Here is a 115,343-nt window from a genome sequence, read left to right on the forward strand (position 1 = left end):
CCGCGGCAAGCACCAGCCCCGATGTCGGCACGCCCGTGCCCGCCGTCACCAGCACGCGCTCGGCCCCGGGTATCTGGTTCACGGACGTACCCCGCACCTGCCTGACTCCCTCCGCGATTCCGTTCATCCCGTGCAGATACGCCTCCCCCAGCTGCCCTCCGTGCGTGTTGATCGGCAACCGCGCCTCACGCACGAAGTCGCCGCCCGCCCCCCTTTCGCAGAACCCGAACTCCTCCAACTGCATCAACACGTACGGCGTGAAGTGGTCGTACAGGATCCCCACGTCGATCTCCCCCGGCCCCAGCCCCGCCGTCCGCCACAGCTGCCGTGCCACCACGGCCACCTCCGGCAGGCCGGTGAGCTCGTCCCGGTAGAAACTCGTCATCTGCTCCTGCCCTCGGGCCGCGCCCTGGGCCGCTGCGGCTATGACCGCGGGCCGGTGCGGCAGGTCCCGCGCCCGGTCGACGGATGTGATGACGAGCGCCTGGCCGCCGTCCGTCTCCTGGCAGCAGTCCAGCAGCCGCAGCGGCTCGACGATCCAGCGCGAGGTCGCGTGGTCGTCCAGGGTGATCGGTCTGCCGTGGAAGTACGCGGCCGGGTTGGTCGCCGCGTACGCACGGTCCATCACGGCCACCTGCCCGAAGACCTCCGGCGTCAGCCCGTAGGTATGCAGATAGCGCTGGGCCGCCATCGCCACCCAGGAAGCCGGCGTGAGCAACCCGAACGGCAGTGACCACCCGAGCGCCACGCCCTCCGCCGACGGCTGCCGGTGCTGCACCCCCGAGCCGAACCGCCGCCCCGACCGCTCGTTGAACGCCCGGTAGCAGACCACGACCTCCGCCACCCCCGTCGCCACGGCGAGCGCCGCCTGCTGGACGGTCGCGCAGGCCGCGCCGCCGCCGTAGTGGACGCGGGAGAAGAAGGACAGTTCACCCATGCCGCAGGCCTGGGCCACGGTGATCTCCGGGCTGGTGTCCATCGTGAAGGTCACCAGCCCGTCCACGTCCCCCGGCCTCAGTCCCGCGTCGTCCAAGGCCGCCCGCACCGCCTCCACGGCCAGCCGAAGCTCACTGCGTCCGGAGTCCTTGGAGAACTCGGTGGCCCCGACACCCACGATCGCCGCCTGCCCGGCCAGGGCGTCCCGCCGCCGGGCACTCATGCCGGGCCTGCCGATGGCGCGCTGGGGTCTTCCGGTGGTCCGGTGGTCGCCATGCCCGGCGGCGGGGTCGGCGCCACTGGGGGAGCGGTCACCGCCGAGTCCCCCGGTGGGATCGGCGCAGCCGGTGAGACGGTCACCGGCCTGTCCGCCCGTGCGGTGGACGCCAGTTCCGGTGCCGGTGCCGGTGGCACGGTCACGGTCACGGTGCCGGTCACGTGTCTGCCGATGTCGTTCGCACCGATCACTCTCACCGTCGCCGTGTCACCGTCGATCTTCTCGATCGTCCCCCGCAACACCATCGTGTCTCCCGGGTGGTTGGGCGCCCCGAGCCGTATGGCCACCCTGCGCAGAACGGATGTCGGTCCGAAGTGGTCGGTGACGTAGCGGCCGACCAGGCCGTTGGTCGTCAGGATGTTCATGAAGATGTCCGGGGAGCCCTTCTTCCGGGCCAACTCGGCGTCGTGGTGCACGTCCTGGTAGTCCCGCGAGGCGATGGCCCCGGCGACGATCAGCGTGCGGGTGATCGGGATCTCCAGAGGGGGCAGTTCGTCACCGGCGTTCACGCGACCTCCTCCCGCCCGCGGAAGACCGGGAGCACCAACTCGTCGTCGTACGCCTGAAATTCCAGTCGCACCGGCATGCCGATCCGCACCTTGTCGTACGGGACCCCCACCACGTTGCTGATCATTCGCACGCCCTCGGCCAGCTCGATCAGCGCGACCGCGTAGGGCGGGTCGAACGCCGGGAAGGGCGGATGGTGCATCACGACATACGAGTAGACGGCTCCCTCGCCGCTCGCCTCGACCGTGTCCCAGTCCGGGCTGCCGCAGGCGTTGCACCCTGGCAGCCAGGGGTGGCGCGGGGTGCCGCAGCCGGTGCAGCGCTGGATGAGCAGGGTGTGCCGCCGGACGCCCTCCCAGAAGCCGGCGTTGTCACGGTTGACGACGGGGCGCGGGCGGGACGGTGTCTGGCGCGCGCTCGACCGCCGGGCCTGACGGACGGGTGCGTACTTGAGAATCCGGAAGCGGTGGGTGCCCGCCAGGTCGGGGCCGGCGCGGACGTCCATACGGGTCGTGACGAAGTAGCCGGTGCCGAGCTTCGTCGTCTTCTTCTCCGACACCGACTCGATCACCGAGTCGAAGGTGATCTCGTCCCCCGGCCGTAGGGGCCGTAAGTACTCCTGCTCGCAGTCGGTGGCGACCACCGAGGTGTAGCCCGCCTCGTCGAGCAGATCGAGCAACTCCTCGTACGCGTGCGCCCGATCCGTGTGACCGCGGAGGCCGGCCATGGTCCACGCCTGGAGCATGGTGGGCGGTGCGATGGCGTCCGGACCCTCGTAGGCCGGGTTGGTGTCGCCCATCGCCTCGCACCAGTGCCGGATCATGGGCGCGTTCACCGGGTCCCTGCCCGCGCGGGCCACGGCGGCGGACCGCCCCTCGTAGGCCTTCAGACGCGCACCGAACTCGTCGCGTGCCGCCACCTCGTGGCTCACCACCGGCTCGTCGCTCACCGTCGCCCCCTCGTCCCGTCGGCCTCGTAGTCCACAGCGCATCGCACTGACACTTCTGGTACACCGCGGCCACCGATCCGGTTCCCACGACTTTCCGGGGAGTTCCACGAGGCACGGGCGCAACGCTCGGAATCGGGGCCTGGAGGTTTCTGACTGTCCGTCAGACAATACGCACTGTCAAGCCCGCCGAACCGCTCGCGGGCGCGCCGAAAACGCCTGCGCGGCGGCACCGAAGTACCGCCGCGCAGACGCGCTACACCCCACAACGCACACCCCACACACTTCCGAGGGGGCCGATGCTGAGCACGGGGCACCGACCCCCTCAGCTCACCACCACAGCGGCGTGAAGTTGACCGCCGCGTTGTCGTTGCCCTGGTTGACGGCCGTGAACGCCGAGCCGTTGACCTGTGCGGTGTTGCTCTGGTTCGAGGCGCCGGAGCCGGTCGCCTGCTGCTGGGTGGTGGACGAGGTGCCGTAGTTGTCGCCGCCGACCCCGCTGCCCACGAGGCCCTGGGCGGCATTCGTGACGGCCGCGCTGGATCCGTCGTCCGCGAAGGCGCCGTTGTCCGCCGCCGCGACGCCGGCGAAGAGGGCGGCGGCCAGCGGGAGGGCGGAGACGGCGGCGATGACGCGGGCGGTACGGATGCTTGCCATGTTGTTCCTCCAGAACAGGTGCGCCCAGGCTCCCCGCCGGACGCATAGGTGGTGCATGAAGTACTGCTCGTTCCCAGGCAGTTGGCCGGCCGCCCGGTGTCCTGCACGACGTCGCGAGATCAACGTTGCCCACCGAATCCCTGGCGAACCACCCCGGAAGCCCCCATTCCCCCTGAAGCGTGATGACAAGTCGATAAACCCCTTTCGCCACTTCCTGGGTCCGAGTCAGGGCGGTACGGACAACTCAAACCCAACCCCCACCAGGGATGAAGCGTTCCTGCGCACTTCCGCCCAAGCTCCGCGAACCGGAGAGCCACCCGGCACCACCCGACCGTTCCCCTTTCCTTTTTCGAACGCGTGTACGAAAATAGAGTCATGGCCACCACCGACCGGCAGGCCACGACGCTGGCCCTCGCACATGCCCTGTCAGCCGCCGAACGCGGCCTGGCCGTCATCCCCCTGTCCCGGACGAAGCTCCCGGCCCTGCGCTCCCCCCACCGCGACGACCCCCGTCCCACGCCCTGCCACGGTGAATGCGGCCGCTTCGGGCACGGCGTCTACGACGCCTCCACCGACCCCGTCCGCATTCGCGAGCTGTTCGCCGCCGCCCCGTGGGCGACGGGTTACGGCATCGCCTGCGGCCTGCCCCCGCACCACCTGATCGGCATCGACCTCGACACCAAGTCCGGTACGGACTCCTCGGCCGCCCTGCGCGAACTCGCACTGCGCCACCTGTTCACGATCCCGCCCACCGTCGTCGTCCTGACCCCCAGTGGCGGTCGCCATCTCTGGCTCACCGGCCCACCCGACGTCGTCGTCCCCAACTCGGCGGGCCGCCTCGCGCCCGGCATCGACATCCGGGGCGCCGGCGGCTACCTGGTCGGGCCCGGCTCGCGTACCGACCACGGCGTCTACGGCACCGCTCCCGGCACGTCCCACATCGTGCCCGCGCCCTGCCCTCGCGCCCTCCTGCGCCTTCTGCTCCCCCCGCCCCGCACGCACCACCCCACGCCCCCGTCGGCCGGCGGCCACGGACAGGGACTCGTCCAGTTCGTGCTCGCCGCCCACGAGGGCCAGCGCAACACCCGTCTGTTCTGGGCGGCCTGCCGCGCCTACGAGGACGGCATCGGCCCCGCCCTGGTCGCTCCCCTCGTCGAGGCCGCCCTCAACACCGGCCTGACCGAACGCGAGGCCCGCGCGACGATCGCGTCGGCGGCACGGCTGACAGGGCACCGCCCCTGACGCAGGGACAACGGCACGGCGGGCCATGAAACCGCGAACAGCGGCACAGCAAGCCCAGAAATTCACGGGAGCTCGATGCACCACCGCCCTAGAGTGCCGACCATGTCGCTGACCCGCATCGTCCTCACCTCCGGCCGCTCATTGGACCTGTCCGAGCTGCGGCTCTCCTCGACGTACGGCGGAATGCTGGAGGGCTACCCGTGCAAGCCGGTCAACGACATGACGATCAAGAGCCTCGTCCACGCCGCTGAGCGCGCCCACCCCACCACTCCGGTCCACCTCGTCCCGCCGCCGCGCGAGTATCCCGACCAGTACGCGGGCGCCTTCGGCCCGGTCGAGGTGCTGCCCGCGGTGGCCTGCGTCGGCGCCTTCCGCTCCACGGCCCTCGAACCCGACCACGACCCGGTCCTCTACCGCTCGGCCCTCACGATCATCTGGTTCCAGCCCACCGCGCACGTGCCGTCCGGCTGTGACGCGGAGGAGGCGCTGCGGGAGGTCGCGTGGGAGGAGCTGGCACGGGATTACGAGCTTTAGCCCGCCGAGGCGGCGCACGACGGGGACCCTGCCGGGCACAGAAAACGGCTTGTCGCGGAGGGGATCCCCTGTGCCGTGGTCGGGCCATGAGGCGCTTCCCGACGCGAGCTGACGCGCCGGCGGTTCGACCTGACGTGGCCGTGCCGACCATCGCATGGCTGAGCTGACACATCGGCTGGTGGTGGGGCGCGGCCACGGACCCCCTACGGCGACGTACACCGCAGGGGTCCCTGGCGAAATGAGCGGGACGAGCGAGATGTCCGATAAGACAAATAGCGCCAAAATGGGCACTACCGGCTCTTACTGCTGCCCTGATCGGAGAACGCCATGTCCGACCTCAAGCTCGAACAGAAACGCTCGCTGTCCCGCCAGGAGGCGGCTGACCAGCTTGAGGCCCTGGCGGCCGCGTTGAGGCAGGGCGGGGAGGCGGAACTGAAACTCGATCCCTGGAAGCTGAGCCTGCAGATCCCCGGCGATCTTCACAGCGAGATCGAGGTCGAGGTCGGCGACGGGGAGATCGAGCTGGAGATCGAGTTCAAGTGGCCGACCGGCCCGACCCCCCGGGCAACGCCGTCGGAGGAGGAGGCGCAGGACACCCCGAAGGCCGGAGGCGGGCGCAAGAGCGCCGCCCCCGCTCCCGCGCGAACCCGCTCCGGCACGGGCAGAGCCGGCAAGCGGACCGCCCCGAAGAAGTCCTGAGCCGGGCACGTCCCTTCACATGCGGCATCATCCACGCGCCCGACGGACGAGTCCGCACTGCGCGCCGGAGCGAGCCAGAGGGCGATCCACCCCATCTCCGGACGACAGCCGCGGCCGGACATGCCAACGGCCCCTGCCGATTGACCTGGTCAGGGGCCGTTCGCCTGCGGTGGGTGTGGGATTTGAACCCACGGTGACTTGCGCCACGACGATTTTCAAGATCTTTCGGTGGTCGGGCGGGATCTGCGCTCCCACGCAGGTCAGGCCAGCGAAACCGGGCCGCCCCAGTCGCAGCCGTGCATGTCGTGCCCTGTACGTGCCCCAAGCGCACGATCGTGTCCGCTCAGCCGCCAGTCACGGCGGGAACGATCACTGCGGCGACAGCTGACAGCAGCCCTCCCACGGCGAGAACGCCATTGAACTTCTCTTTGGCCGTTGGAAACACGGAGCGCGTCACGTTCCCAACCTTGCTGCGCAGAACGATCATCTTGAGCTTCTGCCACCTGTGCTGACGTTTCGAACACCCCATCAGCACGCCATAGGCATTGTTGCGGCAGTAGGTCTGCCCGTCTCGGTTAACCGCTCCACACCAGACCGGCACCTGGAAGGCGGCATAAAGCGAGACGCCGAGTGACAGAGCCACGATCACCTGCAAGGCCCATTGCTGGCTCCAGGCAACGACCAAGGCAGCAGCCACCATGTAGCCCCAGTACAGACGCACTACTTTCCCCATGGACACGCAGAGTATCGACGCATATGCACCGCGCATAGACGGGAATTGGACACTGCGGCACAGCGCAACGCCCCTGACCGTGGGTCTGGCCAGGGGCGTCACAAGAGCACGGCGTCACCTCCGAGCCATGCATCGGTTGCTTCCGCCACCTGATCGTCTCGACCGCCGACCGGCCGAGCGTAGTGCCGAGTGGTGACGCTCGCGTTCGAGTGGCCGAGCCGGTGAACGGCTCTCTACCTCATCAAGTGCCCGCGCAAAGCGCGGGCTGGCCCCTTGGGGCCGCAGCGAGCTACGGCGCAGGGCGCGTTTCAGATCAGGAAGCCTGTTGATCGGGCGACCGTGCCCTTTCCGTGCCCGATCGAGCGGGGATCTCCGGGGAACTGCGGGCACTCACGGACAACCCACAGCACGACGGCCCCCGACCGTTTTACCTGGTCAGGGGCCGTTCAGCTGCGCGGTGGGTGTGGGATTTGAACCCACGGTGACTTGCGCCACGACGGTTTTCAAGACCGTTCCCTTAGGCCGCTCGGGCAACCCACCTCGCCCCGGCCCACCAGGGGCGGAGCGGGGTACAGCGTACCGGCCTCCGAGCTTGCGCGGGGTGTGTGGTCCACACGGGGGGCAGCGGCCCCGCGGATTCGAGGGCCGGGTGGCCGGGAGGCGAGGGGGGCGGGCGGGTGCCGTAGGGAGCCGGTGAGGTGCAGGGCACGCGCGCGTGCGGGGTGGTCCTGTCGGTACCCGGCGTACGCGCGCGTGCCGTGGCGTCAGCTGTCGCCCGTGCGGGCGCCCAGGGTGAGTTCGATCGTGCGGGACTTGCCGTCCCGCTCGTAGGTGAGCGTGACCTTGTCGCCGGGCTTGTGGGTCCAGATCTCGCCGATCAGGGTCGGGCCGGAGTCGATCACCCGGTCGTCGAGCTGGGTGATGACGTCGCCGGGCTTGAGACCGGCCTTGTCGGCGGGGCCGCCCGCCTCCACCGCGTCCGATCCACTGGCACCCTGCTCGGTGATCTTGGCGCCGTCGCCGGTGTCCTCCAGGGAGACGGAGGCACCGATCTTCGCGTAGACCGGCTTGCCCGTCTTGATCAGTTCCTGGGCGACGTACTTGGCCTGGTTGATCGGGATGGCGAAGCCGAGGCCGATCGAGCCGGACTGGCTGGTGCCGCCGAGGCCGTTGGCGGCGGACTGGATCGCGGAGTTGATGCCGATCACGTTGCCCTGCGCGTCCAGCAACGGGCCGCCGGAGTTGCCGGGGTTGATCGAGGCGTCCGTCTGCAGGGCGCTCATGTAGGAGGCGTTGCTGCCGGTGCCGTCGCTGGAGGCCACGGGGCGGTTCTTGGCGCTGATGATGCCGGTGGTGACCGTGTCGGAGAGGCCGAAGGGGGCGCCGATCGCGATCGTGGAGTCGCCGACCGCCACCTTGTCGGAGTCGCCCAGGGTGAGCGGCTTGAGGTCGGAGGGGGCGCTCTTGAGCTTGATGACCGCCACGTCGTAGCCCTGCGCGTGACCGACGACCTGGGCGTCGTACTTCTTCCCGCTCGGGAACGTCGCCGTGAGCTTGCCGCCGTCGACCGCGTCGGCCACCACGTGGTTGTTGGTGACGATGTGGCCCTCGGTGTCGAAGACGAAACCGGTGCCGGTGCCACCCTCACCGCTGCTGCTCTCGGCCTGGATCGTGACCGTGCTGGGCAGCGCCTTGGCGGCCACGCCCGCCACGGTGCCCGGGTCGCGCTTGACGGAGCCGCCGCTGTCGGGGGCGGAGACGGTCGTCGAGGAGGTGCTGTCGTCGTTCTTGGCCAGGGTGTAGCCGAGGCCACCGCCCAGCCCGCCCGCGACCAGCGCGGCGATGAGGACCGCGGCGAGCAGACCACCGCGCCCGCGGCCGGACTTCGGCGCCGGCTGCTGGTAGGTGCTGCCCCAGCCCGAGCCGGCGCCCCCGTCCATGCCCGAACCGCCTGCGACGGCACCGTTGTCGGCGTACGTGGGCATGGCGGCGGGCGGCGGGGGCGGCCAGGAGGCGTCGGGGGCCGAGCCCTGGTGGGCGGCCGAGCCCTGGTGGGCGGGCGGCTGAGTTCCGTTCGACGCGGTCGGAGCGGCGTACGGTTGGGCGCCGTGCCCGGCCGGCGGGGCACCTTCGGGACTCGCCGGGGCGCTGTCGGGCACCGGCGGGAGCTGAGCGGTCGGGGCGGCACCGCCCTCGGGGGCCGGGCGCTCCTGGGACGCCGGAGCAGCGGGAGCATCCACCGGCACGGGGGGTGCGGACGGGGCCGGGGGTACCGCGGCGCCCTGGTTCTCGGTGCTCACAGCTTCTCTCCTCGATCCACGGCTGTTGTCTTCGGTCGCACTCGGTCACGCCCGTTCACGCTTGCCAGTTTCTTCTGCGGCGGTCGGCGCGTTTCAGCTGTGCATGCCATTTATGTACGCCGTCAGCTTTTCCCACGGGCCGTCAGAGCACCATAAGCGGTCGCTGTGCGTCCGCGGCCAATCTTTATATCGGTTATCTGCGACTAAACGGGCACAATCCCAGCGCCCTCGCATCTCCTCCGGTCGCACGTCTACCCCTATGCGGTGGCACCATGACGCGGTGACCCAAGCACGGCAGCACCAGATCCGAGTCGTCGCCCACCGCGGAGCCTCCGAAGACGCTCCCGAGCACACCCTGGCCGCGTACAAGAAGGCGATCGAGGACGGCGCGGACGCCCTTGAGTGCGACGTACGCCTCACCGCGGACGGCCACCTCGTGTGCGTCCACGACCGACGCGTCAACCGTACGTCCAACGGGCGCGGCGCGGTCTCCGCCTTGGAACTCGCCGAACTCGCCGCGCTGGACTTCGGCTCCCGCAAGAACCGCGACTCCTGGATCAACCGCACCGAGGAGCCCGACTGGGAGGTCCGGCCGGAGGACCCCGAGGACACCTCCGTCCTGACCCTGGAGCGGCTGCTGGAGCTCGTCGCCGACGCGGGGCGGCGGGTGGAGATGGCCATCGAGACCAAGCACCCGACCCGGTGGGCGGGGCAGGTCGAGGAGCGGCTGCTGGTCCTGCTGAAGCGTTTCGGACTGGACGCTCCCGCCTCGCCCGAGGAGTCGGCGGTGCGCGTGATGAGCTTCTCGGCGCGCTCGCTGCATCGCGTACGCGCGGCCTCGCCGACCCTGCCGACGGTCTACCTGATGCAGTTCGTCTCGCCGAGGCTGCGGGACGGACGACTGCCCGCGGGCGTCCACATCGCGGGCCCCTCGATCCGGATCGTGCGCAACCACCCGACCTACGTGCAGCGCCTGAAGCGCGCGGGTCACCAAGTGCACGTGTGGACCGTGAACGAGCCGCAGGACGTCGACCTCTGCGCCGAGCTGGGCGTCGACGCCATCATCACCAACCGCCCGCGCGCGGTGCTGCGCCGGCTCGGACGCTGACACCCGCCGAAGGGTCTCGCGCGAGCCGCGGGGCGGGCCGTGGCGCGGGAACGGCACACAGGGAAACCCCTAAAACCTCATCAATCCCTGCGCAATCTATTGACCCCGCGGCCCCATCGGCCTCATCCTCCACTCTCGGCCACACCGTCGAGTTCCAGCCATCTCGATTACGGGGAGTGCTCCGGCGCGTTCGGTCCGTATTCGATCGTTGTGAATGCGTCGCCGGACCTTCAATGGCCGGTTTCCGGTACAGGCCAATGGGGCATCCACACCGTGGCGTGGGGCAAAGGAGGTCTCGGGGGTGGCGTTGGTGGTGGCACAGGAGGTGCCCACGTCGTCGAGCATGGCCGTACCCCATGGCCCTGCGGGCGTGGGGGAAGCGAGACACCGTATGCGCAGTCAGTTGCGCAGGGGCGGTGTGGCGGAATCGGTCATCGACGATGCCGTACTGATTCTTTCCGAACTCTTGAGCAACGCTTGCAAACACGGCCGGCCGCTGGGCGACGCGCTCGCCGGGGACGGTGACGTCCGGGCCGCATGGCGCGTGGACGCGAGCGGCAGGCTCACCGTGGAGGTGACGGACGGCGGCGGACCAACCCGCCCTGCTCCGGCCACGCCCTCGGTCACCGCGCACGGCGGCCGTGGGCTGAACATCGTCACCGCCCTCGCCGACGACTGGGGTGTCCGGGACGACGCCCGGGGCGAGGTCACCGTGTGGGTCGTGGTCCACGACGACGTTCATGATCCGGATGCCGGGCACCGCCGCGACGACTTCGCTACGCGCGTCGCGGCACCGGCCGTCGCCGCGATATCCGGCCTCGACTTCGCCGACGCCTTCGACGACCTGGACTGAGTGCACCGGATCCCTCGTCCGCGTTTCCAGTGGCAGACGCCGGTGTGCGGCGACCCGGCGGACTCGCGGCCGGTGTTCCACACCGGTCCGGCTCCGGCACGAGACGCGGGTTGTCCACAGGCTCCCGTCCGTGATGACGCGAACGGCTAGGCTCGCGCCGTACGAGACGAGCCGTAACCGGGAGACACCCACGATGGCCAAGAAGCGACCCCAGACCAAGGCCAAGCGCCCGCAGCTCAGCGATGCAGCCCGCGCGGGTGCCGCTGACGGGAACTTTCCGGTGGTCGGCGCGCGTGAACCCTGCCCCTGCGGCAGCGGCCGCCGCTACAAGGCCTGCCACGGCCGGGCCGCCGCGCAGGCGGTGACCGAGCTGGTGCAGCGCCCGTTCGAGGGGCTGCCCAGCGAGTGCGACTGGGTGGCCCTGCGTGAACTGGTGCCCGCGGCCACCGTCGAACTGGCCCTGAAGGGCGGCCTTCCCGAGGGCGTCCCGTCCGTCACCCTCGCCACCGTCCTGCCGATGGCCTGGCCCGCCCTGCGCCGCGACGACGGCTCGGTCCTGCTCGGCCTGCAGAACGACACGGCGTCCGGCGACATCAGCCGCGACCTCGCCGACACCCTGCAGCAGGCCCTCGCCGCCCAGCCCGGTACGCCGATCCAGGGCCGCCGCGCCCCGGCCGACGGCCCGCGACTGCAGGATCTGCTGGACCCCGAAGGCGCGTTCGAGCCAGTTGTGCACTCGGGCTTCGAGTTCTGGGTCCCGGACGCGGAGAACGCCACCGCGGAGGTCGCCGCCTCACTGGAGCGGGCCAACGCCGCGGCCATCCCGACCGTGAAGCTGACCGGCGTCGACGCCGCCTACTGGTGCGAGACGCCGGAGAAGAACCACCTGCGCTGGGTCATGCCGCACCCCGAGGAGCAGCTTCTGGACGCTCTGGCGCGACTGCACGCGGCGGGCAGGTCCAACCTCGGCGAAGGCACCCGGCTCGTCGGCTCCTTCCGCGCTCACGGCCTCACGGTGCCGGTCTGGGACCTGCCGAGCGGCGTCTCTGCGGAGGACGTGGAGAAGCCCGCGGCCGAGTTCGCCGAGCGCCTCGCCGCGGCATTGGCCACGGACGCTCCGCTGACCACGGACGAGCGGCGCGCGCGTGGCGGCCTGACCAACCGGCAGGTCACGCTCAGCTGAGGAGCGGCACGGAGTGGGGTTCGGCTGACCGACCGTTCAGCCGAACCGGCCGCGCGGGAGAGGTGAGTCCGATCACAACTCCCGTGTGGAGCAAGGGAATCCGTGACTGGAAAGGCGGGATCGAATTTGCGAACCGCCGATCTCTTGTTACCGTTCCATTAGCCCGGTTGCTGGTGCATCCCCCGTCGCCAGCAACCGGGTCTTTCCATGTGTGCGGTTGTTTACGGAACGACGCCGGATGTCAACCGCCCGTGGCGGCCCCGGAATTGTCCGGCTCGGAGTTGCTCGCCGAGCGCAGCAGCAGCGGCCCGGTACCGGCCCGCCTCGCGAACTCGGCGACCGCCGTGTAGGCGTCCGGCTTCCCCCGGGTGCGCTGCCGGGGCGTCTCGCACGTCGCCGGCTCGTCCTCGCCGCTCCCGGCGCACCGCATCTGGACCGTGCGCCCCTCCGGCCCCATGAGGCTCAGTACGGAGTCCAGCGCACCGCCGGTCGCGTTGCGGAAGTAGGTGCGTGCCCAGGTCTCCTTACCCTGGGTGAGGACGCAGGTCTGTGCCTCGATGCCCTCGGGCGAGGTGAGTTCGGGGCCGCAGCGGGCGGCGGTGGCCAGGCCCAGGCCGAGCAGCAGCGGGGAGTCGCCGGGCTCGGCTGAGGGCGCCTTGGCGTCGACGGCGGGGGAGGGACGGGCCGAAGGGCGCTCGGTCTTGCGTGACGTATGGCCCTGGGCGCGCTCCTCCTCGCCCACGGATCCTGCGGACGCCACGGCCAGCGGCAGCGCGACCGCGCACACCACGACCCCGGTGAGGGCAAGCAGACGAACTTTTCCAGAGCCCGGGCGGCGGGTCTCAGCGTGACGCGGCATACAGCGGAAGATAACGACCACGCGTGCGTGCGCCCTTCCGCGCGCGCCGGAGACCCCTACAACTCGGGTGCGCTCACACCCGTACGAGTGAGGGCCTCGACCACCGCGTCCACCACGGCCTCCACATCGGGCACCCAGGGTGAGGCCGAACCGGGCAGCGGGGCGCGCTGCCAGCTGATGGCGCCTTGGCCCGTCTCGGACGGGGGCAGGGCGAGATAGCCGCCCTCACCGTGGAAGCGGAGGGAGCCGGGGACGAAGTCCTTGGCGTACAGGAGTTCGCCGAGTTGCTCCATCGAGTACGGCTTCACCAGGATCGCCCAGCGCGACGGCGAGGCGACGACCGGGCCGAGGCGCATGCCCATCCGGTCGAGCGCGGTGAGCGCGTGCGCGGCCGGCAGGGCGGGGAGGCTGACCGCGCAGGGAGCCGTGCCGCCGGTGGCGAGGATGATCGGCGCCGTGGGGCGGTTGGTCCACCACCAGCGCACCATGCGCTCGTCGGTGGTCGCCGCGAGGAGAGCGGGGTCGAAGGGGTGCGCGCCGGGCACCGTGCACTCCGGGTCGGGACAGCCGCAGCGGGAGTGCCCCTGCGGGTGGGTCGTCACGCCCGGGAGTACGGGCCAGCGCCATTGCGTCGCGTAGGTCAGGGCCGCGCTGATCAACTCAGGCTTGCCGTCGCCACGCAGGAGCCTGCGTCGCCTTCCGAGGATCTCGCGCATGAGCGCTCGTTCCTTTCCGTTGCACCGCTGGCAACACCGTGGTCCACATCACATCATGTGTCGATCACTTCACTGTGCGTACCTGTTGGCGCATCACACCCCTGCCACGAGCAAGGGAAACCCCTATGGGCCGAGCGTCGGCTGCTTCCGCGGCAGCCTCGTCCATACTGCGTCTATCAAAAGCATGGGCGTGGCGTGGGGTGGCGAAGTCTGGCGTTTTGCCGTCCCCCGTATTTCTCGTCGCCTCCGCCGCGGGAGGATGGGGCACGGTCGTCGGTGGCTAAGACGCCCGGGTCCGTCACCAGGTTCCGGGTGGTCGTCAACCACCCCTGGCCTTCACCGAGTACGTACCCATCACGACCGTTGTGACGCTCCGTGGAGCGAAACCAGTCGACCGCAATACCCCGTTCCCTGAGGCAGTTTTAAGCCAACTTTGCCATTACGCAAGAGGTCCGAGACGACTACTCCGGTCTCCCACGGACACCAGGAATCCCAGCAGGACAATGCTGGACATCCCCTCACGAGTGCGTGTACATGTGGAGACACTGCTGGCGGCGCAGAATGACATGGGGGTTTGCGATGCTATTGAGCAATACGCACCGGTCGGAAAGCCGGACGCCATGAACGCCCCTCACCCTTCGAAAGTGGCCGGAATCGATTCGACGGTTCCCTCGCCCGCACACACTGTCGCGCCCGCGCCCGCGACCACCTCGTCGGTCCCCGCGCCGAACGCGCCCGGAGCCCTCCTCCAGGACCGGCTCGCCGGCTGGGTCTCCGATCTCACGACCCTGCACGAACTCACCGAACGCCTGGCCCGCACCGACTCCCTCGCCGATGCCCTGCAGGAACTCCTGCGCGCCGGTTCCGCCCTCGTGGGCGCCCGGCGCGGTCTCGTCGTCCTGGAACCGGCCGACGGACTCGGTCCCGACACGACCATCGGGCTCGGCCTCGCCCGCGCCGACCTCGGGCACATCGAGACCGTCCCGCGCAGCGCGACGTCGTACGGAAGGATCCTGGACGGGCTGCCGGGCGGTGACACCGAGATCGCCCAGCCCGATCTGCTCTCCGAGGACGGCCTCGACCCCCGCCACCGCGAGGTGGCCGCACGCCTCGGCTACGCCGCGAGCTACACCCTCCCCCTGTCCGCCGAGGGCGCCGGCCGCCTCGGCGCCGCCGTCTGGCTGTACGACGAGCCCGCCGAACCGGCGGAACGCCGGCGCCATCTCGTCGGCCTGTACGTCCGCTACGCCACCGAGCACCTGGCGCGGCTCCTCGACGTCGAACGCACGCGCGCGTGCATGAAGACGATGGCCGAGGAACTGCTCCCTTCCCGGCTGCCGCGCATGGCCGGCGTCCAGCTGGCCGCCCGGCACCGCACCGGGCCGCGCGGAGGCGGCGACTGGTACGACGCGCTGCCGCTGCCGGACGCCGCGCTCGGCCTGGCCGTCGGCTCGGTGACCGGCTCCGGCCCCAGCGCGGTGGCCGCGATGGGGCGGCTCAGGGCCAGCCTGCGGGCGTACGCCGTCATGGAGGGCGAGGATCCGGTCGCGGTCCTGTCCGACCTGGAACTGCTGCTCAGACTCACCGAACCCGCCCGCTCCGCCACCGCCCTGTTCGCCTACTGCGAGCCCTCCCTGCGCAAGCTCACGCTCGCCGGGGCCGGACACACCCCACCGCTGCTGATCGGGGAGCGTCGCACCGAGTTCGTGGAGACGTCCGTGTCCGCGCCGCTGGGCATGCTGGCCTGCTGGGAGGCGCCGAGCGTGGAGCTGACGGTGGAGGCCGGAGAGACGGTTCTGCTCTACACCGACGGACTGCTGCACCGTACCGGCGACGCCACGGACCGCGCGTTCGCGCGCCTGCACGCGGCGGCAGCCGGGGTACCGAGGGCGATCCGGCACGACCCCGACGCCGTCGTCGACCACGTCCTGCGGACCGTGCTGCCGAACGGGCTGGACCAGGCGGACAGCGAGGAGGACGTCGTGCTGCTGGCCGCGCGCTTCGAGTAGCGGCCCCTCGGCCACGCACCCATAACAGGCCCGTGACCCGCGCCATAGCAGCGGCGGGCAACCGGTCCTTCGCCCCTGGGCCCTCTCCTGTACGACCGTACGATGGAGACGGTCCAGTGCCGTATCGAGGAGGATGACCGTGGCCGACGAGCTCACCCCGGAGAACCCGGAGACCCCGGACGAGTCCGAGGAGCCGATCAAGCAGCGCAAGAACGGCCTGTACCCGGGCGTGTCCGACGAGCTCGCCGAGAACATGAAGTCCGGCTGGGCCGACACGGAGCTGCACGACCTGCAGCCGATCCCCCAGGCCGCCGAGACCGCCGCGCGGCGTGCCGCGCTGTCGGCACGGTTCCCGGGTGAGCGTCTGGTGATCCCCGCCGGCAACCTGAAGGTCCGCTCGAACGACACCGAGTACCCGTTCCGGGCGTCGGTCGAGTACGCGTACCTCACCGGCAACCAGACCGAGGACGGCGTCCTCGTCCTGGAACCCAGGGGCACGGGCCACGAGGCCACGATCTACCTGCTGCCCCGCTCCGACCGCGAGAACGGCGAGTTCTGGCTCTCCGGCCAGGGCGAGCTGTGGGTCGGCCGCCGGCACTCGCTCACCGAGGCGGAGAAGCTGTACGGCATCCCCGCGTCCGACGTGCGCGAGCTGGCGGACAAGCTCCGTGAGGCGACGGGCCCGGTCCGCGTCGTGCGGGGCTACGACGCCGGCATCGAGGCCGCGCTGACCGACAAGGTCACCGCCGAGCGGGACGAGGAGCTGCGGGTCTTCCTCTCCGAGGCACGGCTGGTCAAGGACGAGTTCGAGATCGGTGAGCTGCAGAAGGCCGTCGACTCGACCGTGCGGGGCTTCGAGGACGTGGTGAAGGTCCTCGACAAGGCCGAGGCGACCTCCGAGCGCTACATCGAGGGCACGTTCTTCCTCCGCGCGCGCGTGGAGGGCAACGACGTCGGTTACGGCTCCATCTGCGCCGCCGGTCCGCACGCCTGCACGCTGCACTGGGTGCGCAACGACGGGCCCGTGCGCTCGGGCGACCTGCTGCTGCTCGACGCGGGCGTCGAGACGCACACGTACTACACCGCCGACGTCACGCGCACGCTGCCGATCAACGGCCGCTACAGCGAGATCCAGAAGAAGATCTACGACGCCGTGTACGACGCCCAGGAGGCCGGTATCGCGGCCGTGAAGCCGGGTGCGAAGTACCGGGACTTCCATGACGCGGCGCAGCGGGTGCTCGCCGAGCGGCTCGTCGAGTGGGGGCTCGTCGAGGGGCCGGTGGAGCGGGTGCTGGAGCTCGGCCTGCAGCGCCGCTGGACGCTGCACGGCACGGGGCACATGCTCGGCATGGACGTGCACGACTGTGCGGCCGCGCGCGTGGAGTCGTACGTCGACGGCACGCTGGAGGCGGGCATGGTGCTGACCGTGGAGCCGGGTCTGTACTTCCAGGCCGATGACCTGACGGTGCCGGAGGAGTACCGGGGGATCGGCGTGCGGATCGAGGACGACATCCTGGTGACGGACGAGGGCAACCGGAACCTGAGCGCCGGGCTGCCTCGGCGGTCGGACGAGGTCGAGAGCTGGATGGCTTCCCTCAAGGGCTGATGCTGGATCGACGGCCGGGTACCCGCAGGGGTGCCCGGCCGTCGTCGTGGTCCGAGGGTGGTGGGGGCGGTCGAGCGTTCCCGCGCCGCAGAGGGGGGTTGTGTGGACCTGCACCTGGAGACCGACGCCGTCGAAGGGCGTCGGGCGGGGCTTGAGAGGGCCCTGCGGGATGCCGTGCGGGGCGGGCGGCTCGCGCCCGGGGAGCGGCTGCCCGCCACCCGGCAGCTCGCCGCCGAACTCGGCGTCTCGCGGAACACCGTCAAGGCCGCCTACGACCAGCTCGTCGCCGAGGGGTATCTGACCGCTCGCCAGGGGTCGGGGACCCGGGTCGCCGCGCTGCCCCCCGCCGACGACTCCGGGCCGCCCGAGGCCGCCGCACGCGCGCGTGCGCCACGCTTCGATCTGCGCCCCGGGAGTCCGGACGTGGGGGCGTTTCCGGCGGCCGCCTGGTTGCGGGCGCTGCGGCGGGCGATCGCGACGGCGCCGTCACTGGCGTACGACTACGGCGATCCGCGGGGGCGGATCGAACTGCGGACCGCGCTGTCGGGGTACCTGGGGCGGGCGCGTGGGGTGATCGCGCCACCGGAGCGGATCGTGATCACCTCCGGTTACGTACAGGGGCTGGCCCTGCTCACGCGGGTGCTGGACGGCGGCGTCGTCGCCATGGAGGACCCCGGGCTGCCGTTCCATCGGGACGTGGTGCGCCGGAACGGGGGCGTGGTGGTGCCCGTGCGGGTCGACGCGAAGGGTGCCCGGGCGCAGGAGTGGCGTGACTGCGCGGCGGTCGTCGTCACGCCCGCGCACCAGTACCCGACCGGCGTGACGCTCCACCCCGAGCGGCGCCGGGCGCTCACCGACTGGGCACGCGCGCGTGGCGGGCTGCTCGTCGAGGACGACTACGACGGGGAGTTCCGGTACGACCGCCAACCCGTGGGCGCGCTGCAGGGCATGGCGCCGGGGCAGGTCGTGTACATGGGGACGGCCTCGAAGACGCTCGGGCCCGCGCTGCGGCTCGGGTGGATGGTGCTGCCGCCGCAGCTGCTCGACGCGGTGGCCGACGCCAAGCTGCACAGCGACCATCACACCGAGTCCATCGGCCAGTTGGCGCTGGCGGAGCTGATCGACAGCCATGCCTACGACCGTCATGTGCGGGCCTGCCGGCTGCGCTACCGGCGGCGCCGGGATCAGCTTCTGCACCGGCTGGGGGCGCGTCGGCGTGTGAGGGGGATCGCGGCCGGGCTGCACGCGCTGGTGGAGGTCGACGACGAGGCGCGGGTGCTGGCGCGGGCGGAGGCGGAAGGGCTCGCCGTGGGGCATCTGGGCGAGCACTGGCATGCGCCGGGCGGCGAGGGGCGCCCGCAGGGGCTCGTCGTGGGGTACGGGACGCCTCGGCAGCGGGTGTACCCGGAGGCGTTGGAGGTGCTGGGGAAGGTGTTGGACGGAACCTGAACCGGGCCACTGAAACGCATGGCGATTGGGCCTGCCGAAGGGCCCACCGGGTCCCTAGCGTCGGTGGCATGACATCCCGCGCCCTGCCACCCGCCGGTCCGCAACGCGTCCTCGCCCTGGCCCAGTTGAGCAATTCGGTCGGAGACGGCGCCTTCTACACCACGTCGGCCCTGTACTTCACCCAGGTCGTCGGTCTCGCTCCCGCGCGTGTGGGTCTCGGGCTCACGGTCGGCTGGGCGGTCGGCTCCCTGGTCGGGGTTCCGCTGGGGCGGCTCGCCGACCGGCGCGGGCCGCGTGGTACGGCGGTGCTGCTGGCCCTGGCGACGGGGCTCGCGGTGGCGTCCTTCACGGTCGTACGGGGGTTCGTGCCGTTCGTGCCGGCCGTGTGCGCGTACGCCGCCGCGCAGTCCGGGCTCGCGGCGGCCCGGCAGGCGCTGCTGGCGGGGCTGGTGCCCGCCGGGGAGCGGACGGGGTTGCTGGCGCATCTTCAGTCGACGCTCAACGCCGGCCTGGCGGTGGGCGCGGGGCTGGGCGGGCTCGCCTTGCACGCCGGGACACGGACGGCGTACCTGGCGGTGTTCACGCTGGACGCGCTGAGCTTTCTCGTGTGCGCGGGGCTGCTGCTCCGGCTGCCCGCCGTGACGCCGGTGCCGAGCCGGCGGCAGGCGGGGCTCGGTGCGCTGCGAGACCGGCCGTACGCGCTGGTCGCGCTGCTCAACACCGTGTTGCTGCTGCGGCTTCCGCTGCTCAGCCTCGTCCTGCCGCTGTGGATCACCCGGCGGACGGACGCCCCGGCCTGGCTGGTCTCCGCGCTGTTCGTCCTCAACACCGGTGCGGTGGTGCTCTTCCAGGTCAGGGCCGCGCGCGGGGTCACGGGCCTGGCGACCGCCACGCGCGCGGTGCGCCGTGCGGGCTGGGTGATGCTGGCCGCGTGCGTGGTGTTCGCGTGGTCCGCGGGGGCCTCCCTGTGGGTGGCCGTCGGGGTGTTGCTGCTGGGGTCGGTGCTTCAAGTGGTCGCCGAGATGGGGCAGTCGGCGGGTTCCTGGCAGCTGTCGTTCGATCTGGCTCCGGAAGGGCGCGTCGGCGAGTACCAGGGCCTGTTCGGGACCGGCGTCACGGTCGCCCGCACCCTCGGCCCGCTCCTGCTGACGACACTGCTGGTGGAGTGGGGGACGCCGGGCTGGCTGCTGCTGGGCGGGGTGATGCTGGCGGCGTCGTACGCGATGGGACCGGCGGCGCGCCGGGCCGCCGGTCGCCGGTCGGCGGAGCGGGTCGGGCAGCCGGAGCTCGTGCAGTGACGGACGGCGAGCCGGGGGACATCGCCCGTGCGAGCAGCCCCCCCCCGTGGGACTCCACGCGCGCGTGCGGATCGGCGTCGACAGCGGCCGACGACTGTGCGCCCGCCGCGTCCGGATGCGCCCGCTCCTCCCTGGCGCCACGCGCGTGCCGTGGCGAGCGCGTCCGACGTCCGCCCGAGGCACGCAGAATCGCCCGAGGCACGCGCATCCGTTCCGTGCCTCGCCCCCGCGCCCCGGCGGGCCCGTCCTTCGCGGCTACCGAGGACCCGGGGAGCGCCTGCGTCCGTCGGGGGGGGGCTCACCCGTAGGGATCAGCGAGTTACCCCGAATGCGTATCTTCCGGTGGCTTTCCGACTCTCCCGGGCAAAGAGAACTGGTCACTTTCCCGCCCCGCCCAGGAGTGCGAAGACGATGACCCGTTCGCCTGTCCGCCCGCGCCCGACCCGGATCGCGCATCGGGTACTGCCCGCGGTGACCACCGTCCTGGCGCTGGTGGGCGCGCTCCTCCTGGGCGGGGCGACCCCCGCGGCGGCACTGACCAAGCCGGTCGTCAACGGGCCCGTGTTCAACGACCCGCTGGGCACCGCGGCCCAGCGCAAGGCGATCTTCACCCAGCTCGTCCGGCTGATCGACGCCACACCGGCAGGGGCGCGGATCCGTGGCGCCATGCACGAGTTCGCCGACCAGGAGGTCGCCACCGCGTTGATCGCCGCTCACGGGCGTGGCGTCGACGTCCGGCTCGTCCTGGACGACTCGACCTATGTGGGGCCCGACGGCACGGAGTTCGGCAACGTCCCCTACCGGACCCTCAGGGCCGCGCTCGGCACCGACACCGCCGCACGCTCCTGGGTGGTCGTCTGCGACGACCGGTTCGAGGACGCCGACGGGGTGGACGACGTGCAGCGCGGCTGCCTGGCCGTGGCCCCGCCCCGGCCCGCCTACAACCACAACAAGTTCTTCGTCTTCTCCCGGATCGGGCCCTTCGACGACGGCACCAGCTACTCCAGGGTCGTCTTCCAGACGTCCTCGAACCTCTCCGACTGGTACAAGGTCGAGTCCTTCAACGACGCCGTCACCTTCACCGACCGCAGGGTGTACGACGCCTACGTCTCGTACCACGACCGGCTCCGCCGGGGACGCACCCTCGCGGGCGGCGACAACGACGCGTACTTCTCCACCCCGACCGGCTCGACCTACCGCGGCTTCTTCTTCCCGCGCGGCGACACGTCGTACAACAATCCCGCCACCGACACCGTCGTCAACATCCTCGACGAGGTCGGCTGCACCTACACCGGCGCGGACGGACTGAGCCGCCGGACCGGCATCCGCATCCTGACGCACAGCTTCTTCGGCTCCCGCCGCCAGGTCGCGGACAAACTGGCGCAGCTGCGCGGCCGGGGCTGCTGGATCGACGTCGTCTACGCCGACAGCGACTCCGCGATCACCAGCCGGCTGGACGCCGCCGGGATCCGGCACCGCCGATGCCGCATCCCCAACGGGCCGGGGATCGACGTCCGCCCGCACAACAAGCAGATCCTGCTCAACGGCGACTACAACGGCAGCACCACCTGGCGGGTCTACACGGGCAGCGCCAACCTGACCGGGTCGTCGTTGCGCTCGGCGGACGAGGCGATCGTGCGGATCACCAGCGCGTCGTACCACGCGAGGTATCTGAGCGCCTTCCAACGGATCCGCTCCGCCTGCGGCGGCTGACGCCCGCGAGCACTACACCGCCATCAGCGGTGCGCCCTCTCTCCACTTGAGGATCTTGTCGAAGCTCACCACCGCCCCGCCCAGCCCCGGCTTGTTGCCGATCTGGACGTGGTCGGCGAGCTCCTCGATGAGGCAGAGCCCTCGGCCGTGCTCGGCCTCGGCGGGCACCGGGTGGGGCGTCAGGGGCGGGGCGGTGAAGCCGGGGCCCGAGTCGGCGACCTCGATGTGGCACTTCTCGCCGTCCAGATAAGCCGTGACGCGGTAGGCCTGGGGGGAGCCGTCGGGTGCCGTGTCACCGCCGTGCTCGACGGCGTTCGCGCAGGCCTCGCTGAGGGCCACGGAGAGGTCGTACGACACATCGGGGTCGACCCCCGCGGTCTCCATCGTGCCGATCAGCAAGCGCCGGGCGAGCGGCACGCTCGCGGCTTCCCGCCGCAGATGGAGTGACCACCAGATGCTCATGCTCCAGCCTCCTGGCCGCGGCTCGACATACCGATACGTATTGCCGCGAGTGCCCGGCCGTAAGCACATCATTGACGTGATGCCGCCCATATGGTCGATGCGCCCACGCATGAATCGGTGTATGTGGGGGCGGCCCACACCACAGGGTGACCTTCCGGTCGTATGGACCTCTATCCCCTCTCTTACCCCTGAACAGCTCGTACGTCGTCTTGCGGACCTGCCGTACGGCCGTCATGGGGCCAGTGCGATGATGAGCCCGCCATGACTGCCCCCCACCCGAACACGGTGCGCTCCGGAAGCGATCTCCGGATACTGCGGGCCGCGGTGTTCGCCGCGGTCTGCGTCGTGCTGGCCGCGGTGGGTCATGTGCTGGGCTCCTGCGCCACGATCCCGCTGTGGACACTGGGCGCGGGGTTCCTGGGGGTCCTCCTGGTCACCGTGCCGTTCGCGGGGCGTGAGCGCTCGCTGGCGGGGATCGGGGGGCTGCTCGCGGTCGGTCAGACGGTCCTGCACACACTCTTCGGGCTCGGGCAGCACGGGCCGGGTGCCGCAGCCTCGTCCGCGCCGGCCTCCGCCCTCCTGTCCGACGCGGCGCTCGTGGAGCAGGCCGCGCGACTCGTCTGCGGGACCACCGCGGCGGCGATCAGCCCCGCCCAGGCCCAGCAGATCCTCACCGAGGCGCGGCTCCAGCCGGTCACGGGGACGCACGCCTCGCACCGGGCGGCGGACACCCTGTCCACCGTCCCGGACTCCTACACCTCGCTCCTGCCGTCCCTGCCCATGGTGCTCGCGCACCTGCTCGCGGCGGTCGTCGCGGGGTGGCTGCTGCGCCGCGGGGACCTGGCCCTGCTGCGGATCGCCGAGATGCCGGCGCTGTCGGCGCACACGGTCGCCGAGGGGGCGTTCGTACGATCCCTGCGCGGGGCGCTCGCGCTGGTGCGCGCCCTGCGCGCCGGACTGCCGAGCGCACCCGAGGTGGGCCCGCGCGCCCCGCGCAGCGAGTGGTTCGGCCCGCCCGAACCCCCCACCCTCACCCTGCAGCACACGGTGATCAGGCGCGGCCCGCCGGCCGGCGCCGCACTCGTCCTCGCCGCCTGACGCGACGCGACCAGCACTCCACTTCGTGGGGTCGAGGGGCCGCCGTCGCGCGGCACGCGCGTGTACCCGTGTCTCGATCGGGAACGGCCCTTTCCCGCCTTTCCCGCATGATCGGGCACGTCTGCGCCCGCGTACTCCTCTTCACCACCGGAATCCAGATCTCACTCACAGTGGAGTGCTCAGCATGAAGGCCTCTCGTCTCGCCGCCGCAGGCACCCTCGCCGGCTCGGCCGTTCTCGCCTTGTCCGTCCCCGCTTTCGCCCACGTCAGCGTGCAGCCCGAGGGCACGGCCGCCAAGGGCGGTTACGCGGTCGTCGACTTCAAGGTGCCCAACGAGCGGGACAACGCCTCGACCACCAAGCTCGAGGTGACCTTCCCGACGGATCACCCGTTGGCCTCCGTGATGCCGCAGCCGGTCCCCGGCTGGAAGGCCGAAGTCACCAAGGACACCTTGGACAAGCCGCTGGAGATGCACGGCAAGAAGATCACCGAGGCCGTCACCAAGGTCACCTGGACCGCCGACGGCAAGGGCATCGAGCCCGGCTTCTTCCAGAAGTTCCCCGTCTCCGTCGGCACCCTGCCCGAGGACACCGACCAGCTCGTCTTCAAGGCGATCCAGACGTACTCCAACAAGGAGGTCGTGCGCTGGATCGAGGTGCCGCAGGAGGGCCAGGAGGAGCCCGACAACCCGGCGCCGGTCCTCGAACTGTCCGCCGCCGAGGAGGGCCACCACGGCTCGTCCTCCTCCGACAAGGCCGCCGACTCGAAGGACGCCGAGGCCGCCTCCGCCAAGACCGACGCCGCCGAGCCCGCCGACACCAGCGACACCACCGCCCGCGTCCTGGGCGTGGTCGGCATCGTCGTGGGCGCGCTGGGCGTGGCGTACGGCGTGCTCGCCGGCCGTCGGCGCACCGACGCCTGACCCTTACGGTTCACGGCGCGCGCCGGGGCACACCCCCGGCGCGTGCCGGAGCTCTCACCACTGGGACATCTCTCTATGCGCACGAAGACCCTCGCCGCGGCCGCCCTGCTCGCCGCCGTCACCCTCACCCTGTCCGCCTGCGGCAACGGCGACGACGGCAAGCAGCCCGTCACCGTTGTCTCCGAGGAGCCGAACTCCGACAAGGCCGCCATCGTCCTCGACAAGCCGTTCGAGAAGCCGGACCTCGTCCTCACCGACACCCACGGCAAGAAGTACGACCTCCGCAAGGAGACCGAGGGCAAGCCGACGCTGATCTACTTCGGCTACACCAACTGCCCCGACGTCTGCCCGCTGACGATGAACAACATCGCCGTCGCCAAGAAGCAGCTGCCCAAGGCCGAACAGGACGAGCTGCGCGTCGTGTTCGTCACCACCGACCCGGAACGCGACACCCCCTCCGCGCTCGGCAAGTGGCTCAAGGGCATCGACCCGCAGGTCGTCGGCCTGACCGGATCCTTCGACACCATCCAGGCCGGCGCCCGCACCCTGGGCATCTCCATCGACCCGCCGCACAAGGACAAGAGCGGCAAGACGGTCTCCACCCACGGCACCCAGGTCGTCGCCTTCTCACCGAAGACCGACGCCGGATACGTGCTCTACACCGAGGCCGCCGAGGTCGGCGACTACACCAAGGACCTCCCCAAGCTGATCAAGGGGGAGAAGCCGTGAGGCGTCTCGCTCCCGTGACCCTGGTGACGGCCGCGGCCCTGGTCCTGGCGGGATGCGGCTCCGGTGACTCGGGCGCCGAGCTGTCCGTCGGCGACGCCTACATGCCGCAGCCGGTCTCCGACTCCATGGCGGCCGGCTTCCTGACGATCACCAACGACGGCGACGCGAAGGACGAACTGACCTCCGTCACCAGCGACGTCGGCGACGTGACCACCCACGAGACCGTCGACTCCTCGATGCGGGAGGTCAAGGACATCGAGGTCCCCGCACACGGACAGCTCGTGTTCACCAGCGGCGGCAGCCACCTGATGTTCGAGAAGCTGAAGCGGAAGCCGAAGCAGGGCGAGAAGGTGACGGTGAAGCTCCACTTCGCCGAGTCCGGCACGGTCACCGTCGAGATGCCGGTGAAGTCCGCGACGTACACCCCGAAGACCGGGCACTGAGGGAGAGATCGCCTTGACCCAGACCATCGTCCCCCGCGTCCGGACCCTGGTGCTGCTGCTCCTGGCCGCCGCCGGACTGCTGCTCGCCGGTGCCGCACCGGTCTCCGCGCACGCCGCGCTGACCGGCAGCGACCCACGCCAGGGGGCGGTGGTGGACAAGGCGCCGGAACAGGTCTCGCTGACCTTCTCCGAGAAGGTGGCCCTCTCCGACGACTCCCTGCGCGTCCTCGATCCCAAGGGCAAGCGCATCGACCGCGGCGACCCGGCCAACCTCAGCGGCACCACCTACGCCGTGAAGCTGCACAGCGGCCTGCCCGACGGCACGTACACCGTCACCTACCAGGTGGTGTCCGAGGACAGCCATCCCGTCGCCGGCGCCTACACCTTCTCCATCGGCGCCCCCTCCCAGACCACCGTCTCCGTCTCCGACCAGGAGGCGGGCGGCGGACTCGTCGGCCGGATCTACGGCTTCGGGCGGTACGTGTCCTACGCCGGTTTCATCGTCCTCGTCGGCGGCGCCGCCTTCGTGCTGGCCTGCTGGCAGCGCGGATCGGGCGTGCGGGCGCTGCAGCGGCTCGTCGTCTCCGGATGGCTGGCCCTGACCGCCGCCACGCTCGGCCTGCTGCTCCTGCGCGGCTCGTACACCACCACCTCCAAAGTCGGCGACGTCTTCGACCTGGAGCTGCTCGGGCAGGTCCTGCAGACCAAGACGGGCGCGGCGCTGGTGTCCCGGCTGCTGCTGCTCGCCGCGGCGGCCCTGTTCATCGCCGTGCTGTTCGGGGCCTACGACAAGCGTGAGGAAGAGGAGAAGCGGGACCTCACCTTCGGGCTCGCGATCGGCGGGACCGTCGTGGCGGCGGGGCTCGCGGCGAGCTGGGCGATGTCCGAGCATGCCTCGACCGGGCTGCAGGCCGGCATCGCGATGCCGGTCGACATCGTCCACCTGCTGGCGGTCGCCGCCTGGCTCGGCGGGCTCAGCGCCCTGCTCGTCGCCCTCTACCGGGCGCCCGTCGACACGCCCGTCGAGGCGTCCGCCGTACGCCGGTTCTCCTACGTCGCGTTCGGCAGCGTGCTGACGCTGGTCGCGACCGGCGTCTACCAGTCCTGGCGGCAGCTCGGGTCCTGGTCGGCGTTCACCGGCACGCGTTACGGGCAGCTGCTGCTGCTCAAGATCGGGCTCGTGGCTCTGCTCGTCGGGATCGCGTGGATCTCGCGGCGGTGGACGGCACGGCTGGCGGAGACGGTGGTGCCGGGGCCACGGGAGGTTGCGGGCGCCGACGGGGACGCGGTCGGGGCCGGAGTCGGGGACGGGGACGGGCAGGAGACCCGCGGGCCGGAGACCCGCGAGCGGGAGAAGGCGGTCGGCGACGGAGGGGAGAAGGTGGGTGCGGGCGAGAAGGAGCACGCCGCCGCCCGGTCCAACTCCACGGCCGCCGCCTCCGCCTCCGCCCGGAAAACCGCCTCGGCCTCAGCCGAGAAACCCGCCGCGTCCGCCTCCGCCGAGCAAACCGCGTCCACCACCGGCGCGAACGACGAGGACTCCGAGCGTGCCGCCCAGCTCGCCCGGCAGCGGGACGCCATCGACGCGGCACGGCTGAAGCGGCAGCGGGACGCCGACCCCAACCGCTTCGGACTGCGCCGCTCCGTGCTCGCCGAGGCGGGTGTCGCCGTCGTCCTGCTCGCCGTCACCACCATGCTGACGTCCACCGAGCCGGGGCGTACGGAGGAGGAGGCCAAGGCGGCCGCCTCGTCCGCTGCCGCCGACGCCTCGTCGTCGGGGGCGCTGACGCTGGACATGTCCTTCGACACCGGCGGGGAGGACGGCAAGGGCGTCGTACGGATCGACCTCGATCCCGCGCGCGTGGGCGGCAACGAGATGCATGTCTACGTCCAGCGACCCAACGGCCGCGCCTTCGACATCCCCGAGGTGAAGATCGCCTTCACCCTGGAGGCCCAGGACATCGGGCCACTGCCCGTGGTCCCGGACCACATCGCCACCGGACACTGGTCGGCGAGCGGAGTGCAGATCCCCATGGCGGGCGAGTGGAAGATCGCCGTGACCGTGCGCACCTCCGACATCGACCAGACCACCGTCTCCAAGAACGCGCAGATCGGCTGAACCTCACCATGGCTGACCAGTCCATTCCGAAGGCCCGCGCCTCGCGGACCGCCGGAACCACGGAAACCCCCGAGGCGGCACTCGACGGCGGCGTCCGCGAAGGCGCCTCCGCCGACACGGGCACCGCCGGAACGGAGGGCATTTCGCGGCGGCTGCTGCTCGGAACCGCCGGTGCCACCGGGCTGGTGCTCGGCGCGGCCGGTGGGGCGGTGGGGTACGCGGCACGGCCGGCCGAGGCGACACCGCTCGCCTCGGTGGGCGCCGGTCAGGTGATGTTTCACGGGAAACATCAGCCCGGCATCCTCCAGGGCCTCCAGGCGCGCGGCCACCTCGTCGCCTTCGACCTGGCGGCGGGCGCCGGCCGCAAGGAGGCGGCCGCGCTGCTGCGCCGCTGGTCGGAGACGGCCCGGCGGCTGATGGCGGGCGAGGCGGCCAAGCAGGACGACACGGATGTCGCCCGGGACGCGGGCCCGTCGTCGCTGACGATCACCTTCGGATTCGGGCACAGCTTCTTCGGGCGGACCGGCCTGGACGAGCAGCGCCCGGTCTCCCTGGACCCGCTGCCCGACTTCTCCTCCGACCAGCTCGACAGGAAGCGCAGCAACGGCGATCTGTGGGTGCAGATCGGCGCGAACGACGCCCTGGTGGCCTTCCACGCCCTGCGCGCCATCCAGAAGGACGCGGGCGGAGCCGCCAAGGTGCGGTGGCAGATGAACGGCTTCAACAGGTCGCCGGGCGCCACCGCGCACCCCATGACGGCCCGCAACCTCATGGGCCAGATGGACGGCACCCGCAATCCCAAGCCGACGGACACCGACTTCGACGAGCGCATCTTCGTGCCGGAGTCCGGTTCGAACGACCCGGCCTGGATGGCGAACGGCTCCTACGCCGTCGTACGCCGCATCCGCATGCTCCTCGACGACTGGGAACAGCTCTCCGTCAAGGAGCAGGAGGACGTCATCGGGCGCCGCAAGTCCGACGGGGCGCCACTGTCCGGGGGCACCGAGACGACCGAGATGGACCTGGAGAAGACCGACAAGGCCGGGAATCTCGTCGTCCCGATCAACGCGCACGCCCGTATCACCCGGCCCGACCAGAACGGCGGCGCGGCGATGCTGCGACGCCCGTTCTCGTACCACGACGGCATCAGCTCGGACGGCGTGCCCGACGCCGGGCTGCTGTTCATCTGCTGGCAGGCCGACCCGCTGCGCGGCTTCGTCACCGTCCAGCGCAAGCTCGACCGCGGCGACGCCCTGTCGAAGTTCATCCGGCACGAGGCGAGCGGCCTGTTCGCGGTGCCGGGAGGCGCGGCGGAGGGCGAGTACGTGGGACAGCGGCTGCTGGAGGGGTGACATCGGCGCAGGGTTCACCCCTTGCGGCGGCCGGGTGGGATCGGTACGCCGTGTGACGCAAGGCCCATTAGGGTGAGGTCATGCCAGCGAGCTACGCCTATCTGGGCCCCGAGGGCACCTTCACCGAAGTCGCCCTGCGCACGCTTCCCGAGGCCGCCACCCGGGAGCTGATCCCCTACGTGTCCGTGCAGTCCGCGCTCGACGCGGTGCGCGTCGGCGAGGCCGAGGCCGCGTTCGTGCCGATCGAGAACTCCGTCGAGGGCGGTATCACCACCACGCTCGACGAGCTGGTCGCGGGTGCCCCGCTGATGATCTACCGCGAGGTGCTGCTCTCGATCACCTTCGCGCTGCTGGTCAGGCCCGGCACGAAGCTGTCGGACATCAAGACCGTCTCCGCGCACCCGGCCGCCCAGCCGCAGGTGCGCAACTGGCTGAAGAAGAACCTCCCGGACGCCCACTGGGAGTCGGCCGCCTCGAACGCGGACGCCGCGCGCCTGGTCCAGGAGGGCCAGTACGACGCCGCTTTCGCCGGAGAGTTCGCCGCCGCCCGGTACGGCCTTGAGGCCCTGGAGACCGGCATCCACGATGCCGAGAACGCCCAGACGCGGTTCGTGCTGGTGGGCCGGCCCGCCCGGCCCGCGGCACCGACCGGCGCGGACAAGACCTCCGTCGTGCTCTGGCAGCGCGACGACCACCCCGGCGGCCTGCGCGACCTGCTCGGCGAGTTCGCCACACGCGGCATAAACCTGATGCTGCTGCAGTCCCGGCCGACCGGTGCGGGCATCGGCAACTACTGCTTCTGCATCGACGCCGAGGGGCACATCTCCGACCGGAGGGTGGCCGAGGCGTTGACGGGGCTGAAGCGGATCTGTCTGGAGGTGCGGTTCCTGGGTTCGTATCCGCGCGCCGACATGAAGCCGGGGGATGTCCAGCCGCCGCGTCCCGGGACGTCGGACGGGGAGTTCGTGTCGGCGGCGGACTGGGTGGCGCGGTGCCAGGACGGACGGTTCTGAGGGGCGTCGGGCGCTGCTCCGGGCACTGGATTTCCGCCAGTGCTACCAGCTGGTTGTCGTTATCCACAGGAGTTATCCACAGGTCCTCTTCTCGACCTGGGGACAAGTCGACAAGCGAGCGCGAGGCTGTCGACAAATCCCCCTCTACGCCCCTTCGGCGTCCACCATCAGGCAAGTCACCCTTCGTCCACTCTTTTCCTTTGCGCAATCCTTTGGAGCGACCGCTTTCCACTCGAACGTGGCCGCGGGGAGGGTTTGTCCTGGGAATCCTCGACTTGCCGGACCCGTTGCGGAGTGATCGATTCCGGCATCCACAGTCCATCCACACAGCCTGTGGATAACTTCTCGGGGGCTGGGGATTCCTGAGGACAACGCAGGCCCAAGTTCCGTTCTCCACAAGGGAATCCGGTCAACCGGACGCCTCGCGCCTGCCCCGTTCCAGGGAGTGGGACGCCTGATATTGACACGAGGTGCAATTCCTCCATAACGGTACGTAAGGCGCTCTTCGAAATAGCGAGTCGTGGGCTGACACCCCTCCCCGGTAGCCTTGAGCGCGTGATTGACCTTCGCCTGCTCCGTGAGGACCCCGACCGAGTGCGCGCCTCGCAGCGCGCCCGTGGAGAGGACGTCGCGCTCGTCGACGCCCTCCTGTCTGCCGACGAACGGCGCAGGTCTTCCGGCGTCCGCTTCGACGAGCTGCGCGCCGAGCAGAAGCAGCTCGGCAAGCTCATCCCCAAGGCCGCCGGAGACGAGAAGGCCGAGCTGCTGAAGAAGGCGAGCCAGCTCGCCGCCGACGTCAAGGCGGCCGACGCCGAGCGCGACGCGGCCGACGCCGAGACCCAGGAGCTGCTGCTCCAGCTCGGCAACCTCGTGCACCCCGACGTCCCGGTCGGCGGCGAGGAGGACTTCGTCACGCTGGAGACGCACGGCGAGATCCGCGATTTCACCGCCGAGGGCTTCGAGCCGAAGGACCACCTGGAACTCGGCACGCTCCTCGGCGCGATCGACGTCGAGCGCGGCGCGAAGGTCTCCGGCTCCCGCTTCTACTTCCTCACCGGCGTCGGCGCCCTGCTGGAGCTGGCCCTGGTGAACGCCGCGATGGCCCAGGCGACGGCGGCCGGCTTCACGCCGATGCTGACCCCGGCGCTGGTCCGCCCCCAGTCGATGGCGGGCACCGGCTTCCTCGGTCAGGCCTCGCAGGACGTCTACCACCTCGACAAGGACGACCTCTACCTGGTCGGCACGTCCGAGGTCGCGCTGGCGGCGTACCACATGGACGAGATCCTCGACGCCGAGAAGCTGCCGCTGCGATACGCGGGCTTCTCGCCCTGCTTCCGCCGCGAGGCCGGCTCGCACGGCAAGGACACGCGGGGCATCTTCCGCGTGCACCAGTTCGACAAGGTCGAGATGTTCTCCTACGTCGCTCCCGAGGACTCGCAGGCCGAGCACCAGCGCCTGCTGGAGTGGGAGAAGCAGTGGCTGACCTCGCTGGAGCTGCCGTTCCGGGTCATCGACGTCGCCTCGGCCGACCTCGGCTCCTCGGCGGCCCGCAAGTTCGACTGCGAGGCGTGGATCCCGACGCAGGGCAAGTACCGCGAGCTCACCTCGACCTCGGACTGCACCGAGTTCCAGTCCCGCCGACTGTCGATCCGCTTCCGTGACGGCAAGCAGGTCAAGCCGCTGGCCACGCTCAACGGCACGCTGTGCGCCGTCCCGCGCACGATCGTGGCGATCCTGGAGAACCACCAGCAGGCCGACGGCTCCGTCCGGGTCCCCGAGGTGCTGCGCCCGTACCTGGGCGGCCGGGAGGTCCTGGAGCCGGTCGCCAGGTGAGCGCCGGTTTCCCGTACGGGCTGATCGCGACCGACCTCGACGGGACGCTCCTGCGTTCCGACGGGTCGGTCTCGCCGCGCACGCGTGACGCCCTCGCCGCGGTCACCGCGGCGGGCGCCGCGCACATCGTCGTCACGGGCCGGGCGGCCCCCTGGACCCGGCCCATCCTCGACGACCTCGGCTACCAGGGTCTCGCCGTCTGCGGGCAGGGCGCACAGGTGTACGACGCCGGGGCGCACCGTCTGCTGACCTCGGTGACCCTGGACCGCCAGCTGGCGGGAGTGGCGTTGGCCAAGATCGAGGCGGAGGTCGGACCGCTGTTCCTGGCGGCGAGCCGCGACGGCCTGGAGGGCGACGTCCTGGTGGGCCCCGGTTACACGGTCACGGGTGCCCTGCCGTCGACTCCGTTCACGGACGCGTCGGACCTGTGGACGGCCCCGCTGAACAAGATCTACATCCAGCATCCGAAGCTGTCGGACGACGAGTTGGCGCGGGCCGCACGCCAGGCGGCGGGTGGCTTCGTGACGGTGGCGATGGCCGGTGCGGGCATCGTCGAGCTGCTCCCCCTGGGTCTGTCGAAGGCGACGGGACTGTCCCTGGCGGCCCGCCGCCTGGGCATGAAGGCAGCCGACACCATCGCCTTCGGCGACATGCCCAACGACATCCCGATGTTCGCCTGGGCGTCCCACGGGGTGGCCATGGCCAACGCCCATGAGGAACTCAGGGCGGTGGCGGACGAGGTGACGGCGTCCAACGAGGAGGACGGCATCGCGGTCGTCCTGGAGCGGTTGCTCGGCTGACGTTGCCCTGGAGCGGTTGCTCGGCTGAGGTCGTCCTGGAGCGGTTGCTCGGCTGACGTCGGCGGGCAGGCGGGGTCGTCCGTGACGGGCGGTCGGCGCACCGGACTGTGGTGAGGTGGCGTCGCGCCGCAGGTGTCAGCGCGGCGTCCGCTGCGTCCTCTCGGGATGCCGGGCCTCGCACGGCGGGCGCCCCGTCGGCAACGGACTGCGCAGCCCGCGCGCGACTGCCTGCGTCAGCCACACGGCTCGCGGCTCCTCTCGGAACGGAGTCTCGGAATGCCACGACCGGGCGGCCGACCTCGGCGGCAGCGCCGGGCGCCACGCACGGCACCCCGGCCCCGCACTCGGGCCGGTCCTTGTGGCAACGTCTTGCGGAGGATGCACGAATCGAACGTGCGCGGGCTTTTCAGACCCGACCACGGTTTAGCAAACCGGTGCCTTACCACTCGGCCAATCCTCCGGGTGGGCGGCCCACGCGAGAGCGACATCGCGTGCTCGAAGCGGCCGCCCCGGGCAGCTCCCCGGGCGATGCGAACTCGACGGAGGGGTAGCGATTACTCCGGAGCCCGCCGCCGGCTGCCCTGTCGGGAGCTCGGCGTACTGCCGTGCATGGACATCGCCGCGCTCCTCTCCCAGATCGTGGCGCCGAACTCTCCGTCCGGCGGGGTGGACACAACCACTGTGCCTGTCCGCCGAGTTGGACGCCACCCAATAAAAGGGACGACCGGCGCTTCGCGGGACGCGCGCGTACCGCCGGCGCAGCCCGAGCGCCCACTCCGGTACGGCCTTACCGGCGGCGCCACTTGCGTCGGCGCCCCCTGCTGAAGAACCACCCCGCCGGCGGTTCGTCGGAGCGCCACGGCTGCGGCTCGGGGGCCTCACGGCGCCAGCGGGCGGCCAGCATGCGAGCGCGGGCGGACGGCTCCGTGGTGTCGGCCGCGCGTATGAAGTCGTCGTCCAGGACCAGGTCGTCCCAGGTCTCGTCCCCGGGCTGCTCGCGATCCTCGTGCTGTGACGTCCCGCCTGCCATGGCGCCCTCCCGTCGTGCGGTGCGTCTCTTCGCCCAGTGTGCTCGGGCCGAGGTGAAGCCCCAGTCAAGAGCGGGCCCGGTGAAGGGCCCGCCGCTTCTCACCGCCTGCGGTTCACTCCTCTCCGGCGAGCGTCAGCGACCGCAGCTTCTGCCCGGCGTACCAGGTGGCGAGCACGGTGACCACCGCCAGCAACACCGTCGCCGTGGGCAGCGCGACGTCCGAGGTCACCATGTTCCCGCCGGCGACCTTCTGTGCCACCGCCAGCGCCCACTGCTGGACGCTGAGCGTGCGCGCACCCGACACCAGGGAGCCGAACAGGGCCTCCCAGACGAGCGCGTAGACGAGTCCGAAGACCACCGCGTGCCGGGACACGGTGCCGAGCAGCAGGAAGATCGCGGCGTAGGCGATGGACGCGACCAGTGCCGCGATCGTGTAGGCGACGGCGATCTGCTGGCCGTTGCCGTTGAGGATGAAGCCGGCGATGAAGGTGGGCAGTGCCGAGAACACCATCGTCACGGCGATCGCCACGATCAGCTTGGTGAAGATGATCGTCGGCCGCTTCACCGGCTTGGACAGCAGGTACACCACCGAGCCGTCGTCGATCTCCGGCCCGATCGCGCCGGTACCGGCGATGACGCCGATGATCGGCACCATGGTGGCCAGGGCGAGGCCGCCCAGCAGGTCGGACGCCGTCTGGTCGTCCGCCCCGGCGAGGCCGCGTACGGCCACGGCGATCACGATCAGCAGCAGGGGCAGGGCACCGAGGATGAGGGCCCGGCGCCGGCCGAGCAGAGCCCGGTAGGTGAGGCGGGCGACTGTGGGGTCGTACATCTTCGGCCTCCTACGCCGCGACCAGATACGAGAAGACGGACTCCAGGGACTCGTCCGAGGGGGAGACCGTGAGCAGGCGGATGCCGTGGTCGCGCGCCACCTTGGGAAGCAGGGTGGTGAAGCGGCCGAAGTCGATCGCCTGGATGTGCAGCACGCCCTCGACGAGGTCGACCTCGATACCGGACGTCGACGGATCCGCGATCAGCGCGGCCGCGAGCGTGCGGTCGTCGCTGGAACGCACCAGGTAGCGGTGCGGGCGGTCGGTCATCAGGCGGCGGATCTTGCGGAAGTCACCGCTGGCCGCATGCCGTCCGGCGACCACGACCTCGATGTGCCAGGCGAGTTGCTCGACCTCTTCGAGGATGTGCGACGAGAACAGCACCGTGCGGCCCTCGTCGCCCATGCGTCGCAGCAGGTCCATGAGCTGCATGCGCTGGCGTGGGTCCATGCCGTTGAAGGGCTCGTCGAGCAGGAGCAGCGAGGGGTCGTGGACGAGGGCGCTGGCCATCTTCACACGCTGGCGCATGCCCTTGGAGTACGTGGAGATCTTGCGGTCCTGCGCGTACTCCATCTCGACCGTGGCCAGCGCCTTCTGCGCCGCCTTGGCGTTCAGGCCGTGCAACTCGGCGTTGGCGACGACGAATTCGCGGCCGGTGAGGAAGTCGTACATCGCCTCGCGCTCGGGGACGACGCCGATGTGCTTGTAGATGGTCTCGTTGCGCCAGACCGGCTGTCCGTCGAGGGTGACGGTTCCGGTGGAGGGGGCGAGGAAGCCGCCCATCATGTTGATGAGGGTGGACTTTCCGGCGCCGTTGGGGCCGAGGAGGCCGGTGACGCCGGGGCCGATCGTCATGGTGATGTCGTTGACGGCGACCACGTTGCCGAACCAGCGGGAGACGTGGTCGATGGAGAGCGTGGTCACAGTCCGGCCTTTCGGTAGCGGCGCATCAGCAGGCCGTAGGAGGCGGCGATGAGGCCCAGGGTCACGAGGACGTAGACCGCGCCTTCGCCGTTGCTCGGGCCCACTCCGCCCGGGAAGGCGGACGTGGCGCCCAGGAAGGCGGACTGCACGCCGTCGATGAGCGTGACCGGCGAGAAGAGCCCGATCCAGGGGATGGCGTCCGAGCTGTTCTGCACCTCGGCGATGGCCTGAAGAGTGGTGACGGATCCGTAGGAGATGGTCAGGACGGCGATCACGGCCGCGATGCCGAACCCGCGGCGCGGGGTGACCGACGCGATGACCAGGCCGATGCCCGCGAAGAGCAGCGAGAGCAGTGCCACGGAGACGAGTCCCTGTGCGAATCCCTTGGTCTGGTCGGCGAAGTCCAGCTTGGCCAGCAGTGCGCCCACGTAGAGGACCAGCAGCGGGGCCCCGGTCAGGAGGAACAGGGCGGAGGCCAGTGCCGCGAACTTGGCGCGTACGTAGTCGGCGGTCTCGATGGGCCGTGAGAAGTACAGCGGTACGGTCTTGAAGCGCAGGTCCCGGGAGACCGACTGGGGTGCCTGCGAGGCGACGTAGAGGCTGATGACGGCCTGCATGACGATCGCGTAGCGCGTGTAGTCGACGGGCAGGTCGTTGGCCTTGGTGGCGACCGCGACGGCGACCATGATGGCCGCGGGTACGCACATCACCACGAACAGCAGCATCGGCAGCACCTTGGACTTGACCGAGCGGCCGAGGCCGTAGGCACCGCGCAGGGACTGCGAGTAGAGGGAGCGGGTGGCGTAGGAGCGGCCGAGGCGGGGGCCGTCGTAGGTGCGGTAGCCGATGTTGTGGATGCGGGTCTGGTCACCCGGGGTCGTGGTCACGGGGTGCTCAACTGCCATGGCCGACCGCCTCCTTCCGCTGTGCGTCGGTGCTCTGCTCGCTGTCCTTGAAGACCTCCGCGATGTGGTGCCTGCGCTGCTCCATGCGCACCAGGCCGAGGCCGAGGTCGGCGACCACGTCCCGCACCAGGTCGTAGGTCTCGTCGCCCTGCGCGGTGAGCAGCAGGATGTGCCCGGCGCCCGGGAGGCCGCCGCTGCCGTCGAGGACCTCCACCCCGCGCGCGTGGAGCGCGTCGCGCACCGCTCGGGTGCCGTCCGGGTGGTCGTCGGTGTCGGTGACCTCGATGGCGAGGGTCGTGGTGGTCTGGGTGAAGTCGGTGGTGGAGCTGGAGCGCAGGAGCTTGCCGCCGTCGACGACGACGACGTGGTCGCAGGTGCGTTCCAGCTCGCCCAGCAGGTGCGAGGTGACCAGGACCGAGATGCCGAAGTCGGTGTGGATGCGGCGGATCAGGCCGAGCATCTCGTCGCGGCCGACCGGGTCGAGACCGTTGGTCGGCTCGTCGAGGAAGACCAGCTGGGGGTCGTGGACCAGGGCCTGCGCCAGTTTCACGCGCTGCTTCATGCCGGTCGAGTAGCCGCCGATGGGGCGGTAGCGCTCTTCGTACAGGCCGACGTGGCGCAGTGTGTCCGCGGTGCGCTCGCGCGCGGCGGTGGGCGGCAGGCCCGACATGCGAGCCATGTGCACGACGAACTCGGTGGCCGAGACGTCCGGCGGCAGGCAGTCGTGCTCCGGCATGTACCCGACCCGCTCGCGGATGGCGGCGCCCTTGGTGGCGACGTCGAGTCCGAGCACTTCGGCTCGGCCCTCGGTGGCGGGAGACAGACCCAGAAGGATCTTGATCAGTGTGGACTTGCCGGCTCCATTGGCTCCGACGAGTCCGGTCACACCGGGCCCGACGTCCACGGAGAGCCGGTCAAGCGCGGTCACCCTGGGGAACCGCTTGCTCAGGCTTTCGGTCGCGATCACAGTCACGCTTCGAAGGTAGTGACGCCTGCCACGCCGGTCGTCACCCCGCAGAGCTGTCTTGGGATCAGACTCCAGACGTACGGAGCCCTAGGGGTCACCCTGAGGTCTCACAAGACCGGCCCCGGCGCCCGGCCCGTGTCCCGCCCGTGCCTCGCCTCCCGGTTCTTTTCCACATCACGGTGGTTTTCCACAGCCCGGGGCATCGCTATTGACGCAGCCTCTAACAACTGTCACATTCGCCAGTGTCAAGTTACGGACACGTACCGCAGTCGATGGGGACAGGTGGGCGGTGGCATGACTGGCGGTGGCATGACTACGGCGGTGGCACGAAAGCGGTCGGTGGACTCCGCGGAACTGCAAGGGTTCAGACGGGTCCAGCGCCTGGCGTACGAGTGCGCCGAGGCCGTCGCGGCGCGGCTGGAGCCGGGCATCACCGAGCGCGAGGCGGCGCGGATGCAGCGCGCGTGGCTACGTGAGCGCGGCGTACGGGACTGGTTCCATCTGCCCTTCGCCTGGTTCGGCGACCGGACGGCGTTCGTGAACTTCCGGATCCCGCTGCAGTTCTTCCCCACCGACCGCCGGCTGGAGCCCGGGATGCCGTTCATCCTGGACATGGCCCCCGTGTACGACGGTCACACGGCCGACATCGGCTACTCCGGCTCGCTCGGCATCAATCCCGTGCAGGACAAGCTGATGGCCGACCTGGAGGCACACCGGGAACTGATCCTGCGCGAGGTGCGCGAGCGGCGCCCGCTGCGGGAGATCTACGAAGACGTGGACCGCCTCATGGTCCGCCAGGGCTATGCCAACCGGCACCGGGCCTATCCCTTCGGTGTGATCGCGCACAAGGTCGACCGGGTCCGGCAACGCCGCTGGTCACCGCATCTGTTCGGGTTCGGCACGCAGTCCCTGAAGGGTCTGGCGGCCGACGCGCTGCACGGCCACCGCGAGGGCTGGTCGCCGCTGTGGTCGCCGTACCGCTTCTCCGACCACCCGCCGCAGCCCGGCCTGTGGGCGGTCGAACCGCACCTCGGCTTCCGGGGGACGGGTGCGAAGTTCGAGGAGATCCTGGTGGTCACCGACTCCGCGGACCCCGAGGAGAGCGCCTTCTGGCTGGACGACGATCTGCCGCATGTGCGGCGCTGGGCGGAGGAGAAGTGACGGTTCCGGTGACTGTTCAGGGCGCGCGCGAGCGCTGGGTGCGGACCGGCGGGGTGGAGCTGTGCGTCGCCGAGCTGGGCGAGGTCGGGCAGCCGACGGTGATCCTGGTGCACGGCTATCCGGACAGCAAGGAGGTGTGGTCCGAGGTCGCAGTGCGGTTGGCGGATCGCTTCCATGTCGTGCTGTACGACGTCCGGGGCCACGGCCGGTCGACGGCACCGAAGCCGTTGCGCGGCGGGTTCACGCTGGAGAAGCTGACGGACGACTTCCTGGCGGTCGCGGACGCGGTCAGCCCTGACCGGCCCGTGCATCTGGTGGGACACGACTGGGGCTCGGTGCAGGGCTGGGAGTTCACGACGCTCAAGCGCACCGAGGGCCGGATCGCGTCCTTCACGTCGATGTCCGGGCCCTCTCTGGACCACTTCGGCCATTGGATCAGCCGACGTCTGAAGCACCCCACCCCGCGCCGGGTCGGCCAACTCCTCGGCCAGGGCGCCAAGTCGTGGTACGTGTACCTGCTGCACACGCCCGTCCTGCCCGAGCTGGCCTGGCGGGGCCCTCTCGGCAAGCGCTGGCCGCGCATCCTGGAGCGGGTGGAGAAGGTCCCCGGCGGTGACTACCCGACCTCGTCGCTGCCGACGGACGCGGCCCACGGGGCCTGGCTCTACCGGGACAACGTCCGGGCCAGGCTGCGCCGTCCACGCACGGACGCGTACGCGCACGCGCCCGTGCAGCTCATCACGCCCGTCGGGGACGCGTTCCTGTCCGAGCGGCTCTACGACGATTTGGAGTACTGGGTCCCGCAGCTGACCCGGCGCACGCTCCCTGCGAAGCACTGGATCCCGCGCTCCCGCCCCGACCGACTGGCCTCCTGGATCACCGAGTTCGTGACGTCCGTGGAAGGCGGCCGGCCGGAGGGGGTGACGGCGACCGGGAAGTACGCCGACCGCTTCGGCGGGCAACTCGTCCTGGTCACCGGTGCCGGCAGCGGCATCGGACGGGCGACCGCGTACGCGTTCGCGGAGGCCGGCGCGCGAGTGGTGGCCGTGGACCGGGACGCGGAGAGCGCGGCCCGCACCGCCGAGATGTCCCGTCTGATCGGTGCCCCCGATGCGTGGGCGGAGACCGTCGACGTCTCCGACGAACAGGCCATGGAGAAGCTCGCCGCGAAGGTCGCCACCGATTACGGCGTCGTCGACGTCCTGGTGAACAACGCCGGGATCGGCCTGGGAGGCTCCTTCTTCGACACCACGACACAGGACTGGAAGAAGGTCCTCGACGTCAACCTGTGGGGCGTCATCCACGGCTGTCGACTGTTCGGGAAGCAGATGGCCGAGCGGGGACAGGGCGGCCACATCGTCAACACCGCGTCCGCCGCGGCGTTCCAGCCCTCTCGCGCGCTGCCCGCCTACAGCACCTCCAAGGCTGCGGTGCTGATGCTGAGCGAATGCCTGCGCGCGGAGTTGGCCGGGCAGGGCATCGGGGTCACCGCGATATGCCCGGGCTTCGTCAACACCAACATCACCTCGACCGCGCGTTTCGCCGGTGTGGACGCGGAGGAGGAGAAGCGGCGGCAGAAGAAGTCCGCGCGGCTGTACGGGCTGCGGAACTATCCGCCCGAGAAGGTGGCCGACGCGATCCTGCGGGCGGTGGTGCGGGGTGAGGCCGTCGTTCCGGTGACGCCGGAGGCGCGCGGGGCGTATCTCCTGTCGAGGTTCGCCCCCAAGGCGCTGCGGGCGCTCGCACGACTGGAACCACCTCTGTGAACGCCGTCGCGCCACGCCCTGGGGCCGCCGACCCGTGCCATCCGGACCTGACCGGTGAACACCCGTCGGGGGGTGGGCCGGCGCCCGGGTCCCGCAGGACGTCAGCGGTACCGAGGGCGGCGACGTGAAGGGGGAGCGGGCCGGGCGCGGCGACCACCCGACCGGCTGGACCGGCAAGGCCGGTGGCGCCGGCCGTGAGGTCGTGGAACACGCGACCGGCGCGGTGAGCGAGGGGGATGGCGCCCGCCGCCGGGCCGTCGGACCGGCGGTGGGCGAGGGGGATGGCGCCCGCCGCCGGGCCGTCGAACCCGCCGCCGACATGGCCGACAAAGCCGGTGACGGCCGACGCCGGGCCGGGGAGTCGGCCTCGCCCACCTACCGGATCGAGAACCTCGCGCACCTCAGTGGGGCCACCGTCCGCACCATCCGCGCCTACCAGGACCGCGGCCTGCTCCCCCGCCCCGAGCGCCGGGGCCGTGCCAACCTCTACTCGGACATCCACCTGGCCCGACTGCGCCAGATCGCCGACCTCCTCGACCGCGGTTACACCCTGGCTTCCATCAAGGAGCTTCTGGAGGCCTGGGATGCCGGCCGGGGTCTCGGCGGAGTGCTCGGACTCGTCGCCGAGGTCGACGGACCGTGGACCGACGAGGAGGCGGTACGCATGTCACGCGCCGAGCTGGACGAGCGCTTCGGCGGTACCCCGGACGAGGCCGCGGTGGCCGACGCCGTGGAGCTCGGTGTCCTGGAACCGGTCCCCGGTGACGACGACGTCTACCTCGTCCCGAGCCCTCAAGAGCTCGCGGTCGCCGTGGAGTTGCACGCTGCCGGCGTGCCGCTGTCCGCAATCGCCGGACATCTCAGGGAGTTGAGGGGACAGATGGAGCACATCGCCTCCCGTTTCCTGGAGTTCACCACCGAACACGTCTTCGCCCGCTACCTCGACGGGCCACACCGCCCGACGGACGCCGACGCGGCCGAAGCAGCCTCCCTCGTGCGTCGGCTGCGGCCGCTCGCACAGCAGACGGTGGACGCGGAACTCGCCCGCGCGATGCGACGGTTGGCGGTACACCATCTGCGGCGACGGCTGAGCGCGGACGGCAAGCCGGACACTGCGACAGCGATCAGAAACGTATTCATCCCGGAATACACAATGCAGGCCGTGGAACGCCTGGTTGGCTCCGCCAGTGCCCACGAGTTCATCGCGCTGGCCACTGAACGCGAGGTTCGCGCACGCGGCTTGGACCGTCTCGCCGCAAGTCACCGATCATCAGCTGATCTTGACGAAACCCCTTGAGGAGACCGCTCGTTGTCCACAGAATCGCCAATTCCCCTGTGGATAACCACACTTGGTTGTGGATCAAACATCAGGGAGTGAAATCGTTCGCGTGATTCCCGCCGCTCCCGGCAGGCTGGTGGCATGGATGAAAGACGCACCGTGAAGGTGTCGAAGTACCTCGCGAAACACCTGCGGCACCAGCCCGAGCGCATCGGGCTGACACTGGACGACGCCGGCTGGGTGGAGATCGACACCCTGATCGCCGCCGCGGCCGCGCACGGCTTCCGGTTCACCCGGGAAGAGCTGGACCACGTGGTGGCGGCCAATGACAAGCAGCGCTTCGCCGTCGAGGGGACGCGGATCCGCGCCAGCCAGGGCCACAGCGTCGAGGTCGACCTGGGACTGCCCCCGGCGACCCCGCCGCCCTACCTGTACCACGGCACCGTGGCCCGCAATCTGGACGCGATTCGCAGCGCGGGCCTCAGGCCCATGAACAGGCACGACGTACATCTGTCCGCGGACCGCGAGACCGCGACGCGGGTCGGCGCGCGGCGCGGGCGCCCGGTGGTGCTCTCCGTGGACTCCGGCGCCATGCACCGCGACGGCCATGTCTTCCATGTCAGCGCGAACGGGGTGTGGCTGACGAGGGCCGTCCCGCCGGAGTACCTGCGCTTTCCTGCCACGCACTGACGTTCCTTCCGGCATGATCAGTGGTATGGACCAATTGCCGAGCACTGAGGCCGCCGTCAACGCCCTGCTCGTCCTCGCCGCCGAGTACGCACGAGAGATCGAGGTGAGCCATGACATCGGCGCCGACCAGACCTCCCGCCGCACGGCGGCAGGCGTCGGGGTCACCACGGACCCGGACGGCTCCCTGCCCCATGAGGCTTACGTCGAGCTGGGCGGCTCACCCCGGGTGAGCGTGCGGCTCTACCCGGACGACGACGCGCTCATCACCGTCGAAGGTGTCGAGTGCCCCGACATCCGGCGCGACGACGTGCCCGCCTTCCTCCGCTCGCTCTACGACGGCCTGGCCCACGTCAAGGCCCGCCGCTTCCCACCGGGCTACTTCCTGATCGTGCCGCTGCCCGGCGACCGCACACATCGAGAGTTCATGCCGATGCCCCACCTCAGCCCGTGGCTGAGCAGCCGCGTGCGGTGACCGTTTCACGTGAAACCCGTTCGGCCGCTTAGGCTCGACATATGAGTCTGCGCCTGAGCACCGTGATCCTCCCGTACCGCCGCTGGTCAGAGGGGGGTCGCGAGGCATGGCAGCGCGCGGAGCAGCTCGGGTTCCACGCCGCGTACACCTACGACCACCTGTCCTGGCGCACGTTCCGGGACGGCCCGTGGTTCGGCGCCGTACCGACGTTGACCGCCGCCGCTGCCGTCACCGAACGGCTGCGCCTGGGCACCCTGGTGACCTCTCCGAACTTCCGGCACCCGGTGCCCTACGCCAAGGAACTCATCTCCCTCGACGACATCTCCGGCGGGCGCCTCACGCTCGGCGTCGGTGCGGGCGGCTCCGGGTTCGACGCGACCGTCCTCGGCCAGGACCCCTGGACGCCGCGCGAGCGGGCCGACCGGTTCGCCGAGTTCGTCCAGCTTCTGGACCGGCTGCTGACGGAGGACTCGGTGTCGTACGAGGGCGACTTCTACTCGGCGCACGAGGCGCGCAACATCCCTGGCTGTGTGCAGCGTCCCCGGCTCCCCTTCGCGATCGCCGCGACCGGCCCACGCGGGCTCAGGCTCGCGGCACGCTACGGCCAGGCGTGGGTGACCACGGGCGACCCCAAGCTGTTCGAGAACGGCACTCCGGAGCAGTCGGTTCAGGCCATTCGCGGACAGGCCGAGAAGCTGGCCGACGCCTGTGCCGAGATCGGCCGGAAGGCAGACCGGCTCGACAAGATCCTGCTCACCGGGTTCACCCCCGATCGCGGCCGTCCGCTGGAGTCGCTGGACGCGTTCGTCGACTTCGCGGGGCGCCACCAGGAGCTGGGATTCACCGAGATCGTGGTGCACTGGCCGATCCCCGACTCGGACTTCGCGGCCGACGAGAAGGTCTTCGAGCAGATCGCGATGGAGGCGCCGACGCAGCTGCGTTGAGCGCGGGCAGCACGGCGCCGGTGAGGACCGTGTCGGATGGTGTCAGTGATGTTCCCAGAGGCGGTATCTCCTCACGTCCCGCCTCAGATGTGCGGAGTCCTGCACGGCCGTGCAGGCATATGCGGGAGAATGACCCGGTGACCTCAGCGACTCGACAGCCTCAGACCCCGGCCGCCGCTGTCCGCCCGCGGCTTATCGCCACCGACCTGGACGGCACCCTGCTGCGGGACGACAAGTCGGTCTCCCCGCGCACCGTCGCCGCACTGGCCGCCGCCGAGGAGGCGGGCATCGAGGTCTTCTTCGTCACCGGCCGCCCGGCGCGGTGGATGGACGTCGTCAGCGACCACGTCCACGGTCACGGCCTGGCGATCTGCGGCAACGGCGCCGCGGTGGTCGACCTGCACGGGGGCCCCGGCGCCCACCGCTTCGTGAAGGTGCGGGAACTGGCACGGCCGAACGCGCTGGACGCCGTGGGGCTGCTGCGGGACGCGGCACCGGGCACGATGTACGCGGTGGAGCAGACGTACGGCTTCTACCAGGAGCCGGACTATCCCAAGCTGCACATGGAGATACCGGATCAGCTGGCGCCCGCCGAGGACCTCCTGGGGCCGGACGCCCCAGGTGCCGACGAGCCGGTCCTCAAGATCCTCGCGTTCCACCCCACCCTCGACCCCGACGCCTTCCTCACCCTCGCCCGCCTCGCCATCGGTGACCGCGCCAATGTGACCCGCTCCAGCCCGAGCGCCCTGCTGGAGATCAGCGGCCCCGGCGTCTCCAAGGCCAGCACGCTCGCCCTGTGCTGCGCCGAGCGCGGTATCTCGCACGAGGAAGTCGTGGCTTTCGGGGACATGCCGAACGACGTGGAGATGCTGACGTGGGCGGGCCAGTCCTACGCGATGGGCAACGCGCACCCGGATGTCATCACCGCCGCCTCGGGCCGGACGGTCGCCAACAACGAGGACGGTGTGGCGGTCGTCATCGAACGGCTGCTGGCCCAGCAGCCGTAGCAGGGCCCGAGGGCGGCCGGGCTATCCGAGCTGCACTCCCCGATCCATCATCCACGGCACCGGATCAACCGCCGAGCCCATCTCGGGGGTGACCCGCGCCTCGAAGTGCAGGTGCGGTCCGGTGGAGTTGCCGGTCGTACCCGACTGGCCGATCCACTGACCGGTGTCGACCCTCTCGTCCTGGTCGACGGCGACCGCGGCCAGGTGGGCGTACTGCGTGTAGTAGCCGTCGGCGTGCCGGACGACGATCTCCATGCCGAAAGCGCCGCCGCACGCCACCTTGACCACGCGTCCGTCCCCGACCGCCCGCACCGGCGTACCGATGGGGACCGCGAAATCCTGCCCGGTGTGCCGGTTGGCCCACCGCTGTCCCCCGCTGCCGAACGCAGCGGACAGCGCGTACGACTCCACCGGGGCCACCCATGCGGTCGTGAAGTCCGTCTTCGGCTGGTCGAGCCTGATGGCACCCCGGCAGGAACCGGCGGCCACGGAGGCGTCGGCCCGCCCCTGCAACTGCCGGCGTGCCGCTTCGAGTTTCTGCTCGATGCCGTCCTTCAGCACGGCGAGTTCGGCGTTGCGCTTGTCCAGACTCCGCCAGGCCGCCGCGGCCTTGGCCTCGTCCGCGGCGAGCCGTGCCTCGGCACGGCGGCTCTTGTCGATGGCGTTGTTGACGACCAGGCTCGTCAGCGAGAAGACACGCTGACCGCGCATCATCTCGTCGGGGCTCTTCGCGAGGATGATCTGCGCGGTGAGCGGCATCCCGCCGCCGCTGCGGTACTGGGCGCGGGCGATCCGGCCCAGGTCCTCGCGCAGCACACCGATCGCCCGCCGCTCCCGCTGGAGCAACGCCTCGGCCAGCTGGGCCTTGGCCCGCTGCGCCTCGGCTTCCTGCCGCGCCGTCTCATACCGCCGGGTTGCCAGGGCGGCATCCTCGTACAGTCGCACCACCTGCGTGCTGAGGGCGGAGTCGTCGCCCATCCCTTGATGTCCGGGCGAGCCCTCGCCGTCACCGACAGCGGCGGCCGGCCGCACCAGGGACGCCACGAGCGCGCACAGCAGTGCCGGAACGAGCAGGCCGCGGCGGCGTTGTGAACACATGTCAGCGATCGTGACCCGTGAGAGCGGCCACGGCCCTGTTCGAGTCGTACGCCTGGGGGAAGGGTTGCTGCGGACGGGTCAGTACGCGTGTTGACGCCCGCTACGAGGCGGCCACCAGCAGATCCGCCGCCTCCTCCCGCCGGACCATCGCCCGCAGCGGCCCGTCCGCGGCGACCAGCTCCGTGAACGGCCCCCGCTGCACCACACGTCCCTCGTCCAGGACGACCACCTCGTCCACGGCCTCCAGCCCGGCCAGTCGGTGGGTGATGAGCAGCGTCGTGCGGCCCTCGGTCGCGGCCAGCAGGTCGGCGGTGAGGGCGTCCGCGGTGGGCAGGTCGAGATGCTCGGCGGGCTCGTCGAGGACCAGGACGGGGAAGTCGGCCAGCAAGGCACGGGCCAGGGCGAGCCGCTGCCGCTGCCCGCCGGACAGCCGGGCCCCGTGCTCACCCACCAGCGTGTCCAGTCCGTCGGGCAGGCCGTCGGCCCAGTCGAGGAGGCGGGCGCGCCTCAGGGCGTCGCGCAGTTCCTTCTCGGTGGCGTCCTTCCTGGCGAGCAGCAGGTTCTCGCGCACCGAGCTGTCGAAGAGGTGCGCGTCCTGGGCGCACAGGCCGACGATCCGCCGTACGGCGTCGCCGTCCAGCGTGTACGCGTCCACGCCGCCCAGCGTGTACGAGCCCCCGCCCGCATCCAGGAAGCGGAGCAGCACCTGTGCCAGCGTGGTCTTGCCGGACCCGGACGGTCCGACCACCGCGATCCGGCGGCCCTCCTCCAGGGTGAGGTCGAGGCCGGCAAGCGCGTCCCGGTCCTGCCCGGCGTGCCGGGCGGCCAGGTCCCGGACAGCCATCGGGAAGGGGGTGGCGGGCGCCTGCCGGGGCCGCCGCGGTTCCCGTACGGGCTCGGGGGCGTCCAGCACCTCGTACACGCGCTCGGCGCTCCTGCGCACCCGCTGCCGGTACTGCACGGCGAGCGGCAGGCCGAGGACGGCCTCGAAGGCGGCCAACGGCGTGAGAACGACGACGGCCATCGTCACGCCGCCGAGCCGCCCGTCGGCAACCGCCTGGGCGCCGACGAGGGCGGTGAGCGCGACCGTGATCCCGGAGATCAACGCGGTGAGTCCGTCGCCGAGCGCGGTGGCGGTGGCGGCCCGCGCGGCGATCCGGGTGAGCGCCTTGTCGGCCCTTTGCGCCTCGGCCGTGCGGCCGGGCAGGGCGCCGGCGACAGTCAGCTCGGCGGTACCGGTGAGCAGATCCGTCACGCGGGTCGCCAGTACGCCGCGGGCGGGCGCAAGCCTGCGCTCGGCGCGTCGGGCGACGGCGCCCGTGACGAGCGGGACACCGATCCCGGCCGCCAGCAGTCCCACGGCGAGCACGGCACCGGCCTCCGGCAGCAGCCAGGCGGTGAAACCGACGGCCCCGGCGGACACGAGGGCCGCGGACGCGGCGGGCAACAGCCACCGCAGCCAGTAGTCCTGCAGCGCGTCCACATCGCTGACCAGGCGCGAGAGCAGATCACCGCGGCGGGCGCGGTGCAGCCCCGCGGGTGCCAGCCTCTCCAGCCGCTGGTAGACGGCGACACGCGTGTCGGCCAGCATCCGCAGCACCGCGTCATGCGACACCAGCCGCTCGGCGTACCGGAACACGGCCCGCCCGATACCGAAGGCGCGCGTCGCGGTGACGGCCACCATCAGATACAGCACGGGCGGCTGCTGCGAAGCCCGTGAGATGAGCCAGCCCGAGGTGGCCATGAGCCCGACGGCACTGCCGAGCGCGAGGCTCCCGAGGAGCAGCGCCAGGGCCAGACGGCCACGCCGGGGACCGGACATGGCGCGGACCCTGGCGAGGACGCCGCGTGGGTCCTTCGCGAGCGCCACGGCATCGGCGTCGGCGTCGGCGTCGGCCACAGCAGCGTCGGTTTCGGTCGGCGCTCCGGCGCCGTGCGCTTCACGCCCACCGTCCGGACGGGCAACGGCTCCCCCGGGCGAACCCTCGGGCGGACCCTCCCCATGAGCGGGCTCTGCGGGCTCCGCGAGCCGCACCACTCGGTCCGCCACCCCCAGCAGCGCGGGCCGATGCACGACCAGCAGCACGGTCCTCCCGACCGCCAGCCTGCCCACGGCCTCCACGACCTCGCCCTCGGTGGCGCCGTCGAGCGCGGCCGTCGGCTCGTCGAGCAGCAGGAGGGGACGGTCGGCAAGGAAAGCCCGGGCCAACGCGAGCCGCTGGCGCTGCCCCGCGGACAGCCCCGCCCCGTCCTCACCCAGCACCGTCTCGATGCCTTGGGGCAGCGCGTCCACGAACTCCAGGGCCCCGGCGTCCTCCAGCGCACGGCGTACGGCGGCCTCATCCGCGTCGGAACGTGCCAGCCGTACGTTCTCGGCGATCGTCCCGGCGTACAGGTGCGGTCGCTGAGGCACCCAGGCGATCCGCGAGCGCCACTCCTTAAGGTCGAGGTCGGTGAGATCGACTCCCCCGACCAGGACGCTCCCTTCGGTAGGCGGTACGAACCCCAGCAGCACGTTCAGCAGTGTCGACTTGCCCGCGCCGCTCGGCCCGACGAGCGCGACCGTCTCCCCGGGCTGGACGGCGAACGACACGTCCGAAACGGCGTCGGCGGCTCGGCCCGGGTATCGGACCGAGACTCCCTCGAAGGACACGGCCCCCATCGGCACCGCGACGCCACCGGACTTCGGTGCCGGAGTCTCCAGCACCTCGAAGATCTCCTCGGCCGCAGAGAGTCCCTCGGCCGCCGCGTGGTACTGCGCACCCACCTGCCGCAGCGGCAGATACGCCTCCGGCGCCAGGACGAGGACGACCAAGCCGTCGTAGAGATGCATCTCGCCGTGGACGAGCCGCATGCCGATCGTCACGGCGACCAGGGCCACCGAGAGCGTGGAGAGCAGTTCCAGGGCGAAGGAGGAGATGAAGGCGATCCGCAGGGTCCGCATGGTCGCCCTGCGGTACTCGCCGGTGATACGCCGGATCGACTCGGCCTGGGCTTTGGCCCGCCCGAACACCTTCAGGGTCGGCAGCCCGGCCACGACGTCCAGGAAGTGCCCGGACAGCCGCGACAGCAGCCGCCACTGGCGGTCCATCCGGGACTGCGTGGCCCAACCGATCAGCATCATGAAGACCGGGATGAGCGGCAGGGTGCCGACGATGATGGCCGCCGACACCCAGTCCTCGGTCACGATCCGTGCCAGCACCGCCACCGGCACGACCACCGCGAGGCCCAGTTGGGGCAGATAGCGCGAGAAGTAGTCGTCGAGGGCGTCGACGCCCCTCGTGGCAAGGGCGACCAGCGAACCGGTCCGCTGTCCGCTCAGCCAACCTGGCCCCAGCTCGGCCGCCCGCTCCAGCAGCCGCCCTCGTAGCTCCGACTTCACGGCCGCGCTCGCCCGATGGGCGGCCAGCTCGGTGAGCCAGGCGACCAGAGCGCGCCCGGCCGCGACAGCCCCCAGCAACAGCAGGGGAGTGCGCAGTTCAGCGGCGGAGAACCCCTGCTGGAAGGCACCGACCACCACCTCGGCGATGAGCATCGCCTGGGCGATGACCAGCCCCGCCCCGAGAGCACCCAGGCCGACGACCGCCAGCAGGAAGAGGCGGGTGGCACGGGCGTATCGGAGGAGACGAGGATCGATCGGTTTCACGTGAAACATGCCCTTCGGTCCAGGGCAGGGTGTTTCACGTGAAACAGCGTGAAACACCCCACGGCGACGAACTCAGTGCTTGGCCCCCGCAGCGGCATCCACAGCGATGTGCTGTGTGCCGATCCGCTTGCGGAACACCCAGTACGTCCAGCCCTGGTAGAGCATCACGATCGGCGTGGCGATCGCCGCGCACCAGGTCATGATCTTCAGGGTGTACGGGCTCGACGAGGCGTTGGTGACCGTGAGGCTCCACTCGTCATGGAGCGAGGACGGCATGACGTTCGGGAAGAGCGTCAGGAAGAGCATCGCCACGGCGGCCACGATGGTGACCCCGGAGAAGGCGAACGACCAGCCCTCGCGCCCTGCCTGGTTGGCCACCAGGGCCGCCACCAGGCCGGCCACGGCCACGACGAGCGCGACCAGGCTCTTGCCGTCGCCGCTCTCGATCTGCGTCCACACCAGGAAGATCAGCGCCAGCACCGCGGTGAGGACACCGACGCGCGTCGCCAGCACCCGTGCCCGCTCCCGGATCTCCCCTACGGTCTTGAGCGCGGTGAACACCGCCCCGTGGAAGGTGAACAGCGTCAGCGTCACCAGGCCGCCGATGAGCGCGTAGGGGTTGAGCAGGTCCAGGACGCTGCCCACGTACTCGTGGTCCTGATCAAGCTTCACACCGCGCGCGATGTTGGCGAAGGCCACGCCCCACAGAAACGCCGGGATCAGCGAGCACCAGAAGATCGCGTGCTCCCAGTTGCGCTGCCAGTTCTCCTCGGGCCGCTTCACCCGGTACTCGAAGGCAACGCCCCGGACGATCAGGCAGACCAGGATGAGCAGCAGGGGCAGATAGAAGCCGGAGAAGAGCGTGGCGTACCACTCGGGGAAGGCGGCGAAGGTGGCGCCGCCCGCGGTGAGCAGCCACACCTCATTGCCGTCCCAGACGGGCCCGATGGTGTTGATCAGCACCCGCCGCTCGGGCCGGTTGCGGGCCAGCACCTTGGTGAGGACACCGACCCCGAAGTCGAAGCCCTCCAGGAAGAAGTAGCCGATCCACAGGACGGCGATCAGGACGAACCAGACGTCGTGAAGTTCCATGACTGTGCAGCTCCCTCGGCCTAGTACGAGAAGGCCATCGGCTTGTCGGCGTCACGGGAGTCGCCGCCGATCTTCGTGGGCGGGTTCAGGTCGGCCTCGGTCAGCTCGGGCGGTCCGGCCTTGACGTACTTGGCGAGGAGCTTGACCTCGACAACGGCCAGGACGGCGTAGAGCGTGGTGAAGACGATCATCGAGGTGAGGACCTCACCCTGGGAGACACCAGGGGAGACCGCGTCACGGGTGCGCAGCACGCCGTAGACGACCCATGGCTGGCGGCCCATTTCGGTGAAGATCCAGCCCCACGAGTTGGCGATCAGCGGGAACGCCATGGTCCAGATCGCGATGCGCCAGTACCACTTCGTCAGCTTCGGGCCGAGCGCCTTCCTCGGGAGCAGGACCAGATGGGGCACCTCGTCGTCACCGACCCTCAGGTGCTGCGGCAGCATGAACTTCTTCCGCGTCAGCCAGAGTCCGATCAGGCCGATGGTGAACGACGCCATACCGAAGCCGATCATCCAGCGGAAACCCCAGTAGGCGACGGGGATGTTGGGCCGGTAGTCGCCCGGGCCGTACTTCTCCTGCTCGGCCTTGTTGACGTCGTTGATGCCGGGGAGGTACGAGGAGAAGTCGTCCTTGGCCAGGAAGGACAGCAGACCCGGGATCTCGATCGCGACCTTGTTGTGGCCCTCGTCGACGTCACCGACGGCGAAGACCGAGAAGGGTGCCGGCTTCTCTCCGTCCCACAGCGCCTCGGCCGCGGCCATCTTCATCGGCTGCTGCTCGTACATGATCTTGCCGAGGACGTCCCCGCTGATCGCGGTGAGCATGCCGCCGATGACGACGGTGACCAGGCCAAGCCGCAGCGAGGTCTTCATGTCGCGGATGTGCTTCTTGCGGAGCAGGTGGTAGGCGGAGATGCCGACCATGAACGCGCCGCCGGTGAGGAAGGCCGCCGAGAGGGTGTGGAAGGCCTGGGCGAGCGCGGTGTTCTGCGTCAGCACGAGCCAGAAGTCGGTCAGCTCGGCCCGCCCCTTCGCCTCGTTGATCCGGTAGCCGACGGGGTGCTGCATCCACGAGTTGGCCGCGAGGATGAAGTACGCCGACAGGATCGTGCCGATGGAGACCATCCACATGCAGGCCAGGTGGATCTTCTTCGGCAGTTTGTCCCAGCCGAAGATCCACAGACCGATGAAGGTGGACTCGAAGAAGAAGGCGATCAGGGCCTCGAAGGCGAGCGGAGCGCCGAAGACGTCGCCGACGAAGCGGGAGTAGTCGGACCAGTTCATGCCGAACTGGAACTCCTGCACGATGCCGGTGACCACACCCATCGCGATGTTGATCAGGAAGAGCTTGCCCCAGAACTTCGTCGCTCTGAGGTACTTCTCTTTCTCCGTTCGCACCCAGGCGGTCTGCAGGCCGGCCGTGAGGGCGGCCAGGGAGATCGTCAGGGGGACGAACAGAAAGTGATAGACGGTGGTGATGCCGAACTGCCAGCGCGCCAGCGTCTCCGGCGCCAGAGCCAGGTCCACGTCGCCGCTCCTTACCTACGCTTGTGAAAGCGTTCACATTCACAAGCAATTATGCAGCACAGCTGTTCGCGCTTTGAAGGGGGGTCCCCTCATTCACCCCGACCCCTTGGCGAGCACTTCAACATATTGTTGAATCTGCGGCATGCAGACACAGAAGCCCCTACAGATACGGATCTCCTGGCCCGCGGGGCACGTCACCGCGGCCCTCGACGACACCCCGACCTCTCAGGCCCTCACCAAGGCGCTGCCCCTCGTCTCCACCGCCCGCACCTGGGGCGAGGAGGTCTACTTCGACACAGGCGTCGCTGTTCCACGTGAAACCGACGCCCGGCAGGTCGTCGAACCCGGCACGGTCGCCTTCTGGACGGACGGCGACGCACTCGCCCTCCCCTACGGGCCGACGCCGATCTCGCGAGGCGCCGAGTGCCGCCTCGCGAGTCCGTGCAACGTCCTGGGCCACCTCGACGGCGACCCCCGTCTGCTGGCCACGGTGCGCGACGGTGACCCCGTGCGCGTGGAGCTCATGGACAGCTGAGGTCCCTCACGCAGCCGGCCCCGGGCACCCCGACATGGGGAACCCAGAGGCCCTGGCGGCGCCTCACAGCTCCTTGCGGAACCCTTCCGCCACCTTCAGGAAGATGTCGTTCGCCTCGGCTTCGCCGATCGTCACCCGCACACCCTCGCCCGGGAACGGTCGGATCACCACGCCCGCCTGCTCACAGGCTTGCGCGAAGGGGACCGTGCGCTCCCCCAGGCGCAGCCACACGAAGTTGGCCTGGGTCTCGGGCACCGTCCAGCCCTGAGCACGCAGCCCGTCGACCACGCGGTTGCGTTCGCACACCAACGAACCGACCCGTCCGAGCAGTTCGTCCTCGGCACGCAGCGAGGCGATGGCCGCGTCCTGCGCGAGCTGGCTCACACCGAACGGCACGGCCGTCTTGCGCAGCGCCGCCGCGACCGGCTCCTGGGCGATCGCGAATCCGACACGGAGGCCCGCGAGCCCGTACGCCTTGGAGAACGTCCGCAGGACACAGACGTTCGGCCGCTCACGGTAGATCTCCACACCGTCCGGCACCTCGGGGTCGCGGATGAACTCGCGGTACGCCTCGTCGAGGACCACCAGCACATCGCCGGGCACCCGGTCGAGGAACCGCTCCAGTTCGGCCCGCTTCACGACCGTGCCGGTGGGGTTGTTGGGGTTGCAGACGAAAATGAGCCTGGTCCGCTCGGTGATGGCGGCGGCCATCGCGTCGAGGTCGTGCACATCACCCGGTGTCAGGGGCACCTGCACGGACGCGGCGCCACTGATCTGCGTGATGATCGGGTACGCCTCGAAGGACCGCCAGGCGTAGATGACCTCGTCCCCGGGCCCGGCGGTGGACTGGATCAGCTGCTGGGCGACCCCGACGGAACCGGTGCCGGTGGCCACGTGGGAGGCCGGCACCCCGAAGCGCTCGGACAGCTCGTTCATCAGCCCGGTGCACATCATGTCCGGGTAGCGGTTGAACGAGGAGGCGGCCGCGGTCACGGACTCCAGCACGCCCGGGAGCGGCGGATAGGGGTTCTCGTTGGAGGACAGCTTGTAGGCCACCGGGCCACCGGCCGCGGCAGGCTTGCCCGGCTTGTAGGTGGGGATACCCTCCAGCTCGGCGCGCAGCCTGGGGCTCGTCTCGCTCACCGCAGTCCTCCTCGTGACCACTGGCGGCCCATCATCACCGCCGGCTCCAATGCTCCTTACCTTATGAGGATTCGCCGCCGATGCGTACAGGTGCGCCATCTCATCTGCGGACCTCTTTTGTCACACCAGCATCAAGGGCATCACCGTACGAAGTTGTACGAATTAGGGGGCGCGTCACACATATATCTATGCGCCGGTGGCTCGCGCCGTGGCGCGCATCCCCCGTGCAGGTGAGTTGAGACCTCTTCGAGACATCGCGCACTTGGCAGGCTCATGCGCGCCGACAAGTCACGTCTTACCCTTGGATCGTTCAACTCCCTTGCAATCCATAGACTTTGTGGCTTGATGACCTTGCAGAAACGTGCCTGTCAACGCGTGAATATGCGTCCGCACTACCCCACCGCATGAGCCCTACTATCGGCTCGCCATGACAGCAGCAGGGAAGCACCAGGTGAGCCGCGCGGAAACCTCACGTCGAGGCAACCGGCCCGGGCGGGCGGGGATCAGAGACGTGGCCGCCGCCGCCGGGGTCTCCATCACAACCGTCTCCGACGCCCTCAACGGCAAGGGCAGACTCCCGGACGCCACCCGACGCCATGTCCGCGAGGTCGCCGACCGACTGGGCTACCGGCCGTCGGCCGCCGCCCGCACCCTCCGTACCGGCAAGTCGGGCCTGATCGGCCTGACCGTGACGACCTACGGGGATGAACCTTTCACCTTCACCGAGTTCGCGTACTTCGCAGAGATGGCCAGAGCGGCCACCTCTGCCGCGCTCGCCCGCGGCTACGCCCTGGTGATCCTCCCCGCGACCTCACGCCATGACGTCTGGTCGAACGTCGCCCTCGACGGCACGGTCGTCATCGACCCGTCCGACCAGGATCCGGTCGTCAGCGAGCTGGTCCGGCAGGGCCTGCCGGTGGTCTCCGACGGCCGCCCGGCCGGGTCGCTGCCGGTCACCGCCTGGGTCGACAACGACCACGAGGCCGCCGTCCTCGGCATCCTCGACCACCTGGCCGACGCGGGCGCCCGCCGGATCGGCCTGCTGACGGGCACGACGACGGACACGTACACACACCTGTCCACCACCGCCTACCTGCGCTGGTGCGAGCGGGTCGGCCAGGACCCGGTGTACGAGGCCTACCCGGCGCACGATCCGTGCGCGGGCGCCGTCGCCGCCGACCGGCTGCTCGCCCGCCCCGACCGCCCCGACGCCGTCTACGGCCTGTTCGACCCGAACGGCACCGATCTGCTCGCCGCCGCCCGCCGCTACGGCCTGCGCGTCCCGGACGATCTGCTGCTGGTGTGCTGCAGCGAGTCGACCGTGTACGCCAACACCGAGCCCCCCATCACCACGCTCTCCCTGAAGCCGCGCCGTATCGGCACGGCCGTGGTCCAGCTCCTCATCGACGCCATCGAGGGGGTGGAGGCGGACCAGCCGGTCGAACAGGTGATACCGACCGAGATGATCGTGCGTACCTCGTCCCAGCGACGCCCCCCGCGTACGACGGTCAGCCCGCCCCGGTCGCCCGAGGAGCGGTAGGAGCGGGGCGCGAAAGCCGGCGCAAGCGGATGGCGGAAGCGACGGACGCAGGGGCGGGGAAACGGCAGAAGCAGGTCGCGGGGGGTCGCACAGCAGGTCCGGGGACGGCGGGAACAGGTCGGGAAGCGACACGGAACACCGTCGCCGGACAGCCAAAGACCTGCCCAATCGGGGCGAAAGCCGCGACGAACAGCAGTCCCGCTCCGATTCACTACCCCTGGGTCATCACATGGCGCGATCGGCATTCCTATGATGGGCCCACGACACCGCGGGCCGCTGCGACCAGGCAGTCCGATGCGGTGCAGCTGCGGCGCGATGGTGGAGGGGTCTGATGACTCAGGGGGCCGGTCAGGGACCCGAGGTGGAGCGGACGGCGACGTTGCGCGACTTCCGGGTGCCCGCTTACGTCCACGAGACCGGTCCGTACGCCCACAGCACACACCCCGGCGACGTCGCCCCGCACCTCGACGAGACCTACCCGGAGGGCTACACGCCCACCCAGCGCGACCTGCCCGTCATCAACCGGGGTGACACCCTTCAGGTCCAGGTCGACCCCGCCGCCGCGCCGGCCCCGCGGTCGGTCGGCGGTCCCGGCCCGCTGTTCGTCGTCGGTGATGTGCACGGCTATCTCGACGAGCTGATGGCCGCCCTCCAGGAGAAGGGCCTCGTCGACTCCGCGGGCAACTGGTGCGCCGGCACCGCCAGGCTGTGGTTCCTCGGCGACTTCACCGACCGCGGACCCGACGGCATCGGCGTCATCGACCTCGTGATGCGGCTGTCCGCGGAGGCCGCCGCGGCCGGCGGTTACTGCAAGGCGCTGATGGGCAACCACGAGCTGCTGCTGATCGGCGCCAAGCGGTTCGGCGACACCCCCGTCAACTCCGGCGCGGGCACCGCCACCTTCCAGGCGGCCTGGCTGCTCAACGGCGGCCAGAAGACCGACATGGACCGCCTCCAGGACCACCACCTGCAGTGGATGTCCCGCCTGGACGCCATGGAGCAGGTCGACGGCCATCTGCTCGTCCACTCGGACACCACCGCCTATCTCGACTACGGCGACTCGATCGAGGCGGTCAACGACACCGTCCGCGAGACGCTCACCCGCAACGACGCCGACGAGGTCTGGGACCTCTTCCGCAAGTTCACCAAGCGCTTCTCCTTCCGCGACGAGGGCGGCGCCGACCATGTGCGTTCCCTGCTCGATACGTACGGCGGCACCCGGATCGTTCACGGTCACAGCCCCATTCCGTACCTGTTGGGCGAGGTGGGTTCCGAGGAGGGCGAGGACAGCGGCGGGCCCTCGGTCGCGGGTCCGCACGTCTACGCCGACGGCCTCGCCATCGCCATGGACGGCGGCGTGACCATGGCCGGAAAGCTGCTGGTCCAGCAACTTCCCCTGGACATCTGAGGGTTCGCGGGCAGGCATCGCCCCCTGGACGTCGTCACGGGGGACGGTGCAGGCCGGGGCCCAATTTTGGCAACCCCCTGTCACCGTGTGCCGTGACCGCTCTACCATCGGCTTATCCGTAGCAGGCTCCCCTCCGTTTCTGCCCGACGGCTCGTTGGCATGCGAGCCCCAAGCCCTACGGAGCATCGGGGGATGCACATGAACAGCGTTCCGCAGCACCTGCACAGCGAGGACCGCCAGGAATACGAGCGGATCCTCGATGAGGCGCTGCGCTCCGCACCACACCGCCCGGAACTGACCGCTGTCGGACAGCGGCTCAACCCCGAACAGCTGCGCACCATGGCGCTCAACGCCACCGCACTCATCACGGCGGCTGCGGCGACCGAGTACCAGCACTACGTGAAGGTCCGCGAGGAACTGCGTCAACCGGCGCCGTCCACCCCGTCGTCCACCCGTGAGTCCGGCTCCACCGAGTCGGGCGGCGGCGCGATGGGGCTCGCCACCACCATGGGAGAGGTCGCCGAGACCGCGGGGCCCGGCGTCGTCGCCGTCCTCGCCGTCCTGGCGCCCGTCCTCGCCGGCACCGCCGCGGCGATCTTCCTGCTCGTCGGCTACATCCTGAAGATGCTCAGCCCCGAGCCGGCGTTCGCCCAGACGATGCTCACCACCGGATGGGTCTTCGGTGCCCTGGCCGCGGCCGCCATCCTGGTCGCCGCCGTCGGACTCCTGCTCACCGCCCTGCGCAACCGTCCCGCGTTCGACGGCGGGCCGTACGGCGAACTGAGCGAGGAGGTGGCCCGGGCCAAGGAAGCCTGGCGGGAAGCCCTGCTGGAGCGCGGCATCGTGCCGTTCCTTCGGGAGGCCCTCACCGATCCCGGCACGGCGTCGGCGCTGCACCACACGCCGCCGCCGTCGACACCGGCCGGCCGCATGCCGAACCTCGGCTACGGCCGCCCCGGCTTCAGCAGCCCGGGTGACGGATCCACTTCAGGTCCGCGCCCGAGCTTCACCAGCCCGGACTACACGAGCCCGGACTTCGGGGGGCCGGAACACCAGCCGGAGTGACGTCGACCGCGGTGACACCACCGAGCGACGCCGGCCGGATTGCCCCTCGGCTTGCGCCCCCGACCAGGGAGCGCAAGCCGAAGACCCGGTGGTACGGCCCTCGGCCGGCACTACAGACGGCGGAGGCACTGCGCTTCCACCCGTTCGACCAGGGTCCGGCTGAAGGCGTGCACGAGGGACAGATGGAACAGAGCCGGTGCCAGGGGCGCCCATCGATGCACGCGGTCAGCCCGCAACAGATACTTGACCACGGCGGCCGGCCGGAAGGGCACGTACTCGATGGTCTCGTGCTCCCACCGGTCCGCGACGCCCCGGCTCATCCGCGTCTGGAGATCGGTGCTCTTCAGTTCCTTGAGCCGGGCGTAGAAGTGCCCGCTCCAGTGACGTTTGTCGATGTCCAGGACGAACGCCAGCAGTTCGAGCGTGTACTCGTGGGGCTCCACGGCCAGTTCCTCGCGCATGCCCCGGCGGGCCACCGCGTGCAGATCCGGTGCGCTTCTGCCTGAGGAGTCGATGTGGCGTGACAGGCCCTCGTTGACGGAGGAGTTCCACACGCCCGGTGCCATGCGCACCCGGTCACTGCGCCGGCTGACCACCAGCATGTCGTCGGCGGTGACCACGGCGATGTTGACGGCGAAGCTGCACTGGAGGAAGTCCGGTGCCCGCAGCGGCTTCTCCGGGTCCAGATACCGGGAGCGGGGCGTCGTGCCGTCGGGCAGCCGGCGGTCGAGCTGCTGGGCGGCCAGGAACGTGTAGTAGTCCGTGGGCCGAAGCCGCAGATGGACTTCGGGCGTCTCGTCGAGAGGGGTACGGGAGATGTCGACCGACTCGACCGCGTACCGCGGCCCGTTCCACAACGGGGTGCGGCCCTCGGCCCGCAGTCGCTCGCTCTCCTCGGCCACCTCCGCACGCCAGTCGGCCATGTCGGGCGGCAACTCCACCTCGCCGTCGAGCACATGGACGTACACCGCCTCCGGGGGTATCGGCTTGTCACCGTCCCCTTCGACGATCAGCGCGGACGTCTGCAGCGGCCCCAGCGAGAAGGTGCTCCAGGCGGGCCCGGACTCCTCCTTGCGCCCCAGACTGCGCAGCGCACTGGCCGACCGTCTGCGCAGCCGGTACCAGAGGTTTTGCAGGGGCTGTTGGAACAGCACCGCGAACAGCATGCCGATGAAGGCGCCGACCACTCCGTTGGTGACATCGATCCCACTCACACGGAAGACCCTAGGGATCTTGGTCGCATCGAGCGGCGTAGTGCCCGTTCCGTTACGGGGACGGGTGGGCGGGCGATCCTCGCGTGCGGCGGGCAGGGGCGCCGCTGGTGCGGGTTCCCCTGCCCGGCCGGCATTCACTCAGTCCGCGATCGGCAAGTACACCCGGTTGCCCGCCGCCGCGAACTCCTCCGACTTCCGCGCCATGCCGTCCTCGATCTCCTGCCGGGAACCGCCGTGTTCGCGGCGGATGTCCTGGGAGATCTTCATCGAGCAGAACTTCGGCCCGCACATGGAGCAGAAGTGAGCCGTCTTGGCGGGCTCGGCCGGCAGTGTCTCGTCGTGGAACTCGCGGGCGGTGTCCGGGTCGAGGGCCAGGTTGAACTGGTCCTCCCACCGGAACTCGAAGCGGGCGTCGGACAGCGCGTCGTCCCACTCCTGGGCGCCCGGGTGCCCCTTGGCGAGGTCGGCCGCGTGGGCGGCGATCTTGTAGGTGATGACGCCGGTCTTGACGTCGTCACGGTTGGGCAGGCCCAGGTGCTCCTTGGGCGTGACGTAGCAGAGCATGGCCGTGCCCCACCAGGCGATCATCGCGGCACCGATGCCGGAGGTGATGTGGTCGTACGCCGGCGCGACGTCCGTGGTCAGCGGGCCGAGCGTATAGAACGGAGCTTCATCGCAGATCTCCTGCTGAAGGTCGATGTTCTCCTTGATCTTGTGCATCGGGACATGTCCCGGGCCCTCGATCATGGTCTGTACGTTGAAACGCTTGGCGATCGTGTTGAGTTCCCCGAGCGTCTTCAACTCCGCGAACTGCGCCTCGTCGTTGGCGTCCGCGATCGAGCCCGGCCGCAGGCCGTCGCCGAGCGAGTACGTGACGTCGTACGCCGCGAGGATCTCGCACAGCTCCTCGAAGTTCTCGTACAGGAAGCTCTCCTTGTGGTGCGCGAGGCACCACGCGGCCATGATCGAGCCGCCACGGGAGACGATGCCGGTCTTGCGGTTGGCGGTGAGCGGTACGTACGGCAGGCGCACGCCCGCGTGGACCGTCATGTAGTCCACGCCCTGCTCGGCCTGCTCGATGACCGTGTCCTTGTAGATCTCCCAGGTCAGTTCCTCGGCGCGGCCGTCCACCTTCTCCAGCGCCTGGTAGAGCGGCACCGTGCCGATCGGGACGGGGGAGTTGCGCAGCACCCATTCGCGCGTGGTGTGGATGTTGCGGCCGGTGGACAGGTCCATGACCGTGTCGGCACCCCAGCGGGTCGCCCAGGTCATCTTCTCGACCTCCTCCTCGATGGAGGAGGTGACCGCGGAGTTGCCGATGTTGGCGTTGACCTTCACCAGGAACCGCTTGCCGATGATCATCGGCTCGATCTCCGGGTGGTTGACGTTGGCCGGCAGCACCGCCCGGCCCGCCGCGATCTCGTCGCGCACCACCTCGGGAGAAACGTTCTCCCTGATGGCTACGAACTCCATCTCGGGAGTGATCTCGCCACGGCGCGCGTAGGCGAGCTGCGTCACCGCCTTGCCGTCCCGGCTACGACGCGGCTGACGCGGCCTGCCGGGGAAGACGGCGTCGAGGTTGCGCAGGCCACCACGCGGCGAGGTGTGCTTGATCCCGTCGTCCTCGGGACGGACGGGACGGCCCGCGTACTCCTCTGTGTCGCCGCGGGCGATGATCCAGTTCTCCCGCAACGGAGGCAGCCCCCTGCGGACATCCGTCTCGGCGAGTGGATCGGTGTACGGGCCCGACGTGTCGTACAGCGTGACCGACTGCCCGTTGGTGAGGTGCACCTGGCGGACCGGCACCCGCAGATCGGGGCGTGAGCCCTCGACGTACGCCTTGTGCCAGCCGATGGACTTCCCGGCCTCCTGGGACTTCTCGTCCTGAACGGAGGCAGGCGTGCGCGCGTCCTTGATGGTCATGAGACCTACTCCCTACGCCGGCATTACCCGGTAACAGGTTCGGCGGTCGACGCAGCGGTATCCGTCTGCCGATGTTTCGTGTGCAACATCACTCGCGATGGGTGATGTTTCATGTGAAACATCGCTGGGACGGAGGTCAGCGCCCTCTCAGCCCGGTGCTCCGAGCTCCCGCGTGTACAAAGGTGGCTCCACGCTAGCGTCAATTCGGGCGCGGTGAACAGAGGGCCCCCCTCGTTCTTGCGATGATCGGTCGGTGACCACGACGCATGAACCTCCGTACCCACCGCCCGAGCCGCACCGCGGCTCGGGCTCCGGAAACGGCCCCGCACGAGGCAACGGCCTTACGGACGGCCGGGGTTCGGCGATGCCCCGAGGCAGATACGACGGTGAGTTCGGCCGTGGTTCCGGCGATGGGTCCGGCGATGGGTCCGGCGACCACGCGGCTGGATCCGACGGCTGGCACGAGCACGGCCGGGGTTCCGGTGGGGTGCAGGAGCATGGCAGCGGAGGCGGGACCGGCGCCGGCGGCGGGCACGAGCGGGGGCCCCGGGCGGGTGGCGTACGGGGTTACGGTCCCGCCTATCGCGGCGCGCCGGGGCGAGGGCCCGGGGACGTGGAAGGGCCCGGTCGCGGACCTGGTGGGGGGAGCGGGGACGGCTTCGGGGGCGGTCACGGGGACGACTTCGGCGGGGGACACGGTCATGGGCCGGGTTCCGGGGGCGGTCACGGGGATGGCTTCGGGGGCGGCCACGGGGACGACTTCGGGGGTGGGGGGCACGGGCATGGGCCCGGTTCCGGTGGCTCGCACGGTGACGGTGGCGGGGGCCAGGGTGGAGGCGGGGGCGGCGGCCATGGGCACTCGCACAGTCACGCCCACGGCCCCGCGGCGCCCGTCTCCCAGCATCTGCGCAAGGTCATCGCGGCGGTCCTGATCCCGTTCGCCGCGGCAGTGATGGTGGGGCTCGTCGTGCTGTGGCCGGGCGGCGCCCCGCCGCACGAGCGCACAGGCGTCGGCTTCGACCGGCAGACGCAGCAAGCCACGGTCACCCAGGTGGTCGAGGTGAGCTGCAAGGAAGCAGGCGCCTCGGGGGTGCCCCCGACCGGTGACACCTCCACGGCCGAGGGCTCCTCCGCCGTGCAGCAGGAGAACGGCACCTGCAAGAAGGCGACGATCCGCGTCGACACCGGCAAGGACAAGGGCCGGACGTTCACGGAGATCGTGCAGCCCGACCAGTCACGGCAGTTGAGCGAGGGCCAGGAGGTCGTGGTCGCCTACGAACCCTCGGCGCCCAAGGACCTGCAGTACTCGGTCACCGACGTGAACCGTCGAGTGCCGTTGTCCGTGCTCGCCGGCATCTTCGCGGTCGCCGTCGTGATCGTCGGGCGGATGCGTGGTGTCATGGCGCTGATCTCGCTGGCCATCAGCTTCATGGTGCTGAACTTCTTCATCCTGCCGGCGATCCTTCAGGGCTCCAACCCGCTGGTCGTGGCGGTGGTCGGGTCGAGCGCCATCATGCTCATCGCCCTGTACCTGTGCCACGGCTTGTCGGCCCGGACGTCCGTCGCGGTGCTCGGCACGCTCATCTCGCTGTTGCTGATCGGCTTCCTCGGCTCGGTGTTCATCGACTGGGCGGCGCTCACTGGCAACACCGACGACAACACCGGACTGATCCACGGCCTGTACCCGTCGATCGACATGAGTGGTCTGCTGCTCGCCGGAATCATCATCGGCTCGCTCGGTGTCCTCGACGACGTGACGGTCACCCAGACGTCCGCCGTCTGGGAGCTCCACGAGGCCAACCCCACGATGGGCTGGCGCGGGCTGTACCAAGCGGGTATCCGGATCGGCCGCGACCACATCGCGTCCGTGGTCAACACACTCGTCCTCGCCTACGCGGGCGCCGCGCTGCCGCTGCTGCTGCTCTTCTCGATCGCGCAGAGCGGCGTCGGCACGGTCGCCAACAGCGAGCTGGTGGCGGAGGAGATCGTGCGGACGCTGGTGGGCTCGATCGGGCTGGTCGCGTCGGTGCCCGTCACCACGGCTCTCGCGGCGCTGGTGGTTTCCGCCGACCGGCCGGAGAAGGGGGCGGTGCCCGCGGGTGCCCGTCCCGCTCCGGCGGGTACGCCCGCGGCTGCTGAACGGCCGGCTGCGGGCCCGCCTGCCGCACGCGGCGGACGGGGTCGTCGGCGCAAGCGGTGAGGGGGGCGGACGCCGGTCTCGTGCGACCGCCCGTACGGGGGCGTGCGGAGTGCACCCCGCGGGAGGAAGGCGTCCCGCCCCGCCCGTGGAGCTGGTGAGCGCCGGCCGCGCCCGCGGCCTCCGCCGAACCCGAGCACCTGCGGCACAGGCGCCCGTCGGCAGTGCCCCTGGCACCCGGCGAAGCGTTACGTCACGCACGCCCACGACCCTGAAGCCTCAGCCCGCGCTCTGCTCCTCCGCCAGGATGCGGTCCAGAGCCTCGTCGAGGTGGGCGTCGAAGTCGGCCAGCGCACCCTCCTGCCCGAGTGGCACCAGTTTGTCCGTGCGGTCGAGGAAAGCCACGAGCGGCGCCACGGAGGAGCGGAACAACGCTTGGTCGGCGCCCACCTGAAGCCTGATCAGCACGTCACCCAAGGTCTCGGCACCGGCCGGTGAAACCCGTACGTCACCCTCCCCGCAAGGCCGGCCGACCCCGTCGACCAGCAGCTCACGGCCGAACGCCCATGTCACCGGGGCGTCTCCGGGCAGGTGGAAGGTCAGCCGTACGGCATAGGGATCACAGGTCTCGTAGCGCAGCTCCACCGGGATGCGGAAAGAGAGCTCCTCGGAGACGAGGAAGCTCATCATGACCTCTGCCTGTACGGACTCTCGCATCGCCTACCCCGTCGTTTGCCGTCGACTGGCCGGGAACGGACCCCGACACTGGTGGAATCTTGCTGAACGTACACGAGAGATCACAAGGAGTGAGTTTTCAGATACTGATAGAGATCGCGAGTGACCCCAGCAGCCGCCCGATTTCGTCCTGCAGTTGCCGCGCCGCCGACAGCAGCCGGTCGGCCTGGTGAACGGGCAGCGAAATGGCCATCGTGGCGGCCGTGGTGCCCACGGTGATCGGGATCGCCGCGCACACCGTGCCCAGCGCGTACTCCTGACGTTCGGTCACCGGTTGGGCGCTTCGGGCCTGGTCGAGCCGTCGGAGCAGGGTGCGGCTGTCGCGCACCGTGTACGGGGTGATGGACTGCACGGGGTGGCGGTCGAGGTGGTCCCGACGGGCGTCCTCGTCCAGCTGGGACAGCAGGCACTGGCCGATGGCGTGCGCGTGGGCGGTCTCACGAAAGTCGGCCCATTCCTCGACGGCGGGGTTGCCCGGAGTGTCGGAGACGCACATGACCTCGATCTCGCCGTCCCGGTACAGGGCGTAGTACACGGGGACGCCGATGGCGTCACGGCAGTGGGCGAGTGCGTCGGCGACCGTGCTGCGACGTTTCTGCTTGGCTGCGCTGCTGCTCAGCCGTACGGCCGCGTCACCGAGGAAGAACAGCCCTTTGTCACGGTGCAGATAGCCCTCGTGCACCAGTGTGCGCAGCAGGTGGTAGGCGGTGGGCAGCGCCAGGCCCGTCTCGCGAGCGAGTTGTTTGGCGGGCGCTCCGTATTCGTGTTCGGCGACGCATTCCAACAGGCGCATCGCCCGCTGGACGGATCCGATGAGCGTCGCCGAGTGGGGCTGCTCGGAGGGGACGGGGGACGCCTGCCGCGGTACCTGGGGCACCGAGGAACACGGCCGTCCGACGGATGCGTGGGGGTCTGAGGGGGCGGTGTCAACCGTGGCCAAGGGTCACTCCCGAAGCGCGAGGGGGGAGCCCGTGCCGGGGGAACACGGGTGGGGGTGCACGCCAGCTCGCGGGGTGCCCCCCGCGTCGATTTCCGGACTCTATTCGCCTGCCACCGCCGACAGACGTGCTGCCCGGGAAACTTCCCTCGCCCGAGGGAACCGGCAATTCCTGTTACCGCTTCCCTCGCCCCACGCCTCTCACCAGTCGCTGCGCGACGAGGAGCTGGAAGTGAACTTCCGTACGACGTAGATGAGTCCCCCGACCAGCGCCACGAAGAGCAGCACCTTGAAGAGCAGTCCGATGACAAATCCGACGACGCTGGCGATCAGCCCGCCGAACACGACCAGAGCGATGACCGGCACCGCGATCCACTTCACCCACCACGGCAGTCCCGCGAAGATCTCACGCATCGCCCTCGTCCTCATCTCTCCGCCCGTCACGGTGCGGGTCCCGGTCCCGGGGAACCTGCTGATTCCCTGCACTCGATGCTAGGGCGGCCAAGTGCCCCGGCGGGGGCCACGCAGCCCTTGTCCTCCCCTGATCGATCCCCTAGGGAACCCTGAGGGCAGAGGTCAGCTCTCGGGCGGAGAGAACACCACGAGCACCCGAAGGTCCTCGCTGATGTGGTGGAACTTGTGGGCGACTCCGGCCGGGACGTACACCACGCTGCCGCGTGCCACCTGGGTGGTCTCCATGCCGACGGTGATCTGGGCGCGGCCGCTCACAACGAAGTAGACCTCGTCCTGGTTGTGCGGCTTCTGTGGATCATGCTCGCCGGCGTTGAGCGCGTACAGACCGACCGACATGTTCCGCTCGCGCAGAAACTGCAGGTAGGCACCCTCATTGGCGGCGCGCTCCGCCTCCAGTTCGTCCAGCCGGAATGCCTTCATCGCCCTCGTCCGCCCTCATCACCAGTGCTCATGGCCGATCTCGTCTGCCACGATCAGACACATGAAGAATTTCGTAGTCAAGACGATCGCCAACGCGGGCGCCCTGGCGGTCGCCGTCTGGCTGCTCGACAAGATCACCCTCACCGGTGACAGCACGGGCAAGAAGGTCGGCACCCTGATACTCGTCGCGCTGATCTTCGGCGTGGTGAACTTCCTGGTCAAGCCCATAGTGAAGCTTTTCAGCCTGCCGCTGCTCATCCTGACGCTCGGCCTGTTCACGCTGGTCGTCAACGCCTTGATGCTGCTGCTGACCTCGTGGCTCGCCGACAAGTTCGACCTGAGCTTCCACGTCGACGGCTTCTGGACGGCGGTACTCGGTGGCCTGATCATCTCGATCGTCTCCTGGGCCCTCCACATGATCCTTCCCGACGGGGACTGAGCATCCAATGACCTACCGCGTCTGCTTCGTCTGCACCGGCAACATCTGCCGCTCGCCGATGGCCGAGTCCGTCTTCCGCGCGCGCGTGGCCGAAGCCGGGCTCGACGGCCTGGTCGAGGTCGACAGCGCCGGCACCGGCGGCTGGCACGAGGGCGACCCGGCCGACCCGCGCACTGTCTCGGTCCTGGAGGAGCACGGTTACGACAGCGGTCACACGGCCCGGCAGTTCCGGCCTTCCTGGTTCGCCCGTCTCGACCTCGTCATCGCGCTCGACTCCGGTCACCTCAGGGCCCTGCGCCGACTCGCGCCCACCCCCGAGGACGCGGCGAAGGTGCGGTTGCTGCGTTCCTACGACCCCGCCGCGGGCGACGACCTGGATGTGCCCGACCCGTACTACGGCGGCCGGGACGGCTTCGAGGAGTGCCTGCAGATGGTGGAGGCCGCAAGCACGGGCCTGCTCACAGCGGTTCACGAGCAGACGGGAGGACGGGCGGCATGAGCGGCACCCGTCCGAAGGGACTCCCCGCCGACGGCGACGGCACGCGCGCGGTGCGGGCCGGGCTGCCCGAGCCGGTCAAGTACGAGCCGACCCTGCCGGGCCCGGTGTTCGCCGCCCACTACCACCTGCCGGGCGAGCCCACGGGGCCGTACACCTACGGCCGCGACGAGAACCCGACCTGGACCCACCTGGAGCACGCCATCGGCGAGCTGGAGGCACCGGGGGAGGACGGCGTCGAGACGCTGGTCTTCGCGTCGGGCATGGCCGCGACCTCATCGGTGCTCTTCTCCCAGCTGCGTGCCGGCGACGCGGTCGTCCTGCCCGGCGACGGCTACCAGGCGCTGCCTCTGGTGCGGGCGCAGCTGGAGTCGTACGGCATCGAGGTGCGCACGGCGCCGACCGGCGGGGACGCCCAGCTCGACGTCCTGGACGGCGCGAAGCTGCTGTGGATCGAGACTCCGTCGAACCCCGGGCTCGACGTGTGCGACGTCCGGCGGCTCGTCGAGGCCGCACACGCGGGTGGCGCCCGCGTCGCCGTGGACAACACGCTCGCCACCCCGCTCGGGCAGCGCCCGCTGGAGCTCGGTGCCGACTTCTCGGTGGCCAGCGGCACCAAGCAGCTGACGGGACACGGCGACGTACTGCTCGGATACGTCACCGGCCGCGACGCCGAGGCCATGGCGGCCGTACGGCGCTGGCGCAAGATCGTCGGGGCGATCCCCGGGCCCATGGAGGCCTGGCTCGCGCACCGTTCGCTCGCCACGCTCCACCTCCGCGCGGAGCGGCAGAACGCCAACGCCCTCGCGGTCGCCGAAGTGCTGCGGGACTGGCCGGAGGAGCTCGGGGTGCGCTATCCGGGACTGCCCGACGATCCGTCGCACGCCGTCGCCTCACGGCAGATGCGGCGATACGGGTGCGTGGTGTCCTTCACGCTGCCCACGCGCGCGCGTGCCGAGCGTTTCCTCGATGCCCTCCGGCTCGTCGACGACGCGACCAGCTTCGGCGGGGTCCGGTCCACGGCGGAACGGCGGGGGCGCTGGGGCGGCGACGCCGTACCGGAGGGGTTCGTTCGGATGTCGATCGGAGCTGAGGATCCCGAGGACCTGGTTGCCGACGTCCGGCGTGCGCTGGGCGAATCGGCGCGGTGACCGGTCGCTCAGCGAGCCCGCGCAGCCCTGCTCACGAGGGGCCGGACGGTCCGAGCCTCCCCCCTCGTGGCTCGGACCGCCCTCGGTTCCGCGCGCGAAGAACCGCGCGAACAAGGCTAGTTGACTGTCTGTCAGTGTCCAATCACAGTAGCGACAGCGACCTATCGACTTATTTATAGTTGGACCCTGCTCTGGGGGTGGAGAGAAGGGCGGGGAAGGGGAGGCTGTCGCATGGATCTGGCCTTGCTGCGCACCTTTGTGACCGTGCACCGGGCCGGTTCCTTCACCCGCGCCGCCGCGTTGCTCGGGCTGTCACAACCGGCCGTCACCTCGCAGATCCGTACTCTGGAGCGGCAGTTGGGCCGCCCCCTGTTCCTGCGGCAGGCCCGCGGAGTGACGCCGACGACCATCGGCGACGAGCTCGCCCACAAGGCAGCGCCCCATCTCGACGCCCTGGTGGAGATCGCCGAGACCGGGCTCGACGACGAGTCGTCCTTACGATCCCTGCACCTCGCCGGCCCTCCCGAGTTCACCGCCGAGCGGGCACTGCCCGCGCTCACCGAGCTGACCAGCGAGGAAGGACCGCAGTTCGCTCTGCGCGCGTCCTTCGGCAACGCCGAGGAGGTCCTCGAAGGGCTGGCCGCCGGACATCACGATCTGGCCATCAGCACGGCCCGTCCTCGCGGTGCTCTTCTCACGGCGACTCCGCTCTGCGACGAAGAGCACGTCCTCGTGGCCGCTCCCCTTTGGGCCGAGCGCATCGGCCCGGGGGCCCCGGGCCGCAACGGGGCGAACGCGCTCAAGGAAGTCCCGGTGGTGGAGGTGCACGAGTCCCTGCCCTTCGTCTCCCGTTACTGGGCTTCGGTCTACGACTCCCGTCCGGCCGCTCCGGGGTCCGTGATCGTCCCCGATCTGCGCGCGGTACTCGCCTGCGCGGCCGCGGGAGCCGGACTGGCGGTACTGCCCCGCTATCTGTGCGTGACCGCCCTGGAACGCGGCGAGGTCGTCGCCCTGCACGATCCGCCGGTGCCCCCGCTGCGGACGTACTTCCTCGTGGTCCGCACCGGCACGCTGGCGATGCCGCACATCACGCGAGCTCATGAATGGCTGTTGCGCTCGGCCTCCACCTGGGTCTGACGGACCTCTCCCCGGCGACGGTGTCGCGATCGCGGACCTCGTCCTGCGGCCCTTTGCGGACGCACCTGATCAGGGCATCCGCACCTATCACGCCCTGATCCCGACCGATGACGTTTCGCGATGTTTCACGTGGAACCAGCCGGGCCACATTTCTCCCATGACCGTCCGACCCGTGGTCAAGCGCACCGCTCGAGCCGTCCTTCTGGACGGCGACGATCTGATCCTGATCAAGCGCACCAAGCCCGGCATGGATCCGTACTGGCTGACTCCCGGTGGCGGGGTCGAGCCGACGGACACCACTGTCGTCGAGGCGCTGCACCGGGAGGTGTACGAGGAGCTCGGCGCCAAGATCGTTGACGTGGTGCCCTGCTTCGTCGACACCGTCGAGCACATAGGCGAGGACGGCGGGGCGACCGGTGTGAAGGTGCAGCATTTCTTCGTCTGCCGCCTGGAATCGATGGACCCGTCCCTGCGGCACGGGCCCGAGGTGGACGAGCCCATCGGCGAGTACGAGATCGTGCGGGTGCCGTTCACCCGGGTCGGGATCGCTTCGGTCCATCTGGTGCCGCTGTCGCTGCGGCACTACCTGGACGGAAACATCGAGGGCGTTCGCGCCATGCACGCCCCCGACCTGGGCTGACAGCCGCCGACAGGGTCAGTCACCGGCGGCGGCCACCAGTTCCTCCAACGAGTCATGGCGTATGCGCTCGAACGGGATACCGATGTCCGTCAGCGCGTCCACACCCCTGCGGATCATGCCGGGCGGACCGGAGACAAACGCGTCGTACTCGGTCCAGGGTCCGTACTCACGCACGGCGTCGGGAAGCTTCAGCAGTCCGTGCCGGTCCACCACCGGGCGGACCTCCAGCCAGGGGTGGGACTGCTGGAGCCTGAGCAAGGTGTCGATGTCGTACAGGTCGTGGTCGCTGCGGGCGCCGTAGAAGACCTCGACCGGGCGCCGTCGACCGTGTTCGGCGATGTCTTCGACCAGGGCCTTGATGGGAGCTATGCCGGTGCCGCCGCCGAGGCAGAGCATTCCGCTGTCTGCGGTGTGGTCCACGGTCATCGAACCGGTCGGCGGGCCGAGGCGGATGATGTCCCCCGGCCGTGCACGGTGCACCAGCGCGTTGGAGACCCACCCCGCGGGCACGGCCTTCACATGGAACGTCAGCAGTCCGTCGGAGCGAGGCGCGGAGGCGAAGGAGTAGTGCCGCCAGATCCGCGGCCACCAGGGTGTCTCCACGCTTGTGTACTGCCCTGCGAGGAAGGGGTAGGGCTGGTCGGGACGGACGGTGACGACCGCTATGTCCGACGTTCTCAGGTCGTGCGACACGACCTCCGCGTACCACCAGGCCGGTGCGCGCAGTTCGTCAGCCGCCGCCGCGTCGATCATGACCTGCGAGATCGTCGTGTACGTCCGGACCCAGGCGGCCTCCGTCTCACCGTCCCAGACGCCGACGGCGTACTTGCTCAGCGCTCCGATGAGGCATTCGCCGACGGCCGGATAGTGCTCGGCCCGAGTGCCGTACTTGCGGTGGCCGCGGCCGAGGTTCTGCAGGTATGCGACGAGGACGGGTTTGTCGTCGATGTGCTCGGCCGCTGTGAGCAGAGCCTTGAGCAGCCGGTCGCGCTGGGTGTCCATCGCGGCCGGGAACAGCGAGCGAAGGTCGGGGTGACGTACGAAGAGCAGCGCGTAGAAGTACGAGGTGACCTTGTCGGCGACCGGGGTGATCTCGGCCATCGTCCGACGGATCAGGATTGCGTCCGGGGACGCGGCTGGGGCCGGGGCGGCGCGTTGGGCCGGAACCCGCGCCTGACGTGAGAGCGGGGAGAGGGAGGTGAGAGCCGACATCGGCTCTCGGGCTGAGGCGGCCTGAGCCTGGGCGGTGGCGGGCGCGGCCTGCCCTGCGGGCGAGAGGGGGGCCGAGGCCGGAACAGGCGGGGTGTGTCCTGCGGGCGAGGTGGCGGCAGGGGCCGCGGAAGAGGCGGCGTGACCTGGGGTCGAGGGCGTGACCGAGGCAGGGGGCGCGTGGCCTGGGGCCGACGCGGGAGGGGACGGCGCTTGGTCGAGGGGCGTGACGGAGGGGGCCGTCGACGGCGTGGGTGACAGGTGGCCCGGTGTGTCGCTCGGGGTGTCCGTGGCCGGTTCGGTGCCGACGTCCGTGTGCTCTCGCTGTACCGGGCTGGACGACGCGGCGGGCTGATCGCCGGCAGGGGCCGCCGGGACGGTGCCGTCGCCCGCCGTCGTCCTGCCGCGCGGGCGCATCGCTGCCAGGCGGCTGCCCTCAGCCGTCTCCTGTTCGCTGCCCTCAATGGTCGCCGGCTGCTTGCGCGGCGTGAACCAGCCACCCCCGCCGTCGGAAGAGCCATTGTCGGCCGACGTGGTGGTCGGAGCGTCCATGGTGTGCCTCGCCTCGAACATCTTTCGGTCGGTCTGCGCACTTCCTCGATGGGAAGGTGCCTGTTCCCCCGCGACGGCTTGCTTTCTCCCCGTTCGTTTTCGCGACCAATACGGCCACATTCAACCCGTATCCACACCCGGAACGGACAAGTAAGGCGAGAGTGTGACATTGGCCGCACTACTCTCACCGCAGCATCCCACCACCCGTGGGCGCCCCGACCGCATACCCGGGAATGCGGGTCTTCGATCTCTCCGTCCCATTAGGCTGCATTGCCTTGCGCTCTCGCGCCCGCGCCGGGGCTGCATCACAGCTCGGACACGAACCGGAGTCGACCCTACCGGCCGCTGCTCCGATCACAAGTCCCCCCTTCCTCTCTCACGAATGGGGCGAGGGAGCGAACGAGCATTTCCTTCAACTACCTTCCGTGGCGCACCAATTCATAGGCTTCCCACAGATCCATCCCCTTGTAGGAGTGGGTCGCGAGTCCGGCAACATGGTTGTCCGCGTTGACCGCGACGGATACCGGCACCGCTCCGAACAGGTCCTTGTCCGACAGCGAATCCCCATAGGCGACGCAGTCGGCACGCGCTACTCCGAACTCCTCACAGAGACGGTCGGCTATGCGGACCTTGGCCGCCGCACTGAGCACGCCGGTCGGGTCGACGGGCTCTGTGAACGGCACGGCTGGAAAGCGGGAGCCATGCGCCGCGTGCGCGCCCCAGCCCGTCAACCGCTCTACGAAGAAGGAGGGGGAGAGCGACACGACGGCGCAGTAGTCGCCCCGTCCCCTGATTTCCGCCCAGACGTCACGGATACGTGCCAGCCAAGGCGCGCCCTCGAATGCGGCTGCCACATGAGCCTCGGTGAGATCCGCCCACAGGGCGTGCACCCGCGTCGCGTACTCAGGAGGCCCGATCAGCCCTGCCGAGATCTCTCGGTCCAACGCGACGGTCTCCGCTTCCAGCCCGAGTTGCCGTGAGATTTCCACGGGGGCGGAGGTCCCGTGCAGAAGAGTGCCATCAAGGTCGAAGAGGTGAAGTCTCGCCATGAGCCATGAGGCTAATGCGAGGTGCCGTCATCGCCGTTCGTCCATGTTTCACGTGAAACACCGCCATCGTTCGGCAGGTTGTGCGGTGGACCACGACATGGCCAAAAGCCCGTACGTCTCTACGGAAACCGCTGGACGGCCAGGGCAGTAGTCAGACAGCCTGACCTGCGTGCCGACTCCTTCCCTTGCCGCTCTGCCGATCCGCCGTCTGACGCCACGCGACCTCACCGCCTGCGCCGACTTGTCCGAGAACCGGGGATGGCCCCGGGAGGAACACAAGTGGCAGTTCCTGCTCACAGCGGGGACGGGCTATGGCATCGACGACCCCGACGGTGGGCTCGTCAGCGCCTGTGTGGTCACGGAGTACGGGCCTCAGGGCCGCCCCCAGCTCGGAGCCATCGGCATGGTCCTGGTCGCCGAGCGGCACTCCCGTCGAGGGATCGGGCGCCGGCTGATGCAGCACGTCATCTCCCACATGGGCCCGACACCCCTGACCCTGCACGCGACGCCCAACGGTCGACCGCTGTACGAGGATCTCGGCTTCAAGGCCATCGGCCGGGCGGAGATGCTGCGTGGGCATTTCACGCCCGGGTCCTGGGGGCCCCAGGTCTCCACGCGTGCGGCCACCGCCGAGGACCTCACCGCGATCCTGCGGCTCGACGAGGAGGTGTTCGGAGTCGATCGCACCCACATCATCACGCGGCTGCCCGCATTCGCCGACCAACTGCGCGTCGCTGAGGAGAACGGCCGGATCATCGGCTACGCCGGCGCCTGGCCCAACATGGACACGCAGGTCGTCGGCCCCTTGATCGCCCGTGACACGGAGACCTCGAAGGCGCTCATCGCCTCCCTCGCCGCCCACACCGACCGTCCTCTGCGTACGGACATCGATGTACGCCACGAGGAACTGCTGGCCTGGGCGAAGCAGCACGGGCTGGCCTCCATTTTCTTCAACGCGGTCATGGCGTACGGCGTCTCGGAACTGCCCGGCGACTGGTCGCGACGGTTCGCTCCGCTGACGGTGGCGGCAGGCTGAGGCACCGGGCCACAGGCTGAGGCGCTCGGTCCGAGGCTGAGGCCCTCGATCTGAGACTGCGATCCGCGTGGCGAACGCCGGTCCCGTCGGGACCGGCGTTTCGTCGTCGCACGGGCCTCGCTCAGGCAAGGGCCTCGATCGCGGCGATCGCGAACTGGTGGTCCTGCTCCGGCGCCCCGCCGCCGACTCCGATCGCCCCGACCAGCCGGCCGTCGCGGTGGATCGGTACACCGCCCGCGATGAACAGCAGCGGCCGATCGAGCGCCGTGGGCAGGGTGTGGAAGAGCCCTCCGGGCTGTACGGCGTCGACGAGATCGGCGGTGGGAGCGGCGAGCTGCAGCGCCGTGTACGCCTTGCGGGTGCTCGTCTCCCCGGAGATGAGCACAGCTCGGTCGTCCCGCCGGAAGGCCAGCAGATGGCCTCCGGCATCCAGGACCGTGACGCTGACCGTCGCCCCCGCGGCCTCGGCGGCCCGGTGGGCGGCCGCGACGAGAGCATCGGCGTCCTGGATGGTCAGGGGTGCTACGGCGGTGACGGTGCTCATGGTCTTTCTCCTTGCGATGGGGTGCTGAGGTGGATCTCATGAAGCCGAAGCGCCGCGGGGGCTGCCCTGACCCCGCGGCCGGGTCGGCTCAGTGGTGTACGGCAGTTCGTTGCTCGGCGGGCTGGGTGCCGGTGACGACGGTGCTCGGGGACGCCCCGCCGCGGCGCTCCAGTGCGGCCGAGAGGAAGGCGAGCAACAGCGCGGCCGCGGCGAGGGCGGCGCCGACCCAGTTCGGGGACGTGTAGCCGTAGCCGGCCGAGATGACGAGGCCGCCGAGCCAGGCCGCGAGGGCGTTGCCGAGGTTGAAGGCGCCGATGTTCACTGCCGAGGCCAACGTCGGGGCGCCATGGGCCTGGTCCAGGACGCGCTTCTGCAGCGGAGGGACGGTGGCGAAGCCCAGGGCGCCGATCAGCGCGATGGTCACGGCTGCGAGGACCTTGCTCTGAGCGGTGAACGTGAAGAGCGCGAGCACGACGGCGAGAGCGCCCAGAGAGACGTAGAGCATGGGCATCAACGCCCGGTCGGCGTACTTGCCGCCGACGAGGTTGCCGCCGACCATGCCGAGGCCGAAGAGGACCAGCAGCCAGGTGACGGAACCGTCGGCGAATCCGGTGACGTGGGTCATCATCGGCGCGATGTAGGTGATGGCCGCGAAAACGCCGCCGAAGCCGAGGACCGTCATCGCCATGGCGAGCAGCACCTGGGCGTTCTTGAAGGCCGCCAGTTCGTGGCGAAGGTGGACGCCTTGCGCCTTGTCCATGTCCGGGACGAGCTTGGCTATGCCGACCAGCCCGACGACGCCGAGGGCGGCAACGATCCCGAAGGTGGCGCGCCAGCCGACGGTCTGCCCGACGAACGTCCCCAGCGGAACACCGACGACATTGGCGAGGGTCAGTCCGGTGAACATCATCGCGATGGCTCCGGCCTTCTTGTCCGGGGCGACCAGGTCGGCCGCGACGACCGAACCGATACCGAAGAAGGCGCCGTGAGCGAGCGAGGCGACGACACGACCGATCAGCATCGCGGCGAAGCCCGGGGCCAGAGCGGACAGCAGGTTGCCGAGGATGAACAGGCCCATCAGGAGCATCAGCATCCGCTTGCGGGAGACCTTGGTGCCGAGCGCGGTCATCAGCGGCGCGCCCAGAACCACGCCGAGGGCGTAGCCGGTCACGAGCAGCCCGGCGGTGGGGATGGAGACCTCGAAGTCGCCCGCCACCTCGGGCAACAGACCCATGATCACGAACTCTGTCGTCCCGATTCCGAAGGCCCCGATCGCGAGGGCCAGAAGCGCGAGAGGCATGAGAGGGAACACCTTCCCAGAAGATTGCAGGAGCGCTTAACGAGTGCTGACAATACTTGCACACGCGGCATAATTACAAGCGCGGGCATTCTGCTCCTGCGTCCACAAGACATCGGCCAGCCCGAGAAGGGCGGACACCATGCCGGCAGGATCGAGGCGCGCATGGTGCGCGCCCTGCAGACCGGGCACGACCTCAGCGCGCGCGAGTACTCCCTGCTCGACGTCCGCGGTCGACAGAAGCGGCGAAGGCGACCACCTGCAGATGCGTCAGAGCGTCACACTTCCGGCGCCGCATAGGGTGCCGGCATGGGAGATCTTGAGATACGAGCCGCCGTAGCCGATGACATCTCTGCGATCGTCGGCATGCTCGCCGACGATCCATTGGGCGCCCAGCGTGAATCACCGGACGACCTGGCCCCGTACATGGCCGCACTGGAGCGCCTCAGTAGCGATCCGAACCAGCACCTGGTCGTCGCCGTACGCGAGAGCCGTGTCGTCGGCACGCTGCAGCTCACCGTCATTCCCGGGCTGTCCCGGCGCGGCTCCACGAGGTCCATCATCGAAGCCGTACGCATCCACGCCGACGAGCGGGGCAGCGGCCTGGGAACGCTGCTCATCGAGTGGGCAATCGAAGAATCCCGACGGCAGGGCTGCCAGTTGGTGCAGCTGACCTCGGACAAGACCCGCACGGACGCCCACCGCTTCTATGAGCGTCTCGGCTTCACGGCCTCACACGTGGGCTTCAAGCTGCAGCTCTGACAGAGAAAAGCGCCTGTTTCACGTGAAACAGGCGCTCACCACATCGTCAGAACGAACCGCTCCCCCGCCAACCGTCGGGATCCACACCACCCGGAACGGCAGCACCCTCGTCATACGGCTGACGCGTGAAGACGAACGACCCGAGGTCCAAGTGGTCCACCGCCCCGTCGGGGCGCCGTACGGCCTTCAGGAGCTCACCGGCGTAGTACCCCTCCAGCCCGGTCCAGGTGCCATCACCGTTGGCACGGAATCGCGACCGGCGGCCCTTGCCGGACAACGGCTCCAGCGAGACGAGCCCGTCAGCGGTCAGCCGCAGGGCGAAGGCATGCGTTCCCCAGTACCACTGACCGGCCAGCTCCAGTTCCCCCGCGTCGACGTCCCGCATCGGCCGCCAAGGCTGAGGCATCCGTGGCTCGGCCTCGGCGACGATCCGGACGAGGTCGGCGGCTACAAGGGACACCAGCGGACCAGAGGTGCAGTTGGCCAGCACCACGGCCGCCACATCGTCCTCCACGCTGATCGTCAGGCTCGCCAGGAACCCCGGCAAGGATCCGCCGTGCCCCACCAGGAGCCGCCCCTCCCGATGCTGGACCTGCATACCGAGGCCGTACGCCGCTCCGTCCACCACATCCGTGGCCTCCGGCGGCGCCGCCGGTGTCCGCATCTCCCGTACGGACGCGGCACTCAACACGCGGTCATCGCCCCTGGCAAGGAAGACAGCGAACCGCGCCAGATCCGCGGCTGTCGACCACAGTTGGCCGGCCGGCTCCATCCGGCCCAGATCCTCGACGGGCTCGGGAAGCATCACATCGGCCCAGGGGTGCACGGCCCAGCCACCCGCATGCGGTGCCTGCGGACGTGTACTCGTACGGTCCAGGCCCAGAGGTTCGAGCACTTCCCGCCGAAGTACGTCCCCCCAGGGAGCGTCCCTCAGCTTCTCCACCAGTGCGCCCAGCAGCGTGTAGCCGGGGTTGGAGTAGTGGAAACGGCGCCCCGACGGATGCAGAAAGGGCTGCTCACCGAGCACGTCGGACAGCTCGGGTCGCAGTGATCCGGGCGTCCTCTCCCACCAGGGCCCGGGTGACTCGGCCGCCAACCCGGCGGTGTGCGCGAGCAGTTCGGCGATGGTCGCCTCCCCCGCTCCCGTGCCCGGAAGATGCTTCTCCAGCGGATCACCGAGGTCGAGCAGACCCTCGTCGCGCAGGCGGAGGACGAGAACAGCGGTGAAGGTCTTGGTGATCGAACCGATGCGGTACTGCACGTGTTCATCCGGCCCATGTCCGTCCACCGAGGTACGCGAACCGTGCCACACGGCCTTCCCACCTCGCACGACCGAGGCGACCAGCGAGGGCGCACGCCCTTCGGCCTGCGCCACGGCGATGCGGTGCAGCAGTGCACGGCGGGTGCCGGGCAGCAACCCTTCCTGAGATGTCGTCATGCCCACAGTCCATCCTGTGGGCAGCCGGGAGTCGAACGCATAACCCCCGAGTGCGGCGGTATCAGGTCTGCGCCATGTCCACGAACCGCGAGTAGTGGCCCTGGAAGGCTACCGTGATGGTCGCGGTCGGACCGTTACGGTGCTTGGCCACGATCAGGTCGGCCTCACCCGCACGGGGCGACTCCTTCTCGTAGGCGTCCTCGCGGTGCAGCAGGATGACCATGTCGGCGTCCTGCTCGATGGAGCCGGACTCACGCAGGTCGGAGACCATGGGCTTCTTGTCCGTACGCTGCTCGGGACCACGGTTCAGCTGGGAGAGGGCGATGACCGGGATCTCCAACTCCTTGGCGAGCAGCTTGAGGTTACGGGACATGTCCGAGACCTCCTGCTGACGGCTTTCGGCGCGCTTGGAGCCGCCGGACTGCATCAGCTGGAGGTAGTCGATGACGACGAGCTTGAGGTCGTTGCGCTGCTTCAGCCGACGGCACTTGGCCCGGATCTCCATCATCGACAGGTTCGGAGAGTCGTCGATGTAGAGCGGGGCGGCCGAGACATCGGGCATCCGGCGGGCCAGCCGCGTCCAGTCCTCGTCGGTCATCGTGCCCGAGCGCATGTGGTGCAGGGCGACCCGCGCCTCTGCGGACAGCAGACGCATCGCGATCTCGTTGCGGCCCATTTCCAGGGAGAAGATGACGCTCGGCAGGTTGTTCTTGATCGACGCGGCCCTGGCGAAGTCCAGCGCGAGCGTCGACTTACCCATGGCCGGACGGGCGGCGATGACGATCATCTGGCCCGGGTGCAGTCCGTTGGTGAGCGAGTCGAAGTCCGTGAACCCCGTGGGGACCCCGGTCATCTCCCCGCTTCGGGAGCCGATCGCCTCGATCTCGTCGAGCGCGCCCTCCATGATGTCGCCGAGCGGCAGATAGTCCTCACTGGTGCGTTGCTCGGTGACCGCGTAGATCTCGGCCTGCGCCCGGTTGACGATCTCGTCGACATCGTCGTCAGCCGCGTATCCCATCTGCGTGATACGGGTGCCCGCCTCGACCAGGCGGCGCAGCACGGCACGCTCATGCACGATCTCCGCGTAGTACTCGGCGTTCGCCGCGGTCGGCACCGTCTGGACGAGGGTGTGGAGATACGCGGCCCCGCCCACCTTGTTGATCTCACCGCGCTTGGTGAGTTCGGCGGCGATGGTGATGGGGTCGGCCGGCTCGCCCTTGGCGTAGACGTCGAGGATCGCCTGGAAGATCGTCTCGTGGGCGGGCTTGTAGAAGTCGTGGCCCTTGAGGACCTCGACGACATCGGCGATGGCGTCCTTGGAGAGGAGCATGCCGCCGAGGACGGACTGCTCAGCGTCGAGATCCTGCGGTGGTACCCGCTCGAAGGCGGAACCGCCGCCGTCCCAGTCCCCGGTGTCCCGGCCGCGATCGTGCTGTTCGTCACGGCCCCGGCCGCTGTCGCCGCGGCGGCGGGAGGCGGGCAGACGATCGCTGGGACCGCTGTCGGCCCACGGATCGTCCAAGGGCTCGGAAATGCTCACCGAGCCACCTCCTCCCGTCCGCAGAGCGGACCTCGCCGTGCCCCTCAGTTCTACGGCACGCCACTGACAAATAAGAGGCCCAACTCCGGTTCTGGCTCGCCGGTTTTGTGCCGGTTTCCCGGCCGACGGACGGAGTGGGCGCCGGACCACGGTAGGCCCGCGGGCACCGTCAGCCAATCTGGTTATCCACAGGCCATGTGGACGACGGCCCCGATGCTGTGGAGAACTCCGCAAAACCTGTGCACGACACGGTGGACAGCCCTGTGAACAAGCTTCGAGTGATTCGCAGACAGCTGGGTTGACCTGCACGTTTACCGTCCACGGGCTGTGCAGAAGAAAAACTTCCCCAGTCGGGGCAAGATCGGCTCGAACAGTGCGCAGAGACACACAGCCCATGACGGCAAGTAAGGGTCAGTACTCCATTGCATCTCTTACCTGTGGACGATTAGATTGATGGCCATGACACAGGCTCCCGTGACGCCCAAGGCCGCACGACGACAACACGACCGCGAGATCGTCGCACTGGCCGTGCCTGCCTTCGGCGCACTGGTCGCCGAGCCCCTTTTCGTCATCGTCGACAGCGCGATTGTCGGCCATCTGGGCACCGCACAGCTCGCCGGCCTGGGGGTCGCCTCGGCTCTTCTCCTCACAGCCGTCAGCATCTTCGTCTTCCTCGCCTACGCCACCACAGCGGCTGTGGCCCGCCGCGTCGGCGCCGGTGATCTCCAAGCCGCCATCCGCCAGGGAATGGACGGCATCTGGCTGGCCCTCCTCCTCGGCGCCGGCGTCATCGCGGTCGTCCTGCCGATGGCACCGTTCCTCGTCGAACTCTTCGGCGCCTCGGACACCGCGGCCCCCTACGCGACCACCTACCTGCGGATCTCTGCACTCGGCATCCCCGCCATGCTCGTCGTACTCGCCGCCACCGGCGTTCTGCGTGGCCTGCAGGACACCAAGACCCCTCTCTACGTCGCGATCGCGGGCTTCATCGCCAACGCCGCCCTCAACGCAGGTCTCGTCTATGGCGCCGACCTCGGCATTGCGGGCTCTGCCTGGGGGACCGTCATCGCCCAGTGGGGCATGGCTGCGGCCTATCTCGTGGTCGTGGTCCGCGGCGCCCGCGAGCACGGTGCCTCCCTGCGCCCCGACGCAGCCGGCATAAGAGCCTCGGCGCAAGCCGGGGTGCCCCTCCTGGTCCGGACCCTCTCCCTGCGGGCGATTCTCCTGATTGCCACAGCTGTCACAGCCCGGCTCGGGGACGCCGACATCGCGGCGCACCAGATCATCCTGTCGTTGTGGAACTTGCTCGCCTTCGCGCTGGACGCCATCGCCATCGCCGGGCAGGCCATCATCGGGAGGTACCTCGGGGCGGGTGACGCCCAGGGCGCCCGAGCCGCCTGTCGACGCATGGTGGAGTGGGGCATCGCCGCCGGCGTTCTGCTCGGCCTGCTCGTGGTGATCGCCCGACCGGTCTTCCTGCCGTTGTTCACCAGCGACACGACCGTCCAGGACACTGCCCTGCCTGCACTACTCGTGGTGGCACTCTCCCAACCGATCTGCGGAGTCGTGTTCGTCTTGGACGGCGTCCTGATGGGAGCGGGCGACGGCCCCTACCTGGCATGGGCCATGGTGCTCACACTCGCGGTATTCACTCCCGTAGCGCTGCTCATCCCAGCGGTGGGCGGCGGCCTCACCGCGGTGTGGGCGGCCATGACCCTGATGATGACGGTGCGCATGCTGACGCTCTGGGTGCGCACCCGTTCAGGCCGTTGGATCGTCACGGGCGCCACGCGTTGACGGTTTCACGTGAAACACGCTGTTTCACGTGAAACGGGGACCGGGTTTCTCCTCGGCCCGGCCAGGTGAGGACGCACAGCAAAGGGGCCGTACCCCAGCGGGTACGGCCCCTTTGCTCAGCTGTTCAGCCGAGCGCGGCCATCAGGCCGCGATGACCTCGATGTTGACCTTGGCGGCAACCTCGGGGTGCAGACGCACGGACGTCTCGTGGGCGCCCAGGGTCTTGATCGGCGCGCCGAGCTCGATGCGGCGCTTGTCGACCTCGGGGCCACCAGCAGCCTTGATCGCGGAAGCGATGTCGGCCGGGGTGACGGAACCGAAGAGACGACCGGCGTCGCCGGAGCGGACGGCCAGACGAACCTTGACCGCCTCGAGCTGGCCCTTGATCTGGTTGGCCTGCTCGATGGTCTGGATCTCGTGAATCTTGCGAGCACGACGGATCTGCTCGACGTCCTTCTCGCCACCCTTGGTCCAACGGATAGCGAACTTCCGCGGGATCAGGTAGTTGCGAGCGTAACCGTCCTTGACGTCGACGACGTCGCCCGCGGCACCGAGGCCGGAGACCTCGTGGGTGAGGATGATCTTCATGTGTCAGTCACCCTTCCCTTAGCGCGCGGTGGAGGTGTAGGGCAGCAGCGCCATCTCACGGCTGTTCTTGACGGCCGTGGCGACGTCACGCTGGTGCTGCGTGCAGTTGCCGGTCACGCGGCGGGCACGGATCTTGCCGCGGTCGGAAATGAACTTCCGCAGCATGTTCGTGTCCTTGTAGTCCACGTACGTGACCTTGTCCTTGCAGAAAGCGCAGACCTTCTTCTTAGGCTTGCGCACAGGCGGCTTCGCCATGGTGTTTCTCCTGTGTGATCAAGAAGTTTGGGTACGACCCGCCCTTGACCCGGACCGGCCTCGAAGGCCGACCCGAAGGCCTAGAAGGGGGGCTCGTCCGAGTAGCCGCCACCGCCGCCGGAGCCACCGCCCCAGCCGCCGCCACCGCCCTGCTGGCCACCGGCGGGAGCGCCGGTCGCCCACGGGTCGTCAGCGGGAGCGCCGCCGCCCTGCTGGCCGCCACCGGGGCCACCGCCCCAGCCGCCGCCACCCTGGCCGCCACCGCCACCGCCGCCGTAGCCGCCGCCCTGGCCACCGCGGCCGCTGGTCTTGGTGACCTTGGCCGTGGCGTTGCGCAGGCTGGCGCCGACTTCCTCGACGTCCAGCTCGTAGACCGTGCGCTTGACGCCCTCACGGTCCTCGTAGGACCGCTGCTTCAGCCGGCCCTGCACGATGACGCGCATGCCTCGCTGGAGCGACTCCGCGACGTTCTCCGCCGCCTGACGCCAGACCGAGCAGGTCAGAAAGAGGCTCTCGCCGTCCTTCCACTCGTTGGTCTGGCGGTCGAAGGTGCGGGGGGTGGACGCGACACGGAACTTCGCGACCGCCGCACCGGAAGGGGTGAAGCGCAGCTCGGGGTCATCGACAAGATTGCCGACGACCGTGATGACGGTCTCGCCTGCCATGGGGGAACCTCTCGGCGGGTTTGCTCTGGCTGCTTGGTTGCTGCTGCTCGGATCCCGAGATCAACTGAGCCGGAAGCTCAGTGGGTCTCGGGGCGGAGGACCTTGGTCCGGAGGACCGACTCGTTCAGGTTCATCTGGCGGTCGAGCTCCTTGACGACCGCAGGCTCGGCCTGCAGGTCGATGACCGAGTAGATGCCCTCGGGCTTCTTCTTGATCTCGTACGCGAGACGACGACGACCCCAGGTGTCGATCTTCTCGACCTTTCCGCCGCCGTCACGGACGACAGAGAGGAAGTTCTCGATCAGCGGGGAGACAGCGCGCTCCTCGACGTCGGGGTCGAGGATGACCATCACCTCGTAGTGACGCATGTGGAACCCACCTCCTTTGGACTCAGCGGCCACGGTCGTTCCGTGGCAGGAGGGTTGTGATGCGTACGCAACGGTATCGGCCGCCACTGACAATGGGGGCCGGCCAGCGGTTTCCCCTGCGTGGACTGGGCGGACACCCTGGCATGGCCTGGGCAGACACCGGTGCAGACGGTACAGACTACCTGCACACGTGCTTCCGGTTGAAATCAGCCCCGGAAGCCCGTCAGTCTGTACACATCGGGTGTGTATGGCGCTACGATGCGCCGTCTTCCGCAGGAGGTGCCCTATGGCACAGGCATTGCGACCCAACACCGTCGGCGGCCTTTTCGCCACGGACGGAAAGCCCCATCCCCTCCAGGACACCCTGCTGGTGGTGACCCTGGTGCTCGGTATCACGGCTTTCGTCACGGCGATGTTCCACGACCTGCACCTGCTCAGCTCCTGGACCGGCCTGGTGGGCATCCTCACCGGCGCGTACGGACAGTGGATCTCGGAGACGACCCGAGGGCGCTTCGGCCTGATCATCGGCCTGGGCGCCTCGGCCATCGGCTTCTTCCTCGGCATGGCGCACGGTGGCCTCTTCGGCGGGGTCTTCTGACGCCAGGGACACCGTCCATCCCCGCCTCGGCGGCGGGGGTCGTCCTCCGAACACCGGTAGAACGCCGCATAGAACACGATCGAACGCCTCGGCGGCCCACGAGCCGGGGCGAAGCATCCGTACGCCCAGTCGAGGCGCGCCCGAGGCGCAGTAGGCTTCCGCGAGAGCCGGAGCCCCTGAACCCATGGGGACACACCAGCCCGAGGAGCGCCCCGAATGAGCCTGACCCTGAGGACGATCAGTCGCGAGCAGCATCTGGCATACATCCAGAGCCTGCCGTCGGCGAGCCACATGCAGGTCCCGGCCTGGGCGGACGTCAAGGCGGAGTGGCGCTCGGAGAGCCTCGGCTGGTTCGACAAGAGCGGTGAGCTCGTCGGCGTGGGCCTCGTCCTCTACCGTCAGCTGCCCAAGATCAAGCGCTACCTCGCCTATCTGCCCGAAGGCCCGGTCATCAACTGGTTCACGCCAAATCTGACCGACTGGCTGGAACCGATGCTGGCGCACCTCAAGCACCAGGGCGCTTTCTCCGTGAAGATGGGCCCGCCGGTGATCATCCGCCGCTGGGAGGCCACCTCCATCAAGGCGGGTATCCAGAACCCGGACGTGAAGCGGCTGCGCGACATCGAGGCCGACTTCATCGAGCCGCGTGCCTTCGAGGTCGCCGACAAGCTCCGTCGTATGGGCTGGCAGCAGGGCGAGGACGGCGGTGCCGGCTTCGGCGACGTCCAGCCGCGCTACGTCTACCAGGTGCCTCTGGCGAACCGGTCTCTGGAAGAGGTCCACAAGAACTTCAACCAGCTGTGGCGCCGCAACATCAAGAAGGCCGAGAAGGCCGGCGTAGAGGTCGTCCAGGGCGGCTACGAGGACCTCGCGGAATGGCAGCGGCTCTACGAGATCACGGCGGTGCGTGACCACTTCCGGCCCCGCCCGCTGTCGTACTTCCAGCGCATGTGGACGGCTCTCAACACCGAGGACCCCAACCGTATGCGGCTGTACTTCGCCCGCCACAACGGTGTGAACCTCTCGGCGGCGACCATGCTGATCGTCGGCGGCCACGTCTGGTACTCCTACGGCGCCTCCGACAACATCGGCCGTGAGGTCCGGCCCTCGAACGCGATGCAGTGGCGGATGCTGCGCGACGCCTACGCCCTCGGCGCGACCGTCTACGACCTGCGCGGCATCTCCGACTCGCTGGACGAGACCGACCACCTCTTCGGTCTGATCCAGTTCAAGGTGGGCACCGGTGGTCAGGCCGCCGAGTACCTCGGCGAGTGGGACTTCCCGCTGAACAAGCTTCTCCACAAGGCGCTCGACATCTACATGTCGCGTCGCTGACCTCGCGATCCCCTCTTCGATACCGTCACATGCTGCACCGTCGATAGCTTCCATATCTCTGATACACCGCAGCCACGAGAAAGGTTCCAGGTCCGGCCATGGCGCTCACGCTCTACGTCGACACCGCGCGCTGGCGGGCGCACCACAAGCACGTCCAGGAGCAGTTCCCGGGGCTCGTCCCGGTCTGCAAGGGCAACGGCTACGGCTTCGGGCACGAGCGGCTGGCGGAGGAGGCCACCCGCCTGGGCTCCGACGTGCTCGCCGTCGGCACGACGTACGAGGCCGCGCGCATCAAGGACTGGTTCAGCGGTGATCTGCTGGTACTGACGCCGTACCGGCGCGGTGAGGAGCCGGTGCCGCTGCCCGACCGGGTCATCCGCTCGGTGTCGTCGGTGGACGGCGTCTACGGTCTCGTCGGCGCACGCGTGGTCATCGAGGTGATGTCCTCGATGAAGCGGCACGGAGTCAGCGAGCGCGACCTGCCGCAGCTGCACGCCGCCATAGAGAACGTCCGCCTCGAGGGCTTCGCCATCCACCTGCCCCTGGACCGTACCGACGGCTCGGACGCCGTCGAGGAGGTCATCGGCTGGATGGACCGTCTGCGTGCCGCGCGGCTGCCGCTGCACACGATGTTCGTCAGCCACCTCAAGGCCGAAGAACTCGCCCGTCTGCAGCAGCAGTTCCCGCAGACCCGCTTCCGCGCCCGTATCGGCACGCGGCTGTGGCTCGGGGACCATGACGCCACCGAGTACCGCGGGGCGGTCCTGGACGTCACGCGCGTCTCCAAGGGCGACCGCTTCGGCTACCGGCAGCAGAAGGCGGCCTCGGACGGCTTCCTGGTGGTCGTGGCAGGCGGTACGTCCCATGGGGTGGGCCTGGAGGCCCCCAAGGCCCTGCACGGCGTCATGCCGCGCGCCAAGGGCGTTGCCCGGGCCGGCCTCGCCACCGTGAACCGGAACCTTTCTCCCTTCGTGTGGGGCGGCAAGCAGCGATGGTTCGCGGAGCCGCCCCACATGCAGGTCTCGATCCTGTTCATCCCGTCGGACGCTCCCGAGCCGAAGGTCGGCGACGAGTTGGTCGCCCATCTGCGGCACACCACCACCCAGTTCGACCGGATCGTCGACCGCTGAACGATCCAGTTCCACCCCGTGACCGGTGACGCGACGGCGCCCGGAACGGGAAGAGGCCGTACACGGCTCCTCGTGTACGGCCTTCCTCATGTGCCGGCTGCGCCCCGTTCGCTCAGAGCGAACTCCCTGTCGTCCCGCGTTCGCCCCATGCCACCTGCGGCCCCTCGAAGTGGACCGCATGCCGCGGAGGATGAGCCGCGGGGCCGAAAACGAAGACATCCTCCGCCCGATCGAGCACACCACCCGAAGGGTCGTCGTCACCGGCCCGGCGCACCGGGTCCCGCTCGGGCATCAGGATGTCCCGCACCACGACGGCGCACATGTACAGCGTCCCCAGCAGGTGCACGCCGACGGCCCAGTGGTAGCCGTCCGGCGGCAGTCCCTTGTGGGCGTCCCCGCTGGTCGTATACGCGAGGTACATCCAGATGCCCAGGAAGTACGCGACCTCGCAGGCCTGCCAGATGAGGAAGTCCCGCCATCTCGGCCGGGCCAGGACGGCCAGGGGAACCAGCCACAGGACGTACTGCGGCGAGTAGACCTTGTTGGTGAGGATGAACGCCGCGACGATCAGGAAGGCCAGCTGGGCGAAGCGCGGACGGCGCGGCGCGGTGAGCGTGAGCGCGGCGACGCCCACACAGCACAGCAGCATCAGCAGCGTCGCGAGGGTGTTCACGGTCTCCGTGCTCAACGGGTCGCTGGAGTTCTGGGCCAGGATGAGCCAGAACGATCCGAAGTCGACGCCCCGCTCCTGACTGAACCGGTAGAACTGCGACCACCCGTCCCAGGCGAGCAGCATCACCGGAAGGTTCACGACCAGCCAGGCGCAGACGGTGCCGCCCAGGGCCTTTCCGAAGTCACGCCACTTGCCCGCACGCCAGCACAGAATGAACAAGGGGCCGATCAGGAAGACCGGATAGAGCTTCGCGGCCGTGGCGAGCCCCAACAGGACACCGAAGGCCAGCGAGCGACCTCGCGACCACATCAGCATCGCGGCGGCCGTCAGAGCGACGGCCAGCAGGTCCCAGTTGATGGTCGCCGTCAGTGCGAAAGCGGGCGCAAGAGCGACCAGCAGACCGTCCCAGGGGCGCCTGGCATGGGTGCGGGTCACACAGACAGCGATGGCGGCCGCGCACACCATCAGCATCCCGGCATTGACCATCCAGTACCACTGCTGCTGGTCCTGCATACTGCCGCTGCCAGTCGTCAGCCAGGAGGCGACCTCCATGAACACACCGGTCAGCACCGGGTATTCGAGGTACTCCATGTCACCGGGGAGCTTGTCGAAGTACGGCACGAGCCCATCAGCGAAGCCACGGCCCTGGTAGAGGTGCGGGATGTCCGAGTAGCAGGCATGCGTGTACTGCGAGCTGGCGCCGAAGAACCAGGCACCGTCGTAGCAGGGCGCCTTCTGTACCAGGCCGAGGGCGAACATGCCGATGGTCACGAGCGCGATGATCCGCACGGGGGTCCACCAGGAGGTCCCGAGCAGCGCACGCCGTCCGATGGGGCCGCCGATCAGCTCGCTTCCGCTCGCGGCGACCTCGTCCTCCTTGGTCGGCCGCACCCGGTCCGGCTCGTGCGCGCTCGTGGGCGTCGTTTCTGCACTGGGCATGGGGGACATCCTGCCGTACCAGTCTGAGAACGGTGCCAGGACGACCTGGTGCGGGGGCCGAGTGTTTCACGTGAAACCGACGTTTCACGTGAAACAGTCCGCTGCCCCGGGCACGGGCAGGAGAAAGGCCGGTGGCCGGCACCCACGTCATGGGTACCGGCCACCGGCCTTCGCTCATCGGGTGAGCTGCCGGTCAGCCTGAGGGTCCACCGAAAATGCCCCCGTTGCCGTTGCCATTGCCGTTGTTGTTGCCTGCCGTTTCCGTCGGTGTAGGCGTCGGCGTCGAGGTCACGCCCCCGTCCGTGCCGCCGTTGTCGGAACCGCCGATCTCATTGCACTGGAAACCGAAACAGGTCTCGCTCGGTGTGGGGGTCGGCGAGGTCAGCGACTCACTGGGCGTCGGGCTCGGCGTCGGGCTGGCCTCCTCCGTCTCGCTGGGCGTGGGAATGGGCGTCGGGGTCGGGATGTCGTTGACGACCACACCGATGGGCTCCGGCGTCGGGAACGGCAGCGGCTTGGTGTTCTTCAGCGCCTGTTCCATGTAGTCGTGCCAGATCTCGGCCGGGAACGACGCACCGTGGATCTTCTCCTGGCCACCCGTTCCGAACATCTTCAGGAACTCGCGGTTCTGGTTCTTCTCGTTGTCGTCCAGCCGGAACATGGCGATCGACGTGGAGAGCTGCGGGGTGTAACCCACGAACCAGGCCGACCGGTTGCCGTCGGTGGTACCCGTCTTGCCGGCCACCTGGCGGTCGGACAGCTGGGCGCTGGTACCCGTGCCCTTCTCGACCACGGTCCTCAGGACGTCCGTGACGTTGTCGGCGACCGCCTCGGTGAAGGCCTCCTCGGTCTGGGTCTTGTGGGTGAAGACCGTGCCGTCCTTGTCCTTCACCTGCTTGACGGAGAAGGGATCACGCTGCTTTCCGCTGGTCGCGAAGGTGGCGTAGGCACCGGCCATACGGATCGCGCTGGGCTGCGAGGTTCCGATGGAGAAGGACGGGTAGTCAGCACCGGCCAGGCTGGTCTTGAGGATGCCCGCGTCGATGGCGGCCTCCTTGACCTTGTCCAGCCCGACGTCCATGCCGAGTTGCACGAAGGCGGAGTTCACGGACTCCCTCATCGCCTCACGCAGGTCGATCCGGTAGGCCGGGGGAGTGCCGTACGACTGATCACCGTCGTTGACCTGGTTCCACTCCTCGCCCTTCTCGTTCCGCCAGATGTTGCCCTGGTAGTCCCTGATCTTCAGCTTGTTCTTACCGCTGTACAGGCTCTTCGGGGAGACCTTGGTGCGCTCGTCCTGTGCCTGGATCGGCTCGAGATCCGGGTCGCGCACACCCCATTTCATGGCGGCCGCCAGTACGAACGGCTTGAACGTCGAACCGACCTGCGCACCGGTCACGTCAGCGTTGTTGGTGAAGTGCTTCGTCGCGTCCGTGCCGCCGTAGATGGCCTTGATGGCCCCGGTCGCCGGATCCACCGAAGCCCCACCGAACTGGACGTGGGTGTCGGTCTCCGGCCGCTGCTTGGGCTTGATGTTGGCCTTGTAGACCTTCGTGACCGCCTTCTCGAGCTGGTCGACCTTCTTCTTCTCGAAGGTCGTGTAGATCGAGAGGCCGCCCTCACGCAGCTTCTCCTCGGTGATCCCCGTCGTCTTACTGTTGTTGACCAGGTATCCGTTGGCGAGGTCGACGAGGTAGCCGATCTGGCCGCTCAACGCGGTGTTGAAGCGCGGGTTCTTCACGTCGGGCAGCTTGGTGTACTTGGCTCGCACATCGGGGCTCAGATGCCCGTACTCCACCATCTTGTTGAGGGTGTCCTGCATCTGCCCGAGGGCCCGCTTGCTGTTGGCCTTGGCCGTGGCCGCCGGGTCGATGGACGTCGAACCCGCGGGGTCGTAGTACGTGGCGCCCTTGAGCATGGCCGCCAGGAAGGCGCACTCGCCTTCGTTCAGCTCTATGGCGTCCTTGTCGAAGTAGGCGCGGGCCGCGGCCTGGATCCCGTAGGCGTTGCGCCCGTAATAGGCGGAGTTCAGGTAGCCCGCCATGATCTCGTCCTTCGTCAGCTTGGCGCCGACCTTGACCGAGATGAAGATCTCCTTGAACTTGCGGGAGAGCGTCTGCGACTGGTCTCCCAGCCTGGCGTTCTTCACGTACTGCTGGGTGATGGTGGAGCCGCCCTGTGTCTGGCCACCGGTGGCCATGTTGAACACGGCCCGGGCAATGCCCTTCGGGTCGATACCGCTGTCGCTGCGGAAGGTCTTGTTCTCCTGCGAGATCACCGCGTTCTGCATGGCCTTGGGGATCTGCGCCAGGTTGACGATCTGCCGGTTGGTCTCGCCACCGGTGGAGACCATCTCGGAACCGTTGGACCAGTAGTAGACGTTGTTCTGCGCCTCGGCGGTCTCGTCGATCTTGGGAATGCCCACCATGGCGTACCCGATGCCCGCCACAGCCACCAGGCTGCCCATGAAGGCGATGAACAGACCCGCCACGAGCTTCCACGACGGCAACCAGCGCGCGACGCCGTACTTGCCCGACCGCGGGTAGTCGACGAACCGCTTCTTTCCAGGGGGCACGGTCCGTCCCCGGCCCCGCCCGGGACCGTTCGGCCCGCCCGGAGCGGCACGGCGGCCGCCGCGTTCCGGTTCGGCCGCTCTGCGGCGGCCCCCACCGCTTCTCTGGGCAGCGCGACGTGCCTCGGCGCGACCGCCGTACTGACGTTCCTCGCCTCCCGAACCGCTGTAACCCGACCCGTACGAGTCGGAAGGAGATCCGGTGGCGCCTCGCGGTGCCGCGCGGCGGCCGGAGGACGAGCCGGTCTGACCGCGTCGGGCAGCGGCACGTCCGCCTCCCTGCGGCTGCGGCGGTTTGCGACGGTGCTCGCTCATCGAACGACTACTCCTCGGGCAGGCGCACCCCTGGGCGCCTGGCAACGGCGGCTGTTTTCCGGTCCCCCCGAAGTACGGATGCGGTCGGTTCCGCATTCACCCGTACTGCACCAAGGACGACGACGCTCTCAGGTGTCACTCGGTTCCCGGTGGTGTGCATGGCGCACAGACTACGCACCGTCAAAGCCCGCCTAGCCCCGAACTTCACCCCAAATAGGGCAAGTCGCCCCACATGAATCGTTGATGTGATCCCGTTCACCGTTCCCCCACTTGTCGCCCCCGGAAGGCCGTTCTATCGTCTTGATGTATCGAGTCGATACATCAGCGCGAGATAAGCCGAGGAGGCGAGGGGATGAGCCGACGTTCCGGGATCCTCGAGTTCGCCGTTCTCGGACTACTCCGCGAATCCCCGATGCACGGCTATGAGCTGCGCAAACGACTCAATACGTCGCTAGGCGTGTTCCGTGCGTTCAGCTACGGCACGCTCTATCCCTGCCTCAAGACGCTGGTCGCCAACGGCTGGTTGATCGAGGAACCGGGGAACACCGCCGAGGACGCCCTCGCCGCACCACTCGCGGGGCGTCGCGCCAAGATCGTCTATCGGTTGACGGCTGAAGGTAAGGAACACTTCGAGGAGCTGCTGTCACAGACCGGCCCCGACGCGTACGAGGACGAGCACTTCGCTGCCCGATTTGCCTTCTTCGGACGCACACCCCAGGACGTACGCATGCGCGTGCTGGAGGGCCGTCGCAGCCGGCTGGAGGAGCGCCTGGAGAAGATGCGCGCCTCCCTCGCCCGTACGCGGGAGCGCCTCGACGACTACACGCTTGAGCTCCAGCGCCACGGGATGGAGTCCGTGGAGCGCGAAGTGCGCTGGCTGAACGAGCTCATCGAGAGCGAGCGGGCCGGGCGGGACCTGAAGGGTTCCGCTTCCGGGGGGTCCGCTCAGCAGGACACCACATCTGGAGAGCCGGGCGATCTGCCCCGTCCCGGGGGTACCCCCGGGACGGATTCGCCCGGCGACACCGCCACGTGAGAGCCCGGTCAGGGCCTCACTCGTACACACAGGGAGCAACCGGAATGGGTTCGGTTCGCGTAGCCGTCGTCGGCGTCGGCAACTGCGCCGCGTCGCTGGTTCAGGGAGTCGAGTACTACAAGGACGCCGACCCGGCGTCCAAGGTCCCCGGCCTGATGCACGTGCAGTTCGGCGACTACCACGTCCGTGACGTCGAGTTCGTCGCCGCCTTCGATGTCGACGCGAAGAAGGTCGGCCTCGACCTCGCGGACGCGATCGGCGCCAGCGAGAACAACACGATCAAGATCTGCGACGTGCCGCGCACCGGTGTGACCGTCCAGCGCGGCCACACCCTCGACGGTCTCGGCAAGTACTACCGCGAGACCATCGAGGAGTCCGCCGAGGCCCCGGTCGACGTCGTCCAGGTCCTCAAGGACAAGCAGGTCGACGTCCTCGTCTGCTACCTGCCCGTGGGCTCCGAGGACGCGGCGAAGTTCTACGCCCAGTGCGCCATCGACGCCAAGGTCGCCTTCGTCAACGCTCTGCCGGTCTTCATCGCCGGTACGAAGGAGTGGGCGGACAAGTTCACCGAGGCGGGCGTCCCGATCGTCGGCGACGACATCAAGTCCCAGGTCGGTGCCACGATCACGCACCGCGTCATGGCGAAGCTGTTCGAGGACCGGGGCGTCGTCCTGGACCGCACGATGCAGCTGAACGTCGGCGGCAACATGGACTTCAAGAACATGCTGGAGCGCGACCGCCTGGAGTCCAAGAAGATCTCCAAGACGCAGGCCGTCACCTCCCAGATCCCCGACCGGGAGCTCGGCGAGAAGAACGTCCACATCGGCCCGTCCGACTACGTCGCCTGGCTCGACGACCGCAAGTGGGCGTACGTCCGCCTGGAGGGTCGCGCCTTCGGTGACGTCCCGCTGAACCTGGAGTACAAGCTGGAGGTCTGGGACTCCCCGAACTCCGCCGGCGTCATCATCGACGCCCTGCGCGCCGCGAAGATCGCCAAGGACCGCGGCATCGGCGGCCCGATCCTGTCGGCGTCGAGCTACTTCATGAAGTCCCCGCCGGTCCAGTACTTCGACGACGAGGCCCGCGAGAACGTCGAGAAGTTCATCAAGGGTGAAGTCGAGCGCTGAGGCTCGCTCAGAAACGCTCCTGCCAGAGCTGTTGAGGGTCCCCGGGTTGTACCGCCCGGGGACCCTCCCCGTATGTGAGGCTGGGCCCCATGTCCGTCGTACGCGACCTGCGGGTCCTGCTGCGCTTCCGGGACTTCCGGCGCCTGCTCGTCGTACGCCTGTTCTCGCAGGGTGCCGACGGCGTCTACCAGACCGCGCTCGCCACGTACGTCGTCTTCTCCCCGGAGAAACAGACCTCGGCCGCCGCGATCGCTTCCGCGATGGCCGTCCTGCTCCTGCCGTACTCCCTGGTGGGGCCCTTCTCCGGGGTCCTGCTGGACCGCTGGCGACGCCGCCAGGTCCTGCTGTACGGCAGCCTTCTGCGTACGGTACTGGCCTCGGCGACGGCTCTCCTGATCATCAGCCAGGTACCGGACTGGCTCTTCTACGTCTCGGCGCTGTGCGTCACCGCCGTCAACCGCTTCGTCCTGTCCGGCCTCTCAGCCGCACTCCCGCGTGTCGTCGACGACGAGCGACTCATGATCGCCAACTCCCTTTCCCCGACCGCCGGAACACTCGCCGCCACCGCGGGTGCCGGACTGGCCTTCCTCGTGCGGCTGGTGGCCTGGGACTCCGATGCCGCCGTGGTGCTTCTGGGGGCCGTCCTGTACCTGTGCGCCGGCCTGGCGTCACTGCGCATGACACGGGAACTGCTCGGCCCGGACTCGTCATTGGTACAGCCACGGGTCGCGGCAGCGCTCTCCGGTACGGTTCGCGACCTGGCCGCGGGTGTACGCCATCTCGCCACTCCACCGCGTCGGCAGGCCGCGTGGGCACTGTTCGCGATGACCCTGATGCGCTTCTGCTACGGCGCCCTGCTGGTCATGCTGCTGATGCTCTGCCGGTACGCCTTCTCGTCGCAGGCATCCGATGGACTCGCCCTGCTGGGGCTGGCGTTGGGGACCTCCGCCGCCGGATTCTTCACGGCGGCAGTACTGACACCGTGGGTGGCGGGACGGCTGGGGCCCGACCGATGGATCGTCGCGTGTGCCGGCACCGCGGCGCTGCTGGTGCCCGCTCTCGGCCTGCCCTTCGCTCCAACTCCCATGCTGCTGGCGGCGTTCGTCCTCGGCCTGACGACACAGGGAGCGAAGATCGCGACGGACACCGTCGTGCAGACCTCGGTCGAGGACGGCTTTCGCGGCCGGATCTTTTCGGTCTACGACGTGCTGTTCAACGTCGCCTTCGTCGGCGCCGCCGGAGTCGCCGCCCTGATACTGCCGCCGGACGGCCGCTCGGCGCCGCTCTTGGTCACAGTCTCCGTTATCTACGCAGCAGTTGCTGCAACTATGGCCCGATTTGGACGCCAGTAAGTGTCACATCAATGACACAGAGTCCCTTTCGGCCATGGGGTTGTCAGTGACTGCCGATAACTTACGTGCGTCTTATCTCGCGCATTGTTCGCGTTGCGCACCCATGTTCTAGGGGGACCCCCAGTGACAACTCCGCCGCCCCAAGGCAACCCGTTCGCCCAGGGCCAGCCGCCGCAGGGCCAGGCTCCGTATCCGCAGCAGCCGGGTGAGCCCGGGTTCCCCCAGCAGGGAGCGCCGTACGCGCCTGTTCCGCCGCAGCCCGAACGCAAGTGGACCTTCAAGAAGATCAAGAACATCGTCGTGGCGGTGGTCGTCGCCGGCGTGGTCGTCGGAGGCTTCATAGCCAGCCGGGACGACGCCAGCACGGCGAGCGTCGGCGATTGCATGAGCATCGGCAACCCGGACAGCATCACCGACCCGGACCTCGAAGTCGTGGACTGCAGCGACTCGAAGGCCGCCTACAAGGTGGCCGAGAAGCAGGACGGCACCTCCGCCAACTGCGACCGTACGAAGTACGCCGAGTACACGGAGACCCGCAAGGGAGACTCCTTCACCCTGTGCCTCGCGGAGTACTCGTCCAAGTAGGTCTCAGCCATACGCACCGAGGGGCGATGTTTCACGTGAAACATCGCCCCTCGGCGTCCCCCAGGCACGTTTCACGTGAAACATGGCCACAGAGCCCGGGTCTCAGCCCTGCTCAGCCCACCACTCCTTGAGCGCCTCGACTGCGGCCTCGTGCTCCAGCGGCCCATGCTCCAGCCGCAGCTCCAGCATGTGCTTGTAAGCGCGACCGATGACCGGCCCCGGTCCGACACCGAGGATCTCCATGATCTGGTTGCCGTCGAGGTCGGGGCGGATGGCATCCAGCTCCTCCTGCTCCTGGAGCTGAGCGATGCGCTCCTCCAGGCCGTCGTAGGCGCGGGACAGTGCGGCCGCCTTGCGCTTGTTGCGCGTGGTGCAGTCCGAGCGGGTCAGCTTGTGGAGGCGACCCAGGAGCGGGCCCGCGTCACGGACGTAGCGGCGGACGGCGGAGTCCGTCCACTCGCCGGTGCCGTAACCATGGAAGCGGAGGTGGAGCTCGACCAGACGTGAGACGTCCTTCACCAGCTCATTGGAGTACTTGAGCGCGGTCATGCGCTTCTTGGTCATCTTCGCGCCGACCACCTCGTGGTGGTGGAAGGAGACCCTGCCGTCCTTCTCGAAGCGGCGTGTCCGGGGCTTACCGATGTCGTGCAGCAGCGCGGCCAGACGCAGGGTCAGGTCGGGCCCGTTCTCCTCCAGCGCCATCGCCTGCTCCAGGACGATCAGCGTGTGCTCGTAGACGTCCTTGTGCCGGTGATGCTCGTCGCTCTCCAGCTGCAGGGCCGGGAGCTCGGGCAGCACGTGCTCGGCGAGCCCGGTGTCGACCAGCAGGGTCAGGCCCTTGCGCGGGTTGGCGGAGAGGATCAGCTTGTTCAGCTCGTCCCGTACACGTTCCGCGGACACGATCTCGATACGGCCGGCCATGTCCCTCATGGCCGTCACCACCTCGGGTGCCACCTCGAAGTCGAGCTGTGCCGCGAAACGCGCCGCCCGCAGCATGCGCAGCGGATCGTCCGAGAAGGACTCCTCCGGGGTGCCCGGAGTCCGCAGCACTCGCGCCGCGAGGTCCTCCAGCCCGCCGTGCGGATCGATGAACTCCTTCTCCGGCAGCGCGACGGCCATCGCGTTCACGGTGAAGTCACGCCGTACGAGGTCCTGCTCGATGGAGTCGCCGTACGACACCTCGGGCTTGCGTGAGGTGCGGTCGTAGGCCTCCGACCGGTAGGTCGTCACCTCGATCTGGAAGTCTCGATCAGCGCCTTCGCCACGGGCGCTCTTCTGCGCGCCGACCGTACCGAAGGCGATCCCGACCTCCCACACGGCATCGGCCCACGGGCGCACGATCTTCAGTACGTCCTCGGGGCGGGCGTCGGTCGTGAAGTCCAGGTCGTTGCCGAGTCGGCCGAGCAGCGCGTCCCGGACCGATCCGCCGACCAGGGCGAGCGAGAACCCGGCCTCCTGGAAGCGGCGGGCGAGGTCGTCGGCGACAGGGGCCACCCGCAGCAGTTCACTCACCGCACGGTGCTGCACCTGACTCAGGACACTGGGCTTTTCTTCGTTGGCGTTCGGCACAACAGAAGAGGGTACGTGGCCGCGGCGACCATGAGCGCCTCCATTAAATGCGCACACCATGAGCAGGGACAGCTCTGTGCATACAGGCACAAGGGACGGCCCTTGCGACGCACTGAAGCGCTCCCCTTATACCCGCACATACAGGACAGGCCCGGCTCGGTGATCCGATCTTGTGGAGCACTCCGCGGCACTTCCCCTCAGCGCGCATCGTTACCATGCCTGGACGCACATTCCGACGACCACTGACGACGACGAGGGACGGGCGAGCGCGTGGCCGAGGCGGCAGACTTCCAGGGGACGAGTCCCTCACCTGCCCGCCGGTGGCTACGGCGGACAGGAGCACTGTTCGCCGGGGTGCCACTGCTGGCCGGCCTGCTTCAGCTGCCCGCCGCCGCGCCGTCGCACGCCGCCGAGCAGGACTCCCTGCGGGCCGCTCCCGCCTCGGGCTCGGTGTCCGTGGCCGTGGACTCGCTCACCCCTGCCGTCCCCACTGAGGGCGACACCCTGACCGTGTCCGGCACGGTGACCAACGAAGGCAAGCAGACCGTCACCGACGCGCAGGTGGACCTACGCCTGGGGCCCGCCCTGAACACGCGCTCCGACGTCGACACGGTCGCCCGGCGCAGCGCCTACCAGGACGGCCTCGACGGTGCCGCGGTGGGCGGCAAGTACATCAAGGAGTTCGCGAAGCTCACCCCGGGCGTCGCGCACCGCTTCAGCATCTCCGTACCGGTCGACAAGCTGGACCTCGGCAGGGACGGCGTCTACCAGTTCGCCGTCTCCCTGTCCGGCGAGACCTCCGCCCAGCCGTGGGACCGCGTGCTCGGCATCCAGCGGACCTTCCTGCCGTGGCAGCCCGACGGAGCGGACACGAAGACCAGGACGACGGTTCTGTGGCCCCTGGTCTCCACCGCGCACATGACGGCGCAGACGGGATCGAACGAGGCGCAGACTCCGGTCTTCAGCGACGACGAGCTCGCCGAGGAGATCGCGCCCGGCGGACGTCTGGAGCAGCTGGTGTCGTTGGGCAAGGAACTCGACGTCACGTGGGTGATCGATCCCGACCTGCTGGCCTCCGTGGACGCGATGACGGAGAGCTACCGCATCCAGGGCAAGGGTGAATCGACCACGCCGGGGGACCGTCAGGCGGTCGCCAAGCAGTGGCTGGCCGAGCTGCAGGAGGCGGTGCAGGACAAGGAAGTCGTCGCCCTGCCGTTCGGTGACCCCGATCTGGCGTCCCTCGCGCACAACGGGACGAGCGTGACCGGCTCGCTGAGCCACCTGAAGGTGGCCACCGACGTCGCCGCCGACACCGTCGACTCGATCCTCCATGTGCAGCCGACCACCGACTTCGCCTGGCCCGTGAACGGCGCCATCGACCCGTCCATCGTCAAGGTCGCCACCTCCGGCGGCGCGGACAAGGTGATCGCCCGCAACGACAGCCTGGTGGAGACGCGCGGCCTGCCCTACACGCCCTCCGCGGCCCGCCCCATCGGCGGGGGCACGACGGCGGTCGTCACGGACGCCCGGATGTCGACCGTGTTCCAGGGCGACCTGACACGGGCGTCCAGCTCGACGCTCGCCGTGCAGAGGTTCCTGGCCCAGAGCCTTGCCCTGAACCTCCAGTCGGACAAGCAGCGCAGCATCGTCGTCGCTCCGCAGCGGATGCCGACGGCCAGCCAGGCTCAGACGATGGCCGAGGCGGTGGCGGCGCTCCAGGGCGGCTCGTGGTCCCAGTCCCAGGACCTCACGGCCGCCGCCGCGGCCAAGCCCGACCCCGGCGCCACCACGAAGGTTCCGGCGGCATCGAGGTACCCCTCCGCGCTGCGCAAGCAGGAGCTGTCGCGCTCGGCCTTCGAGCAGATCGAGAGCACCCAGAGCAAGCTCGACAAGTTCAAGGTGATCCTCTCCGACGAGTCCCGGGTGGTGACCCCCTTCGGCCGGGCCATGAACCGGGAGATGTCGACGTCGTGGCGCGGCCGCTCCGGACAGGCCGCCGACTACCGCAACGCCGTCGAGGCATACCTCGACTCCCTGGCCGGCCAGGTCACGCTGATCGACAAGTCGGAGACCAAGCTCTCCGGACGCAGTGCGATGATCCCCGTGACCGTGCAGAACAACCTGGTACAGGGCGTCGAGCACTTGGTACTGCGCCTCACCTCGACGAGCCCGAGGCGGCTCGAGATCGGTGGCGACGACTTCTCCGAACAGCAGGTCACCGTGTCCGGCGGCCACAGCCAGACCGTGAAGTTCACCACGTCCGCTCAGGCCAACGGCCAGGCCGAGGTGATCGCCCAGCTCTACACGGAGGACGGCCAGAAGTACGGCTCCCCCGTCAGGTTCGACGTACGGGTCACGGAGTTCACCGCCACCGTGATGCTGGTCATCGGCGGCGGCTTCCTCCTGCTGGTCCTCGCCGGGTTCCGGATGTACACGCAGCGCAAGCGCGCTGCGGCCCGCGACGTCGAGGAGGACGACGCCCAGGAACCGAACGAGGCGGACGGCGACGCGGAGAACTCGAACGGCCCCGATGAGCGTCCCACCCCTCAAGACCTCCTCGATGAGGAGTCCGGCACCGGAACCCGGGAAGACGCCCCGGAGCAGCCGAGTGACCTGACCCCGGACACCGCAGCGGAAAACGCCGACCCGTCCGGCACGGGTGAGAGAGTGGACCGTTGAGCGATGTCGTGGCCGGTCGGCCCGGGACGATGAGGTGGGGTAACCATGAACGCGCCGTACGACGGTGACCGCGGCCAGGCCGCGGGCAGCTCGGGGCACCCCGAGGGCCCGCCGCCCGAGCCGGGCCAGGTGCCGCCGCAGCCCCCCGCGGACATGTACCTCCAGGACACCTACGACCAGGACCCCTACCGCGCCCAGGACCTGACCGCGCAGGACCCGGTCGCCGAGGCGCTGTACGACCGCGCCGCCCACCCTCCGCCCGCTCCGGGCTCGTACGAGCCGCAGCAGCCGCTGTACGGCCAGCCGCCGCAGTCGCCCTACGCGCCCGACCCGCACGTATGGGCCCAGACCCCGGCTCCCGAGCCGGAGGGCCCGTCGCAGTATCTGCCGTACGGCGACAACCCCCGCTCGACCCAGTACGTGGGTGTCGACGACCTTGTCACGCGCTCTTCCGCAGAGGGCCAGGAGCACGACGCCTTCGCTCACCTCTTCCGCGACCAGCAGCAGGCCGGCGGCCATCCGCAGTACCAGCCACCGACGGTCCCGGGCCCGTCCCCGGCACCCACCGACGTTCCGTCGCAGACACCGACGACGCCGCCTCCTCCTGCGGCCGAGGCCCCCGCACAGGCAGCCGCCCCCGCTCCGGCGCCCGCCGCCAAGAAGGGCGGGAAGGCCGGCGGCCTGCTGAAGTCGAGCGCGGTGATGGCGGCGGGCACGATGGTGTCCCGGCTCACCGGGTTCGTCCGCTCCATGATGATCGTCTCGGCGCTGGGTCTCGGCCTGCTCGGCGACTCTTTCCAGGTCGCCTACACGCTGCCGACGATGATCTACATCCTGACCGTCGGCGGCGGCCTCAACTCCGTCTTCGTGCCCCAGCTGGTGCGCGCCATGAAGGACGACGAGGACGGCGGCGAGGCGTACGCGAACCGTCTGCTGACCTTGGTGATGGTGGCGCTCGCAGTGCTCACCGCCCTCGCGATGCTCGGCGCGCCACTCCTGGTCAGCGCGTTGTCCGCCCCTGTCGCCCGGGACCCCGCCGCCAACGAGGTGGCGATCACCTTCACCCGCTACTTCCTGCCTTCGATCTTCTTCATGGGCGTCCACGTGGTGATGGGGCAGATCCTCAACGCCCGCGGCCGGTTCGGCGCGATGATGTGGACACCGGTCCTGAACAACATCGTCATCATCGTGACGCTCGGGATGTTCCTGTGGGTGTACGGCACCGCTGAACACTCCGGCATGCAGGTCACCAACATCCCGCCGGAGGGCCAGCGGCTCCTCGGGGTCGGAATCCTGCTCGGCCTGGTCGTCCAGGCCCTCGCCATGATCCCTTACCTGCGCGAGACCGGCTTCCGGCTGCGGCTGCGCTTCGACTGGAAGGGCCACGGCCTGGGCAAGGCCGCCATGCTCGCCAAGTGGACCATCCTGTTCGTCCTCGCCAACCAGGCGGGCGCGCTGGTGGTCACCCAGCTGTCCACCTCCGCGGGCATCCGCTCAGCCGTCGACGGCACCGGCTACGCCGCGTACGCCAACGCCCAGCTGATCTGGGGCCTTCCGCAGGCCATCATCACCGTCTCGCTGATGGCCGCCCTGCTGCCCCGCATCTCGCGTTCGGCCGCCGAGGACGACTCGGGCGCCGTGCGGGACGACATCTCCCAGGGCCTGCGTACCACCGCGGTCGCGATCGTGCCGCTGGCCTTCGGCTTCCTGTCGCTGGGCATCCCGATGTGCACGCTGATGTTCGGCTCCTCGGGTACGAGTGAGGCCACCAACATGGGCTTCATGCTGATGGCCTTCGGTCTCGGCCTGATCCCGTACTCCGTGCAGTACGTCGTCCTGCGCGCGTTCTACGCCTACGAGGACACCCGCACCCCCTTCTACAACACCGTCATTGTGGCGGCCGGCAACGCCGCCGCGTCCGCCGTCTGCTACCTGGTTCTCCCGGCCCGGTGGGCCGTGGTGGGCATGGCCGCCTCGTACGGCCTGGCCTACGCGATCGGCGTCGGCGTCGCCTGGCGGCGACTGCGCATGAAGCTGGGCGGTGACCTGGACGGCGTCCGGGTGAGGCGGACGTACACCCGGCTCTGCCTGGCCTCGGTACCGGCCGCGCTGCTGAGCGGTGCCGCCTGTTACGGGATCGCCCAGACCCTCGGTCAGGGAGTCATCGGCTCGTTCGCCGCTCTGCTGGGCGGTGGGGCCGTACTGCTCGCAGTCTTCTTCGTCGCCGCCCGCCGCATGCGCATCGAGGAGCTGAACTCGCTGGTCGGCATGGTGCGCGGGCGCCTGGGTCGCTGAAGTGGGGGTACGCGCACAACCATCGTCCGCCACCGTGTGTCGTGCATAGCGGCGGTCTGTGGGCACAATTGGGTTCGGCGTCGGACGGCGCGCACTGAGTCGAACAGCGCGCAACGGATGGGGAGGCAGGAACGACGGTGGCGGAACGGAGCACGGCTGCCGTCGACGTGGCAGACAACAGCGGTGACGAGCCGCTGACCGCTCAGGCGGACCAGTCCACGGCCGACGGGGTGGCCAAGAATCGGGAGCGGGACACGGACACCGACGAGGCACAGGGGAGTGGCGGGACCGAGGGTCCCGGAAAGGCCTCACCACCCGAACTGCACAGCGGCCACAAGCTCGCCAGACGCTACCGGCTGGAGGAGTGCGTCACCCGTCTGGACGGTTTCAGCAGCTGGCGTGCGGTCGACGAGAAGCTTCGTCGTGCCGTTGGCGTCCATGTCCTGCCCGCTGACCATGCCCGGGCCCGCTCCGTGCTGGCCGCGGCCCGTTCCTCAGCACTGCTCGGCGACCCCCGCTTCGTCCAGGTCCTGGACGCCGTCGAGGAGAACGACCTCGTCTACGTCGTTCATGAGTGGCTCCCCGACGCCACCGAACTGACCACGCTGCTCGCCTCCGGCCCACTGGAGGTGTACGACGCCTACCAGATGGTCACCCAGGTGTCCGCAGCGATGGCCGCCGCCCACCGCGAGGGCCTGGCCCACCTCCGCCTCAACCCGAACGCCGTACTGCGCACCTCCTCCGGCCAGTGGCGCATCCGCGGCCTCGCGGTGAACGCCGCCCTTCGCGGCATCAGCTCCGAGACCCCGCAGCGCACCGACACGGAGGCCATCGGCGCACTGCTGTACGCCGCACTGACCCAGCGCTGGCCGTACGAGAGCGACGCCTACGGTCTGTCCGGCCTGCCCAAGGACGTCGGTCTGATCGCCCCCGACCAGGTGAGGGCTGGCGTTCACCGCGGCCTGTCCGAACTGACCATGCGTGCGCTGGTCAACAACGGCGCGACCGCCTCCCGTCACGAGTCCGCCTGCACGACGCCGGAGGAACTGGTGAAGGCGGTCGGCGAGATGCCCCGCATCCGTCCGCCGGAGCCCGCGTTCACGGCGCCGCCCGACTACCAGCGCACCACGTACCAGCAGGGCACGTACGGCCGGCAGGCACCGCACCCGGGCGTCACCCAGCCGGTACCGACCCCGCTGCCGCCGCTGCAGAGTCGCACCGGCAAGGCACTGAAGTGGGCGGTCTCGGCCCTCCTCATCGCTGCCCTGGGGCTCGGCAGTTGGCAGCTGGCGGACGCGCTCATGGACCAGGGCTCCAAGTCGGACGACCCCGGCCGGACGCAGACGACGGACGGCAACGACAAGAACGCGAAGAAGCCGACGGCCGGCAAGCCGATCGCCATACAGGGTGCCCATGACTTCGACCCGTTCGGCACCGACGGTTCGGAGTACCCCGACGACGTGGGCAAGGTCTACGACGCAGACGCCAATTCGTACTGGCAGACCAGCTACTACGAAGGCGCCAACTTCGGAAACCTGAAGCGGGGCGTCGGAGTCATCCTCGATCTCGGCAAGGCCCAGCAGGTCGGCAAGGTGACCATCACCTTCATGGGGAACACCTCCGTCGAGCTGCGTGCCGCTTCCGGCGACACCGGCGCGATGCCGACGGTGTTCGACAGCTACGCCAAGGTCGCCGAGGGGTCCGGCTCGACCGTGACGCTCAAGCCGGGCAAGGCCGTGAAGTCCCGGTACCTGCTGGTGTGGCTCACCGAGGTACCGATACAGGCGGACGACGGCAAGTTCCGCGGCAGGGTCCAGGACATCAAGGTGACCAGCTGACGTTTCACCGACAGGGTCGGCCGGCCGTTCAGGCCATGGGGCCGGCCCTCAGTCGTCCCTGCCCTGCTGCACGACGGACCAGCCCCCCGGGGCCGATAGGTCAAGCCGAGGCGACGCATACCTACTCAACGTCCGGACAGGATCCCCATCCCGGTGACAGTCCCGTACGGCCGTCTCGATCCGGCCCGCTGTGTGGCATTCTGTCGCTCAGGCTTACGAGTCGGGTTGACAGCATCACGGTTGCCTCCCTTAGGGACTCAGGGGATATGTGTGGATAGCGGATCGAGCCGAGCCGATCTGTCGGACGCCGATCTTCTGGCGCGCCATGTCGCCGGGGACAAGGACGCCTTCGGCGAGCTCGTGCGCCGTCATCGCGACCGGCTGTGGGCGGTGGCCCTCCGGACGCTGGGCGACCGCGAGGAGGCCGCTGACGCCGTCCAGGACGCTCTTGTCTCCGCCTACCGAGCCGCCCACACCTTCCGCGGCCAGTCGGCCGTCACGACGTGGCTGCACCGGATCACGGTGAACGCCTGCCTCGACCGCGCCCGGAAGGCGGCCTCCCGGAAGACCTCCCCCGTCGATGACACCGAGCGTCTTGAGCAGCTGCTGGAGCCGCACGAGGCCGCCTCGGCCCCCGCGGAGCGCAACGATCTGCACCGGCAGCTGCTGGAGGCTCTCGGCACGCTCCCGGCAGACCAGCGGGCGGCGCTCGTCCTGGTGGACATGCAGGGATATCCGGTCGCTGAGGCCGCCCGCGTGCTGGAGGTACCCACCGGCACGATCAAGAGTCGATGCGCACGCGGCAGAGCCAGACTTCTGCCTCTCCTCACCCACCTACGACCGGAGAGCGCCGGAGAAGGCAAGGACACCGGCCAGAGGCGGAACCGGACGCAGGGGGCATCCGTCCCACCGGCAGCGGGTCCGCCTGCCCCAGGGCAAGCCACGGATTCCCGCGATACCGGGCCGAGTGATTCAGCTGCAGTGAAGGGCGGAGGTGGGCGAGCGTGACATCCACGACAGACACGGCCGGGCACCCGGACGTCGCCGAAATCTCCGACCTCACCGAGGGCCTTCTTTCTCCGTCCAGGACCGCAGACGTACGGCGGCATCTGGACGAGTGCGAGCTGTGCGCCGATGTCCATGCATCGCTGGAGGAGATCCGGGGGCTGCTCGGCACGCTGCCTGGTCCGTCGCGTATGCCGACCGACGTCGCGGAACGCATCGACGCCGCCCTCGCAGCGGAGGCTCTGCTCAATGCCACGGCGTCCGATGAGGCCGCCTCTTCCCAGCCTGCCGACACAGCCGGTTCAGCGGCTGCTCCTGACGACAGCGCCGATGTTTCACGTGAAACATCGGTGACGGCAGACCGTCCGGCGGGTCGCCCCCGTTCCTCCACCACCGGCCCGGGCCGAAAGGGTCGCAACAGGGCCGGACGACGCAAGGTCGCCGTACTGAGCGCCGCCTTCGCGGCCGCCGCCCTCGGCCTCGGCTCCGTGTTGCTGACCTCGCTCATGAACGGCTCAGGTCCTGGCCCCTCGGCGGACGGCGGCCAGACCGGCGCCGACACCTTCTCCGCAGCCAAGCTGGAGAAGCAGGTCACCGACCTCCTCGCCAAGAGCGACAGTTCCGTCGGTAGCCCTAGTAAGCCGGAGCGCAGCATGGGCGTGGAAGGTGGGCCCGACACCAAGCGCCACCAGGTTTTCCGCGACATTCCGGTGCCCGAATGCGTGCGCAAGGGCATCGACCGCAATGACGCGGCGATCGCCACCGAGGAAGGCGTCTACAAGGGGAAGGACGCTCTGCTCGTGGTGATGCCCGAAGCCATGGATGACAGCCGGGTCAATGTCTACATCGTGGACGCGACCTGTGTGAAGGAGCCGTCGTCCACCACGGCCAAGGTCCTTCTGAAGGACTCCTACACACGGCGCTGAATTGCCCGCGGTTTCTCTTCCTCCTGGCTGGCACCCCCTAGGGTGTGGAGCCGCCGTGTGCCCGGACACAGTGGGAATGCACGCCCCTTAGGATCCGTTGGGTGGGGTGAGAGTTCTGAAAGGGGCTCCCCCGGTCCGACGACGCAGTCCAGAGACGAGGAAACAAGCCGTGAGCGACGTCCGTAACGTGATCATCATCGGCTCCGGGCCCGCCGGCTATACGGCGGCGCTCTACACCGCGCGCGCGTCGCTGAAGCCGCTGGTCTTCGAGGGTGCCGTCACGGCTGGTGGTGCGCTCATGAACACCACCGACGTGGAGAACTTCCCGGGCTTCCAGGACGGCATCATGGGCCCCGAGCTCATGGACAACATGCGCGCCCAGGCCGAACGCTTCGGAGCAGAGCTCGTCCCGGACGACATCGTCAATGTCGACCTGAGCGGTGACATCAAGACCGTCACCGACACCGCGGGTACGGTTCACCGCGCCAAGGCCGTGATCGTCGCCACGGGCTCGCAGCACCGCAAGCTCGGCCTGCCCAACGAGGACGCTCTCTCCGGTCGCGGTGTCTCCTGGTGCGCCACTTGCGACGGCTTCTTCTTCAAGGATCAGGACATCGCCGTGATCGGCGGTGGCGACACCGCGATGGAGGAGGCCACCTTCCTCTCCCGCTTCGCCAAGTCCGTGACCGTCGTCCACCGCCGTGACACCCTGCGCGCCTCCAAGGCGATGCAGGACCGCGCCTTCGCCGACCCGAAGATCAAGTTCATCTGGGACAGCGAGGTCGCCGAGGTCCAGGGCGACCAGAAGCTCTCGGGGCTGAAGCTGCGCAACGTCAAGACCGGTGAGCTCTCGGATCTGGCCGTCACGGGCCTGTTCATCGCGATCGGCCATGACCCGCGCACCGAGCTGTTCAAGGGCCAGCTCGACCTGGACGAGGAGGGCTACCTCAAGGTCAGCGCCCCCTCCACCCGCACCAACGTGACCGGTGTCTTCGGCGCGGGCGACGTGGTCGACCACACCTACCGCCAGGCGATCACCGCGGCCGGTACCGGCTGCTCCGCCGCCCTGGACGCCGAGCGTTTCCTCGCCGCCCTCGCGGACGAGGAGAAGCCCGAGCCGGAGAAGACCCCTGTCTGACCCTCACCCTCCCCTTCCCCAGCCCCACGCACCACACAGTTAAGGAGCCCGCCGTGGCCGGCACCCTGAAGAACGTGACCGACGACTCCTTCGAGGAGGACGTCCTCAAGAGCGACAAGCCCGTCCTGGTGGACTTCTGGGCCGCTTGGTGCGGACCGTGCCGCCAGATCGCGCCGTCCCTTGAGGCGATCGCTGCCGAGTATGGCGACAAGATCGAGATCGTCAAGCTCAACATCGATGAGAACCCGGGTACGGCCGCCAAGTACGGCGTCATGTCCATCCCGACGCTGAACGTCTACCAGAACGGTGAGGTCGCCAAGACCATCGTCGGCGCCAAGCCGAAGGCCGCGATCGTTCGGGACCTTGAGGACTTCATCGCCGAGTGATGTTTCACGTGAAACACGAATGGGCCAACCCGTGAGGGTTGGCCCATTCGGCGTTGAGAAGCACCCTGCCGCATTCCAGAGATGCCCTTCAGCGAGCGAGTAGCTCACTTCACAGCGGCCTGAGCGCGGGCTCCTTCTGAACGGCCCCCAGTAACCGGTCGATCGCCATCTCCACGTCTTCCTTCCAGGACAGCGTCGTTCTCAGCTCCAGTCGCAGACGCGGAAACGTGGGGTGAGGGCGGACCGTCTTGAACCCCACGGCCAGAAGATGGTCCGCGGGTAGCACACAGGCCGGCTCCTTCCAGCGAGCGTCCCCGAAGGCCTCGATCGCTTTGAAGCCTCGCCGCAGCAGATCCTTGGCGACCGTCTGGACCATCACACGACCGAGCCCCTGCCCCTGGTAGCCCGGCATGATGAAGGCTGTCATCAACTGAACCGCGTCCGCTGACACAGGACTCGTAGGGAACGCCGTCGAGCGGGGGACGTAGGCCGGAGGCGCGTAGAGCACGAAGCCCACCGGAACATCGTCGACGTAGACGACCCGCCCGCAGGAGCCCCAGTCCAGCAGTACGGCGGAGATCCAGGCTTCCTTCTCCAACGCGGACGTGCCGGCTTTTACCGCGGCTTCACCGCTGACCGGGTCCAGCTCCCAGAAGACACACGAGCGGCAGCGCTTGGGAAGGTCCTGGAGGTTGTCCAACGTGAGCGGTACGAGCCGACGCCCCATGAAGGCTGTTCCTCGCTTCCTTCGCCCGCGGCAGCGCGAGCGGCTGTCAGGGCGCTCCGTTCTCTGAGCAGGCTGCCGACGAAGCCGCCGACCGCGCCCAGCCCGAGACCCACGCTCACCAGTCCGGTGCGGCTCACCGTTCGCATGGACCCCGCCTCCCCTAAGAGGTCTTGCCAAGTGGATGCGCCATACCCGAACGCATCGTATCCACCTTGTGATTCCATCGATACCGTCAGAAAGCAAAAGAGCGGGCCGTGTTCCGGACACACCGGACACGGCCCGCGTGGGGAACAGCCGGAGGTACAACCCGGCCGACCGTCCTCAGACCTCGGTCTCCTCCATGGCCTCGCCCTGGAGACTCTTCTGCAAGGCGAGCTTCTCGCCGGGTGCCAGCGTGCTGAGGATGCGCTCAAGGTCCTCGGGAGAGGCGAACTCGACGGTGATCTTGCCCTTCTTCTGGCCCAGCTCGACCTTCACCCGCGTCTCGAAGCGATCCGAGAGCCGCGTCGCAAGGTCGGACAGCGCCGGAGAAGGCACGGAGCCGGCCCGTGGCCCCCTGGAACGCGGGGTCTTCTGCGGGCGGGAGCCCATCAGAGTCACGATCTCTTCGACGGACCGGACGGAGAGCCCCTCGGCCACCACACGGTAAGCCAGCCGCTCCTGTTCCTCAGGGTCCTCGACAGAGAGCAGCGCCCGTGCATGGCCGGCGGAGAGCACACCGGCCGCCACCCGGTTCTGAACCTTCGGGGAGAGCTTCAGCAGACGCAGCGTGTTGGAGACCTGCGGCCGGGACCGGCCGATGCGGTCGGCGAGCTGGTCATGCGTGCAGTTGAAGTCCTTCAGCAGCTGGTCGTAGGCCGCTGCCTCTTCGATCGGGTTCAGCTGAGCACGGTGCAGGTTCTCCAGGAGCGCGTCCAGAAGAAGCTTCTCGTCGTCAGTGGCCCGTACGATCGCCGGAATCGCTTCGAGGCCGGCCGCACGGCAGGCCCTCCAGCGCCGCTCGCCCATGATGAGCTCGTACCGGGAGGGACCGAGCTGCCGGACGACGATCGGCTGGAGGAGACCGACCTCCTTGATGGACGTGACGAGTTCCTGCAGAGCGTCTTCGTCGAAGATTTCGCGGGGCTGCCGCGGGTTCGGCGTGATCTCCTCAAGGGGGATCTCCGCGAAGTGGGCACCCAGGACAGACGCGGACGTCTCCACGGAACCGTGCGACGACAGCTCGTCGGTTTCATGTGAAACAGGCGGCAGCGTGGCCACCTTGGCCGCGGCAACTCCTCGATCGGTCAGCACCGGGACGGCGGCCGGTGATGAGGAAGCAGCGCCGCCCACCGCAGACGGCGTGACCGTCTTCTCCGTCGGTGCAGCGGGGATCAGCGCGCCGAGACCACGGCCCAAACCCCTCCGTCGCTCGCTCACTGGATTCCCTCCACCATGCTCGGGTTGCTCTGGGCGCCGATGTGGGCGTGCGTCGGGTCGTAACTGACGCCGACACCCTTCAGCGCGATCTCTCGTGCCGCCTCAAGATAGGACAGGGCACCGCTCGATCCTGGATCGTAGGTCAGCACAGTCTGTCCATAACTCGGCGCCTCGGAGATACGGACCGAGCGGGGAATGCTCGTCCGCAGCACCTCGTCGCCGAAGTGGTTGCGTACCTCGTCCGCGACCTGGGAGGCAAGTCGCGTCCGGCCGTCGTACATGGTGAGAAGAATCGTCGACACGTGCAGGGCGGGGTTGAGGTGCCCCCGCACCAGGTCGACGTTACGCAGCAGCTGGCCCAGGCCCTCCAGCGCGTAGTACTCGCACTGGATCGGGATGAGGACCTCCTGCCCGGCCACCAGCGCGTTGACCGTGAGCAGGCCGAGCGAGGGCGGACAGTCGATGAGGATGTAGTCCAGCGGCTGTTCGTACGCCTGGATCGCCCGCTGAAGTCGGCTCTCACGTGCCACCAGGGACACCAGCTCGATCTCCGCACCGGCGAGATCGATCGTGGCAGGGGCACAGAAGAGACCCTCGACATCCGGGACCGGCTGAACGACTTCCGCGAGCGGCCTGCTCTCGACCAACACGTCGTAGATGGAGGGGACTTCGGCGTGGTGATCGATCCCCAGGGCGGTGGACGCGTTTCCCTGCGGGTCGAGGTCGATGACCAGCACCCGGCTGCCATGAAGAGCCAGCGACGCGGCAAGGTTGACGGTCGTCGTCGTCTTGCCCACGCCTCCCTTCTGGTTGGCGACCACCATGACGCGGGTCTGCTCGGGCCGTGGCAGACCCTCGCCGGCGCGGCCTAGAGCTTCCACCGCCATTTGGGCAGCACGACCGATGGGAGTGTCGTCCATCGGGGGCGGTGTTTCACGTGAAACATCCTCCCCCAGCGACTCGGTACGGGGACCGGGGACCGGATCGGTCATCGGTCCCGCGATGTTGGCGTCGGACCGCAAGGATTCACTCTCCTCGACTTCAGGCTCGCAATGAACAGAGCCTCCCATGTCTTCGGGGTCGTGAACCAGTGAGGCCTGGTGTTCTGTGGAGAAATCCACCTCTGTGGACAACTCCGTGCCCCTCAGGGAGGACGGAGCGTCATTGGGCCCATCCTCCCCAAGGGCACCGAGAGGCTTGCGGTCGCGGGGTTCGGCCGCGGCGCGGCCGCGACTGATGATGCCGTGCAGCAGTGAGCGACGTTTCACGTGAAACACGATGCACAGCAGCGGTGGTCGAACTGTCGCGACACTCCGGCCCGCTCGGGTTTGGCAGCTTGTGTGGAGTACGTCTCGTCGTCAGGACGGATCAGCGGCGACGACGCGCCCGTCCCGTGCGAGCCGCCTTGGCCCGCTTGGCCGCGAACCGCACACCGCCCGGACTTTCCCCGACTTCGACCCGTACGACCGTCGACAGCGGATCCACCACGCCCTCACCGACATGCAGGATCGATGTCTCCACGGCACCGAGCTTGCTCAGGGCGGTGCCCGCGCTCTTCAGCTCCTCCTCCGCGGTGTCGCCCTTGAGAGCGAGCATCTCGCCATAGGGGCGCAGCAGCGGGATCCCCCACGTGGCCAGCCGGTCCAGCGGTGCCACCGCACGAGCGGTCACAACATGCACCGGCGGCAGCTTCCCCATGACCTCCTCGGCCCGCCCGCGGACGACCGTCACATGGTCCAGCCCCAGCAGCTCCACGACCTCCGTGAGGAAGTTCGTACGCCGCAGCAGAGGCTCCAACAGCGTGATCTTCAGGTCTTCCCTGACCAGCGCCAGAGGAATGCCGGGCAAGCCGGCGCCAGAGCCGACGTCGCACACGGTCACACCCCCGGGAACGACCTCGGAGAGCACAGCGCAGTTCAGCAAATGCCGCTCCCACAGGCGGGGAACCTCGCGGGGACCGATCAGACCGCGCTGCACACCCGCCTCGGCCAGCAGTTCGGCGTAGCGGACCGCATCAGCGAACCGATCGCCGAACACCTCACGTGCCTGTTCGGGCACAGGGGGAAGCTCCGCTGCCTCCGTCACGAGGGGACCGTCCTTCCGTACCGCGCGGCGCACCCGGCGCCGACACCGAAACCACCAGAACTATCAGGCTGACAAAGTTCGGCCCCGCCTGCGGGCAGACGGGGCCGGGAAAACGAACGAGCCGGTCAGGCAGGCAGCACAACGACGAACCGCTGGGGCTCCTCGCCCTCGGACTCGCTGCGCAGCCCCGCGGACTTGACCGCGTCGTGCACGACCTTGCGCTCGAACGGCGTCATCGGCTTCAGCTTCACGGGCTCACCGGTGCTCTTGACCTCGGCCGCGGCCTTGGCGCCCAGCTCGGACAGCTCAGCGCGCTTCTTGGCCCGGTAACCCGCGATGTCCAGCATCAGCCGGCTACGGTCCCCGGTCTCCCGGTGCACAGCCAGGCGCGTGAGCTCCTGCAGCGCCTCCAGCACCTCGCCGTCACGCCCGACCAGCTTCTGCAGGTCTCGGCTGCCCGCGTCGCTGATGATCGAGACAGCGGCGCGGTCGGCCTCGACGTCCATGTCGATATCGCCGTCGAGATCGGCGATGTCGAGCAGACCCTCGAGGTAGTCCGCCGCGATCTCACCCTCCTGCTCCAGGCGGGTCAGGGTGTCTGCACCCTCAGCGGCGGCGGAGGTGGTGCCTTCCGTCACGGGATGGGCTCCTTCTTACTTCTTGGACGGGGACTTGGGACGCTGCGGACCGCCCTTGCGCTGCCCGGACTGGGCCTTGCTGCGGGTGCCGCCGCCGGGCTTCTGAGCCGCCTTCTTGGCGGCACCGGGCTTGGCGTCGTCGGGCTCGTCGGCCTTCTGCAGCGACGTCGCCTCACCAGCCGGCTTCGCAGTGCCGGACTGACGCTGGGACTTGCTCTGCCGCTTCGGCTGCTGGCGCTTGGGGGTACCGGCGGTGGTCGGCGTACCGTCCTCGGCCACGGTGGCGACAGCGCCCTCGCTCTTCACCACGGTGCCGTCGGGCTGGGCGGCCAAGCCCGCCTTGCTCAGACCGTTGATGAACTTGCGCTCGTACTCGTTGCGGTCGCGCCCCTTGACCACGATGGCCTTGATGTAGACCCTGTCCCGACGCCGGCCGACCTTGCCGCGGTGCGTGACGTGCTTGGTGAGACGCTCCAGGTACGCGGCCTGGGCCTTGGAACCCGGGGTGGGGTTGTTGTGGATCACGTACATCTGCTGACCCATGGTCCACACGTTGGTGGTCAGCCAGTAGACGAGGACACCGACCGGGAAGTTGATACCGAAGACGGCGAACATGATCGGGAAGATGTACATCAGCATCTTCTGCTGCTGCATGAACGGCGTCTTCACCGTGGTGTCGACGTTCTTCGTCATCAGCTGGCGCTGCGTGTAGAACTGCGACGCAGACATCAGGATGATCATGATCGCGGTGACCACACGGACATCCGTGAGCGAGGCACCGAGTTCGGCGACCTTGCTGGAGCTGTCCGTGAACTTCGCCGCAAGAGGAGCGCCGAAGATGTGTGCCTGACGGGCGCTCGCCAAGAGCTGCTCGTCGATGACACCGACCGTCTTGCCCGTCGCGATGCTGTTGAGCACGTGGTACAGAGCGAAGAAGAACGGCGACTGCGCCAGGATGGGAAGGCACGAGGAGAGCGGGTTGGTACCCGTCTCCTTGTACAGCTTCATCATCTCTTCGGACTGACGCTGCTTGTCGTTCTTGTAGCGCTCCTGGATCTTCTTCATCTCGGGCTGGAGCGTCTGCATCGCCCGGGTCGCCTTGATCTGCTTCACAAAGAGCGGGATCAGGCAGATACGGATCAGAATCACCAGAGACACGATGGACAGGCCCCAGGCCCACCCGGTGTTGTCGCCGAAGAGGGCGCCGTACACCTTGTGGAACTGGACGATGACCCAGGAAACGGGTGTCGTGATGAAGCTGAAGAGGCTGGCAATCGTGTCCACTAATCATGCTCCTTGGGCATGGGACGGGGTCTCTGCGGCCGGGCTCGAAGGAACATTCTCCTCGGTGGCCGTTTCGGCGGCGGAGGGCCCGCCCTTGCGTGCGCGCCACGCGTTGCGCAGCATCTCGTGCCACCGCGGGCGCTTGCGCGGCGGGACATGGTCCACACCGCCCAGCGACCACGGGTTGCACCGCAGAATGCGCCAGGCGGTGAGCGCCGTGCCCTTGATCGCACCGTGCCGGTCGATCGCCGTAAAGCCGTAGTGGGAGCACGACGGGTAGTACTTGCACACCGGCCCGAGCAGCGGACTGATCGTCCACTGGTACAGCTTGATCAGAGCCAGTAGTGGGTACTTCATCGCGCGCCCCCTCCCAGCAGCCGCTGCAGAGCGGCATCCAGGTCTCGGGCCAGCTGTGCATGGTCGGCGTCGCCCGCACCGGGCAGCGCTCGTACGACTACCAGGCTACCGGGGGGCAGCCGGTCGACTCGGTCCCGCATCAGATGGCGAAGCCTGCGCTTCACCTTGTTACGGACGACCGCGCCGCCCACAGCCTTGCTCACGACGAAACCCGCACGCGTCGGGGGAGCGCTCTCCCCAGGCGCGTGCGGGTCCGTGGCACCGCTACGAAGATGGACGACGAGGTGCTGGCGTCCTGCCCTGCGTCCTCGCCGTACCGCGGTCGCGAAGTCCTCGCGCCGCCTCAGCCGGTTCTCGGTGGGCAGCACGACGGCATGACCTGACCGGGATCAGGCGGACAGACGGGCGCGACCCTTGCTACGGCGGGACGCGAGAATCGCGCGGCCGGCACGGGTGCGCATACGCAGCCGGAAGCCGTGGGTCTTCGCGCGACGACGGTTGTTCGGCTGGAAGGTGCGCTTGCTCACTCGGGGGCTCCAGAAAGAAATCGGTGTTTGCGGGGTGCCGTCCTGGCTGTCACCGTGCGCCCACGAGTAGCTCGCGTTACGCCCGAGTGCACCGCTGACCGATCACCTTGCATGATCTGTGCCCATCGGAGGCAGGCGGCAGCAGCCATCGACAACTCGACCTGGTTACGGTACGCGCGGCTGCGCCATCCGGTCAAACCAAGGGTCATGGAGGGACACTATCCACAGGCTGGGGACAACAACTTGAACCGCACCGGTCGCCCTGACTACCGTGACTGGACTCCGATTCGTTCCCTTGTCCCCTTGATTCTTGATTCTTGCTCCACCCGAAGTGAATCCCGACCCGTCCCACCACCACACGTTCGTGGGACCCGTGAGAGAGCGTGCCCTGTGGCTGACGTACCTGCCGATCTTGCCGCAGTGTGGCCACGAGTACTGGAGCAGCTCCTCGGCGAGGGCCGCGGACAGGGTGTCGAAGCCAAGGACGAACACTGGATCCGGCGCTGCCAGCCCCTGGCACTGGTCGCCGACACCGCCCTGCTCGCCGTACCGAACGAGTTCGCGAAGGGCGTACTGGAGGGCCGCCTGGCCCCGGTCGTCAGTGAGACCCTGAGCCGTGAATGCGGTCGACCGATCCGCATCGCGATCACCGTCGACGACTCCGCCGGCGAGCCCCCGGCGCCCCCGGCCCCACCCCAGTCGCGCTACGAGGAGCCCGAGCTCCCCCCGTACGAGAGCTACGGCCGCCATCGCGCGGACGACCAGCAGCGGCCCGGTTCTCCCACCGATCCGCTGCCCACCGCCCGCCCGGCCTACCCGAGCGAGTACCAGCGCCCCGAGCACGCCCCCGGGAGCTGGCCGCGTCCGACGCAGGACGAGTACGGCTGGCAGCAGCAGCGACTCGGCTTCCCCGAGCGCGACCCCTACGCGTCGCCGTCGCAGGAGTCCTACGCACAGGACTCCTACGGCCCCCCGTCCCAGGACTACCGCCCGCAGCCGATGGAACGGCCGTCGTACGAGGGACACCGCTCCGACTACGAGCAGCACCGCCAGGACTACGAGCCGCACCGTCCCGAGTACGAGCCGCACCGGTCCGACTACGACCAGCACCGCCCGGACTACGAGCAGCAGCGGCCCGACTACGACCAGCCGCGCGCCGACTACGACCAGGGCGCCCGCCGTGACCTGCCCGAGCCGCCCTCCGGCTCCGGCCATGTGCACCGCGGCGGTCCCGTCGGCGCCAACCTGCCCACCACCGGCGCCCCCGGCCCGCTCGCCGCACAGCCTGCGCCGGCGCCCGGCCCCGGCGAGCCGACCGCGCGACTGAACCCGAAGTACCTCTTCGACACGTTCGTCATCGGCGCCTCCAACCGCTTCGCCCACGCGGCCGCGGTCGCCGTCGCCGAAGCACCGGCGAAGGCCTACAACCCTCTGTTCATCTACGGGGAGTCAGGGCTCGGCAAGACGCACCTGCTGCACGCGATCGGGCACTACGCGCGCAGCCTCTACCCCGGCACCCGCGTGCGCTACGTGAGCTCCGAGGAGTTCACCAACGAGTTCATCAACTCCATCCGCGACGGCAAGGGCGACAGCTTCCGCAAGCGGTACCGCGAGATGGACATCCTGCTCGTCGACGACATCCAGTTCCTCGCGGACAAGGAGTCGACGCAGGAGGAGTTCTTCCACACCTTCAACACGCTCCACAACGCCAACAAGCAGATCGTGCTTTCCAGCGACCGGCCGCCCAAGCAGCTGGTCACGCTGGAGGACCGACTGCGGAACCGTTTCGAGTGGGGACTGATCACCGACGTCCAGCCGCCCGAGCTGGAGACCCGCATCGCGATCCTGCGCAAGAAGGCGGTGCAGGAACAGCTCAACGCCCCGCCCGAGGTACTGGAGTTCATCGCCTCCCGCATCTCGCGCAACATCCGTGAGCTGGAGGGCGCGCTGATCCGGGTGACCGCGTTCGCCTCGCTCAACCGGCAGCCGGTGGACCTGGGCCTCACGGAGATCGTCCTGAAGGACCTGATCCCCGGAGGGGAGGACTCCGCCCCGGAGATCACCTCGACGGCCATCATGGGCGCGACCGCCGACTACTTCGGGCTCACGGTCGAGGACCTGTGCGGCACCTCGCGAGGACGCGCCCTGGTGACCGCCCGACAGATCGCGATGTACCTGTGCCGTGAGCTGACCGACCTCTCACTGCCGAAGATCGGCGCGCTCTTCGGCGGCCGCGACCACACGACCGTCATGCACGCGGACCGCAAGATCCGCAATCTGATGGCCGAGCGGCGCTCCATCTACAACCAGGTCACCGAGCTCACGAACCGCATCAAGAACGGCTGACCGCCACCGTCGTACGCCGCTGAGGGCGCCTCGGGAGGACTCCCGGGGCGCCCTTTCGTCATGCGCGACCCGTACGTACGGACACCCGCTGTTCGATTAACTGCAGGGTTACGGCCGCTCTCCACAGATTTGGTGACTTTCTCCCGTCCACATCCTGGGGACCGGGGAGTTGTCCAGACTGTGTCCACAGGCCCGCCTGTTGAAAGACGATCAGACCAGGTCAGCCACTTGT

General features: G+C 69.3%; 101 protein-coding genes, 2 tRNA genes, 3 pseudogenes and 1 riboswitch (1 of these 107 cut by a window edge). Of the genes and pseudogenes, 56 read left to right on the forward strand and 50 right to left on the reverse strand.

Features of this window, described 5'->3' with window-relative positions:
• The 4 genes and pseudogenes from ACFYNL_RS16575 to ACFYNL_RS16590 all read right to left on the reverse strand — a co-directional run.
• Positions 1-1,159: the 5' portion of a lipid-transfer protein gene (locus ACFYNL_RS16575; protein WP_388803167.1), read on the reverse strand. It extends 8 nt beyond the left edge of the window; 1,159 of the gene's 1,167 nt are visible here — the first part of the coding sequence; its start codon is at positions 1,157-1,159; the stop codon falls past the left edge of the window.
• A gap of 185 nt (positions 1,160-1,344) precedes the next feature.
• Positions 1,345-1,722 (reverse strand): annotated as a pseudogene (locus ACFYNL_RS16580) (MaoC family dehydratase); the annotation flags it as partial.
• Positions 1,719-2,639 (reverse strand): bifunctional MaoC family dehydratase N-terminal/OB-fold nucleic acid binding domain-containing protein, encoded by a 921-nt coding sequence (locus ACFYNL_RS16585; RefSeq protein WP_388804557.1) that lies wholly within the window; start codon positions 2,637-2,639, stop codon positions 1,719-1,721. The gene ACFYNL_RS16585 and the pseudogene ACFYNL_RS16580, both read right to left, overlap by 4 nt.
• Before the next feature lie 357 nt (positions 2,640-2,996).
• Positions 2,997-3,323 carry a hypothetical protein gene (locus tag ACFYNL_RS16590; protein ID WP_388803170.1) on the reverse strand — a complete coding sequence of 109 codons (327 nt, stop codon included), beginning with the start codon at positions 3,321-3,323 and terminating at the stop codon, positions 2,997-2,999.
• A 375-nt stretch (positions 3,324-3,698) separates the two neighbouring features.
• On the opposite strand from ACFYNL_RS16590, the gene ACFYNL_RS16595 reads away from it, so the two are divergent.
• The 3 genes from ACFYNL_RS16595 to ACFYNL_RS16605 all read left to right on the forward strand — a co-directional run bounded on the left by ACFYNL_RS16595 (position 3,699) and on the right by ACFYNL_RS16605 (position 5,798).
• The gene (locus ACFYNL_RS16595) at positions 3,699-4,565 is read left to right on the forward strand and encodes a bifunctional DNA primase/polymerase (protein WP_388803173.1); all 867 of its coding nucleotides are present in this window, start codon (positions 3,699-3,701) and stop codon (positions 4,563-4,565) included.
• Between the two features lie 102 nt (positions 4,566-4,667).
• Positions 4,668-5,099 (forward strand): hypothetical protein, encoded by a 432-nt coding sequence (locus ACFYNL_RS16600; RefSeq protein WP_388803176.1) that lies wholly within the window; start codon positions 4,668-4,670, stop codon positions 5,097-5,099.
• Positions 5,100-5,426: 327 nt separating this feature from the next.
• A complete protein-coding gene (locus ACFYNL_RS16605; RefSeq protein WP_388803179.1) occupies positions 5,427-5,798 on the forward strand; it encodes an amphi-Trp domain-containing protein in 372 nt (123 codons plus the stop codon).
• 343 nt (positions 5,799-6,141) lie between these two features.
• Here ACFYNL_RS16605 and ACFYNL_RS16610 read toward each other — a convergent pair whose 3' ends face one another.
• From ACFYNL_RS16610 to ACFYNL_RS16625, 4 genes and pseudogenes are all read right to left on the reverse strand, one after another.
• On the reverse strand, positions 6,142-6,531 hold the full coding sequence (locus ACFYNL_RS16610) for a hypothetical protein (protein ID WP_388803182.1): 390 nt from the start codon (positions 6,529-6,531) through the stop codon (positions 6,142-6,144).
• A gap of 98 nt (positions 6,532-6,629) precedes the next feature.
• A pseudogene (locus tag ACFYNL_RS16615) lies at positions 6,630-6,761 on the reverse strand (site-specific integrase); the annotation flags it as partial.
• A gap of 225 nt (positions 6,762-6,986) precedes the next feature.
• Positions 6,987-7,071: transfer RNA gene (locus ACFYNL_RS16620), tRNA-Ser, on the reverse strand.
• Positions 7,072-7,295: 224 nt separating this feature from the next.
• Positions 7,296-8,831 (reverse strand): trypsin-like peptidase domain-containing protein, encoded by a 1,536-nt coding sequence (locus ACFYNL_RS16625; protein WP_388803185.1) that lies wholly within the window; start codon positions 8,829-8,831, stop codon positions 7,296-7,298.
• 280 nt (positions 8,832-9,111) lie between these two features.
• Between ACFYNL_RS16625 and ACFYNL_RS16630 the strand changes: the two genes are divergently transcribed.
• From ACFYNL_RS16630 to ACFYNL_RS16640, 3 genes are all read left to right on the forward strand, one after another.
• Positions 9,112-9,939: a glycerophosphodiester phosphodiesterase gene (locus tag ACFYNL_RS16630; RefSeq protein WP_388803188.1), complete on the forward strand. Its 828-nt coding sequence runs from the start codon at positions 9,112-9,114 to the stop codon at positions 9,937-9,939.
• Positions 9,940-10,153: 214 nt separating this feature from the next.
• Entirely contained in the window at positions 10,154-10,792 is a 639-nt protein-coding gene (locus tag ACFYNL_RS16635) for an ATP-binding protein (protein WP_388803191.1), read from the forward strand.
• A gap of 193 nt (positions 10,793-10,985) precedes the next feature.
• The gene (locus ACFYNL_RS16640) at positions 10,986-11,975 is read left to right on the forward strand and encodes a DUF5926 family protein (RefSeq protein WP_388803194.1); all 990 of its coding nucleotides are present in this window, start codon (positions 10,986-10,988) and stop codon (positions 11,973-11,975) included.
• A 241-nt stretch (positions 11,976-12,216) separates the two neighbouring features.
• On the opposite strand, the gene ACFYNL_RS16645 is transcribed toward ACFYNL_RS16640, so the two are convergent.
• Together ACFYNL_RS16645 and ACFYNL_RS16650 are read right to left on the reverse strand one after the other, a co-directional pair.
• Entirely contained in the window at positions 12,217-12,834 is a 618-nt protein-coding gene (locus ACFYNL_RS16645; protein ID WP_388803197.1) for a hypothetical protein, read from the reverse strand.
• A gap of 56 nt (positions 12,835-12,890) precedes the next feature.
• Positions 12,891-13,550, reverse strand: coding sequence for a bifunctional DNA primase/polymerase (locus ACFYNL_RS16650; RefSeq protein WP_019757995.1), 660 nt, complete (start codon positions 13,548-13,550; stop codon positions 12,891-12,893).
• A gap of 503 nt (positions 13,551-14,053) precedes the next feature.
• On the opposite strand from ACFYNL_RS16650, the gene ACFYNL_RS16655 reads away from it, so the two are divergent.
• The 5 genes from ACFYNL_RS16655 to ACFYNL_RS16675 all read left to right on the forward strand — a co-directional run bounded on the left by ACFYNL_RS16655 (position 14,054) and on the right by ACFYNL_RS16675 (position 21,625).
• Positions 14,054-15,559, forward strand: coding sequence for a PP2C family protein-serine/threonine phosphatase (locus ACFYNL_RS16655; RefSeq protein WP_388803200.1), 1,506 nt, complete (start codon positions 14,054-14,056; stop codon positions 15,557-15,559).
• A 139-nt stretch (positions 15,560-15,698) separates the two neighbouring features.
• Positions 15,699-17,165: an aminopeptidase P family protein gene (locus ACFYNL_RS16660; protein WP_388803203.1), complete on the forward strand. Its 1,467-nt coding sequence runs from the start codon at positions 15,699-15,701 to the stop codon at positions 17,163-17,165.
• 102 nt (positions 17,166-17,267) lie between these two features.
• On the forward strand, positions 17,268-18,614 hold the full coding sequence (locus tag ACFYNL_RS16665) for a PLP-dependent aminotransferase family protein (protein WP_388803206.1): 1,347 nt from the start codon (positions 17,268-17,270) through the stop codon (positions 18,612-18,614).
• Positions 18,615-18,682: 68 nt separating this feature from the next.
• Positions 18,683-19,912, forward strand: a complete 1,230-nt coding sequence (locus ACFYNL_RS16670; protein WP_388803209.1) for an MFS transporter — start codon at positions 18,683-18,685, stop codon at positions 19,910-19,912.
• A gap of 411 nt (positions 19,913-20,323) precedes the next feature.
• Positions 20,324-21,625: a phosphatidylserine/phosphatidylglycerophosphate/cardiolipin synthase family protein gene (locus ACFYNL_RS16675; RefSeq protein ID WP_388803212.1), complete on the forward strand. Its 1,302-nt coding sequence runs from the start codon at positions 20,324-20,326 to the stop codon at positions 21,623-21,625.
• A 12-nt stretch (positions 21,626-21,637) separates the two neighbouring features.
• On the opposite strand, the gene ACFYNL_RS16680 is transcribed toward ACFYNL_RS16675, so the two are convergent.
• On the reverse strand, positions 21,638-22,087 hold the full coding sequence (locus tag ACFYNL_RS16680; RefSeq protein ID WP_388803215.1) for an ATP-binding protein: 450 nt from the start codon (positions 22,085-22,087) through the stop codon (positions 21,638-21,640).
• Between the two features lie 261 nt (positions 22,088-22,348).
• On the opposite strand from ACFYNL_RS16680, the gene ACFYNL_RS16685 reads away from it, so the two are divergent.
• The 9 genes from ACFYNL_RS16685 to ACFYNL_RS16725 all read left to right on the forward strand — a co-directional run bounded on the left by ACFYNL_RS16685 (position 22,349) and on the right by ACFYNL_RS16725 (position 32,396).
• Positions 22,349-23,185: a hypothetical protein gene (locus tag ACFYNL_RS16685; RefSeq protein ID WP_388803218.1), complete on the forward strand. Its 837-nt coding sequence runs from the start codon at positions 22,349-22,351 to the stop codon at positions 23,183-23,185.
• 184 nt (positions 23,186-23,369) lie between these two features.
• The gene (locus ACFYNL_RS16690) at positions 23,370-24,107 is read left to right on the forward strand and encodes a YcnI family protein (protein WP_388803221.1); all 738 of its coding nucleotides are present in this window, start codon (positions 23,370-23,372) and stop codon (positions 24,105-24,107) included.
• Positions 24,108-24,182: 75 nt separating this feature from the next.
• Complete coding sequence (locus ACFYNL_RS16695) at positions 24,183-24,836, forward strand: SCO family protein (protein WP_388803224.1); 654 nt, start codon at positions 24,183-24,185, stop codon at positions 24,834-24,836.
• Complete coding sequence (locus ACFYNL_RS16700) at positions 24,833-25,279, forward strand: copper chaperone PCu(A)C (protein ID WP_388803227.1); 447 nt, start codon at positions 24,833-24,835, stop codon at positions 25,277-25,279. The genes ACFYNL_RS16695 and ACFYNL_RS16700 overlap by 4 nt, the downstream gene beginning before the upstream one ends.
• 13 nt (positions 25,280-25,292) lie before the next feature.
• The gene (locus ACFYNL_RS16705; RefSeq protein ID WP_388803230.1) at positions 25,293-27,398 is read left to right on the forward strand and encodes a copper resistance CopC/CopD family protein; all 2,106 of its coding nucleotides are present in this window, start codon (positions 25,293-25,295) and stop codon (positions 27,396-27,398) included.
• Between the two features lie 8 nt (positions 27,399-27,406).
• On the forward strand, positions 27,407-28,750 hold the full coding sequence (gene efeB / locus ACFYNL_RS16710; RefSeq protein ID WP_388803234.1) for an iron uptake transporter deferrochelatase/peroxidase subunit: 1,344 nt from the start codon (positions 27,407-27,409) through the stop codon (positions 28,748-28,750).
• An 80-nt stretch (positions 28,751-28,830) separates the two neighbouring features.
• A complete protein-coding gene (pheA, locus tag ACFYNL_RS16715) occupies positions 28,831-29,763 on the forward strand; it encodes a prephenate dehydratase (protein ID WP_388803236.1) in 933 nt (310 codons plus the stop codon).
• 555 nt (positions 29,764-30,318) lie between these two features.
• A complete protein-coding gene (serS, locus tag ACFYNL_RS16720; RefSeq protein WP_388803238.1) occupies positions 30,319-31,596 on the forward strand; it encodes a serine--tRNA ligase in 1,278 nt (425 codons plus the stop codon).
• Positions 31,593-32,396 (forward strand): HAD family hydrolase, encoded by an 804-nt coding sequence (locus ACFYNL_RS16725; protein WP_388803241.1) that lies wholly within the window; start codon positions 31,593-31,595, stop codon positions 32,394-32,396. Before serS ends, ACFYNL_RS16725 begins: the two co-directional genes overlap by 4 nt.
• A gap of 372 nt (positions 32,397-32,768) precedes the next feature.
• Here ACFYNL_RS16725 and ACFYNL_RS16730 read toward each other — a convergent pair.
• The 6 genes from ACFYNL_RS16730 to ACFYNL_RS16755 form a co-directional block, all read right to left on the reverse strand.
• Positions 32,769-32,856, reverse strand: a tRNA-Ser gene (locus ACFYNL_RS16730).
• A 327-nt stretch (positions 32,857-33,183) separates the two neighbouring features.
• Positions 33,184-33,426: a hypothetical protein gene (locus ACFYNL_RS16735; RefSeq protein WP_388803244.1), complete on the reverse strand. Its 243-nt coding sequence runs from the start codon at positions 33,424-33,426 to the stop codon at positions 33,184-33,186.
• 112 nt (positions 33,427-33,538) lie between these two features.
• Positions 33,539-34,258 (reverse strand): ABC transporter permease subunit, encoded by a 720-nt coding sequence (locus tag ACFYNL_RS16740; protein WP_388803247.1) that lies wholly within the window; start codon positions 34,256-34,258, stop codon positions 33,539-33,541.
• A gap of 10 nt (positions 34,259-34,268) precedes the next feature.
• Positions 34,269-35,180 carry an ABC transporter ATP-binding protein gene (locus tag ACFYNL_RS16745; protein ID WP_388803250.1) on the reverse strand — a complete coding sequence of 304 codons (912 nt, stop codon included), beginning with the start codon at positions 35,178-35,180 and terminating at the stop codon, positions 34,269-34,271.
• Positions 35,177-36,085, reverse strand: a complete 909-nt coding sequence (locus ACFYNL_RS16750; protein WP_388803253.1) for an ABC transporter permease — start codon at positions 36,083-36,085, stop codon at positions 35,177-35,179. The genes ACFYNL_RS16745 and ACFYNL_RS16750 overlap by 4 nt, the downstream gene beginning before the upstream one ends.
• On the reverse strand, positions 36,075-37,052 hold the full coding sequence (locus ACFYNL_RS16755; protein ID WP_388804560.1) for an ABC transporter ATP-binding protein: 978 nt from the start codon (positions 37,050-37,052) through the stop codon (positions 36,075-36,077). The genes ACFYNL_RS16750 and ACFYNL_RS16755 overlap by 11 nt, the downstream gene beginning before the upstream one ends.
• Positions 37,053-37,361: 309 nt before the next feature.
• Here ACFYNL_RS16755 and ACFYNL_RS16760 point away from each other — a divergent pair, with 309 nt between their 5' ends.
• The 7 genes from ACFYNL_RS16760 (at position 37,362) to ACFYNL_RS16790 (ending at position 44,371) form a co-directional block, all read left to right on the forward strand.
• Positions 37,362-38,213 (forward strand): M24 family metallopeptidase, encoded by an 852-nt coding sequence (locus ACFYNL_RS16760; RefSeq protein WP_388804563.1) that lies wholly within the window; start codon positions 37,362-37,364, stop codon positions 38,211-38,213.
• Between the two features lie 8 nt (positions 38,214-38,221).
• Complete coding sequence (locus ACFYNL_RS16765) at positions 38,222-39,979, forward strand: SDR family oxidoreductase (RefSeq protein WP_388803256.1); 1,758 nt, start codon at positions 38,222-38,224, stop codon at positions 39,977-39,979.
• A gap of 319 nt (positions 39,980-40,298) precedes the next feature.
• Entirely contained in the window at positions 40,299-41,276 is a 978-nt protein-coding gene (locus tag ACFYNL_RS16770) for a MerR family transcriptional regulator (RefSeq protein WP_388804565.1), read from the forward strand.
• A 123-nt stretch (positions 41,277-41,399) separates the two neighbouring features.
• Positions 41,400-41,948 (forward strand): RNA 2'-phosphotransferase, encoded by a 549-nt coding sequence (locus ACFYNL_RS16775; RefSeq protein WP_388803259.1) that lies wholly within the window; start codon positions 41,400-41,402, stop codon positions 41,946-41,948.
• 25 nt (positions 41,949-41,973) lie between these two features.
• On the forward strand, positions 41,974-42,420 hold the full coding sequence (locus ACFYNL_RS16780; RefSeq protein WP_388803262.1) for a hypothetical protein: 447 nt from the start codon (positions 41,974-41,976) through the stop codon (positions 42,418-42,420).
• A gap of 41 nt (positions 42,421-42,461) precedes the next feature.
• On the forward strand, positions 42,462-43,364 hold the full coding sequence (locus ACFYNL_RS16785) for an LLM class flavin-dependent oxidoreductase (RefSeq protein WP_388803264.1): 903 nt from the start codon (positions 42,462-42,464) through the stop codon (positions 43,362-43,364).
• Between the two features lie 119 nt (positions 43,365-43,483).
• Positions 43,484-44,371: an HAD hydrolase family protein gene (locus ACFYNL_RS16790; protein WP_388803267.1), complete on the forward strand. Its 888-nt coding sequence runs from the start codon at positions 43,484-43,486 to the stop codon at positions 44,369-44,371.
• A gap of 21 nt (positions 44,372-44,392) precedes the next feature.
• Here the strand turns inward: ACFYNL_RS16790 and ACFYNL_RS16795 are convergent, their stop codons facing one another.
• The 4 genes from ACFYNL_RS16795 to ACFYNL_RS16810 form a co-directional block, all read right to left on the reverse strand.
• Positions 44,393-45,469: a M23 family metallopeptidase gene (locus tag ACFYNL_RS16795; protein ID WP_388803270.1), complete on the reverse strand. Its 1,077-nt coding sequence runs from the start codon at positions 45,467-45,469 to the stop codon at positions 44,393-44,395.
• 100 nt (positions 45,470-45,569) lie between these two features.
• The gene (gene cydD / locus ACFYNL_RS16800) at positions 45,570-49,124 is read right to left on the reverse strand and encodes a thiol reductant ABC exporter subunit CydD (protein WP_388803273.1); all 3,555 of its coding nucleotides are present in this window, start codon (positions 49,122-49,124) and stop codon (positions 45,570-45,572) included.
• Between the two features lie 63 nt (positions 49,125-49,187).
• Positions 49,188-50,207 (reverse strand): cytochrome d ubiquinol oxidase subunit II, encoded by a 1,020-nt coding sequence (cydB, locus tag ACFYNL_RS16805; protein ID WP_388803276.1) that lies wholly within the window; start codon positions 50,205-50,207, stop codon positions 49,188-49,190.
• 20 nt (positions 50,208-50,227) lie between these two features.
• The gene (locus ACFYNL_RS16810) at positions 50,228-51,736 is read right to left on the reverse strand and encodes a cytochrome ubiquinol oxidase subunit I (RefSeq protein WP_388803278.1); all 1,509 of its coding nucleotides are present in this window, start codon (positions 51,734-51,736) and stop codon (positions 50,228-50,230) included.
• Between the two features lie 142 nt (positions 51,737-51,878).
• On the opposite strand from ACFYNL_RS16810, the gene ACFYNL_RS16815 reads away from it, so the two are divergent.
• Complete coding sequence (locus ACFYNL_RS16815) at positions 51,879-52,271, forward strand: cyclophilin-like fold protein (protein WP_388803281.1); 393 nt, start codon at positions 51,879-51,881, stop codon at positions 52,269-52,271.
• A gap of 63 nt (positions 52,272-52,334) precedes the next feature.
• Here ACFYNL_RS16815 and hisC read toward each other — a convergent pair whose 3' ends face one another.
• Positions 52,335-53,414 carry a histidinol-phosphate transaminase gene (hisC, locus tag ACFYNL_RS16820; protein ID WP_388803284.1) on the reverse strand — a complete coding sequence of 360 codons (1,080 nt, stop codon included), beginning with the start codon at positions 53,412-53,414 and terminating at the stop codon, positions 52,335-52,337.
• A 427-nt stretch (positions 53,415-53,841) separates the two neighbouring features.
• Here hisC and ACFYNL_RS16825 point away from each other — a divergent pair, with 427 nt between their 5' ends.
• From ACFYNL_RS16825 to ACFYNL_RS16835, 3 genes are all read left to right on the forward strand, one after another.
• Positions 53,842-54,954 carry a LacI family DNA-binding transcriptional regulator gene (locus tag ACFYNL_RS16825; RefSeq protein WP_388803287.1) on the forward strand — a complete coding sequence of 371 codons (1,113 nt, stop codon included), beginning with the start codon at positions 53,842-53,844 and terminating at the stop codon, positions 54,952-54,954.
• Between the two features lie 331 nt (positions 54,955-55,285).
• Positions 55,286-56,362, forward strand: a complete 1,077-nt coding sequence (locus tag ACFYNL_RS16830; RefSeq protein ID WP_388803290.1) for a metallophosphoesterase — start codon at positions 55,286-55,288, stop codon at positions 56,360-56,362.
• A gap of 192 nt (positions 56,363-56,554) precedes the next feature.
• Entirely contained in the window at positions 56,555-57,427 is an 873-nt protein-coding gene (locus tag ACFYNL_RS16835) for a hypothetical protein (RefSeq protein ID WP_388803293.1), read from the forward strand.
• Between the two features lie 110 nt (positions 57,428-57,537).
• Here ACFYNL_RS16835 and ACFYNL_RS16840 read toward each other — a convergent pair whose 3' ends face one another.
• Complete coding sequence (locus ACFYNL_RS16840) at positions 57,538-58,641, reverse strand: hypothetical protein (protein ID WP_388803296.1); 1,104 nt, start codon at positions 58,639-58,641, stop codon at positions 57,538-57,540.
• A gap of 138 nt (positions 58,642-58,779) precedes the next feature.
• A complete protein-coding gene (thiC, locus tag ACFYNL_RS16845; RefSeq protein ID WP_388803300.1) occupies positions 58,780-60,564 on the reverse strand; it encodes a phosphomethylpyrimidine synthase ThiC in 1,785 nt (594 codons plus the stop codon).
• Positions 60,557-60,746, reverse strand: a riboswitch (TPP riboswitch). Its footprint overlaps the gene before it by 8 nt.
• A gap of 431 nt (positions 60,747-61,177) precedes the next feature.
• Between thiC and ACFYNL_RS16850 the strand changes: the two genes are divergently transcribed.
• The gene (locus tag ACFYNL_RS16850; RefSeq protein ID WP_388803303.1) at positions 61,178-62,764 is read left to right on the forward strand and encodes a YibE/F family protein; all 1,587 of its coding nucleotides are present in this window, start codon (positions 61,178-61,180) and stop codon (positions 62,762-62,764) included.
• Positions 62,765-62,980: 216 nt separating this feature from the next.
• Here the strand turns inward: ACFYNL_RS16850 and ACFYNL_RS16855 are convergent, their stop codons facing one another.
• The 4 genes from ACFYNL_RS16855 to ACFYNL_RS16870 form a co-directional block, all read right to left on the reverse strand.
• The gene (locus ACFYNL_RS16855) at positions 62,981-63,418 is read right to left on the reverse strand and encodes an SsgA family sporulation/cell division regulator (RefSeq protein WP_356582019.1); all 438 of its coding nucleotides are present in this window, start codon (positions 63,416-63,418) and stop codon (positions 62,981-62,983) included.
• Positions 63,419-63,515: 97 nt separating this feature from the next.
• Positions 63,516-64,313, reverse strand: a complete 798-nt coding sequence (locus ACFYNL_RS16860) for an IclR family transcriptional regulator (protein ID WP_388803306.1) — start codon at positions 64,311-64,313, stop codon at positions 63,516-63,518.
• Positions 64,314-64,574: 261 nt separating this feature from the next.
• Positions 64,575-64,787 (reverse strand): DUF5326 family protein, encoded by a 213-nt coding sequence (locus tag ACFYNL_RS16865; RefSeq protein ID WP_388803309.1) that lies wholly within the window; start codon positions 64,785-64,787, stop codon positions 64,575-64,577.
• 162 nt (positions 64,788-64,949) lie between these two features.
• Positions 64,950-65,267 (reverse strand): cupin domain-containing protein, encoded by a 318-nt coding sequence (locus ACFYNL_RS16870; protein WP_019755167.1) that lies wholly within the window; start codon positions 65,265-65,267, stop codon positions 64,950-64,952.
• 61 nt (positions 65,268-65,328) lie between these two features.
• Here ACFYNL_RS16870 and ACFYNL_RS16875 point away from each other — a divergent pair, with 61 nt between their 5' ends.
• From ACFYNL_RS16875 to ACFYNL_RS16895, 5 genes are all read left to right on the forward strand, one after another.
• Positions 65,329-65,706: a phage holin family protein gene (locus ACFYNL_RS16875; protein ID WP_388803312.1), complete on the forward strand. Its 378-nt coding sequence runs from the start codon at positions 65,329-65,331 to the stop codon at positions 65,704-65,706.
• A gap of 7 nt (positions 65,707-65,713) precedes the next feature.
• Positions 65,714-66,205: a low molecular weight protein-tyrosine-phosphatase gene (locus tag ACFYNL_RS16880; RefSeq protein ID WP_388803315.1), complete on the forward strand. Its 492-nt coding sequence runs from the start codon at positions 65,714-65,716 to the stop codon at positions 66,203-66,205.
• On the forward strand, positions 66,202-67,353 hold the full coding sequence (locus tag ACFYNL_RS16885) for a cystathionine gamma-lyase (RefSeq protein WP_388803317.1): 1,152 nt from the start codon (positions 66,202-66,204) through the stop codon (positions 67,351-67,353). The genes ACFYNL_RS16880 and ACFYNL_RS16885 overlap by 4 nt, the downstream gene beginning before the upstream one ends.
• Before the next feature lie 231 nt (positions 67,354-67,584).
• Positions 67,585-68,490, forward strand: coding sequence for a LysR substrate-binding domain-containing protein (locus ACFYNL_RS16890; RefSeq protein WP_388803321.1), 906 nt, complete (start codon positions 67,585-67,587; stop codon positions 68,488-68,490).
• A 157-nt stretch (positions 68,491-68,647) separates the two neighbouring features.
• The gene (locus ACFYNL_RS16895; protein WP_388803324.1) at positions 68,648-69,130 is read left to right on the forward strand and encodes an NUDIX domain-containing protein; all 483 of its coding nucleotides are present in this window, start codon (positions 68,648-68,650) and stop codon (positions 69,128-69,130) included.
• Between the two features lie 15 nt (positions 69,131-69,145).
• Here ACFYNL_RS16895 and ACFYNL_RS16900 read toward each other — a convergent pair whose 3' ends face one another.
• Positions 69,146-70,891, reverse strand: a complete 1,746-nt coding sequence (locus tag ACFYNL_RS16900; protein ID WP_388803327.1) for a globin domain-containing protein — start codon at positions 70,889-70,891, stop codon at positions 69,146-69,148.
• A 416-nt stretch (positions 70,892-71,307) separates the two neighbouring features.
• Positions 71,308-71,940 carry an HAD family hydrolase gene (locus ACFYNL_RS16905; RefSeq protein ID WP_388803329.1) on the reverse strand — a complete coding sequence of 211 codons (633 nt, stop codon included), beginning with the start codon at positions 71,938-71,940 and terminating at the stop codon, positions 71,308-71,310.
• Positions 71,941-72,109: 169 nt separating this feature from the next.
• Here ACFYNL_RS16905 and ACFYNL_RS16910 point away from each other — a divergent pair, with 169 nt between their 5' ends.
• Positions 72,110-72,976: a GNAT family N-acetyltransferase gene (locus ACFYNL_RS16910; protein ID WP_388803332.1), complete on the forward strand. Its 867-nt coding sequence runs from the start codon at positions 72,110-72,112 to the stop codon at positions 72,974-72,976.
• A gap of 121 nt (positions 72,977-73,097) precedes the next feature.
• On the opposite strand, the gene ACFYNL_RS16915 is transcribed toward ACFYNL_RS16910, so the two are convergent.
• Together ACFYNL_RS16915 and ACFYNL_RS16920 are read right to left on the reverse strand one after the other, a co-directional pair.
• Positions 73,098-73,520: a heme-binding protein gene (locus ACFYNL_RS16915; RefSeq protein WP_388803335.1), complete on the reverse strand. Its 423-nt coding sequence runs from the start codon at positions 73,518-73,520 to the stop codon at positions 73,098-73,100.
• A gap of 88 nt (positions 73,521-73,608) precedes the next feature.
• Complete coding sequence (locus tag ACFYNL_RS16920; protein WP_388803338.1) at positions 73,609-74,820, reverse strand: MFS transporter; 1,212 nt, start codon at positions 74,818-74,820, stop codon at positions 73,609-73,611.
• A gap of 144 nt (positions 74,821-74,964) precedes the next feature.
• On the opposite strand from ACFYNL_RS16920, the pseudogene ACFYNL_RS16925 reads away from it, so the two are divergent.
• Together ACFYNL_RS16925 and ACFYNL_RS16930 are read left to right on the forward strand one after the other, a co-directional pair.
• Positions 74,965-75,091: pseudogene (locus ACFYNL_RS16925) on the forward strand (MarR family transcriptional regulator); the annotation flags it as partial.
• A 35-nt stretch (positions 75,092-75,126) separates the two neighbouring features.
• Positions 75,127-75,579 carry a GNAT family N-acetyltransferase gene (locus ACFYNL_RS16930; RefSeq protein ID WP_388803341.1) on the forward strand — a complete coding sequence of 151 codons (453 nt, stop codon included), beginning with the start codon at positions 75,127-75,129 and terminating at the stop codon, positions 75,577-75,579.
• 46 nt (positions 75,580-75,625) lie between these two features.
• Here ACFYNL_RS16930 and ACFYNL_RS16935 read toward each other — a convergent pair whose 3' ends face one another.
• Together ACFYNL_RS16935 and dnaB are read right to left on the reverse strand one after the other, a co-directional pair.
• Positions 75,626-77,017: a serine hydrolase domain-containing protein gene (locus tag ACFYNL_RS16935; protein ID WP_388803344.1), complete on the reverse strand. Its 1,392-nt coding sequence runs from the start codon at positions 77,015-77,017 to the stop codon at positions 75,626-75,628.
• A gap of 61 nt (positions 77,018-77,078) precedes the next feature.
• Positions 77,079-78,557, reverse strand: coding sequence for a replicative DNA helicase (dnaB, locus tag ACFYNL_RS16940; protein WP_388803347.1), 1,479 nt, complete (start codon positions 78,555-78,557; stop codon positions 77,079-77,081).
• A 453-nt stretch (positions 78,558-79,010) separates the two neighbouring features.
• On the opposite strand from dnaB, the gene ACFYNL_RS16945 reads away from it, so the two are divergent.
• Positions 79,011-80,354: an MATE family efflux transporter gene (locus ACFYNL_RS16945; protein WP_388803349.1), complete on the forward strand. Its 1,344-nt coding sequence runs from the start codon at positions 79,011-79,013 to the stop codon at positions 80,352-80,354.
• A gap of 141 nt (positions 80,355-80,495) precedes the next feature.
• Here the strand turns inward: ACFYNL_RS16945 and rplI are convergent, their stop codons facing one another.
• The 4 genes from rplI to rpsF all read right to left on the reverse strand — a co-directional run bounded on the left by rplI (position 80,496) and on the right by rpsF (position 82,230).
• Positions 80,496-80,942 carry a 50S ribosomal protein L9 gene (gene rplI / locus ACFYNL_RS16950; RefSeq protein WP_019760035.1) on the reverse strand — a complete coding sequence of 149 codons (447 nt, stop codon included), beginning with the start codon at positions 80,940-80,942 and terminating at the stop codon, positions 80,496-80,498.
• Between the two features lie 18 nt (positions 80,943-80,960).
• Positions 80,961-81,197 (reverse strand): 30S ribosomal protein S18, encoded by a 237-nt coding sequence (gene rpsR, locus ACFYNL_RS16955; RefSeq protein ID WP_003949403.1) that lies wholly within the window; start codon positions 81,195-81,197, stop codon positions 80,961-80,963.
• Between the two features lie 80 nt (positions 81,198-81,277).
• Positions 81,278-81,862 carry a single-stranded DNA-binding protein gene (locus tag ACFYNL_RS16960; protein WP_388803353.1) on the reverse strand — a complete coding sequence of 195 codons (585 nt, stop codon included), beginning with the start codon at positions 81,860-81,862 and terminating at the stop codon, positions 81,278-81,280.
• 77 nt (positions 81,863-81,939) lie between these two features.
• Positions 81,940-82,230, reverse strand: coding sequence for a 30S ribosomal protein S6 (gene rpsF / locus ACFYNL_RS16965; RefSeq protein ID WP_018566239.1), 291 nt, complete (start codon positions 82,228-82,230; stop codon positions 81,940-81,942).
• 286 nt (positions 82,231-82,516) lie between these two features.
• Between rpsF and ACFYNL_RS16970 the strand changes: the two genes are divergently transcribed.
• The 3 genes from ACFYNL_RS16970 (at position 82,517) to ACFYNL_RS16980 (ending at position 85,293) form a co-directional block, all read left to right on the forward strand.
• A complete protein-coding gene (locus tag ACFYNL_RS16970; RefSeq protein ID WP_388803355.1) occupies positions 82,517-82,828 on the forward strand; it encodes a hypothetical protein in 312 nt (103 codons plus the stop codon).
• Between the two features lie 216 nt (positions 82,829-83,044).
• A complete protein-coding gene (locus ACFYNL_RS16975) occupies positions 83,045-84,163 on the forward strand; it encodes a lipid II:glycine glycyltransferase FemX (RefSeq protein WP_388803358.1) in 1,119 nt (372 codons plus the stop codon).
• A 98-nt stretch (positions 84,164-84,261) separates the two neighbouring features.
• A complete protein-coding gene (locus ACFYNL_RS16980; RefSeq protein ID WP_388803361.1) occupies positions 84,262-85,293 on the forward strand; it encodes an alanine racemase in 1,032 nt (343 codons plus the stop codon).
• A 112-nt stretch (positions 85,294-85,405) separates the two neighbouring features.
• Here the strand turns inward: ACFYNL_RS16980 and ACFYNL_RS16985 are convergent, their stop codons facing one another.
• Both ACFYNL_RS16985 and ACFYNL_RS16990 read right to left on the reverse strand, forming a co-directional pair.
• The gene (locus tag ACFYNL_RS16985) at positions 85,406-86,905 is read right to left on the reverse strand and encodes a glycosyltransferase family 87 protein (RefSeq protein ID WP_388803364.1); all 1,500 of its coding nucleotides are present in this window, start codon (positions 86,903-86,905) and stop codon (positions 85,406-85,408) included.
• Between the two features lie 193 nt (positions 86,906-87,098).
• Entirely contained in the window at positions 87,099-89,792 is a 2,694-nt protein-coding gene (locus ACFYNL_RS16990) for a transglycosylase domain-containing protein (RefSeq protein WP_388803367.1), read from the reverse strand.
• Positions 89,793-90,144: 352 nt separating this feature from the next.
• Here ACFYNL_RS16990 and ACFYNL_RS16995 point away from each other — a divergent pair, with 352 nt between their 5' ends.
• The 4 genes from ACFYNL_RS16995 to ACFYNL_RS17010 all read left to right on the forward strand — a co-directional run bounded on the left by ACFYNL_RS16995 (position 90,145) and on the right by ACFYNL_RS17010 (position 93,892).
• Entirely contained in the window at positions 90,145-90,828 is a 684-nt protein-coding gene (locus ACFYNL_RS16995) for a helix-turn-helix transcriptional regulator (RefSeq protein WP_388803370.1), read from the forward strand.
• A 44-nt stretch (positions 90,829-90,872) separates the two neighbouring features.
• Entirely contained in the window at positions 90,873-91,955 is a 1,083-nt protein-coding gene (locus ACFYNL_RS17000) for an inositol-3-phosphate synthase (RefSeq protein WP_217212360.1), read from the forward strand.
• 89 nt (positions 91,956-92,044) lie between these two features.
• Entirely contained in the window at positions 92,045-93,307 is a 1,263-nt protein-coding gene (locus ACFYNL_RS17005; protein ID WP_388803373.1) for an MFS transporter, read from the forward strand.
• Between the two features lie 123 nt (positions 93,308-93,430).
• The gene (locus ACFYNL_RS17010) at positions 93,431-93,892 is read left to right on the forward strand and encodes a hypothetical protein (protein ID WP_388803376.1); all 462 of its coding nucleotides are present in this window, start codon (positions 93,431-93,433) and stop codon (positions 93,890-93,892) included.
• Between the two features lie 102 nt (positions 93,893-93,994).
• Here the strand turns inward: ACFYNL_RS17010 and ACFYNL_RS17015 are convergent, their stop codons facing one another.
• Positions 93,995-95,461, reverse strand: coding sequence for a CCA tRNA nucleotidyltransferase (locus ACFYNL_RS17015; protein ID WP_388803379.1), 1,467 nt, complete (start codon positions 95,459-95,461; stop codon positions 93,995-93,997).
• Between the two features lie 270 nt (positions 95,462-95,731).
• Between ACFYNL_RS17015 and ACFYNL_RS17020 the strand changes: the two genes are divergently transcribed.
• The 7 genes from ACFYNL_RS17020 to trxA all read left to right on the forward strand — a co-directional run bounded on the left by ACFYNL_RS17020 (position 95,732) and on the right by trxA (position 105,728).
• On the forward strand, positions 95,732-98,140 hold the full coding sequence (locus ACFYNL_RS17020; RefSeq protein WP_388803382.1) for a DUF6049 family protein: 2,409 nt from the start codon (positions 95,732-95,734) through the stop codon (positions 98,138-98,140).
• A gap of 45 nt (positions 98,141-98,185) precedes the next feature.
• Positions 98,186-100,435 (forward strand): murein biosynthesis integral membrane protein MurJ, encoded by a 2,250-nt coding sequence (gene murJ / locus ACFYNL_RS17025; RefSeq protein WP_388803386.1) that lies wholly within the window; start codon positions 98,186-98,188, stop codon positions 100,433-100,435.
• A gap of 137 nt (positions 100,436-100,572) precedes the next feature.
• Positions 100,573-102,273 carry a protein kinase family protein gene (locus ACFYNL_RS17030; RefSeq protein ID WP_388803389.1) on the forward strand — a complete coding sequence of 567 codons (1,701 nt, stop codon included), beginning with the start codon at positions 100,573-100,575 and terminating at the stop codon, positions 102,271-102,273.
• A 270-nt stretch (positions 102,274-102,543) separates the two neighbouring features.
• Positions 102,544-103,281 (forward strand): RNA polymerase sigma factor SigM, encoded by a 738-nt coding sequence (gene sigM, locus ACFYNL_RS17035; RefSeq protein WP_388803392.1) that lies wholly within the window; start codon positions 102,544-102,546, stop codon positions 103,279-103,281.
• The gene (locus ACFYNL_RS17040; protein WP_388803395.1) at positions 103,278-104,204 is read left to right on the forward strand and encodes an anti-sigma factor family protein; all 927 of its coding nucleotides are present in this window, start codon (positions 103,278-103,280) and stop codon (positions 104,202-104,204) included. Before sigM ends, ACFYNL_RS17040 begins: the two co-directional genes overlap by 4 nt.
• A gap of 169 nt (positions 104,205-104,373) precedes the next feature.
• Entirely contained in the window at positions 104,374-105,342 is a 969-nt protein-coding gene (gene trxB / locus ACFYNL_RS17045) for a thioredoxin-disulfide reductase (protein ID WP_388803398.1), read from the forward strand.
• A gap of 53 nt (positions 105,343-105,395) precedes the next feature.
• Positions 105,396-105,728, forward strand: coding sequence for a thioredoxin (gene trxA, locus ACFYNL_RS17050; protein ID WP_388803401.1), 333 nt, complete (start codon positions 105,396-105,398; stop codon positions 105,726-105,728).
• A gap of 109 nt (positions 105,729-105,837) precedes the next feature.
• On the opposite strand, the gene ACFYNL_RS17055 is transcribed toward trxA, so the two are convergent.
• The 9 genes from ACFYNL_RS17055 to rpmH all read right to left on the reverse strand — a co-directional run bounded on the left by ACFYNL_RS17055 (position 105,838) and on the right by rpmH (position 112,765).
• Complete coding sequence (locus ACFYNL_RS17055; protein ID WP_388803403.1) at positions 105,838-106,455, reverse strand: GNAT family N-acetyltransferase; 618 nt, start codon at positions 106,453-106,455, stop codon at positions 105,838-105,840.
• Between the two features lie 321 nt (positions 106,456-106,776).
• On the reverse strand, positions 106,777-107,874 hold the full coding sequence (locus ACFYNL_RS17060) for a ParB/RepB/Spo0J family partition protein (RefSeq protein WP_388803406.1): 1,098 nt from the start codon (positions 107,872-107,874) through the stop codon (positions 106,777-106,779).
• On the reverse strand, positions 107,871-108,944 hold the full coding sequence (locus ACFYNL_RS17065; protein WP_388804568.1) for an AAA family ATPase: 1,074 nt from the start codon (positions 108,942-108,944) through the stop codon (positions 107,871-107,873). The genes ACFYNL_RS17060 and ACFYNL_RS17065 overlap by 4 nt, the downstream gene beginning before the upstream one ends.
• A gap of 298 nt (positions 108,945-109,242) precedes the next feature.
• Positions 109,243-109,959: a 16S rRNA (guanine(527)-N(7))-methyltransferase RsmG gene (rsmG, locus tag ACFYNL_RS17070; RefSeq protein WP_388803409.1), complete on the reverse strand. Its 717-nt coding sequence runs from the start codon at positions 109,957-109,959 to the stop codon at positions 109,243-109,245.
• Positions 109,960-110,084: 125 nt separating this feature from the next.
• Entirely contained in the window at positions 110,085-110,597 is a 513-nt protein-coding gene (locus ACFYNL_RS17075) for a protein jag (RefSeq protein WP_388803412.1), read from the reverse strand.
• Between the two features lie 15 nt (positions 110,598-110,612).
• Positions 110,613-111,881, reverse strand: a complete 1,269-nt coding sequence (yidC, locus tag ACFYNL_RS17080) for a membrane protein insertase YidC (protein ID WP_388803415.1) — start codon at positions 111,879-111,881, stop codon at positions 110,613-110,615.
• A 3-nt stretch (positions 111,882-111,884) separates the two neighbouring features.
• Positions 111,885-112,238, reverse strand: coding sequence for a membrane protein insertion efficiency factor YidD (gene yidD, locus ACFYNL_RS17085; protein ID WP_019758624.1), 354 nt, complete (start codon positions 112,236-112,238; stop codon positions 111,885-111,887).
• Complete coding sequence (gene rnpA, locus ACFYNL_RS17090; protein WP_007492554.1) at positions 112,235-112,606, reverse strand: ribonuclease P protein component; 372 nt, start codon at positions 112,604-112,606, stop codon at positions 112,235-112,237. Before rnpA ends, yidD begins: the two co-directional genes overlap by 4 nt.
• Before the next feature lie 21 nt (positions 112,607-112,627).
• Positions 112,628-112,765 (reverse strand): 50S ribosomal protein L34, encoded by a 138-nt coding sequence (gene rpmH / locus ACFYNL_RS17095; RefSeq protein ID WP_003956500.1) that lies wholly within the window; start codon positions 112,763-112,765, stop codon positions 112,628-112,630.
• A 390-nt stretch (positions 112,766-113,155) separates the two neighbouring features.
• On the opposite strand from rpmH, the gene dnaA reads away from it, so the two are divergent.
• A complete protein-coding gene (gene dnaA / locus ACFYNL_RS17100; RefSeq protein WP_388803419.1) occupies positions 113,156-115,111 on the forward strand; it encodes a chromosomal replication initiator protein DnaA in 1,956 nt (651 codons plus the stop codon).
• Positions 115,112-115,343 lie beyond the last annotated feature (232 nt).

The sequence above is a fragment of the Streptomyces sp. NPDC007808 genome (assembly GCF_042868655.1).
Lineage (GTDB): Bacteria > Actinomycetota > Actinomycetes > Streptomycetales > Streptomycetaceae > Streptomyces.

Coding starts and splice junctions, on each gene's coding strand:
- ACFYNL_RS16590 (WP_388803170.1), bottom strand. CDS start 3,323: ATGGCAAGCATCCGTACCGCCCGCGTCATCGCCGCCGTCTCCGCCCTC.
- ACFYNL_RS16595 (WP_388803173.1), top strand. CDS start 3,699: ATGGCCACCACCGACCGGCAGGCCACGACGCTGGCCCTCGCACATGCC.
- ACFYNL_RS16600 (WP_388803176.1), top strand. CDS start 4,668: ATGTCGCTGACCCGCATCGTCCTCACCTCCGGCCGCTCATTGGACCTG.
- ACFYNL_RS16605 (WP_388803179.1), top strand. CDS start 5,427: ATGTCCGACCTCAAGCTCGAACAGAAACGCTCGCTGTCCCGCCAGGAG.
- ACFYNL_RS16610 (WP_388803182.1), bottom strand. CDS start 6,531: ATGGGGAAAGTAGTGCGTCTGTACTGGGGCTACATGGTGGCTGCTGCC.
- ACFYNL_RS16635 (WP_388803191.1), top strand. CDS start 10,154: ATGCGTCGCCGGACCTTCAATGGCCGGTTTCCGGTACAGGCCAATGGG.
- ACFYNL_RS16640 (WP_388803194.1), top strand. CDS start 10,986: ATGGCCAAGAAGCGACCCCAGACCAAGGCCAAGCGCCCGCAGCTCAGC.
- ACFYNL_RS16645 (WP_388803197.1), bottom strand. CDS start 12,834: ATGCCGCGTCACGCTGAGACCCGCCGCCCGGGCTCTGGAAAAGTTCGT.
- ACFYNL_RS16650 (WP_019757995.1), bottom strand. CDS start 13,550: ATGCGCGAGATCCTCGGAAGGCGACGCAGGCTCCTGCGTGGCGACGGC.
- ACFYNL_RS16655 (WP_388803200.1), top strand. CDS start 14,054: ATGCTGGACATCCCCTCACGAGTGCGTGTACATGTGGAGACACTGCTG.
- ACFYNL_RS16670 (WP_388803209.1), top strand. CDS start 18,683: ATGACATCCCGCGCCCTGCCACCCGCCGGTCCGCAACGCGTCCTCGCC.
- ACFYNL_RS16675 (WP_388803212.1), top strand. CDS start 20,324: ATGACCCGTTCGCCTGTCCGCCCGCGCCCGACCCGGATCGCGCATCGG.
- ACFYNL_RS16680 (WP_388803215.1), bottom strand. CDS start 22,087: ATGAGCATCTGGTGGTCACTCCATCTGCGGCGGGAAGCCGCGAGCGTG.
- ACFYNL_RS16685 (WP_388803218.1), top strand. CDS start 22,349: ATGACTGCCCCCCACCCGAACACGGTGCGCTCCGGAAGCGATCTCCGG.
- ACFYNL_RS16690 (WP_388803221.1), top strand. CDS start 23,370: ATGAAGGCCTCTCGTCTCGCCGCCGCAGGCACCCTCGCCGGCTCGGCC.
- ACFYNL_RS16695 (WP_388803224.1), top strand. CDS start 24,183: ATGCGCACGAAGACCCTCGCCGCGGCCGCCCTGCTCGCCGCCGTCACC.
- efeB (WP_388803234.1), top strand. CDS start 27,407: ATGGCTGACCAGTCCATTCCGAAGGCCCGCGCCTCGCGGACCGCCGGA.
- pheA (WP_388803236.1), top strand. CDS start 28,831: ATGCCAGCGAGCTACGCCTATCTGGGCCCCGAGGGCACCTTCACCGAA.
- ACFYNL_RS16735 (WP_388803244.1), bottom strand. CDS start 33,426: ATGGCAGGCGGGACGTCACAGCACGAGGATCGCGAGCAGCCCGGGGAC.
- ACFYNL_RS16740 (WP_388803247.1), bottom strand. CDS start 34,258: ATGTACGACCCCACAGTCGCCCGCCTCACCTACCGGGCTCTGCTCGGC.
- ACFYNL_RS16750 (WP_388803253.1), bottom strand. CDS start 36,085: ATGGCAGTTGAGCACCCCGTGACCACGACCCCGGGTGACCAGACCCGC.
- ACFYNL_RS16760 (WP_388804563.1), top strand. CDS start 37,362: ATGACTACGGCGGTGGCACGAAAGCGGTCGGTGGACTCCGCGGAACTG.
- ACFYNL_RS16770 (WP_388804565.1), top strand. CDS start 40,299: ATGGCCGACAAAGCCGGTGACGGCCGACGCCGGGCCGGGGAGTCGGCC.
- ACFYNL_RS16775 (WP_388803259.1), top strand. CDS start 41,400: ATGGATGAAAGACGCACCGTGAAGGTGTCGAAGTACCTCGCGAAACAC.
- ACFYNL_RS16780 (WP_388803262.1), top strand. CDS start 41,974: ATGGACCAATTGCCGAGCACTGAGGCCGCCGTCAACGCCCTGCTCGTC.
- ACFYNL_RS16785 (WP_388803264.1), top strand. CDS start 42,462: ATGAGTCTGCGCCTGAGCACCGTGATCCTCCCGTACCGCCGCTGGTCA.
- ACFYNL_RS16790 (WP_388803267.1), top strand. CDS start 43,484: ATGCGGGAGAATGACCCGGTGACCTCAGCGACTCGACAGCCTCAGACC.
- ACFYNL_RS16795 (WP_388803270.1), bottom strand. CDS start 45,469: ATGTGTTCACAACGCCGCCGCGGCCTGCTCGTTCCGGCACTGCTGTGC.
- cydD (WP_388803273.1), bottom strand. CDS start 49,124: ATGTTTCACGTGAAACCGATCGATCCTCGTCTCCTCCGATACGCCCGT.
- cydB (WP_388803276.1), bottom strand. CDS start 50,207: ATGGAACTTCACGACGTCTGGTTCGTCCTGATCGCCGTCCTGTGGATC.
- ACFYNL_RS16815 (WP_388803281.1), top strand. CDS start 51,879: ATGCAGACACAGAAGCCCCTACAGATACGGATCTCCTGGCCCGCGGGG.
- ACFYNL_RS16825 (WP_388803287.1), top strand. CDS start 53,842: ATGACAGCAGCAGGGAAGCACCAGGTGAGCCGCGCGGAAACCTCACGT.
- ACFYNL_RS16830 (WP_388803290.1), top strand. CDS start 55,286: ATGACTCAGGGGGCCGGTCAGGGACCCGAGGTGGAGCGGACGGCGACG.
- ACFYNL_RS16835 (WP_388803293.1), top strand. CDS start 56,555: ATGCACATGAACAGCGTTCCGCAGCACCTGCACAGCGAGGACCGCCAG.
- thiC (WP_388803300.1), bottom strand. CDS start 60,564: ATGACCATCAAGGACGCGCGCACGCCTGCCTCCGTTCAGGACGAGAAG.
- ACFYNL_RS16855 (WP_356582019.1), bottom strand. CDS start 63,418: ATGCGAGAGTCCGTACAGGCAGAGGTCATGATGAGCTTCCTCGTCTCC.
- ACFYNL_RS16865 (WP_388803309.1), bottom strand. CDS start 64,787: ATGCGTGAGATCTTCGCGGGACTGCCGTGGTGGGTGAAGTGGATCGCG.
- ACFYNL_RS16870 (WP_019755167.1), bottom strand. CDS start 65,267: ATGAAGGCATTCCGGCTGGACGAACTGGAGGCGGAGCGCGCCGCCAAT.
- ACFYNL_RS16875 (WP_388803312.1), top strand. CDS start 65,329: ATGAAGAATTTCGTAGTCAAGACGATCGCCAACGCGGGCGCCCTGGCG.
- ACFYNL_RS16880 (WP_388803315.1), top strand. CDS start 65,714: ATGACCTACCGCGTCTGCTTCGTCTGCACCGGCAACATCTGCCGCTCG.
- ACFYNL_RS16885 (WP_388803317.1), top strand. CDS start 66,202: ATGAGCGGCACCCGTCCGAAGGGACTCCCCGCCGACGGCGACGGCACG.
- ACFYNL_RS16890 (WP_388803321.1), top strand. CDS start 67,585: ATGGATCTGGCCTTGCTGCGCACCTTTGTGACCGTGCACCGGGCCGGT.
- ACFYNL_RS16895 (WP_388803324.1), top strand. CDS start 68,648: ATGACCGTCCGACCCGTGGTCAAGCGCACCGCTCGAGCCGTCCTTCTG.
- ACFYNL_RS16900 (WP_388803327.1), bottom strand. CDS start 70,891: ATGGACGCTCCGACCACCACGTCGGCCGACAATGGCTCTTCCGACGGC.
- ACFYNL_RS16905 (WP_388803329.1), bottom strand. CDS start 71,940: ATGGCGAGACTTCACCTCTTCGACCTTGATGGCACTCTTCTGCACGGG.
- ACFYNL_RS16915 (WP_388803335.1), bottom strand. CDS start 73,520: ATGAGCACCGTCACCGCCGTAGCACCCCTGACCATCCAGGACGCCGAT.
- ACFYNL_RS16920 (WP_388803338.1), bottom strand. CDS start 74,820: ATGCCTCTCGCGCTTCTGGCCCTCGCGATCGGGGCCTTCGGAATCGGG.
- ACFYNL_RS16930 (WP_388803341.1), top strand. CDS start 75,127: ATGGGAGATCTTGAGATACGAGCCGCCGTAGCCGATGACATCTCTGCG.
- ACFYNL_RS16935 (WP_388803344.1), bottom strand. CDS start 77,017: ATGACGACATCTCAGGAAGGGTTGCTGCCCGGCACCCGCCGTGCACTG.
- ACFYNL_RS16945 (WP_388803349.1), top strand. CDS start 79,011: ATGGCCATGACACAGGCTCCCGTGACGCCCAAGGCCGCACGACGACAA.
- rplI (WP_019760035.1), bottom strand. CDS start 80,942: ATGAAGATCATCCTCACCCACGAGGTCTCCGGCCTCGGTGCCGCGGGC.
- rpsR (WP_003949403.1), bottom strand. CDS start 81,197: ATGGCGAAGCCGCCTGTGCGCAAGCCTAAGAAGAAGGTCTGCGCTTTC.
- ACFYNL_RS16960 (WP_388803353.1), bottom strand. CDS start 81,862: ATGGCAGGCGAGACCGTCATCACGGTCGTCGGCAATCTTGTCGATGAC.
- rpsF (WP_018566239.1), bottom strand. CDS start 82,230: ATGCGTCACTACGAGGTGATGGTCATCCTCGACCCCGACGTCGAGGAG.
- ACFYNL_RS16970 (WP_388803355.1), top strand. CDS start 82,517: ATGGCACAGGCATTGCGACCCAACACCGTCGGCGGCCTTTTCGCCACG.
- ACFYNL_RS16975 (WP_388803358.1), top strand. CDS start 83,045: ATGAGCCTGACCCTGAGGACGATCAGTCGCGAGCAGCATCTGGCATAC.
- ACFYNL_RS16980 (WP_388803361.1), top strand. CDS start 84,262: ATGGCGCTCACGCTCTACGTCGACACCGCGCGCTGGCGGGCGCACCAC.
- ACFYNL_RS16985 (WP_388803364.1), bottom strand. CDS start 86,905: ATGCCCAGTGCAGAAACGACGCCCACGAGCGCGCACGAGCCGGACCGG.
- ACFYNL_RS16990 (WP_388803367.1), bottom strand. CDS start 89,792: ATGAGCGAGCACCGTCGCAAACCGCCGCAGCCGCAGGGAGGCGGACGT.
- ACFYNL_RS16995 (WP_388803370.1), top strand. CDS start 90,145: ATGAGCCGACGTTCCGGGATCCTCGAGTTCGCCGTTCTCGGACTACTC.
- ACFYNL_RS17000 (WP_217212360.1), top strand. CDS start 90,873: ATGGGTTCGGTTCGCGTAGCCGTCGTCGGCGTCGGCAACTGCGCCGCG.
- ACFYNL_RS17005 (WP_388803373.1), top strand. CDS start 92,045: ATGTCCGTCGTACGCGACCTGCGGGTCCTGCTGCGCTTCCGGGACTTC.
- murJ (WP_388803386.1), top strand. CDS start 98,186: ATGAACGCGCCGTACGACGGTGACCGCGGCCAGGCCGCGGGCAGCTCG.
- ACFYNL_RS17055 (WP_388803403.1), bottom strand. CDS start 106,455: ATGGGGCGTCGGCTCGTACCGCTCACGTTGGACAACCTCCAGGACCTT.
- ACFYNL_RS17065 (WP_388804568.1), bottom strand. CDS start 108,944: ATGGGAGGCTCTGTTCATTGCGAGCCTGAAGTCGAGGAGAGTGAATCC.
- yidD (WP_019758624.1), bottom strand. CDS start 112,238: ATGAAGTACCCACTACTGGCTCTGATCAAGCTGTACCAGTGGACGATC.